Origin of the sequence: Acinetobacter johnsonii CIP 64.6 (assembly GCF_000368045.1) — a bacterium.
GTDB classification, from domain to species: domain Bacteria; phylum Pseudomonadota; class Gammaproteobacteria; order Pseudomonadales; family Moraxellaceae; genus Acinetobacter; species Acinetobacter johnsonii.
The window spans coordinates 1-115,343 of record NZ_KB849234.1 but is presented as its reverse complement, the minus strand read 5'-3'; the positions used below and the strand labels follow the sequence as shown (position 1 = coordinate 115,343).

General features: G+C 42.0%; 98 protein-coding genes, 2 tRNA genes, 2 rRNA genes and 2 pseudogenes (1 of these 104 running past the window's edge). 72 read left to right on the top strand and 32 right to left on the bottom strand.

The window, feature by feature from the left end; translation table 11 throughout:
* Positions 1 to 663: the 3' portion of a DUF695 domain-containing protein gene (locus tag F986_RS03945; RefSeq protein WP_004692388.1), read on the top strand. Its footprint begins 447 nt before the window's first position; 663 of the gene's 1,110 nt are visible here — the last part of the coding sequence; its start codon lies off the left edge, out of view; the stop codon is at positions 661 to 663.
* 64 nt (positions 664 to 727) lie between these two features.
* The gene (locus F986_RS03940; RefSeq protein WP_004692386.1) at positions 728 to 1,237 is read left to right on the top strand and encodes a hypothetical protein; all 510 of its coding nucleotides are present in this window, start codon (positions 728 to 730) and stop codon (positions 1,235 to 1,237) included.
* Positions 1,238 to 1,298: 61 nt separating this feature from the next.
* On the opposite strand, the gene dusA is transcribed toward F986_RS03940, so the two are convergent.
* Positions 1,299 to 2,321: a tRNA dihydrouridine(20/20a) synthase DusA gene (gene dusA, locus F986_RS03935; RefSeq protein WP_004692384.1), complete on the bottom strand. Its 1,023-nt coding sequence runs from the start codon at positions 2,319 to 2,321 to the stop codon at positions 1,299 to 1,301.
* A gap of 133 nt (positions 2,322 to 2,454) precedes the next feature.
* Here dusA and F986_RS03930 point away from each other — a divergent pair, with 133 nt between their 5' ends.
* A complete protein-coding gene (locus F986_RS03930; RefSeq protein WP_004692382.1) occupies positions 2,455 to 3,603 on the top strand; it encodes a site-specific integrase in 1,149 nt (382 codons plus the stop codon).
* Here F986_RS03930 and F986_RS03925 read toward each other — a convergent pair.
* Complete coding sequence (locus F986_RS03925; protein ID WP_004692381.1) at positions 3,587 to 3,859, bottom strand: pyocin activator PrtN family protein; 273 nt, start codon at positions 3,857 to 3,859, stop codon at positions 3,587 to 3,589. The two genes, F986_RS03930 and F986_RS03925, sit on opposite strands and share 17 nt — an antisense overlap.
* A 185-nt stretch (positions 3,860 to 4,044) precedes the next feature.
* On the opposite strand from F986_RS03925, the gene F986_RS03920 reads away from it, so the two are divergent.
* Positions 4,045 to 4,926 carry a hypothetical protein gene (locus F986_RS03920; RefSeq protein WP_004692380.1) on the top strand — a complete coding sequence of 294 codons (882 nt, stop codon included), beginning with the start codon at positions 4,045 to 4,047 and terminating at the stop codon, positions 4,924 to 4,926.
* A gap of 95 nt (positions 4,927 to 5,021) precedes the next feature.
* Here the strand turns inward: F986_RS03920 and F986_RS03915 are convergent, their stop codons facing one another.
* Complete coding sequence (locus F986_RS03915) at positions 5,022 to 5,966, bottom strand: hypothetical protein (RefSeq protein WP_004692378.1); 945 nt, start codon at positions 5,964 to 5,966, stop codon at positions 5,022 to 5,024.
* Positions 5,967 to 6,140: 174 nt separating this feature from the next.
* On the opposite strand from F986_RS03915, the gene F986_RS03910 reads away from it, so the two are divergent.
* From F986_RS03910 to F986_RS03865, 10 genes are all read left to right on the top strand, one after another.
* Positions 6,141 to 7,946 (top strand): helix-turn-helix domain-containing protein, encoded by a 1,806-nt coding sequence (locus F986_RS03910; protein ID WP_004692376.1) that lies wholly within the window; start codon positions 6,141 to 6,143, stop codon positions 7,944 to 7,946.
* 456 nt (positions 7,947 to 8,402) lie between these two features.
* On the top strand, positions 8,403 to 9,404 hold the full coding sequence (locus F986_RS03905) for a YagK/YfjJ domain-containing protein (protein ID WP_004692375.1): 1,002 nt from the start codon (positions 8,403 to 8,405) through the stop codon (positions 9,402 to 9,404).
* 42 nt (positions 9,405 to 9,446) lie between these two features.
* Positions 9,447 to 10,409 (top strand): hypothetical protein, encoded by a 963-nt coding sequence (locus tag F986_RS03900; RefSeq protein WP_004692373.1) that lies wholly within the window; start codon positions 9,447 to 9,449, stop codon positions 10,407 to 10,409.
* Between the two features lie 614 nt (positions 10,410 to 11,023).
* Complete coding sequence (locus tag F986_RS03895) at positions 11,024 to 11,284, top strand: hypothetical protein (protein ID WP_002126044.1); 261 nt, start codon at positions 11,024 to 11,026, stop codon at positions 11,282 to 11,284.
* A 17-nt stretch (positions 11,285 to 11,301) separates the two neighbouring features.
* Positions 11,302 to 11,883: a hypothetical protein gene (locus F986_RS03890; protein WP_004692370.1), complete on the top strand. Its 582-nt coding sequence runs from the start codon at positions 11,302 to 11,304 to the stop codon at positions 11,881 to 11,883.
* Between the two features lie 11 nt (positions 11,884 to 11,894).
* On the top strand, positions 11,895 to 12,275 hold the full coding sequence (locus F986_RS03885) for a hypothetical protein (protein ID WP_004692368.1): 381 nt from the start codon (positions 11,895 to 11,897) through the stop codon (positions 12,273 to 12,275).
* Positions 12,276 to 12,389: 114 nt separating this feature from the next.
* Complete coding sequence (locus F986_RS03880; RefSeq protein WP_004692366.1) at positions 12,390 to 12,689, top strand: hypothetical protein; 300 nt, start codon at positions 12,390 to 12,392, stop codon at positions 12,687 to 12,689.
* Positions 12,690 to 12,777: 88 nt separating this feature from the next.
* Positions 12,778 to 13,815 carry a DUF932 domain-containing protein gene (locus F986_RS03875; RefSeq protein ID WP_004692365.1) on the top strand — a complete coding sequence of 346 codons (1,038 nt, stop codon included), beginning with the start codon at positions 12,778 to 12,780 and terminating at the stop codon, positions 13,813 to 13,815.
* A gap of 84 nt (positions 13,816 to 13,899) precedes the next feature.
* Entirely contained in the window at positions 13,900 to 14,973 is a 1,074-nt protein-coding gene (locus F986_RS03870) for a YqaJ viral recombinase family nuclease (protein ID WP_004692364.1), read from the top strand.
* 141 nt (positions 14,974 to 15,114) lie between these two features.
* On the top strand, positions 15,115 to 16,050 hold the full coding sequence (locus tag F986_RS03865; protein ID WP_004692362.1) for a recombination directionality factor: 936 nt from the start codon (positions 15,115 to 15,117) through the stop codon (positions 16,048 to 16,050).
* A 47-nt stretch (positions 16,051 to 16,097) separates the two neighbouring features.
* Here F986_RS03865 and F986_RS03860 read toward each other — a convergent pair.
* Positions 16,098 to 16,819 (bottom strand): annotated as a pseudogene (locus F986_RS03860) (undecaprenyl-diphosphate phosphatase).
* 313 nt (positions 16,820 to 17,132) lie between these two features.
* Here F986_RS03860 and kdpA point away from each other — a divergent pair.
* The 5 genes from kdpA (at position 17,133) to F986_RS03835 (ending at position 25,129) form a co-directional block, all read left to right on the top strand.
* Positions 17,133 to 18,857, top strand: coding sequence for a potassium-transporting ATPase subunit KdpA (gene kdpA, locus F986_RS03855; RefSeq protein WP_004692360.1), 1,725 nt, complete (start codon positions 17,133 to 17,135; stop codon positions 18,855 to 18,857).
* Positions 18,858 to 18,868: 11 nt separating this feature from the next.
* A complete protein-coding gene (kdpB, locus tag F986_RS03850; RefSeq protein ID WP_004692359.1) occupies positions 18,869 to 20,911 on the top strand; it encodes a potassium-transporting ATPase subunit KdpB in 2,043 nt (680 codons plus the stop codon).
* A gap of 19 nt (positions 20,912 to 20,930) precedes the next feature.
* A complete protein-coding gene (kdpC, locus tag F986_RS03845; protein ID WP_004679624.1) occupies positions 20,931 to 21,533 on the top strand; it encodes a potassium-transporting ATPase subunit KdpC in 603 nt (200 codons plus the stop codon).
* Positions 21,534 to 21,739: 206 nt separating this feature from the next.
* Positions 21,740 to 24,388, top strand: coding sequence for a sensor histidine kinase (locus F986_RS03840; protein WP_004692357.1), 2,649 nt, complete (start codon positions 21,740 to 21,742; stop codon positions 24,386 to 24,388).
* A 27-nt stretch (positions 24,389 to 24,415) separates the two neighbouring features.
* On the top strand, positions 24,416 to 25,129 hold the full coding sequence (locus F986_RS03835; protein ID WP_004692355.1) for a response regulator: 714 nt from the start codon (positions 24,416 to 24,418) through the stop codon (positions 25,127 to 25,129).
* 188 nt (positions 25,130 to 25,317) lie between these two features.
* Here the strand turns inward: F986_RS03835 and F986_RS03830 are convergent, their stop codons facing one another.
* Positions 25,318 to 25,650, bottom strand: coding sequence for a transposase (locus tag F986_RS03830; protein ID WP_004692353.1), 333 nt, complete (start codon positions 25,648 to 25,650; stop codon positions 25,318 to 25,320).
* Positions 25,598 to 25,912 carry a transposase family protein gene (locus F986_RS17760; protein ID WP_026057330.1) on the bottom strand — a complete coding sequence of 105 codons (315 nt, stop codon included), beginning with the start codon at positions 25,910 to 25,912 and terminating at the stop codon, positions 25,598 to 25,600. Before F986_RS17760 ends, F986_RS03830 begins: the two co-directional genes overlap by 53 nt.
* 331 nt (positions 25,913 to 26,243) lie before the next feature.
* On the opposite strand from F986_RS17760, the gene F986_RS03825 reads away from it, so the two are divergent.
* Positions 26,244 to 27,659 (top strand): glutamine synthetase family protein, encoded by a 1,416-nt coding sequence (locus F986_RS03825; protein WP_004692352.1) that lies wholly within the window; start codon positions 26,244 to 26,246, stop codon positions 27,657 to 27,659.
* Between the two features lie 10 nt (positions 27,660 to 27,669).
* Positions 27,670 to 27,885: a hypothetical protein gene (locus F986_RS18715; protein WP_004692350.1), complete on the top strand. Its 216-nt coding sequence runs from the start codon at positions 27,670 to 27,672 to the stop codon at positions 27,883 to 27,885.
* Between the two features lie 45 nt (positions 27,886 to 27,930).
* Here the strand turns inward: F986_RS18715 and F986_RS03815 are convergent, their stop codons facing one another.
* Positions 27,931 to 28,710, bottom strand: coding sequence for a TorF family putative porin (locus F986_RS03815; protein ID WP_004692349.1), 780 nt, complete (start codon positions 28,708 to 28,710; stop codon positions 27,931 to 27,933).
* Between the two features lie 196 nt (positions 28,711 to 28,906).
* Here F986_RS03815 and F986_RS18670 point away from each other — a divergent pair.
* The 6 genes and pseudogenes from F986_RS18670 to F986_RS03785 form a co-directional block, all read left to right on the top strand.
* Positions 28,907 to 29,095, top strand: a pseudogene (locus F986_RS18670) (hypothetical protein); the annotation flags it as partial.
* 243 nt (positions 29,096 to 29,338) lie between these two features.
* A complete protein-coding gene (locus F986_RS03805; RefSeq protein ID WP_004692347.1) occupies positions 29,339 to 31,069 on the top strand; it encodes a class I SAM-dependent DNA methyltransferase in 1,731 nt (576 codons plus the stop codon).
* Positions 31,059 to 32,462: an AlbA family DNA-binding domain-containing protein gene (locus F986_RS03800; RefSeq protein ID WP_004692345.1), complete on the top strand. Its 1,404-nt coding sequence runs from the start codon at positions 31,059 to 31,061 to the stop codon at positions 32,460 to 32,462. The genes F986_RS03805 and F986_RS03800 overlap by 11 nt, the downstream gene beginning before the upstream one ends.
* On the top strand, positions 32,459 to 33,865 hold the full coding sequence (locus tag F986_RS03795; protein WP_017396873.1) for a restriction endonuclease subunit S: 1,407 nt from the start codon (positions 32,459 to 32,461) through the stop codon (positions 33,863 to 33,865). The genes F986_RS03800 and F986_RS03795 overlap by 4 nt, the downstream gene beginning before the upstream one ends.
* Entirely contained in the window at positions 33,858 to 36,257 is a 2,400-nt protein-coding gene (locus F986_RS03790; RefSeq protein ID WP_004692342.1) for an AAA family ATPase, read from the top strand. The genes F986_RS03795 and F986_RS03790 overlap by 8 nt, the downstream gene beginning before the upstream one ends.
* A gap of 1 nt (position 36,258) precedes the next feature.
* Complete coding sequence (locus F986_RS03785; protein WP_004692341.1) at positions 36,259 to 39,363, top strand: type I restriction endonuclease subunit R; 3,105 nt, start codon at positions 36,259 to 36,261, stop codon at positions 39,361 to 39,363.
* A 103-nt stretch (positions 39,364 to 39,466) separates the two neighbouring features.
* Here F986_RS03785 and F986_RS03780 read toward each other — a convergent pair whose 3' ends face one another.
* Both F986_RS03780 and F986_RS03775 read right to left on the bottom strand, forming a co-directional pair.
* Entirely contained in the window at positions 39,467 to 40,612 is a 1,146-nt protein-coding gene (locus F986_RS03780) for a helix-turn-helix domain-containing protein (RefSeq protein ID WP_004692340.1), read from the bottom strand.
* Positions 40,613 to 40,623: 11 nt separating this feature from the next.
* On the bottom strand, positions 40,624 to 41,307 hold the full coding sequence (locus F986_RS03775) for a hypothetical protein (protein ID WP_004692338.1): 684 nt from the start codon (positions 41,305 to 41,307) through the stop codon (positions 40,624 to 40,626).
* Positions 41,308 to 42,231: 924 nt separating this feature from the next.
* Between F986_RS03775 and F986_RS03770 the strand changes: the two genes are divergently transcribed.
* Complete coding sequence (locus F986_RS03770; protein WP_004692336.1) at positions 42,232 to 42,876, top strand: HEPN domain-containing protein; 645 nt, start codon at positions 42,232 to 42,234, stop codon at positions 42,874 to 42,876.
* 61 nt (positions 42,877 to 42,937) lie between these two features.
* Here the strand turns inward: F986_RS03770 and F986_RS03765 are convergent, their stop codons facing one another.
* Positions 42,938 to 44,128: an MFS transporter gene (locus F986_RS03765; protein WP_004692335.1), complete on the bottom strand. Its 1,191-nt coding sequence runs from the start codon at positions 44,126 to 44,128 to the stop codon at positions 42,938 to 42,940.
* Positions 44,129 to 45,192: 1,064 nt separating this feature from the next.
* Between F986_RS03765 and F986_RS03760 the strand changes: the two genes are divergently transcribed.
* The 6 genes from F986_RS03760 to F986_RS03735 all read left to right on the top strand — a co-directional run bounded on the left by F986_RS03760 (position 45,193) and on the right by F986_RS03735 (position 51,059).
* Positions 45,193 to 46,320: an NAD(P) transhydrogenase subunit alpha gene (locus F986_RS03760; RefSeq protein ID WP_004692333.1), complete on the top strand. Its 1,128-nt coding sequence runs from the start codon at positions 45,193 to 45,195 to the stop codon at positions 46,318 to 46,320.
* 11 nt (positions 46,321 to 46,331) lie between these two features.
* On the top strand, positions 46,332 to 46,655 hold the full coding sequence (locus F986_RS03755) for a proton-translocating transhydrogenase family protein (protein WP_004692331.1): 324 nt from the start codon (positions 46,332 to 46,334) through the stop codon (positions 46,653 to 46,655).
* A 3-nt stretch (positions 46,656 to 46,658) separates the two neighbouring features.
* Positions 46,659 to 48,113: an NAD(P)(+) transhydrogenase (Re/Si-specific) subunit beta gene (locus F986_RS03750; RefSeq protein WP_004692329.1), complete on the top strand. Its 1,455-nt coding sequence runs from the start codon at positions 46,659 to 46,661 to the stop codon at positions 48,111 to 48,113.
* Between the two features lie 97 nt (positions 48,114 to 48,210).
* Entirely contained in the window at positions 48,211 to 48,912 is a 702-nt protein-coding gene (locus F986_RS03745) for an XAC2610-related protein (RefSeq protein ID WP_017396874.1), read from the top strand.
* A gap of 183 nt (positions 48,913 to 49,095) precedes the next feature.
* Positions 49,096 to 50,433 carry an ammonium transporter gene (locus tag F986_RS03740; RefSeq protein ID WP_004692325.1) on the top strand — a complete coding sequence of 446 codons (1,338 nt, stop codon included), beginning with the start codon at positions 49,096 to 49,098 and terminating at the stop codon, positions 50,431 to 50,433.
* Positions 50,434 to 50,450: 17 nt separating this feature from the next.
* Positions 50,451 to 51,059: a hypothetical protein gene (locus F986_RS03735; RefSeq protein ID WP_004692323.1), complete on the top strand. Its 609-nt coding sequence runs from the start codon at positions 50,451 to 50,453 to the stop codon at positions 51,057 to 51,059.
* A 47-nt stretch (positions 51,060 to 51,106) separates the two neighbouring features.
* Here the strand turns inward: F986_RS03735 and rsfS are convergent, their stop codons facing one another.
* The 5 genes from rsfS to F986_RS03710 form a co-directional block, all read right to left on the bottom strand.
* Positions 51,107 to 51,511: a ribosome silencing factor gene (gene rsfS, locus F986_RS03730; RefSeq protein WP_004692321.1), complete on the bottom strand. Its 405-nt coding sequence runs from the start codon at positions 51,509 to 51,511 to the stop codon at positions 51,107 to 51,109.
* 75 nt (positions 51,512 to 51,586) lie between these two features.
* Positions 51,587 to 52,381 (bottom strand): hydroxypyruvate isomerase family protein, encoded by a 795-nt coding sequence (locus F986_RS03725; RefSeq protein ID WP_004692319.1) that lies wholly within the window; start codon positions 52,379 to 52,381, stop codon positions 51,587 to 51,589.
* Positions 52,382 to 52,396: 15 nt separating this feature from the next.
* The gene (locus tag F986_RS03720) at positions 52,397 to 53,272 is read right to left on the bottom strand and encodes an NAD(P)-dependent oxidoreductase (protein ID WP_004692318.1); all 876 of its coding nucleotides are present in this window, start codon (positions 53,270 to 53,272) and stop codon (positions 52,397 to 52,399) included.
* Positions 53,273 to 53,306: 34 nt separating this feature from the next.
* Positions 53,307 to 54,095, bottom strand: a complete 789-nt coding sequence (locus tag F986_RS03715; protein ID WP_004692317.1) for a crotonase/enoyl-CoA hydratase family protein — start codon at positions 54,093 to 54,095, stop codon at positions 53,307 to 53,309.
* 113 nt (positions 54,096 to 54,208) lie between these two features.
* Positions 54,209 to 57,022 (bottom strand): GacS-like sensor histidine kinase, encoded by a 2,814-nt coding sequence (locus tag F986_RS03710; RefSeq protein ID WP_004692315.1) that lies wholly within the window; start codon positions 57,020 to 57,022, stop codon positions 54,209 to 54,211.
* A 153-nt stretch (positions 57,023 to 57,175) separates the two neighbouring features.
* Here F986_RS03710 and cysM point away from each other — a divergent pair, with 153 nt between their 5' ends.
* Genes cysM through F986_RS03690 form a run of 4 tightly spaced genes read left to right on the top strand, consistent with a single transcriptional unit; the run spans position 57,176 to position 62,684 of the window.
* Positions 57,176 to 58,105: a cysteine synthase CysM gene (cysM, locus tag F986_RS03705; RefSeq protein WP_004692314.1), complete on the top strand. Its 930-nt coding sequence runs from the start codon at positions 57,176 to 57,178 to the stop codon at positions 58,103 to 58,105.
* 22 nt (positions 58,106 to 58,127) lie between these two features.
* Positions 58,128 to 58,949, top strand: coding sequence for a 3'-5' exonuclease (locus F986_RS03700; protein ID WP_004692313.1), 822 nt, complete (start codon positions 58,128 to 58,130; stop codon positions 58,947 to 58,949).
* A 6-nt stretch (positions 58,950 to 58,955) separates the two neighbouring features.
* Positions 58,956 to 60,344, top strand: a complete 1,389-nt coding sequence (gene rlmD, locus F986_RS03695) for a 23S rRNA (uracil(1939)-C(5))-methyltransferase RlmD (RefSeq protein ID WP_004692312.1) — start codon at positions 58,956 to 58,958, stop codon at positions 60,342 to 60,344.
* A 33-nt stretch (positions 60,345 to 60,377) separates the two neighbouring features.
* Positions 60,378 to 62,684 carry a RelA/SpoT family protein gene (locus F986_RS03690; protein WP_004692310.1) on the top strand — a complete coding sequence of 769 codons (2,307 nt, stop codon included), beginning with the start codon at positions 60,378 to 60,380 and terminating at the stop codon, positions 62,682 to 62,684.
* A 39-nt stretch (positions 62,685 to 62,723) separates the two neighbouring features.
* Here F986_RS03690 and F986_RS03685 read toward each other — a convergent pair whose 3' ends face one another.
* A complete protein-coding gene (locus F986_RS03685; RefSeq protein ID WP_004692309.1) occupies positions 62,724 to 63,491 on the bottom strand; it encodes an SDR family oxidoreductase in 768 nt (255 codons plus the stop codon).
* 118 nt (positions 63,492 to 63,609) lie between these two features.
* On the opposite strand from F986_RS03685, the gene mazG reads away from it, so the two are divergent.
* The 9 genes from mazG (at position 63,610) to yjgA (ending at position 70,251) form a co-directional block, all read left to right on the top strand.
* The gene (gene mazG, locus F986_RS03680; RefSeq protein WP_004692307.1) at positions 63,610 to 64,371 is read left to right on the top strand and encodes a nucleoside triphosphate pyrophosphohydrolase; all 762 of its coding nucleotides are present in this window, start codon (positions 63,610 to 63,612) and stop codon (positions 64,369 to 64,371) included.
* An 18-nt stretch (positions 64,372 to 64,389) separates the two neighbouring features.
* Positions 64,390 to 64,788, top strand: a complete 399-nt coding sequence (locus F986_RS03675) for a ComEA family DNA-binding protein (RefSeq protein WP_004692306.1) — start codon at positions 64,390 to 64,392, stop codon at positions 64,786 to 64,788.
* 136 nt (positions 64,789 to 64,924) lie between these two features.
* A complete protein-coding gene (gene pcnB / locus F986_RS03670; RefSeq protein ID WP_004692305.1) occupies positions 64,925 to 66,394 on the top strand; it encodes a polynucleotide adenylyltransferase PcnB in 1,470 nt (489 codons plus the stop codon).
* The gene (gene folK, locus F986_RS03665; RefSeq protein ID WP_004692303.1) at positions 66,391 to 66,879 is read left to right on the top strand and encodes a 2-amino-4-hydroxy-6-hydroxymethyldihydropteridine diphosphokinase; all 489 of its coding nucleotides are present in this window, start codon (positions 66,391 to 66,393) and stop codon (positions 66,877 to 66,879) included. Before pcnB ends, folK begins: the two co-directional genes overlap by 4 nt.
* Positions 66,880 to 66,915: 36 nt before the next feature.
* Entirely contained in the window at positions 66,916 to 67,725 is an 810-nt protein-coding gene (panB, locus tag F986_RS03660) for a 3-methyl-2-oxobutanoate hydroxymethyltransferase (RefSeq protein WP_004692301.1), read from the top strand.
* Positions 67,726 to 67,728: 3 nt separating this feature from the next.
* Positions 67,729 to 68,571 carry a pantoate--beta-alanine ligase gene (gene panC / locus F986_RS03655; protein WP_004692300.1) on the top strand — a complete coding sequence of 281 codons (843 nt, stop codon included), beginning with the start codon at positions 67,729 to 67,731 and terminating at the stop codon, positions 68,569 to 68,571.
* A gap of 26 nt (positions 68,572 to 68,597) precedes the next feature.
* Positions 68,598 to 69,449 (top strand): RNase adapter RapZ, encoded by an 852-nt coding sequence (gene rapZ, locus F986_RS03650; protein WP_004692298.1) that lies wholly within the window; start codon positions 68,598 to 68,600, stop codon positions 69,447 to 69,449.
* Positions 69,446 to 69,715 (top strand): HPr family phosphocarrier protein, encoded by a 270-nt coding sequence (locus F986_RS03645; RefSeq protein ID WP_010325935.1) that lies wholly within the window; start codon positions 69,446 to 69,448, stop codon positions 69,713 to 69,715. The genes rapZ and F986_RS03645 overlap by 4 nt, the downstream gene beginning before the upstream one ends.
* A 2-nt stretch (positions 69,716 to 69,717) precedes the next feature.
* Positions 69,718 to 70,251: a ribosome biogenesis factor YjgA gene (gene yjgA, locus F986_RS03640; protein WP_004692296.1), complete on the top strand. Its 534-nt coding sequence runs from the start codon at positions 69,718 to 69,720 to the stop codon at positions 70,249 to 70,251.
* A 78-nt stretch (positions 70,252 to 70,329) separates the two neighbouring features.
* Here yjgA and F986_RS03635 read toward each other — a convergent pair whose 3' ends face one another.
* Positions 70,330 to 71,973 (bottom strand): acyl-CoA synthetase, encoded by a 1,644-nt coding sequence (locus F986_RS03635; RefSeq protein ID WP_004692294.1) that lies wholly within the window; start codon positions 71,971 to 71,973, stop codon positions 70,330 to 70,332.
* Between the two features lie 509 nt (positions 71,974 to 72,482).
* Between F986_RS03635 and thrS the strand changes: the two genes are divergently transcribed.
* Together thrS and infC are read left to right on the top strand one after the other, a co-directional pair.
* On the top strand, positions 72,483 to 74,405 hold the full coding sequence (gene thrS / locus F986_RS03630; RefSeq protein WP_004692292.1) for a threonine--tRNA ligase: 1,923 nt from the start codon (positions 72,483 to 72,485) through the stop codon (positions 74,403 to 74,405).
* Positions 74,406 to 74,410: 5 nt separating this feature from the next.
* A complete protein-coding gene (gene infC / locus F986_RS03625; RefSeq protein WP_045015043.1) occupies positions 74,411 to 74,962 on the top strand; it encodes a translation initiation factor IF-3 in 552 nt (183 codons plus the stop codon).
* Between the two features lie 61 nt (positions 74,963 to 75,023).
* Here the strand turns inward: infC and F986_RS03620 are convergent, their stop codons facing one another.
* Positions 75,024 to 75,476: an Hsp20 family protein gene (locus F986_RS03620; RefSeq protein ID WP_004692288.1), complete on the bottom strand. Its 453-nt coding sequence runs from the start codon at positions 75,474 to 75,476 to the stop codon at positions 75,024 to 75,026.
* 325 nt (positions 75,477 to 75,801) lie between these two features.
* Between F986_RS03620 and F986_RS03615 the strand changes: the two genes are divergently transcribed.
* The 3 genes from F986_RS03615 to F986_RS03605 all read left to right on the top strand — a co-directional run bounded on the left by F986_RS03615 (position 75,802) and on the right by F986_RS03605 (position 77,261).
* Complete coding sequence (locus F986_RS03615) at positions 75,802 to 76,422, top strand: glutathione S-transferase family protein (protein WP_004692287.1); 621 nt, start codon at positions 75,802 to 75,804, stop codon at positions 76,420 to 76,422.
* A gap of 115 nt (positions 76,423 to 76,537) precedes the next feature.
* The gene (locus tag F986_RS03610) at positions 76,538 to 76,831 is read left to right on the top strand and encodes a hypothetical protein (RefSeq protein WP_004692286.1); all 294 of its coding nucleotides are present in this window, start codon (positions 76,538 to 76,540) and stop codon (positions 76,829 to 76,831) included.
* A gap of 1 nt (position 76,832) precedes the next feature.
* Positions 76,833 to 77,261: a YqaA family protein gene (locus F986_RS03605; RefSeq protein WP_004692284.1), complete on the top strand. Its 429-nt coding sequence runs from the start codon at positions 76,833 to 76,835 to the stop codon at positions 77,259 to 77,261.
* Between the two features lie 104 nt (positions 77,262 to 77,365).
* On the opposite strand, the gene F986_RS03600 is transcribed toward F986_RS03605, so the two are convergent.
* Positions 77,366 to 77,986, bottom strand: coding sequence for an energy transducer TonB (locus F986_RS03600; protein ID WP_004692283.1), 621 nt, complete (start codon positions 77,984 to 77,986; stop codon positions 77,366 to 77,368).
* Positions 77,987 to 78,161: 175 nt separating this feature from the next.
* On the opposite strand from F986_RS03600, the gene F986_RS17750 reads away from it, so the two are divergent.
* Positions 78,162 to 79,294 (top strand): IS3 family transposase gene (locus tag F986_RS17750; protein ID WP_227509860.1). Its coding sequence is split into 2 segments (ribosomal slippage): positions 78,162 to 78,414 and positions 78,414 to 79,294, totalling 1,134 coding nucleotides; the frame shifts between segments, so codons are not numbered across the junction.
* Between the two features lie 193 nt (positions 79,295 to 79,487).
* On the opposite strand, the gene F986_RS03585 is transcribed toward F986_RS17750, so the two are convergent.
* Positions 79,488 to 80,741, bottom strand: a complete 1,254-nt coding sequence (locus F986_RS03585) for an MFS transporter (RefSeq protein WP_004692278.1) — start codon at positions 80,739 to 80,741, stop codon at positions 79,488 to 79,490.
* Between the two features lie 221 nt (positions 80,742 to 80,962).
* Here F986_RS03585 and rpmI point away from each other — a divergent pair, with 221 nt between their 5' ends.
* The 4 genes from rpmI to F986_RS03565 all read left to right on the top strand — a co-directional run bounded on the left by rpmI (position 80,963) and on the right by F986_RS03565 (position 82,573).
* Positions 80,963 to 81,157: a 50S ribosomal protein L35 gene (gene rpmI, locus F986_RS03580; RefSeq protein WP_004278281.1), complete on the top strand. Its 195-nt coding sequence runs from the start codon at positions 80,963 to 80,965 to the stop codon at positions 81,155 to 81,157.
* Positions 81,158 to 81,168: 11 nt separating this feature from the next.
* Entirely contained in the window at positions 81,169 to 81,528 is a 360-nt protein-coding gene (rplT, locus tag F986_RS03575) for a 50S ribosomal protein L20 (RefSeq protein ID WP_004692276.1), read from the top strand.
* Positions 81,529 to 81,679: 151 nt separating this feature from the next.
* Positions 81,680 to 82,231, top strand: coding sequence for a P-loop NTPase family protein (locus F986_RS03570; RefSeq protein WP_004692274.1), 552 nt, complete (start codon positions 81,680 to 81,682; stop codon positions 82,229 to 82,231).
* Between the two features lie 129 nt (positions 82,232 to 82,360).
* Positions 82,361 to 82,573 (top strand): KOW domain-containing RNA-binding protein, encoded by a 213-nt coding sequence (locus F986_RS03565; RefSeq protein ID WP_004692273.1) that lies wholly within the window; start codon positions 82,361 to 82,363, stop codon positions 82,571 to 82,573.
* A gap of 62 nt (positions 82,574 to 82,635) precedes the next feature.
* Here the strand turns inward: F986_RS03565 and F986_RS03560 are convergent, their stop codons facing one another.
* Positions 82,636 to 83,652: a hypothetical protein gene (locus F986_RS03560; protein ID WP_004692272.1), complete on the bottom strand. Its 1,017-nt coding sequence runs from the start codon at positions 83,650 to 83,652 to the stop codon at positions 82,636 to 82,638.
* 157 nt (positions 83,653 to 83,809) lie between these two features.
* Between F986_RS03560 and pheS the strand changes: the two genes are divergently transcribed.
* The 3 genes from pheS to F986_RS03545 all read left to right on the top strand — a co-directional run bounded on the left by pheS (position 83,810) and on the right by F986_RS03545 (position 87,597).
* The gene (pheS, locus tag F986_RS03555) at positions 83,810 to 84,790 is read left to right on the top strand and encodes a phenylalanine--tRNA ligase subunit alpha (RefSeq protein WP_004692271.1); all 981 of its coding nucleotides are present in this window, start codon (positions 83,810 to 83,812) and stop codon (positions 84,788 to 84,790) included.
* A 132-nt stretch (positions 84,791 to 84,922) separates the two neighbouring features.
* Positions 84,923 to 87,304, top strand: coding sequence for a phenylalanine--tRNA ligase subunit beta (gene pheT, locus F986_RS03550; RefSeq protein ID WP_004692270.1), 2,382 nt, complete (start codon positions 84,923 to 84,925; stop codon positions 87,302 to 87,304).
* On the top strand, positions 87,301 to 87,597 hold the full coding sequence (locus F986_RS03545; RefSeq protein WP_004649746.1) for an integration host factor subunit alpha: 297 nt from the start codon (positions 87,301 to 87,303) through the stop codon (positions 87,595 to 87,597). The genes pheT and F986_RS03545 overlap by 4 nt, the downstream gene beginning before the upstream one ends.
* A 142-nt stretch (positions 87,598 to 87,739) precedes the next feature.
* Here the strand turns inward: F986_RS03545 and F986_RS03540 are convergent, their stop codons facing one another.
* From F986_RS03540 to trxA, 3 genes are all read right to left on the bottom strand, one after another.
* Positions 87,740 to 87,982, bottom strand: coding sequence for a hypothetical protein (locus F986_RS03540; protein ID WP_004692268.1), 243 nt, complete (start codon positions 87,980 to 87,982; stop codon positions 87,740 to 87,742).
* A gap of 411 nt (positions 87,983 to 88,393) precedes the next feature.
* The gene (gene rho, locus F986_RS03535) at positions 88,394 to 89,662 is read right to left on the bottom strand and encodes a transcription termination factor Rho (protein WP_004692266.1); all 1,269 of its coding nucleotides are present in this window, start codon (positions 89,660 to 89,662) and stop codon (positions 88,394 to 88,396) included.
* A 330-nt stretch (positions 89,663 to 89,992) separates the two neighbouring features.
* Positions 89,993 to 90,319, bottom strand: a complete 327-nt coding sequence (trxA, locus tag F986_RS03530; RefSeq protein WP_004692264.1) for a thioredoxin — start codon at positions 90,317 to 90,319, stop codon at positions 89,993 to 89,995.
* A 263-nt stretch (positions 90,320 to 90,582) separates the two neighbouring features.
* Here trxA and ppx point away from each other — a divergent pair, with 263 nt between their 5' ends.
* Genes ppx through F986_RS03505 form a run of 5 tightly spaced genes read left to right on the top strand, consistent with a single transcriptional unit; the run spans position 90,583 to position 95,698 of the window.
* Positions 90,583 to 92,106, top strand: a complete 1,524-nt coding sequence (gene ppx, locus F986_RS03525; protein ID WP_004692262.1) for an exopolyphosphatase — start codon at positions 90,583 to 90,585, stop codon at positions 92,104 to 92,106.
* A 30-nt stretch (positions 92,107 to 92,136) separates the two neighbouring features.
* Entirely contained in the window at positions 92,137 to 92,961 is an 825-nt protein-coding gene (locus tag F986_RS03520) for an acetyl-CoA carboxylase carboxyltransferase subunit alpha (RefSeq protein ID WP_004692261.1), read from the top strand.
* Positions 92,898 to 94,244: a tRNA lysidine(34) synthetase TilS gene (gene tilS / locus F986_RS03515; protein WP_026056462.1), complete on the top strand. Its 1,347-nt coding sequence runs from the start codon at positions 92,898 to 92,900 to the stop codon at positions 94,242 to 94,244. Before F986_RS03520 ends, tilS begins: the two co-directional genes overlap by 64 nt.
* A gap of 28 nt (positions 94,245 to 94,272) precedes the next feature.
* Complete coding sequence (proC, locus tag F986_RS03510; protein WP_004692257.1) at positions 94,273 to 95,103, top strand: pyrroline-5-carboxylate reductase; 831 nt, start codon at positions 94,273 to 94,275, stop codon at positions 95,101 to 95,103.
* 25 nt (positions 95,104 to 95,128) lie between these two features.
* Complete coding sequence (locus tag F986_RS03505) at positions 95,129 to 95,698, top strand: YggT family protein (protein WP_004692255.1); 570 nt, start codon at positions 95,129 to 95,131, stop codon at positions 95,696 to 95,698.
* 138 nt (positions 95,699 to 95,836) lie between these two features.
* Here the strand turns inward: F986_RS03505 and polA are convergent, their stop codons facing one another.
* Entirely contained in the window at positions 95,837 to 98,602 is a 2,766-nt protein-coding gene (gene polA / locus F986_RS03500) for a DNA polymerase I (RefSeq protein WP_004692253.1), read from the bottom strand.
* A 162-nt stretch (positions 98,603 to 98,764) separates the two neighbouring features.
* On the opposite strand from polA, the gene F986_RS03495 reads away from it, so the two are divergent.
* Entirely contained in the window at positions 98,765 to 101,461 is a 2,697-nt protein-coding gene (locus F986_RS03495; RefSeq protein WP_004692252.1) for a DUF2339 domain-containing protein, read from the top strand.
* A 49-nt stretch (positions 101,462 to 101,510) separates the two neighbouring features.
* On the opposite strand, the gene F986_RS03490 is transcribed toward F986_RS03495, so the two are convergent.
* Entirely contained in the window at positions 101,511 to 102,434 is a 924-nt protein-coding gene (locus F986_RS03490) for a mechanosensitive ion channel family protein (RefSeq protein WP_004692251.1), read from the bottom strand.
* A gap of 9 nt (positions 102,435 to 102,443) precedes the next feature.
* Positions 102,444 to 103,256: a hypothetical protein gene (locus tag F986_RS03485; RefSeq protein WP_017396988.1), complete on the bottom strand. Its 813-nt coding sequence runs from the start codon at positions 103,254 to 103,256 to the stop codon at positions 102,444 to 102,446.
* A gap of 114 nt (positions 103,257 to 103,370) precedes the next feature.
* On the opposite strand from F986_RS03485, the gene gspE reads away from it, so the two are divergent.
* Both gspE and F986_RS03475 read left to right on the top strand, forming a co-directional pair.
* Positions 103,371 to 104,858 (top strand): type II secretion system ATPase GspE, encoded by a 1,488-nt coding sequence (gene gspE / locus F986_RS03480; protein ID WP_004692246.1) that lies wholly within the window; start codon positions 103,371 to 103,373, stop codon positions 104,856 to 104,858.
* Between the two features lie 123 nt (positions 104,859 to 104,981).
* Complete coding sequence (locus F986_RS03475; protein WP_017396987.1) at positions 104,982 to 105,560, top strand: hypothetical protein; 579 nt, start codon at positions 104,982 to 104,984, stop codon at positions 105,558 to 105,560.
* 43 nt (positions 105,561 to 105,603) lie between these two features.
* On the opposite strand, the gene F986_RS03470 is transcribed toward F986_RS03475, so the two are convergent.
* The 5 genes from F986_RS03470 to F986_RS03450 form a co-directional block, all read right to left on the bottom strand.
* The gene (locus F986_RS03470) at positions 105,604 to 106,029 is read right to left on the bottom strand and encodes an organic hydroperoxide resistance protein (RefSeq protein ID WP_004692244.1); all 426 of its coding nucleotides are present in this window, start codon (positions 106,027 to 106,029) and stop codon (positions 105,604 to 105,606) included.
* A 342-nt stretch (positions 106,030 to 106,371) separates the two neighbouring features.
* Positions 106,372 to 107,196, bottom strand: coding sequence for a carbon-nitrogen hydrolase family protein (locus F986_RS03465; protein WP_004692242.1), 825 nt, complete (start codon positions 107,194 to 107,196; stop codon positions 106,372 to 106,374).
* Positions 107,197 to 107,219: 23 nt separating this feature from the next.
* Positions 107,220 to 107,741, bottom strand: coding sequence for an anti-anti-sigma factor GigB (gigB, locus tag F986_RS03460; RefSeq protein WP_004692241.1), 522 nt, complete (start codon positions 107,739 to 107,741; stop codon positions 107,220 to 107,222).
* A gap of 112 nt (positions 107,742 to 107,853) precedes the next feature.
* On the bottom strand, positions 107,854 to 108,822 hold the full coding sequence (gene gigA, locus F986_RS03455) for an RsbU family protein phosphatase GigA (RefSeq protein ID WP_004692240.1): 969 nt from the start codon (positions 108,820 to 108,822) through the stop codon (positions 107,854 to 107,856).
* 98 nt (positions 108,823 to 108,920) lie between these two features.
* Positions 108,921 to 109,823 carry an MlaA family lipoprotein gene (locus F986_RS03450; RefSeq protein WP_004692238.1) on the bottom strand — a complete coding sequence of 301 codons (903 nt, stop codon included), beginning with the start codon at positions 109,821 to 109,823 and terminating at the stop codon, positions 108,921 to 108,923.
* Between the two features lie 548 nt (positions 109,824 to 110,371).
* Between F986_RS03450 and F986_RS03445 the strand changes: the two genes are divergently transcribed.
* The 4 genes from F986_RS03445 to F986_RS03430 form a co-directional block, all read left to right on the top strand.
* Positions 110,372 to 111,909: ribosomal RNA gene (locus F986_RS03445) — 16S ribosomal RNA — on the top strand.
* A 61-nt stretch (positions 111,910 to 111,970) separates the two neighbouring features.
* Positions 111,971 to 112,047 (top strand) — tRNA-Ile (locus F986_RS03440).
* 68 nt (positions 112,048 to 112,115) lie between these two features.
* A tRNA-Ala gene (locus F986_RS03435) sits at positions 112,116 to 112,191 on the top strand.
* A 434-nt stretch (positions 112,192 to 112,625) separates the two neighbouring features.
* Positions 112,626 to 115,343: ribosomal RNA gene (locus F986_RS03430) — 23S ribosomal RNA — on the top strand; the annotation flags it as partial.

Genomic DNA, 115,343 nt, shown 5'->3' with positions numbered 1-115,343 from the left:
ATTGATCTGGTCGTGGTACATGATGAATATAACTCAGCTGAAAACGATGCATTTTTACAGGCTGTACATATTTTCCTCGATAATTATTTGGGCGAGTATGATGCGGTCACCAAATTGGACAATGTTTCTGTCCAGTCTAAACAATATGCCGAAAAAGAATTGCTACCGATTAACTTGCTCAAAAACATTTTAATTTTAAAAAGCAGTGAAATTTCAAGATTAGACAAAATTACACGCTCAAATACGGATGCCGATGAATTTGTCAGTTTGGAGGGAGAAACCAATGAGGGTTTACCTTTGCTGGCGACTTTAAATCGTACTCTTTTAACATGGGATCAAAAAGCCTCACATCCATGGATGATGCTGATTGAAATCTCCTATGATGGTCAGTATTCAAATGGCATACCTGCATCTACAGATTATGAGCTATTGAATTTGATTGAAGACGAATTATTACAAGAACTGAAAGATGTGGATGGCTATTTAAATATAGGCCGTGAAACGGGTAATCACTTAAGAACCATATATTTTGCGTGTAAAGAGTTTAGAAAACCATCAAAAGTCATTGATCAAGCGATTGAAAAATATAAAGACAATTTTGAAATAGAGGTCAGTCTGTTTAAAGACAAATACTGGCATGCTCTGAGTAAATTTACCGGTTAAGCTCTTATATAAAAGACGAGTTCGCCTGAAGCACTTTTAAAATATAACGGGATAAAGTAACTCAATGACTGATCTTTCAGGGCATTCCAAACTTGATGTTAAAATAGTGGCTTTAGGGATCATTTTGAGTTGCGGTGTTGTATATGCTATTTATTCAACCGTTCGTCATTTTTATGTTTTAAATCAGGTCAATGAAGCCAAAGAAATGATGAGTGATATACAGTCATTATTGGTTTGGTCAATGCATCAATATCATGATGATGTGGTTAAGGCTTGTCATTTTAAAAATATACAACAAGTTACTCAGTCCGCAGAGTTCCAAAATATGAATCGTATTTTAAAATTACAAGATCAAATTCGTCAGCAAACTCAATTTTTTGAACGGATCAAAGTAAATGCCACACCTGATTTACACAGTTGCATTACCACAACCTATTTTAGAAAAGTGCCAATTGTCAGTGAGTATCTTTCAGGGAAATATATTTCTTATCATTATGATTTTAAAACCAAAAAAATTAAATGTTTGACCAATATCCAAAAGCGTGCTTTAGTGAAAGCTTGCACTCGGCTATAACGGTGAAACATAAAAAGCGAAGCAGATGCTTCGCTTTTTTCGTTTAGATCAAGGTTCTAAATTACTGGACTAGAGTGTGTTCTTTTAAATAATCTTCGGTGCGTTGCATTGCATCTTTAATGTTGATAATCGCATTTTCAACATCTGCAAAAGTCTTAGCATTACCACCGCTTAAAGCTTGACGCCATTTTCGCGCACCTGGCAAGTTTTGAAATAAGCCCAGAATATGACGGGTTAAAATCGACAAGGGTGCACCTTCAGCCATACGCTGAGAAATATAAGGCAGCATTTGTTCCATAATCTCAAAACGATCTGGCACATCCAGTTGCCAAAGTTGACCTAATTCTGCCAGTAAATACGGGTTGTGATAGGCTTCACGACCAATCATTACTCCATCCACATGCTGTAAATGTTGTTCTGTTTCGGTAAAGGTTTTAATCCCGCCGTTAATTTCAATCAGCAGCTCTGGACGTTCTTGTTTCAGACGATACACATCTTCATAACGTAGCGGTGGAACTTCACGGTTCTCTTTTGGCGATAAGCCCTGAAGTAGAGCAATACGGGCATGCACAATAAAATTATTACAGCCCGTTTTTGCCACGGTATCAACAAAATGCAGCATTTCTTCATAAGAATGCATGTCATCAATGCCGATACGGTGTTTTACCGTCACAGGAATGTCGACGGCTTGACGCATTGCCGCAATACATTCCGCCACCAAATCTGGCTCTGCCATTAAACAGGCGCCAATTTTATTGTTCTGTACGCGGTCACTTGGGCAGCCGACATTTAAATTAATTTCATCGTAGCCCCAGTCCTGCGTCATTTTACTACAGGTAGCAAGGTCTTTTGGATTTGAGCCACCCAGTTGCAATACAATCGGATGTTCTTCATGGTTAAAGTCGAGATGACGTTTGGCATCGCCAAATAAAATGGCGCCTGTGGTCACCATTTCGGTATAAAGGATGACATTCGGGTTAAATAAGCGGGCAAAGAAACGATAATCTTTGGTCGTCCAATCCATCATCGGGGCTACGCTGATTCTCGGAGATTGAGTGTTTTCAATGTTTTTGTTAATAGTCATTAAAAATCATACCTTTAATCTATATTCTGCAACCTGCGAGAATTTGTTTGAACCTGTGTTTAGGTGGGTGAATCCGTTTGCATTTACACCAAATTTTACACCATAATAGAAAAAATAGCTTTTGGTGTAAATTATGGGTTCAATTACAGCAAGGAAAGGTGCAGATGGTAAAGTTAACTATCGTGCTGCGATTCGAATCACTCGAAAGGGCTTTCCTGCTTTTTCTGAAAGTAAAACATTTCACTCAAAGAAATTAGCTGAAAACTGGATTAAGAAAAGAGAAGTCGAAATTCAAGAAAATCCTGATATTTTGCTTGGCAAAGAAAAGTTGATTGATCTGACCTTATCAGATGCCATAGATAAATATTTGGATGAAGTCGGGAGCGAGTACGGAAGGACGAAACGCTATTCTCTGCTCTTAATTAAGAAGCTACCAATTGCGCGCAATATTATCACAAAAATAAAATCAGTACATTTGGCCGAGCATGTGGCTTTAAGGAAGGGTGGAATTCCGTACCTCGATCTTGAACCTATTGCAACTAGTACACTGCAACATGAGCTTTTACATATCAGAGGTGTTCTTTCTCATGCTGCTGTTATGTGGGAAATGGATATTGATTTAAATAGCTTTGATAAGGCTACTGCTCAGTTAAGAAAAACACGTCAAATATCCTCCAGTCAAAAAAGAGACCGACTGCCTTCGAGAGATGAATTGATTGCATTGACGAAGTATTTTGCAGAACGATGGAAGCTAAATCGTTATGGCTCTAAATACCCAATGCATTTGATTATGTGGTTTGCAATTTTCTCATGCAGACGTGAAGCTGAATTAACACGATTGTATCTTCGAGATTATGACCCACATCATTCAACGTGGAAAGTGCATGATTTAAAGAATCCTAATGGTTCTAAAGGTAATCATAAGTCATTTGATGTACTTGATCCTTGTAAGGTGCTGATCAAAAGACTGAAACATTCAGAAGTTCGAGAACGGATGCTAAAGCTTGGACATAATGAAAATTTGTTATTGCCTTTGAATCCCAAAAGTTTGGGTAAAGAGTTTAGAGAAGCTTGTAAAATTTTGGGGATTGAAGATTTACGATTTCATGACTTGAGACATGAAGGCTGTACTCGATTAGCTGAACAGAGTTTTACTATTCCTGAAATTCAGAAAGTAAGTTTGCACGATTCTTGGGGGAGTTTACAGCGTTATGTATCAGTGAAAGCGAGAAGAAATATATTACAGTTGGAGGAGGTGCTACGCCTCATCGATGAAACGTAGCAAAATCTTTGGATGCCTCTGAATATTGCTTATCCAAGACAGCAGCAAGATCCTTAATGTGTACCAAAAATGGAGCACGTTTACTTTTATCTATTTTGAATACTGAGAAAGGGAATTGTTGATTATTCGCTTTTCTCAGTGCTTCGGCTTTGCTGAGGTGGGGATAATAGTCAGAAACTACTGTCATTAGTTCAACGGTCATAGAACGATACTTTATAAAAAGTAGTTCGGTAGTATTAATTTGAAAGCAACTCATGAAGTGGGTATTCCATACATAAAACTTTTTTAATTTGAATGGGTCACCTTTGAAGTAAGGCTGACCATCCCTATGTCTTAATCTTATTTTTTTGATGTAGGTCTTTATGTAATACTAATAATTAGAAATAATATTTTACTAGAGTTGTGGTATAACATATTGAAAACTATTACTTAGATTCAAAAATGAAAAATTGCACACTTCTTGATTTTGAGCAATTGAAGGACGAAATTCTGAATTGCTTTTTGGATCATGCTGGACGTTTTTTAAGAGAACATAAAATAATAAGCGATCCTGACCCAAAGACTGAGTTTGAAGCGTCAGAACGCAAATTGTTGGTTGAACTGATGGTAGAGCATAGCCAAATGCAGTTCTTTGGTGAAACGTATTCGGTACAGGACTTGCTGAATTTGCTTGGTCAAATTAATACGGTAATAGAGGGGATTCGTGATTATAGGCAGCAGCAGATTAATGAGAAATATTCTGAAATATTAAATAAATATATTGAGTTGGTTGTTGATGAAGGCGGGAGAGTCTACACCTATAACCCGAGTTTGAAGCGTAGAATCAATGGGATTTTGAATATAAGAAAACGATATGCGCCGCTGTTGCATAAAAAGCTTGAAATATTCTATTCAGAATTAACTGGTTATGCTCAAAAAAATGGCAGATTTAAAAATGCTTCGCAGGCAGTACAACTGATTTTACCCACGCTGCAAATCAAGTTTAGAGAGTTTGATTTGCAATGGGTTCAAAGCAGATTAGAGACAAATAAACAGAAAATTTTAGATTTAACAGAAGCCAGAAAAAATAACGAAAATAAAGACATCTGTGAAGATGATGATTTTGGTGTGTCATTTAAAATTCAGGATAGAACCTATCTAAACCAGATCAGGGAATTACAGAATGAAAATAAAAAATGGGAACAGTTTCTACAGCATCCAGAGCGGTATTTTCCACAGCAAAAGCAACTCCCATTTAATACAGCATATTGCGATGAAGTGCTGGTCAATCACTTAAGGCGTCGTCCTGATTTATTGAAAGAGATTATCCAAGTTCAATTATGAATATCATTGAGGTGATGAGGGGGGGCTCGTTCTTAGGCAGCAAGTGGATGAGGTGTGCTATTGCTGCTTGCTCCTAGAAATGAGTAACTGTTAGCTCAGGTTTGAGCTGGTACAACTTCATCGTCATTTTGTACGGTATTGCCATATTGATGATGCTGATCAAACCCTAAAGCATAATTGGTATTTGGTTGATTTTTGATTGTTAAAAATTGCTTTTGTTTTGCGCATTCATTTCTCAATTGAGTTTCAATTTCGCTAAGTGCTTCGGGTGCAAGAGTTTGGTTAATGCTTTGTTGATCTGCTTCGTTAATCTCGCCTAAAAAAGCTTTAATTTTCTCTAATTCAATGGTTTGATTTGTAGCCAATTGAATTAGGTATTCCTCAAATTCTTTTGCAGATTTGCTCATGTTTTCGTGGATGATATTTTTTTGGTGCACGAGTTCTTTTTCGAGTTCTGTAATTTTTTCATCCTTTAATTTCAATTCTTGCTTTAAATTAGAATCATGATTTGAATTCTGTTCTTTTTTGAGTCTTGATATTATTTTATCTTTTTCACTTAATTTAAAATTATGTGCATCAATTAAAAATTCTAAGCAGTTATCTAGACTTTTAAATTTACAATTTTTTTTAATTTTCTCAAGTTGTTTTAATATATTTTCGTCCATTGTTATTTGTTTGGTGATACGGTTGGCTTTCTTTTTCTCAGAGTGGTATTTAAATAAAAGGAATTTCTTTTTTAAAATTGAAAAATGTTCATCATTAGTTTCAATAATAAAATTTGTTGTCTCACATATGAGGGGGTTTGTAAATTTTTCGTTTATGTGGGATGTCCTAGCCGGGTTTTGTAGAGAATCTGATATTAAATTCTCATGTGATCTAGGTTGGGGGTGATTTGTAGATATGTAAACAATCTTTTGGCCAGGTTTATCAAGCTTAGTTAATAGACTTTCCTTCATGTAGCTCTCTTGATCCAAGAAATCTTTTTTTAAGTCCGTGTCAGTCGATAACCATTTATCTAAGGTTAAATGTGGTCGTGCCATTTTACAATTCATAAATATTTACTTAACATTTATATATCAGTAATTAAATATTAAGTAAATATTAATTATACATTAACTGTTAAAAAACAAATTTCAATTATCATTTCATGCCTATCATTATTGCTGTAAAATACATATACCCAAAGGAGAACTTGGTGTGTGGGGATTTTTAGCATGAGTATCCACGATTCTGAACAGCGCTTTTTGGCGCTATTTATGGCTTTCTATCAAAGGGTGGAGGGGCAAATTTCAGCCTATGCTTTTTGGGCATTAATCACGTTTATCAGAAATTTTGGAGTCGGAAGTACATCATTGCCACTCGGTGAATTATCAAAAGTGATCGGCATACAGGTTAAAAAATTACGGGGTGTATTGAATGAGTTGGAACAACAGGGAATATTAAAAATAGATTTTCCTGAAACTGGAAAAAGGTCTAGAGTTCGTCATTTACAACTTAATCTTACTTATATAAGGCTTGATTCAGCCACGTCTATTGAATGGTTAGAAAATAGTAATAAGCGTATGGTTAGGCAGATCCCTTTATTAAAATTAATTCAGACTTTATTTATAAAGAGTGATGGCATAAGTATTAGCAATTCACCTAAAAAAATAGAGATCGACTGCTATCTTGATTATCGAAGTTATCTTGTTTTATTACGGTTGCTTTACGGTGCAGACTCGTTTGGGATTGTTATAGGGTGTGGAATTGGTGAAATTGAGCGAGCCACGGGTTTAAGCAAACAATCTATTTATCGCGCTATACAGCAGCTTAAGAAAAACGGATTTATCCGCTGCCAAGCGGATGGCGCAATTCGAAATAGTTTTATTCAAACAGAGTCTCCAATATATGCTTTAAACCTTTCGCATAGGTTTTGGGGGGATGCTGCGATCTACGGCAAATTTTATATTTTGAAGTACCCCCAGCCACATGTTTTTGAAGTTCAGAAAGTGGCCTCTATTTTTACTATGCTGAATCCAAAGAGCGACTTGTTGTCAAACACTAAAAGTGAAGATTCAGATGTTGGCTTGAAGGTGTTGAATTGCAAAAACTATTATTTGTTACATGATCCTTTGTGCTGGATGAAACCGTTTATTCTTCGGTCTCGTGATGCTGTAGGTTATGCAAATTATGTTGTGTTACAACAGCAGGAAATAATGAAGTTATATGATCATTATGTCGAGCTAAAGCGGTTACATCCAGAGAACCCATTATCAGCGACGTTTTATTTAAAGCCGCATGAAAATATTTTGAAGGATGAGGCGGTTTTGGGTCATTTAGCATCTATCCAGCATACTAAACTCAGCGGGATGAACAACCGCTTAGGTCTTTTTCAAAGCATGCTTGAGCAGTGGTGCTGCCAGATATACAGTCGGAATAAATCGCTTTTTAAATTGCTGAAAGAAGCTAACCCAGTAGTAATCGATAATGAAAGCTTTGAGCGTTTAGGGTGCACAGACTTTATCTATCCGTATTCATTGCAAGCGACTCAAATCAAAACAATCAAAGAGGATATGACGCTAAAAAATGAGTCTGATAAAATTGAATCAATGATCACCTTCAAGTTAAATGCTGAGCAGTCCAGAATTCATCAGTTTTTAATGGCCCTTATGGATCTAATTGCATATAACCAAATTTATTTTTTTCAGCAATGTATGCGGAAACATTCTGATATTGACCAAAAGCTCAGTGCAACTAAAAGTAGTTTGGGAAGGGTGTTGGTAAATGCAACTGAAATAGTGACGCCTTTTAGGATTTTACCTCGGTCATTTATACAGAATACATACAGCTGTTGCTTTGTCCCTGATCAGCATGCGGAAGCTAACAGGTATTTCTTAAGTGAATTGGCGTTTCAAGAACCCTTTCAGGATGGAACTCGCTTTGATTTTCCTACACAGCAAATAACAGAAACTTCACCAACACTGGCAGAACTTAAAAATTACGGACTGCTGTATCAACACTGTTTGTCATTATTCGAATAGTTTTTTGCGCTAAGTTTTTTTGAAAAAACCATTTTTCTGACCTAACTATCGTAACGTTAAACATATAAAAAGCCGAGCTTATCCGAAGGTTTGGAAATCGTGCTGATCGGCTGGGCTATCATTATTGCTTTTGCGCTAAGACGGTTTTATATATTATTAATATATAGAGATTAATACTAATAATAGATTAATGACTATACATCATAGAACTATAAATATTAAATATACCAATACAATTACTCATACAGATAACAAGAACCACGAGACATGTCATACAGATCTGAATACATATCCCAATATGGATGATGCTATGGATCAATAGTTCATGCAGGATGAGAGCACTATTCGATATATGCGGATAGTGGATGACTTGTCCTTACTTGAGATAAGGACTCCATTTAAAAAAATAAGTCGATTGCTTAACTATGACGTGAATCATAGTTAAGGAAGTTCAACGTGTTTCCATTAGATCTGGATCATCAAGCAGGGGTGATGTATACCATTCATCGCTTTGTAGATGTATGTCTTAATTTTGATATTTCAGACGAAGCATTCATTTTTAACTTAGAACGCTTGTATTGCGCATTTGAAGCGTTTAAACAAGAAGGGCTTGAGTATGCAGCATCAATTCGGGCCTTTATTGCAGTCACTGAATACGTCAATAGTCAGCGTGGCATGCTCAGCTTTGCTGAATATCTGACAGGGCTTTCAATAGGGGAAATTAAGGCATTAAGACGAATCCTGCATGCGCATCGAGGGCTGATACGTGATGAGATCAAAAGCTTTGCGAGACGGAAAGAATTGAATCGAGTGGCATTACTTGAGGAGTTCGAAGGCGCAATCAAGGGGTATTATTCGGTTCTAGTGATCAGAGTGGATTTGAGCTATAGCAAGGACAGCATGAGTGAAATTACAGTAAATGACTTCTATCAGCATATTGGAAAACTGCGTGATTTGATCACTGATAAGAATGGATATTTTGATGCACTTTTGACCTATGCGATCGCACTGGAGCAGGGTATAACCAAAGGCTTTCATGCTCATTTAACATTGGTGATTAATAGATCGAAGCATCAGAGTGATTATAAAATTGCTGAGGGAGTGATCGATAAGTGGAAGGAAATCACATTCGATAAGGGTTTTGGGCGGAACATCAACACGACAGCGAATAAAGACAACTACGAGAAGCAAGGTCGTTTAGGTATTGGAGATATTCGTCGAACGACACCCGAACAAGGCAACAATGCTTTGGGTGCAGTTGCTTATCTCAGTGACCCTGATAAATACGAGCAGACGTTATTGGTTAAACCACGAGGGCGTAAAACGTTTTATAAGGGGGATTATCAGCATCATGGTCGCCCAATACCTGATACAGAAGAAAATAGAAGAATCAAAGAATGGGATGCGCAGACCGCTTTAGCAAAGCTGGAAGAGGAGATTTGGTTTAAAAAATTATGAATGTGCCAGTTCTATGAAATCAATTCATTCATAGGACAACACATGAGCCATTCAGAGTTAGAGTTTGTTACAGCACCCCGATTAGAACAAGACGTTTTAGAGCATTACCAAACGATTCGCTTTGCTCCAATTCCAGAAGGTACTGATTACGATGCTCATCAAAAAAATATAGATCAGGAGTTCAAGCGGAAACTGTCTGGTTATTTTTCAGCATGGCGCAGAATGATGGCCGTTGGCATTCATGAGCATTTGTCTTTTTCCTTTTGGGCAGACAAGTTCTTTCAGGCTTACTGCAGTGTATTACAGGAAGAGCAGATTCGGTTCTTTGAGGTCACGGCGCAAAGAAACGCTGGTTTTTATATCGATAAGATCGTAAAGCGGCTGAGAGTGCTGTTTGAAAGCACCAGCTTAACTGAAGAAATGCATAAGCTGAATGAGCGCTACGAAAAGCGGATTGAAAAGTTGAGAGAATCCTATCGTAATACAAGCCAGATCTATCCTGATACAGCGGATTTAAAACTGGAACTAAGTCTAAATGAGGGTGGAAATGAAATTATCGATTTGCGACAGTTAGAGCGATTTTTATCAAATTTCCAAAAAAGTCTAGCGGCTGAGTATTGGTATAGAACACAAGCGATTTACCGCTTTTATCAAATTGTACGGGATGATGTTCAGCAGCGTTATGTGATCCACTTTTATGTGAGCTTTAACCGATCACTCTATTCTGGTCCACTTGGATATTGTCAGGATATCAGAGAGCACTGGATGAGGGTTACTGGATATCTGGGCACATGCGTTTATCCAGAAATGCATCATCAGCTTTCCGATACTGATGCACAAAAAGCGCTGAGGATTGATCGGATTATGCAAGAAGAAGCGGGCTGTCCTTTGGGTGCATTAAATGAAATGCCTGAAAATCAAACGGGGCAGTTTGGGCTTCCGAATAGAATCTGCATTTACCCTAAAGGATTTAAATGGTTTGATGGAGCACCTGTACAGCGCTGAAAATTTATATCAGAGTCCTGCACTTGCTTGACGCTCTACAGCGTGCAGATTATCCTTAGACTGCTGACCTACATCGTCAGCGGGTTTTAGCAGACCCATTTACCTAAGTACACTAAAAAGTCTAACTTTTTGGTGGGTATCCCTACGTACCCCCTCTGCGGCGGAACGGGAGGGGGGACGTCTTCGGACGTGCTGATTTCTTAGGTATCAGTCTGCTAACCCGTCTTCTGTTTCGCCACCATCATTTAGCAGTGATTTGGTGAAACTTCTTTATACCTAAGGAGTACGCCATGCGCTTACATCAAGACCGTCTTTTATATTTCTCTTTTTTAATGTGTGTGCTCGATCTACACCACAGGGGTAATGTGACCTGATGCTGTGTATTTCATACATTGCTGTGTAGATCACTTTCTAAGAATAAAACTTTTTTAAGTACATATTACCGATATGAAGATGAATCTCTTATGCTGTTTTTGAGGGGCATAGATTTGTGTGCTTTATCGTCTATAACACTTCAAAAAAACATAGATATTCATTCTAACATTCATGCATGGGGAGCACTGCGTCTGATTAAGACCAAGACCAGTGATGCCTATAAAAAAGAGAAAATGATGATGTTTAAAACTTTCCTAAAAACTGCCCTTATTTCATCACTACTTGCAGGCGCATCATTGGCGCAGGCAGGCTGGTTTGCACAAGCCAGTGAATCCTACCTTGTTCAAGCACGTCATACAGGCGGTGGGGTTTATCAATGTCTTTATAAAACCAATCCTGGCAACCGTGGTTGGCGTAATTTCACGGTGAACTTTCAAGGTGGTTGTCCACGCTTTGTTCACTTTAATGCGCAGAATGGTCAAGTCACTGTGCCCAACTAAATGAGGGGAACATTCAAATGACTCAAAAAACCATATTGGGCTTGGCGGCAATCTTAGCCCTGACCTTGATCAGCATCGCAGGCTTCTACTTCTTTAGCCATAAACACACAACTGAAAAAACGGTTCCAGCCAGTACTTCTGAGGTCAGCTCTGCACAACCTTTAGAATCCGCCAGTTCAGAAGCAGTATCCACTGTGATTGCAGCGGCAGAAGTGGATGGCATCGATGTCAAAGAATTGACCACGGGAAGCAAGCGTCTGAGTCCATCAGATCATGAACCTGAATTGCTGAGTTTTGAGTTTGATCAAAACCTTAAGGCGGTGGATACCTTACTGTCGATGCTGCCTTATGATGAACTGCCTGAATTTGAGCAGGACAATATAGACAAGTATCAGCGCTATATCTTTGCCAAAGCCGCAAAAGATACAGGCAAATCAGTGCAAGACTTTAGCTTGCAAGAACATGGCGCACTGGAGTCGGAGCAAGCGGGTAATCGCTACTACGTCTATAAATTTGATAACGGCACAGACTGTGAAATCCATCTGGCCAGTATTGATTTAAATACAGGCGATTATGGCGTGAGCTATAACTACTGTTAAGGATGAACTTGATGAAGCAACTTTTAAAACCCTTACTCCTCGCAGTGACTACAACGACAGGCATCATGTTGAGTGGCTGTAATGCTGGCCTTGATCCAAACACGTTTACGGTCGAACTCGATGTAATTGATACCAGTAACTGGTATGCCCAAAATCAATCCGCTACGGTATTAACGATCCGTTCTAACAGTGCAGAGCCTATCGATGTCAGCGATGTTTCTGTCAATCATGGACAATGCCGTTATGAAGGCTATCGTCGATCATTGGAATATCCGCAGCATTTTAAGATGGGGCAACGTTTAAGACTGAAATTAACAGACTGTAGCTATAGTAATGTGGTGCAGGTTGATGTCGAAACAGATAAAGGCACTGCAAGCTATAGCTTTCAATAGCGACTCTCCTCGCCAAAGTAAAATTTAAATCAAACCGTGTCCTCAATGGGCACGGTTTTTTTTATGCCCTCAATTCAGCTTTTCGTACCCAATTCATTTAACAAGGAATATTCAATGTCCTTAATTCAATGCCCCTATTGTCAATCCACCCATGTCAGACAGACTGATTCAAGTCATGCAAACGCCAACTATTTCGAACAACTGCAACGCTGTATTTCACCGACACAGATGGCGCTGTTCGGCATGCAGCTTGCCAAAAAGGCAGGATTCCCGCCTTTTACAGGCGCAGCCATCGGTGTTGTGGTGGGTGGTGTATTGGTTATTGTCAGTCAGTACTGCTATGAAAAATATTACAGCAATGCCGAGCAGTATGTCTGCTTGGATTGCCAACAACAGTTTGCATGGGCGAGGTAATCACTTCTCAGCCATTGCACTGGTACATCGTTGAATAAATCGATTCTTTAAAACATCACATTACACATTCTTTTTAGGAATAATCAAAATGGCACATCAAATTGAACAAATGGCTTATGTCGGACAAACCCCGTGGCATGGTCTAGGCAATCAACTTAGCCCAAACCAACCGATTGAAGTCTGGGCCAAGCAAGCAGGTATGGATTGGCGTATTGAATCATCCAATGTCAGCTACATGGCTAAAAATGATCGTGGACAAAGCATCATTATGCCGTATGAAGAACAACGGGTACTGTACCGTTCAGATACCCATGCTCCTTTATCCGTAGTCAGTCAGCGTTATCAAGAAGTCCAGCCGATGGAGATTCTGGAATTCTACCGTGATCTGACTGAGCAATCAGGCTTTGAACTGGAAACCGCAGGTGTTTTAAAAGGTGGGAAGAAGTTCTGGGCCTTGGCACGTACAGGCCAAACTGCAGAATTGAAAGGTGGAGATGTCAGCAATGGCTATATTCTGCTGGCAACCGCATGTGACGGTACGTTGGCGACCACCGCACAATTCACCAATATCCGTGTGGTGTGTAACAACACTTTAGCCATTGCCTTGCGTGGACAGAGTTCCAATGCAGGCGTGGTCAAAGTACCACACAGTACCAAGTTTGATGCTGATAAAGTCAAAGATCAACTCGGTATTTCAGTCAAGACATGGTACGACCACATGTATGAAATGAAACAACTTACCCAACGTAAAGTCACCCAGAAAGAAGCAGCAGCTTATTTTGATGCGGTATTTAACAACAATAGCCTAAGTGCGATGGAACAGGAGGATAACATTATTCAGTACTATCGTAATGTCGCGTCTCAAGCCAATCCACAGCCCAATAAAACTGAACCGAATGGACGTGCCATGACCAAAGTCATGAATATGTTTAATGGGCAGGGACGTGGAGCAGACTTATCTTCAGCCAAAGACACCGCCTATGGACTACTTTGTGCGATCACCGAGTTTGTCGACCATGAACGTCGAGCAATGAGTACTGATCACCGCCTCGATTCGGCATGGTTTGGTGCAGGGGCAGCATTGAAACAACGTGGATTGGAGCAAGCTTTATATCTTGCAGCCTAAATTTTATCTCGTATCCCTCTTTGCCACATCTTCGGATGTGGCTTTTTTATGCCGTTTTAAAATCAATGATAGAAGGTTAAATCCATGAATCAGATTATAAACCCAGCAGTAACGTCTCAATCTCAGTATTTACCAACTGTAGCCAATGACAAGCTTAAACAAAGTCAATCAGGTTCAAAACGTAGTTTAAATGCCAAACGTCTGATCAGCACCAAACAACTGGACTATCAGGCATGGCTGGAAGTGCGTAAGCAGGGAATAGGCAGCAGTGATGCCGCAGCCGCCTGTGGCATAAATCCTTATATGTCGATGCTGGAACTGTGGATGATCAAAACAGGACGGGTACAGCAGAATATTGATGATGAAAGCTCAGGACACGCACCTTTATATTGGGGTAAACAGTTAGAACCCTTGGTCGCAGAATACTACAGCATGCACACCAATAATAAAGTCCGTCGGGTCAATGCGGTGCTGCAACACCCTGATCCTGACAAAGCCTTTATGTTGGCGAACTTGGATTATGCCGTAGTGGGCAATGAAGACGTGCAAATACTGGAATGTAAAACTGCAGGAGAATATGGCGCCAAACTATGGAAGGAGGGCGTTCCTCTGTATGTGCTATGTCAGGTACAACATCAACTGGCGGTGACAGGCAAGCAAGCGGCACATATTTGTGTGTTGCTGTGTGGACAGGAAACCAAAATCTACAAAGTCAGTCGTAATGAAGCTTTGATTGAACAGATCATTCAGGCGGAACGGTTGTTTTGGGAATGTGTTGAAAATGATGTTCCACCAGCAGTGGATGCCAGTGAATCGGCAGCCAAAGCTTTACAACAGCTCTATCCTGAACATACCCCACTGAGCTGTGTTGACCTAACGGAGGTCGAACTTGCCAATGAACTGTTTGATCAGTTGATAGAGGAAAAACAGCAGATTGAACAACACCAAAGCCAGTTTGATCTACTCAAACACCGTGTTCAGGCACTGATGCAGGAACATGAACGTGCCGTATTTCAGCAAGGTTCAGTGACATGGAAAAAGAGCAAGGACAGTATTAGCCTAGATACCAAGTCCTTACTTCAGCACCAACCTGAACTCATCCAACAATACCCATTGCAGAAAGCAGGCAGTCGTCGTTTCAACATTTATCACGATTAGCTCAAAGCTTAGAGTTAATCACTCAGCAAGAAAAAACCTGAAATCCCGTGCAGTCCTGCATGGGATTTTTATACCGATTTCATTTTTAGCAAACAGTGCAACACATCTAAACATCAACATCTATACGAGAGGAATTTCAACATGATTAAAGGTCTAGCAATCACACCACCCATCTTGGGCCGGATCAGTATTGGTCGTGTAGTCGAAAAGAATGGCAAGCGTCTGCCTGAGAAAGACGATCAGTTCACCATTACCAGTCAAATACAAGGCAAGGATGGTTGGGTCAAACACCCCTTGGATGAGCAATTGCGTAGTCAAGCACCGAATCAAAAGCTGCGTAGCATTCCTGTGCGTATGATCTTCAATGATCCTGAATTGAACTTACGTGCCGAGTACAGCTTGTTTGACCGACAGACAGGTCGCCCGATTTGTGTGGGGAATGGTCAGACCTGTCAACGTATGACATCACAAGGTGTAGAGCAACATCCTTGCCCATCCCCCGACTTATGCCCACTTGGACAAGGCGGGCACTGTAAGCCTTATGGACGCCTGCATGTCAATTTAGATGAGTCGGATGAATTTGGTACATTCATTTTTAGAACAACAGGCTTTAACAGCATACGTACGTTGGCTGCACGATTGAGCTACTACCATGCAGCATCAAATGGGTTGCTTTCATGCTTGCCACTGCAGCTGACCTTGCGAGGAAAGAGTACAACGCAAAGTTATCGTCAACCTGTGTACTACGTGGATTTAACGCTCAGGGATGGCATTCATTTACAAGAGGCGATTCAAACAGCGAAGGAAATTGACCAGAAAAGTAAGTTGTGTGGTTTTAATCAGGCTGCTTTAGATCAAATGGCACGGCAGGGTTATGGTAATGCACGATTTGAGGTGAATGCTGAGGAGGGACTAGATTTGGTTGAAGAGTTTTATAATGATAAGGGTTTTGAGTCTGAATCGGTACAAACTGAAATCAAAAATAAATCTAAATCAGAGCTTAAGTCCCATCAGGGAGAGGGTGTTGTACAAGAGATTCAGAAAAGCTTGAAGCAGAATGTAAGGATTGTAAATTAAAAAATTTAAAGAGAACAGCGAGTTCTCTTTAATTTATTTTTTTTGAATTAAAAAACAAATAAGATGATTGAATCTAATACCAAGCGATACCAAGCAAAAACTTTTAAAGTATGTTTTTCTACAAATTTAACCATGGCTTTTACCACAAGCAAAGCTGCGATGAATGCGGTTACAAAGCCTACGGAAATATTCAATAAATTTTCTGAAGTTAAAACATCAACGTTGCGAAATATGTCTAAGTAACGGCACCAATAATGGTTGCACCAGACCGTGAAGTCCCCGGAATCATCGCAAGACATTGAACCAAACCAATAACAATGGCCTGTTTGAATCCAATATTGGTTGCCTCAATGGTTTGGACTTTAAAATTTTTAGCTTCTACAGCAAAAATTAACAGTGCACCAATAATCAGTGCAGATGCCACAACCGAAGGACTGAATAAAACTTGTTTAATAAAATCAACAGCTATAACTCCGATCACTACTGCAGGAATAAATGAAATGAAGACATTTATCGCAAAACGTCTCGCATGGTAATCACCTGATATAAAACCATGTAGTAGATTAATAATTTTTTTACGGTAGAGCCAACAAACGGCTAAGATTGTGCCCAGTTGAATGACAACTTCAAAGACACAGCCTGAGCCTGAATGAAAATCAATTAAATGGCCAAATAAAATTAAATGACCAGTACTGGAAATGGGTAAAAACTCCGTTAAACCTTCTATAAAACCTAAAAATAAGGCTTTAAGTACTGAAATTATATCCATAAATAAAGTGAGTCACAGAATAATAATAGCCATCACTTTTAAGATATTTTTCTGCATTTATAAGTGCATTGAGCTAAATTTTTACGCTTTCTTTACGCGGCATCCAAAGTTATGAATAGAGACTTTACGGTCTTATTTTTCATACTGGATTTTGGAATATCCCAATGCTTAGGATGAAAAACATGAGTGCGGTCATTCACGCGCATCAGCAGGTACAGCATCAAAAAAATTGCGTTGTACTAAATAATCAAAATAAACGTTATTTCAATATCTGCATGCAGTTTTCAGCTCTGAAACATAGGAGTGAAATGCCATGTTAGAGTTTGCTTTGCTTTTAGCCATCGTCTTTGTTCTGGCTTATCCCTTGGGTAAATACCTCGCAGCAATTATGCACAACCGCGAGATGAAAATTGATCCTCTATTCAATTGGATTGAAAAGCCCATTTACGCTGTTTTTGGAACCAATCCCAAACGGGGGATGAATGTCAAAACTTATTCATTAAATTTTGTCATGAGCTGTGCGGTGATTGGTTTAGTGACTTGGGTTTTATTCATGGCTCAAGCCAGCCTGCCGCTGAATCCAAATCATGCGCCGAATATGTCATGGGATTTGGCGCTGCATACCATGATTTCGTTTCTGACCAATACCAATCAGCAGCACTATTCAGGACAGGCACAACTGTCTTATTTATCGCAAATGGTTGGCATTGTCGGCTTGCAGATCATCACGCCGATGATGGGCCTAGCGATGGTGGTGGCAACAGTTCGAGCACTGTTTTACAAACAATCCAATGCACTTTCTGAAACCGATCAACAGACCAGCTTTAAGCATAAAGTGCAACAAATTAATGTCGGCAACTATTGGGCCGATGTGATTCGTCCGACGTTCCGCTTTCTGATTCCTTTATGCATGGTTTGGTCATTATTGCTCACTAGCCAAGGCGTACCATCGACTTTTCAAGGCGGCCCAGAAGTTCAAGTCATCGACCAAAGCAGCGAATTAACAACGCAAAAAATACCTTTAGGCCCTGTTGCGCCCATGGTAGCAATTAAGCAATTGGGCAGTAATGGTGGTGGCTGGTATGGTCCGAACAGCAGTGTACCTTTGGAAAATCCGACACCATTGTCAAACTTTCTGGAAATGCTTGCGATTTTACTGATCCCTGTTTCGGTGATTTTTATGCTGGGCTTTTTCACCAAACGCGCCAAATTCGCAGGCTTGGTCTTTGCTTCAATGCTGCTGATGTCGATCATTTCTGCGACTAGCGCTATCTGGTCAGAAAGCCTTTCATCGACTTCGACATTGCTTTCCGCCATGGAAGGTAAAGAAGTGCGTTTTGGCGAGGCATCATCTGCTTTGTGGTCAGCGGTCACCACCCAAGTCAATAACGGCTCAGTGGATATGATGCATGATTCATCTGCACCGCTCACAGGTATGGTGCAATTGTCCAATATGCTGATCAATGCCATTTGGGGCGGGATTGGCTGTGGTTTACAGCAATTCATTATTTATCTGTTTTTAGCAGTCTTTATTGCAGGCTTAATGACCGGCCGCACCCCAGAATTGTTTGGCCGCAAAATTGAAGCCGGTGAAATCAAGCTGCTCGCTGTTGTGATTTTGATCCAACCCATCGTCATTCTTGGTTTAACCGCAATAACTGTATTTTTTCCTGAATTGACGGGCAACAGTAATCCGCAATACCACGGCATTTCTCAAGTGCTGTACGAATATGTGTCTGCATTTGCCAACAATGGCTCAGGCTTTGAAGGGCTATCAGACAATACCGTGTGGTGGAATGTCACATGCGGTATTGCTTTATTGCTCGGCCGTTTCCCGACATTAATTATTCCTTTAATCATCGCTACACGTTTAGCTGCTAAACGCCAAGCACCTGAAAGCAGCGGCAGTTTAAAAGTCGAAACGCCAACATTCGCACTGACTTTAATTGCCATTGTGGTGATGTTGACCTTATTGCAATTTATGCCAGCCCTGGTCTTGGGGCCAATTGCTGATCATCTGTTATTGGTTCAAGGTTAAGGGGGAGTACAATGAATCATTCAAAACACACTGTTCAAACACAGCAAAACACCATAGCTTCAACCTTATTTCAAGCTGAAGCATGGAAAAATGCTTTTATTAAACTGCTGCCGCAGCATGTGATTAAAAATCCGGTGATGGCCATCGTTTGGCTTGGGACGCTGATTACACTGGTTAGTACAATTCTAGGTCAATCTAGTTTGGTTTTTGGCTTATTGGTGACGTTGATTTTATTTGTGACGGTTCTCTTTGCCAATTATGCCGAAGCGGTTGCTGAAGCCAAAGGCCGCGGACAGGCGTCATCCCTGCGTCAAGCGCGTCAGAATTTGACGGCGCGCCGGATCCATTCTAAAGATGATATGGATGGGGTGCAGATTTCAGCGGCTGAATTGAACATGCATGACTTGATTGAAGTGCGTGCAGGGGAATTGATTCCCGCAGATGGTGAAATAATTCAGGGCTTTGCTACGATCAATGAAGCTGCAGTAACAGGTGAATCTGCGCCGGTACTCCGTGAAGCGGGCACAGATAAATCTGGGGTGATTGGCGGAACCAAAGTCTTAACCGACCGGATCATCGTGCAAGTGACCGCAGAGGCGGGAAATAGCTTTCTCGACCGAATGATTGCTTTAGTCGAAGGCTCAAACCGTCAAAAAACACCGAATGAAATTGCCTTAGGTATTTTACTGACCGTGATGACTGTGACTTTTATCATCGTCGTGGTCAGCCTGCCGTTGATTGGACATTTCCTGCATATTGAAATCAGCCCGATTTTATTGGTGGCGCTATTGGTCTGCTTGATTCCAACCACCATCGGCGGCTTATTGCCAGCTATTGGAATTGCAGGGATGAACAGAGCGCTCAAAGCCAATGTGATTGCCAAATCAGGCAAGGCGGTTGAAGTTGCAGGCGATATAGATGTTTTACTACTCGATAAAACCGGAACTATTACTTACGGTGACCGTCAGGCGACTGCTTTTTATCCCTTAACAGGAGTGACGGAGTCTGAACTTCGCCAAGCGGCGGTACTGACTTCTTTGGCCGATCCAACGCCAGAAGGTAAATCGGTGGTTGCTTTGGCCAAAGAGCAAGGTGAAAGAGTGGCCGAGCCTGAACAGGCTGAATTTATCGCTTTTAATGCGTCCACACGCATTTCAGGCCTTAACTTGGCGGATGGTCATCAAGTGCGTAAAGGCGCTATGGATGCCATTCTTAAATTCGCTTCGCAAAACCTTGAAAATCATGCCGAACTGAAAGCGCGCGTAGAACAAATAGCTTCAAAAGGGGCAACGCCGCTGGTCGTGGCTAAAGACCAGAATTTGTTGGGTGTCATTGAACTATCAGACGTGATTAAGCAAGGCATTAAAGAAAAATTTGCGCGCTTACGTGAAATGGGCATTAAAACTGTGATGGTGACCGGAGATAATCCGCTCACAGCAGCGGCCATCGCAGCAGAGGCTGGTGTGGATGATTATATCGCTGAAGCGAAACCAGAAGATAAACTCACATGCATTCGAACCGAGCAAAACAAAGGATATTTGGTAGCGATGGTCGGTGACGGTACTAATGATGCACCGGCGTTGGCCCAAGCAGATATTGGCTTAGCCATGAACTCGGGAACGCAAGCAGCCAAAGAAGCAGGCAATATGGTGGACTTAGATTCTGATCCAACCAAATTGCTATCTGTGGTTGAAATAGGCAAACAGCAGCTGATTACTCGCGGTGCATTAACCACCTTTTCCTTGGCGAATGATGTATCAAAGTATTTTGCAATTTTGCCGGCATTATTCGTCGCGGCAATTCCGCAAATGCATGTGTTAAATGTCATGCAACTAGGCAGTTCTGAAAGTGCCATCCTGTCTGCGCTGATCTTTAATGCGATCATTATTCCTCTGCTGATTCCAATTGCACTGCGCGGTGTGAAATTCAAACCTTCGACATCTACCCAATTATTGCGCCGCAACATGCTGATTTATGGTGTGGGCGGGGTGCTGCTACCGTTTATTGCCATTAAAGCGATTGATCTGCTGATCAGTCCAATCTTGGCCCTATAAATTTTTTGAGGATGACAAAGTGAATATGCAAAATCATCAATTGGCAGACTCATCATGGGGTGAGAAACTGCGCGCTTCGTTTGGAATGACCATCATTGCTCTAGGCTTATGCGGCTTTGTATATAGTGCTGCTGCAACCAGCTTAGGACAAATGCTCTTTCCAAAACAAGCCAACGGCAGCTTGATTGTCGAAAATAATCAAGTGATCGGTTCACGCTTAGTGGCACAGCCTTTTGCCCAAGTTCAATATTTCCATCCGCGTCCATCTGCCGCAAATTATGATCCTATGGCGATGGCCGGAAGCAACATGGCGAGAACCAATCCTGAACTGCAGAAAGCCATAGAGGAACGGCTGAATCGAATCGCAGCGAAGGAACAGATTGAAAAATCTAAAATTCCTGCGGATCTGGTCACCGCTTCAGGCAGTGGCATCGACCCTGAAATTAGCGTGCAATCAGCCATGATTCAAGTGAAGCGGATTGCCCATGCACGGCATATGCCTGAACAGAATGTCGAAAAACTGATTCAGTCGCATACGGTTCAGCCGATTTTTGGGATTTTAGGGCAGGCACGTATCAATGTGCTTGAATTGAATTTGGCTTTGGATCGGGGCGGGAAGTGATATGAATGGCTTGAAGATTAAAATATAGTGATTGAACGCTATTAAATAATTTGAATTAAGTTACATACGATTGTTGGGCGAGGGGATGTTCTATACCTCCGCCCAACGGTGGCATCCATATTGCCCAGCAATAGCCAAGCTGACTTTAGACGCATTTAAATGAATTTAAAAACATCTTTTTAAAGCAATAAATAAAGATTACTTCTATGACTGATCAACGAACCAATAAAGCCGATGTTTTGCTGCAACATACACAGCGTTATCAGTCCGGGCGGCTGACGATTTTTTTAGGCGCAGCTCCGGGCGTGGGAAAGACCTTTGCCATGCTGGTTCGTGCGCATGAACTGGCGCTGCAGGGTATTAATATCGTCATTGGCTATGTAGAAACGCATGGCCGTAGAGAAACTGAAAATTTAATTTCTGGTTTAGATATAATTCCGCGCAAGGCTATTGAATATCAAGGGCAGCATCTGGAGGAAATGAATCTAGATGCCGTTTTGGATAAAAAGCCCAGTATTGTTTTGGTGGATGAATTTGCCCACACTAATATGCCCGGCAGCCGTCATGAAAAACGCTGGCAAGACATCAATGAATTATTAGATGATGGTATTGATGTTTTTACCACCATGAACATTCAGCATTTGGAAAGTTTGAATGATGTGGTATATCAAATCACTGGGATTCGTGTCACTGAAACCGTGCCAGACCGGGTGTTCGAACGGATTAGAGATATCCGCTTAATTGATTTGCCTGTGAATGAGCTGTTGGAGCGCTTAAACCAAGGGAAGGTTTATGTGCCTGAGCAGGCGGAACAGGCCTTACAGCGATTTTTCAACAGCTCCAACTTAACGGCACTGCGTGAACTGGCAATGCAAACCGTTGCCAATTATGTTGATAATGATGTACGCGAAAATTTCGCCATTCAAGGGCTTGCTCAAATCCCCTTAAAAAATCATGTCTTAATTATGATTGATGGCAAAGGGCATTCTGAAGCTTTAGTTCGGACTGGATGCCGTATTGCCGAGCATCGTGCGGCAAACTGGACGGTTGTTGCTTTTTCTCATGATACGCAAATCATGAATAAACAGGAAAACTCGCAAAGCCGTGAAATAGAACGGGCTTTAAACTTAACGCGTCAAATGGGCGGAATGACAGAAGTCCTTTACGGCCAGCAACATGCTAAAACTTTATTTGATTATGTGATGGACCGCGGCATTTCAACCTTAGTTTTAGCGCAAGCGGCTCCGCAAAAGTTTTCGCTGAATTTAAGGCTCAATTTGATTGATCAATTACTGCAATACCGGCCCAGTTTTGAACTCAGTATAGTGCCGATTATTGCAGAGAATAAGCATATGTCCTTTTTCACTCAAAGGGCATTCTTGTCGCTGAGAGAAATACAGTACGTACTAGCCACCACGGTCATCAGCATTGTGATTGCAAGCTTAGGGGAAAAGTATTTAGGGATTGAAGATCTTTCGGTGATTTTTATCACCGCTGTGGTTTTTGTGGCATCAAAAACACGGATGCTGGCTGCAGCTTTTTCAGCCATCCTATTCTTTCTAGCTTATAATTTTTTCTTTATTTCCCCGCAATTTACATTTCAGATTTCTGCACATCAGGGGATTGTCACCGTGATTGCATTTTTGGGCGCGGCTTTAATTTCGAGCCGATTAGCGTCACGTTTGAAAGAGCAGGTGACTGCACTCAAAACGGCGAACAGTTATAACAGCATTATGCAGGATTTAGGGCAGAAGCTGTCCACAGCATTAGATTTGGCACAAATCAAGGAGATTGCTGAACATAGCCTGAGTAAAAATCTCAATGCAGATGTCTGGCTGTATTTCCCAGATACTGCAGCAACTCAAGCATCATCGACTATCATGAGTAATAAAGAAAAAATTTCAGCCGATTGGACATTCAAAAACCATCAACCGTCCGGTCGCTTTACCCAAACCTTGACGGAAAATGAGTGGTGGTTTTTGCCCTTATTGGCTTCCAAGCAATGCTTAGGCGTGGTGGGGTTGAAACTTAAAGATGTGCAAGCAGTAATCAATACGGAGCAAAAACAGCTCGCTGAACTCATGGTAGAGTATCTTGCGCAGGCGATTTTCCGCACCCAGCTGACCAAGGCTTTGGAAATAGCCAATGTGAATTCTGAAACGGAAAAATTGCGCTCGGCATTATTATCATCCGTATCGCACGATTTACGCTCGCCTTTGGCGTCGATGATTGGAGCAGCGGATACTTTGAGCACTTACCGCCATTCCATGAATGAAAATGATCAGGACAGCTTGCTGGAAGCGATTCATTTAGAGGGGGAGCGTTTAGACCGCTATATTCAAAACCTACTGGATATGACCCGTTTAGGCCATGAAGGCTTAAGCTTGAAGCGGGACTGGATTGGAGTTGATGAACTGATCGGTTCAGCAGTGCGCCGTTTAAACCGTTATATGCCAGATGCATTGGTTGAAGTGCATGCGCCTCAAGAATCTTTGAGTTTATTTGTACATGCCGCCTTGATTGAACAGGCCATTTTTAATGTACTGGAAAATGCCGCAAAATTTTCACCAGAAAATAAAGCTGTGATGATTGAGGTGCAGCAGGTGAATGAAAATGAGATCGAAATTGCCATAACTGATAAGGGGCAGGGTATCCCGGAAGGTGAGCGGGAACGCATTTTTGACATGTTTTATACCATGCAGCGCGGCGACCGCGGGCAATATGGTACAGGCTTGGGCTTGACGATTGTGAAAGCGATTGTGGGTGCGCATATGGGGAAAATCATGGCATCATCAGGCAAGAACAATCAAGGAACATGTATCCGCATACAGCTTCCTATTCAGCAAATTACTTAAAGCATCTAGCAGCTTTTAGGTGGGAAAATGCCAGAACAGAATGAATCAGCCAGCTCCATGACCAATGTCTTGATTATTGATGACGAAAATCAGATTCGAAAATTCTTGGATATAGCACTCAGAGCGCAAGGCTATAAAACGCTTTTGGCTGAAAATGGCCAAAAGGGTTTGGAACTCCTAGCTTTGCAAGGCGCGGATTTAGTGATCCTCGATTTGGGTTTGCCAGATTTGGATGGTTATGAGGTTTTGTCTGAGCTTCGCACATGGTCGCACGTTCCAGTGATAGTGCTGTCTGTGCGGGCAAATGAAGAAGAAAAAGTGAAGCTTCTGGATGCTGGCGCAAATGATTATGTCACCAAGCCGTTTAGTGTTCAGGAGCTGGTGGCGCGCATTCGTGTACTGCTTAGGCAGCACCAGCATAGTACTGTTGATACTGTAATTTTTGATGATGGCGTATTAAAAATCGATTTTTCCAAACGGCAGGTTTTTTTAAATCAACAATTGCTCTCCTTAACACGCAAAGAATATCAGCTGCTGAATTTATTGGCGAAAAATAAAGGCCAATTGATTACTCAGCCGCAAATATTGAAAGAGCTGTGGGGGCCAACGCACCAAGAAGATACGCATTATTTACGGATTCTGGTGGCTAAATTAAGAGTGAAGTTAAATGATAATGCTGTGCAGCCTAAATATATTATTACTGAACCGGGAGTGGGTTTGCGATTTTTGAAGATTTATTAATATTAAATATGCCATTTATTTTACATGAGTAATTAGACCTCTTTCATAAATCATTTTTTGCTCAGTTCCAAGTTGTAGATTCCAGCGATTAAATTGAATCTCAAACTAAGCCTTTTACATCTATTTCGATAACGCTCAGCAAGGATTTTGAAGGTTTTCAGGTTGCCAAATACATGCTCAATTCCGATTCATCTTTTATTGATTTCTTGATTATAGATTTTCAATTCAGGATCCAATTTACAGTGTCTTTTGGCTTTTAATGGCAACAGGCTATTCGGATACAACACATAAATCCGCTGATAGCCTTTATCTGCCAGGATAAAAGCCCCAAAAGGAATCTGGTTTAAATTGCGTTTGAACAACTCGAAATCATGCACTGCCCCGCGACTGGCACATAAACTCAGAATTTGCTGAGTTTTGTAGTGAATCATGGCTTGTACTTTAAAGGTATGGGTCTTTTTTTTGCCGCTATAGCTTTTCTTCTGTTTTTTTAGGCCTTTGGATTGGAATTTCCGTGGCATCCACGATCACAACATTCCAGTCGATGCCTTCGCCCTCGGGTAAATCTTTGGGTAAATTAAACAGATTGGACCGAAGCAGGCAGTCTTCAACATGACGGACAATTCTTGAGGCTGTGGGCTCTGAAACCCCGTAACTCGTCGCAACGTGAAATAAGGTTCGGTATTCCCGCCAATAGCTCAGACAGAGCAGAACCTGATCCTCCAGGCTTAACTTGGGCGGTCTGTCTTTGGCAGAGACATGCTTCTGCAATTGCTCAACCATCAAATAGAAAGTTGACCATGAGATGCCTGTGTATCGCTTGAACTGAGGATCAGAAAGCTTGTTTGAATCGATGTATTTCATCCGCAGATTATGCACGAATGCTAAGAAATCCGGAGTGCAAATATTAACCAAAAAGAAGATCGTTTTTTGATTTATGAAAGAGATCTATTGTTATTTTTATGTTTTAACTTATTTTAAATTAGCTTTTTCGTGGTTTTAATAGTTTAAAAAATAATCATATTAGTTGGGTGCTTTTTTACGGTTTATTTACGTTACATTCGGTAGAACTTGTTTTATTTTGATCATTGTTAATATTTAACAGGACAAAATAATGAGTAATTTACTCATGGCTAGACATAATATAGCTGACGAAGAAGCGGTCCCTGAATCCATGCCATCTGCGCGTCAATGCTGCGATATTGAAGATATTCTATTTTCAGAAGAAATCGAAAACTATCTGCAGCGCTATCCCAATACCCGTCATGTTGAGATTTGCCTGCACGATCTGAATGGTCATGTCCGCGGCAAGCGCATAGATATTGTCGGTCTAAAAAATATTGCACAAGGCTGTTATTTCCCAATGTCTATTTATGCCATGAGTCTTGATGGAGAAGTGATTGAAGAATCGGGTTTAGGAAAATCGATCGGTGAGCCGGATTATTTATGTAAACCTATATTGGGAAGCCTGCAGCCCTGCGCTTTAAATCCAGAGTCCAATGCACAGTTATTCCTAACCATGAAAGATGACAATCATCAAGATTGCGAAGTTGAACCGCGCAATATTTTAAAAAAAAGTTTAAGAGCGCTGCATGATCAAAACTTTTATCCTTGCATGGCCGCAGAATTGGAGTTTTATTTATTTGACAGCAATGAAAAATCTGGCTCCAATCAGATTTATTTAAATCAATGTTTTGATGTGAATGCGCAAGATAAATATCAAGACGTTCTGGATGAAATTGAACGGATTGCCCTTTTGCAGGGGATTCAGATTACAGGCTTAGTCTCGGAATCATCTTCCGGACAATACGAAATTAATATTCAGCATAGCGGTGATATTTTGAAGCTATGCGATCAGATCATGATGCTAAAGCGCACCATTAAGCAAGTCGCTGTAGAACATGGGTTACATGCAAGCTTTTTGGCTAAGCCTGATCTGAATAAAGCGGGCAGCGGCATGCACTTTCACATGAGTTTGTTAAATCAAGACCAGCAGAATATTTTCAGCATGAAGCAGAATCCTTTACCGTCACGGCAATTATTAAAGGCGATCAGCGGGCTGATAGTCTTGCTGCCGCCGTCCATGGCCGTGCTTGCCCCGAATGTAAACTCATTCCGCCGGTTTAAAGCTGGAAACCATGTGCCCTTAGAAGCTAATTGGGGCGTGAATAACCGCAATGTGGCCATTCGCATACCACGTTCGGACAATGAAAATCAACGCTTGGAATATCGTGTTGCAGGTGCGGATTGCAATCCTTATTTAACTGCAGCCCTGATTTTGATCGGCACACTGCATGGGTTGACACAGAATCTGGAAATTCCACAGCAAGCCACTCAGATAAAAAATAAACATCAGCCGCACTTTTTAAGTACGAATCAGCTGGATGCTTTAACATTTTTTCACCGGAATACTGTTTTGCAAAAATATCTCGGCAAAAGATTTATGGAATTATGGTGTGCAGTTAAACGTGCTGAGCATCAGTATATGTACAGCCAAATTACTTTGATCGAACAACATTGGGATATTTAACTGCTTAAAAATGTATAACACGATAAATAATGAAGATGATGCTAGAAATCAGAAGCTCAATGAAGAATTATATTTGAAGTATAGTTTACAGGAAATTGATTCTGACATTTTAGTAAAGAAATACCAGTATGCGTCAAAAAGTATGAAAAAAATAATTCATACTATTTTTAAAGAAAGAGGTTTTAATCGAAGTGAGATAGATCATATATTGAAATCACTCAAGTAAAATAATTATGCCAATAGTATTGCTGATACTATTGGCATTTAACTTTTAAAAAGATTTAGTCAGGGTGAATACTGCTTCAGTTTTTACCCCTTTTTTATTTTGACTTGTAAAGTCTTTGGTTTTTAAATTACTACCAACCGCTGCTAATTCTGCATTTATTCCCATTGGCTTATAGCGGTAAGTTGCACCAATTTTCCAATCAAAAAAATGGTCTTTTGCTTCAGAACCATAAATGTCCTGATTTGCTTTGGAATAACCTAAGCTAACATTTGTGCCAAAATTAGTTTGAGCAATCGGTGTAGCATATAAGACATTAAAATACCAATTTGAGATATCTTTACCTATACTGTCACTGGCAGCTTTGCCGCCATAGTTATAGGTATAGCTTATGCTTGGTGTAAAGCTATCGTTCTGATGCAGCAACGCATTAAAGATCATTTTGAAATAGTATTCATTATAATTTAAATCGCTGTTGCCGATGTAATTGTAGCGCAGCATGCCAAGATCAACTGCAGGATGGATTGAACCTAGCGCGATTGGCGCTGTATAGCCGATCTGGGGATCCAGTTCTAAATTTACTTCGTCATCAAAATCAACATTCGATGCAAATGCAGCAAGATAAAATCCTGAAGCATGGCTTAAAACAAAGTTTCCCTGCAAGGCCGGATCATTCTGGGTTTGCGTTTGGCCGCGCCAGCGGTAGTCGCTGGCCAATGATACATTACCTGAAAAGCTTAAAGCGGGAGAGCTTTCATCTCCAGTAGCAAAAGCATAACTTGAATAGAGCGGTATAAGGCTAAAAAGTAGATGGTATAATTTTTTCATAACACTTTAAATTAGTAGTCATTGAAGTAATGTATGTTATGGTTTAATTTATTGATATATAATAAAATTATCGTAAATTTTGCGTAAAATAAGTATAAAATTTAAGATGAATATTTTTTAAAGTCGCAGATTCAAATCCCAAGTGCAACACATTTGTAGTTAGTTGAAAAAGTTAGGTGTATTCATAGAATCATTAGACTTTACCGCAAGGAAGGGTTTTGCCAATGCACGGTTTGAAACGGATATAGAGGAAGGGTTAGAGGTGCTGGAGGAATACTACCCTGAACAAGAACAAAACCGTACGGTGGAGCAACAAGCTTCGCCTGAAGGGTTTGTGCAGGGTATTCAGCAGGGGGTGCAGCGATCAGTCAGACCCGTCAATTAATCGATTGGTTGGAAAAGAGCAACTTTCTAGGTTGCTCTTTTTTTTTACGACATTATAAGACGTAGCAGTTGTTAAAGGACTATTTTAGCTAAAGTTATCCCGTTAAAATGACAGGACTTTATTAATCTCTATTTTTTTTGTTAAGTGCATGACTTTTAATAGGTCATTGATATGCTAACTTAGCAACATTGTTTAACATTAAGTATAAAACCAAAGCGGTTGATCTTGGATTGAGGAAATAAAATGCATTCATTGGAACAAAAGTTTCTAAATGACTTAGATGACAAGCTTTGGAAAGCCGCCGATAAATTACGCAGCAGTCTGGATGCCGCTAACTACAAGCATATTGTTTTAGGACTGATTTTCTTAAAGTACGTATCAGATGCTTTTGATGAACGGCAATCTGAACTCAAAGAATTGTTTGCACAAAAAGACGATCACAACATCTATTACATGCCGCGTGATCAGTACGACAGCGAAGAAGAATACCAACAGTCTATTGCTGATGAACTAGAAATACTGGATTACTACCAAGAAAAAAACGTATTTTGGGTGCCAAAAGCAGGCCGCTGGTCAAATATCCGTGATGCAGCAGCTTTACCAATTGGCTCAATCATTTGGCAAGATGAACAAGGACAGGACGTGAAGTTACGCTCTGTATCTTGGTTGATTGATAATGCCTTTGATAAAATTGAAAAAGCCAATCCAAAACTGAAAGGTATTCTGAATCGCATCGGACAGTATCAATTAGATAATGATAAGTTACTAGATCTGATTAATACCTTCTCTGATACCAGTTTCACTCAGCCTGAATACAACGGTGAAAAACTAAATCTGCACAGTAAAGATATTCTTGGACATGTCTATGAATACTTTTTAGGACAATTTGCCTTAGCTGAAGGCAAGCAGGGTGGGCAATATTACACACCTAAAAGTATTGTTACCTTAATTGTTGAAATGTTACAGCCTTATAAAGGGCGCGTATATGACCCAGCAATGGGGTCAGGCGGATTCTTTGTATCTAGTGAAAAGTTCATTGAACAACATGCACAGGAAAAGCGTTACAAAGCGTCTGAACAGAAAAAGCATATTTCTATCTATGGTCAGGAGAGCAACCCGACCACATGGAAACTGGCAGCCATGAACATGGCGATTCGCGGGATTGATTTTAATTTCGGTAAAAAGAATGCAGACAGCTTTTTAGAGGATCAGCATCCAGACTTGCGTGCCGATTTTGTCATGGCTAACCCACCTTTTAACATCAAGGATTGGTGGCATGCTTCTTTAGAAAATGATGTGCGTTGGAAATACGGCACGCCACCGCAAGGTAATGCCAACTTTGCTTGGATGCAGCACATGCTGCACCATCTATCACCTACGGGCAGTATGGCATTGTTACTTGCCAATGGTTCGATGAGTTCCAATACCAACAATGAAGGTGAGATCCGTAAAAACTTGATCGAAGCCGATCTGGTGGAATGTATTGTCGCATTACCAGGACAACTGTTCACCAACACGCAAATTCCAGCCTGTATCTGGTTTCTAACCAAGGACAAAAAGAATGGCTTGTCTTTAGATAAAAAGAAAGCCAATCGTGAAGGCAAGACTCTGTTCATCGATGCCCGTAATTTGGGCTATATGAAAGATCGCGTACTGCGTGACTTTACCGATGCAGATATTGCTAAAATCACCAATGCTTTACATGCTTGGCAACAAGGTGAAAATTTTGAAGGCGAAGCGTATCAAGATGAGAAAGGTTTTTGCTTCTCTGCTGAGTTAAAAGATATTCAGAAGCATGACTACGTACTGACTCCGGGACGTTATGTGGGTGCAGTCGAGCAGGAAGATGATGGCGAGCCATTCGCTGAGAAAATGTTACGTTTGACTGCTCAGCTCAAAGAGCAATTTGCTGAAAGTGCGGTCTTGGAAAGTGAGATTAAAAAGAATCTAAAGGGCTTGGGCTATGAGTTCTGATCATCCTTTATTGCAAGAAATTCAGAAGGGTGAAAGTCAAACTCTTGAATTTAAAGAGCAGTTACCGAAAGGGCAACAGGTGGCAAAGACCCTGATTGCTTTTGCCAATACCAGTGGTGGTAAGCTGGTAGTTGGTGTAAGTGATGATCGCCAACTCGTAGGTATTCAAGATGATATTTTTGAGTTACAAGATCAGATCACTTCGATGATCAATGAACTGTGTGCGCCCAATATTCTGCCGTATATCTATATCGAGAATATCCAAGGCATAGAGTTGCTGGTGATTGAAGTCAGCCGCGGTTCATTATTGCCTTATTATCTCAAGCCGCAAGGCAAGGCACAGGGGACTTATATCCGTTTAGGCGCAAGCAATCGTGTGGCATCGCCTGAGTATATCCAGCAACTCGAATTGCAGCGTCTGAACCAGACTTTTGATGAACAGCCGAATCCGCAATACAGTTTAGATGACATCGATTTACAGCCTTTACAGCAGGCCTTTGCTGAGGTGGGTAAAGAGCTATCTTTGCAGAAGATGCGGAATCTCAAATTGATCATTCAGCAGAATGGACAGGATTATCCAAGTCATGGGCTGCTCATTTTGTTGGGGCTTTATGAGCATGTTGAGATTAAATGCAGCCGCTTTAAAGGCACGACTATGACGGTGTTTCTGGACAAGAAAGAATACCGTGGAGATCTGTTTAGCCAGCTGAAGCAGACCGAGCAATTCATCAAGAATCATCTGCACCTACGTGCTGAAATTTTAGGGTTACAACGTACAGAAAGTTTTGAAATCCCAATCCCGGCGATTCGTGAAGCCTTGGTTAATGCAGTGTTGCACCGTGACTATAGCAATGCAGGGCGTGACATTAAGGTCGGTATCTATGATGACATCCTGAATATTGTTTCTCCAGGTGGATTGCCAAATGGACTGACTGAAGAGGACTTGGCACAAGGTCGTTCAGAGATTCGTAACCGTGTCTTGGCTCGTGTGTTTAAAGAGCTGGGTTATATCGAACAGTGGGGCAGTGGTATTGCTCGTATCAAAGACCTTTGTTTACAGGCAGGCAATGCAGAACCTCAACTGAAAGCACAAGGGGATTTTGTCGATTGGGAGTTTTATCGTCCTTCGATTGAGCAATTAGGTGGCTCAATTGGTGGCTCAATTGGTGGCTCAATCCAAGAGGATATGCTGACAGATCGGCAAAAACAGATTTTAGTTTTAATTCAACAGAACCCAAAAGTTTCCTATCGTGCTATGGCCGAACAGTTGGGAATCAATGAGTCAGCAGTGAAAAAGCATCTGAATCATTTAAAAGATGCATGTTGGCTTGAGCGTGTGGGTGGAACACGTGGCTATTGGATGATTAAGAAAGAATTTGGGGGTGAGGTGTGAGTACCGTTTGGAATACATACAGAATTGAAGACATAGCTGACAAAATAACGATAGGTCCATTCGGTTCAAGAATGAAAAGTGATGCTTATGTCGAAAGTGGTGTTCCTGTCATTAGAGGAACTAATCTTACTGGCAGTAAGAAATTTTCAGGTGATTGGGTTTTTATTTCAGAACAGTTAGCAAAACAATTAGAAAATTGCTGTGTGAGTAACGGTGATTTAGTATTTCCACACCGAGGTTCTATTGGTGAGGTTGGATTAGTTGATAATCAGTTTCATCAATACATGATGTCTTCAAGTTTAATGAAGCTTCGCTGTAATCCAAATATTGCTGATAGCGAATTTATTTACTATTTTTTTAAATCTCATCAAGGACGTTATGAGTTATTAAAGAATGCTTCTCAAGTTGGTACGCCTGGAATTGGGCAGCCTTTAACATCATTAAAAAATATAGAAATTAAACTTCCATCATTGGGAGAACAGAGAAAAATAGCCAAAATCCTTTCCGACCTAGATGACAAAATTTACATCAACAACCAAATCAACCAAACCCTCGAATCTATCGCCCAAGCCCTCTTTAAAAGTTGGTTTGTCGACTTCGACCCTGTCCGTGCCAAAATTGCTGCTAAGCAGGAAGGAAAAGACGCTGAGCTTGCTGCGATGTGTGCCATTAGCGGAAAAAGTGAAATTGAACTTCAGCAAATGGCTGAAGATGATTTTGCTGCGTTACGGGCGACTGCTGCACTGTTTCCTGATGGGTTGGTAGAAAGTGAGTTAGGGGAAGTGCCGAAGGGGTGGGAAGTTTCGACGGTTGGAGAACAAGTTCAAACAGTTGGAGGAGGGACACCTTCAACTAAGAATGTTGATTTTTGGGACGATGGTATTCACTATTGGACAACACCTAAAGACTTATCAAATTTAACTGATAAAATTCTGTTAAATACAGAAAGAAAAATAACTGATGCCGGACTGAAAAAGATCAGTTCAGGATTATTGCCTAAAGATACTGTTTTAATGTCTTCACGTGCGCCAGTTGGGTATTTGGCTCTATCGAAAATTGAAGTAGCTATTAATCAAGGCTATATAGCAATTTTACCAAATATGAAATATTCAGCTGAATATTTAATTCAGTGGTGTGAAGCTAATATGGCTGAGATAAAAGGCCGAGCATCAGGTACGACATTTCAGGAAATTAGTAAGAAAAATTTCAGAGAAATAAGCTTTGTTTGCCCAGATGACAAAGTGGTTGTCTCTTATACTAAAACGGTCAAAACGCTATATGATGAAATTACCTCAAAAGCAAAAGAAAATCAGAGTTTAATTAATTTAAGAGATACTTTATTGCCGAAATTGATGTCGGGTGAGATTTCTTTGAATAAAAATATGGGTAGTATTGATGATTAAGAAAATTAAAAGTATCGGCAACCTTGCGGTTTTTAAAGGTTTTGAATGGGATGCTAATGTTAGGAATAATGGGGGAGCTGCTGATACCTTTAAAGACATCAATATAATTTATGGGCGAAATTATTCTGGAAAGACATCTTTATCTCGAATAATTAGAGCACTAGAGATGGGGAGGATATCGGATAAATATAACAATCCAGAATTTTGTGTGAAGTTTTCTGATAAAGAAGTAACGCAAAACAACCTAACATCTCATGGGAAGAAAATTAGAGTTTTTAATGAAGACTTTATTAAAGAAAATTTAAAATTTATTGTGCATCAAGATGATGACATTCGATCATTTGCTATTTTAGGTGAGAACAATAATATTGTTGAAGCCGAAATTCAGACCATTGAAGATGAGCTTGGGAAAAAGGAACAGGGCCAAGAAACAGGATTGTATGCTAAAAGGGTTCAAGCAATCAGCAGTTACAATGATGCTAAAATAGTTTGGGATAATGCTAAAAGAGCATTAGATAAGCAGTTAAGTGATAAAGCAACAGATAGAAAAATTGGAATAAAATATCAATCTGAAAGATTTGGTGATCAAAACTATAATGTTCAGAAACTTAGTAATGATATTAGAGATGTATTGTCTGAGTCGTATAAAGAGTTATCTTTAGAAGAAATTGAACAGTTTACAAAGCTGAGTTTAGAAAAAGCATTAGATGATTATTCTATAATTGATCTTCCTAAAATTAGATTATCTAATTTTGTTGAAAAAACTGACAATCTCGTTACGAAAAAAATTAGCTCATCTAATAAGATTGAAGAATTGGTTAAAAATGCAATTTTGAATCGTTGGGTTAATGAGGGTAGATCTTATCATAAAGATAAACTAAGTAATTGCGCTTTTTGTGGAACTTTTATAAGTGAGGAGAGGTGGAAGGAATTAGACCAGCATTTTGATAAAGAATCTAAAATCTTAGAAGATGATATAGATAGTCTCATTAAAGATATTGAATCAGAGAAGAAAAGTTTCTCTTTATTAAAAATTGATAAATCAAAATTTTATTCAAAATTTCATAAAAGACTTGATATTATTCAAACAGAATTGGAAGAAATAATTAGAGAATACGATTTAATTTTAGATGGTTTAATTGATCAACTAAAAGAACGGAAAGCGAACATTCTTAATGAAAAAGATTTCATTAACCCTAATAAAAATGTTGAAAAGTTACAAGTAATATGGACTTCATACCTAAATATTAAGAAAGAATCGACTGAATTTAGCAAGAAGTTATTAAGTGAACAAAAAAATGCTAAAGATAAATTACGTTTAAATGAGGTCTCTAATTTTTTAGAAATTATTAAATATCAAGATCAAGGCACTAATATTGAAGCCTTGCGTGTCAAAGTTGTTGAAAATGAAAATAAAAAGATATCTATGGATGAAATTATCAGACAAAAAGAGCAACTTATTAAAACTAAAAAAGCAGAACTTCTAGATGAAGAAAAAGGTGCAGATAAAGTTAATGAATTATTAAAGAATTTCTTTGGACATCATTATTTATCTTTGCAACCAATAACAAATGAAAGTGGAGTGAGATTTGAAGTTATTAGAGATGATAAAAAAGCATATCATTTAAGCGAAGGGGAATGCAGTTTACTTGCTTTTTGCTATTTTATGGCAAAATTAGATGATATTGATACTAAAGGTTCAAAGCCAATTGTTTGGATTGATGATCCGATTTCTAGCTTAGATAGTAATCATATTTTCTTCATTTATAGTCTGATTAATGAGAAAATTGTTAATAACCATATTTTTGGTCAACTATTTATTTCTACACATAATTTAGACTTTCTAAAATATTTAAAAAAAGTTGATGGGAAATTTTTAAATGCGAGTGGAAAAACTCAGAATTATCAAAAAGAGTACTTTTTGATTGCAAGGGTGAATGATACTTCTAAGATTAGTATCATGCCCAAATATCTTAAAGAATATGTGACAGAATTTAACTATTTATTCCATCAACTTTATAAGTGTTCTGTTATTGAGGTTATTGATGATTCAAATTATATAACTTTTTATAATTTTGGAAACAATGCTCGAAAATTTTTTGAAATTTACTTGTATTACAAATACCCCGATAAAGGCATGACAGAAGAAACCTTAAATTTATTTTTTGATGGGGATAATATTCCTGCTCTTTTGACAGATAGAATCAATAATGAATATTCACATTTGTGTGGTGTTTTTGAACGTGGTTCTTCACCTGTAGAAGTTCCTGAAATGCAAATTGCAGCCAAAAGAATTATCACAAAATTAAGTGCAGATAGAGAACAGTTTATTGGTCTGCTTAAAAGTGTAGGTGAAGATACAAGCAACATCAGTTCTACTTCGGAAGTATAAAATGAACGAAACACAACTTGAAAACCTTTGCCTTGATTGGTTCACCGAAAATGGTTGGGAAGTCGTTCATGGTATTGATATTGCACTTGATAGCAGTAATCCTTTACGCAAAGACTATAAACAGATCTTATTGGAAGCTGATTTAAAGGCAGCTTTTGAACGTTTGAATCCACATTTGCCTGCCAGTTGCTTTGAGCAAGTGTTACTGAAACTAAGCAAACCTGAAAGTCTGGATTTGGTGACCAATAACCGTGCATTCCATCGTATGTTATTGGAAGGTGTACCTGTCACCTATAAGAAACAAGATGATTGGGTACATGACCATGCTTTCTTAGTGGACTTTAATCATGTGCATCAAAACCGTTTTGTTGCGGTCAATCAATTTACGATTCTAGGCACTAAACAACCTCGACGCCCTGACATCATCTGTTTTATCAATGGTATTCCGTTTGCCGTGTTGGAGCTAAAAAGCCCAACCGATGAAAATGCAGATATCTGGGATGCCTTTAACCAGCTGCAAACCTACAAAGAAGAAATCTCCGATCTGTTTGTCTTTAATGAAGCTTTGGTAGTCAGTGATGGTGTAACAGCACGTGTCGGTTCACTGACGGCGAATCAGGAACGCTTTTTACCGTGGCGTACCATCAAGAATGAAGATGATAAACCTGCTTTAGAGTGGGAGCTAGAAACAGTTGTTCGGGGCTTCTTTGACCGAGAATTGTTTTTAGATTACATTCGATTCTTTGTGTTATTTGAAACAGATGGCGAAAAGACCATTAAAAAAATTGCAGGCTATCATCAGTTCCATGCGGTTAGGGAAGCGGTACAAGCGACCATTGCAGCAGCCAATCCGACAGGGGACAAAAAAGCAGGCGTCGTTTGGCATACCCAAGGTTCGGGTAAAAGTATTTCCATGTGTTGTTATGCAGGTAAACTATTACAGCAGTCTGCCATGCACAACCCAACTTTGTTGATCGTGACTGACCGTAATGACTTAGATGGACAGCTCTTTGAAACCTTTAGTAATGCTCAAGAATTATTAAAACAAACGCCAGTACAAGCCAATAACCGTGATGAGCTGAGAAAGTTTTTAGCTGAGCGTGAGTCTGGTGGCATTATCTTTACCACGGTACAAAAGTTTGCATTACTGGAAGGTGAGACTGAGCATCCATTATTAAATGGACGCCACAATATTGTGGTGATGTCAGATGAAGCACATCGTAGCCAATATGGTTTGAAAGCAAAACTAGGTAATGATGGCACATACAAGTTCGGCTATGCCAAGCACATGCGCGATGCTTTAAAGAATGCTGCTTTTATTGGCTTTACTGGAACTCCGATTTCGAGTGAGGATAAAGACACCAGAGCTGTCTTTGGCGACTATGTTTCCATCTATGACATTCAGGATGCCGTCGATGATGGTGCAACCGTCCCAATCTACTACGAATCACGCTTGGCAAAGCTGGACATCAATCAGACTGAAATTGAAGATTTGTCTGATCAAGTCGATGAGGTTGTAGAAGATGAAGAAGATGTCGGTAACAGGGAAAAGACCAAGAGTGAGTGGAGCCGACTAGAAAAGCTGGTGGGTGCCACACCACGGCTGAAACAGATTGCTGCGGATTTAGTCGCACATTTTGAAGCCCGTACTGAAGCGACGGCAGGTAAAGGCATGATTGTGACCATGAGCCGCGAAATCTGTGTGCATTTGTATAATGAAATTATTGCTCTACGCCCAGATTGGCATGACACTGATCCTGAAAAAGGCAAAATCAAAATTGTGATGACGGGTTCAGCTTCAGATAAACCATTGTTACAGCCACACATTTACATCAAGCAAGTCAAAAAACGTCTTGAGAAACGCTTTAAGGATGTAAAAGATCCTTTGCAGTTAGTGATTGTGCGCGATATGTGGCTTACAGGTTTTGATGCACCGTGTACGCACACCATGTATATCGATAAGCCAATGAAAGGCCATAACCTCATGCAGGCAATTGCACGCGTGAACCGGGTATTTAAAGATAAGCAGGGTGGTCTAGTTGTCGACTATATCGGCATTGCCAATGAATTGAAGCAGGCTTTAAAAACTTATACTGATGCCAAAGGTAAAGGTGAGCCGACTTTACGTGCAGAAGAAGCCTATGCAGTTCTTGCTGAAAAGATGGATGCGATACGGGGAATGTTTGCCAAAACCAATGAACAGGTAGGCATGAATTTAAGTGCTTACGAAACTCAGGCACATCGACTGATCATCCCAGCAGCCAACTATGTGTTGAGTTTCAAGGATGGTAAAAAGCGTTTCCTTGATTTAGTCCTGGCAATTAATAAAGCCTTCTCTTTATGTAGCACCTTAGATGAAGCGAAGAACCTGCACAAAGAAATTGCCTTTTACTCAGCCATTAAAGCAGTCATTAGCAAGCATACCTCTGTAGATCGTAAACTGTCGCAAGCGGAAAAGGACAGTACGCTAAAACAGATTTTGGATAATGCTGTTATTGCTGATGGGGTAACAGATGTTTTTGCAATGTGTGGTTTAGATAAACCGAATATTGGTTTGCTATCAGATGAGTTTCTCGAAGATGTACGGCAGATGCCATACCGTAACTTGGCAATTGAACTGCTGGAAAAGTTACTGAATGATGGCATTAAGGCAAAGACGCGAAACAATGTGGTGCAGGAAAAACGCTTCTCTGACCGTTTACAGGAAACCTTGAGAAAATACAATAACCGAGCGATTGAAACTTCTCAGGTCATTGAGGAACTCATTCAAATGGCGAAAGAGTTTCAGGCGGATATGGCGCGTGAAGCTGCACTTGGTTTAAATTCAGATGAAATCGCTTTCTACGATGCCTTAGCGAATAATGAAAGTGCGGTCAGAGAGCTTGGAGATGATACGCTTAAGCAGATTGCACGCGAAATTACCGAGAAGCTACGGAAATCAACGACGGTTGATTGGCAGGTTAGGGATAGTGTCCGTGCTCAGCTTAAGATTCTGGTTCGTCGTACCTTGCAGCGTTGGAAGTACCCACCAGATAAAGCGGCTGAGGCGATTGAACTGGTCATGAAGCAGGCTGAGCAATTGTCGAATGCTTGGACTACTAACTAGCCTGATTGCTTATTTTGGCTGTACAAATGTTTCAATCCTACAGAAACTAGCATGTACTTAAAGAAAAAAAAGAGAACTTTAAATGTTCTCTTTTAAATTTGTTTTAATCCAAAACTGTTAACTCACTTCGACGCCGTAATGCCTCTAAATTTTGGTATTTAGAGATTAAGTTGAAAGTAAGATTATTAACCTCTACTAGATTGAGACATAAATCATTTGTCAGTTTAGATAAATCAAAGTTTTCTTGGGCTAAAGCTTGGAACACTTTATCTAACAAAAGAGATGATTCATGCGGGATGGGATTAGGCTCATTATTTCGTCCTCTTTGGGCTAATTGTTTATAGATACTTGTGGCATTCCAGTCAGTAATAATCCCCAACTTATTATAACGATAGGTTAAAGCAGCAGCAGAAACTTGCCATATTTCTTTTTTGGACAAAATACTTTTTAAGGATGGAATCCGTAAAGGATTTGCTAGTAAGCTTCTGCGTGGCATTAGAAATGCAGAAGCAAAAGCATTTGCTTCTTGTTCTACGTGAATTCCTTCAATTATCCCATGTTTGTGCATAACTAAATGGCCTAGCTCGTGAGCTAAGTCAAATCTACACCTTTCAGCAGTTCTGGAAGTATTTAAAAAAATAAAAGGACGGCCACTTGTCCATCTACAACAAGCATCTACATCTTGTGCTTCATCAGTGAGAGAGAAAACACGAATACCTTTAGATTCCAAAAGTGCAATCAGGTTGGGAATAGGTTGTTCGCCTAATCCCCAAGCTTTTCTTACTGTATCAGCACATGCCTCAGGATAAGAATATTCAAGATAATATCTAACATCATTTTCGTCGGCCTCATCCAATGAACCAATAGTCGCAGTTGAAAAATCACTTCTTAATTCATGTAAATCAGGTACGTTAGGAAGTGGTAATTCAAAGTTTTGATCAATCCAATCACTAATCATTTCAGCTAAAATAGTTTGGCTAATTGCCATATCCCTTTTTCTAGCTGTCATCTTAGTGAGGGCCCTGAAGCTTACAGATTCAACTTGAATCTTTTCTACTTCACGTCCGTAAAAGAAGTTGATTGGAAAATCAAGAATTTCAGCAGCTTTTTCTAAAATTTTTTCATCAACTTCTTGGTTGCTGTACCAATTTGAAACAGTTCTATCGGTTACTTCTAATCGATGAGCCAATTCTCTCTTAGTCAAACCACGGCGTTGACGAGCGAGATCGAAACGACCCATATTGAACATAGTATTGCCTCTTAAGCATTCTTGCGCTTGATTTCAAAATCAATTGGCGCGGGAGTTGGTGCAGGGGAAAGAATAGTATCAAATTCAGACTCGGGATCGAAACTGATTTCTTTTAAAATAATTCTTTCATGGTATTCTGTAAAAAATTTACCATTTTCAGTAAGTTTTGATGGACATGAAAGTTCACTTCTGATTATTTTATTTTTATAATCAATATAATACATTAGAACCCAACACCAAGTATCCGTAGTAGAGTAGGTTGTTAGCATATCGCCATGTAATTGGGCATTGGCGATTCTTGAAAACATGCTCCCCTTAGGGTTTCGGTTTCGAGCAACTTTTTCAGTTCTCAAACTCTCTGTATTAGATGGAACTTGTCCTTTCAATCCAACACATGCATTTCCCGTCATAAAACTAATTAGGATTCCGAGCTTTTCATTACGAACCCATTCAGAGTTTCCTTGGGTATATTTTAAATAACCCATTGATAACAAGCGTTCTCTTAAAAAAGCTGTTCCTTCAGCAAAATTTCTATAACCACCATAAATTTTAGGATGATTATTTGTTGTTTCATTACGAGCTGAAAAACTATCTTCTATAACTCCAAGCAAGATTTTCGAGTCAAACCCAAAAACTTCTTTTATTCTATTTTGAGAGTGAAGTGGATCATCTATTGTTAAATATAATGGTTGCATAAAGTTAGATCTACTAAATTATCATTTACCTAGCATACATAGTTTTTAGTGGTAAAAATAGAAATAAACATAGTTTTTGGTGAAAAAAATAGAAAATAAATTGTTTCAAGATATACAGTAAACAATAAAGATTGATATAGAGAATCCATGAATTGGAACTAAATTATGAATAATTAATAGAAGGAAGAAGTGTCATTATTTGAACGAATAAATGGTTAAAAAATTTACTTTCGGGTTTTCTACACCAATTTTACACCACAATATTTTTATATTTAATTAAGTTATTGATAGTAATGTTTTAATTTTATTTATGTGTCCAATCCATCATCGGGGCAACACTGATTCGTGGAGATTGAGGGGTTTCAATGGTTTTGTCAGTATTCATTAAAAAATCAGGCTCTTGATCAGTGTTTATCAGCTTTTGTCTGCAAAGACATGGTGAACAACCTATGTCTTAGAGCGGAAGCGGTGCAAAGAAATATGTGGGAAATTACATGAAAATCAGATGTCGCAAAGCCAAAGCATCAATCCATTTATTGAGCACGATACAGCACAATGTAATGAGCTGAAATGCATTCATTACCGATAGGAGGATCTTTGGGAGTGGACGAAAAATGAAACTCGGTGCTTCATTTTTATTCAGGTATTTCCGATAGCACGCAATACTATCACAAAAATGGAATACATTCATTGAGAGGTATTATCTGCTTTTATCAACCTTAGAACTTATAATTAATGGTAAGAGGAGCAGCCAATATTCATTAGATACATTGAAATATAGAAAACAGAATGTTTTTTTCGATAGAACATTCACACTGAACTTGTGGGATTCATCAATCATTATGTCCTAGCAGGATTAAATTGAATTTAGCTTAATCATTCAGTATGTTGAATATATAGAAGAATAAAGTATAGGAAAAGCCGATGTTGCTTTTAGAAGAAATTTTTAAAACTAAAAAAATACAACAGAGTGATGAGTTTAATCTGAGAATACATCGTGGGCTGAGTTGGTTAAAGCAAGCATTCCTGCTCGATCATGATCCCGATTTGCAATTTATCAGCCTCTGGATTTCTTTCAATGCGATATATGCACAAGACTTGGGGCAAAGTCAGGACAAACAGAGTTTACGTCAGTTCTTACATTTAATTTGCCAGCATGATGTCGATCATAGAATTTATAGCATTTTATGGGACAAGTTTAGTCAAGCCATTCGTATGCTCTTAGACAACCAATACACCTATCAAGGCTATTGGGACTATCAAAATAAGAAAATTGGTTTAGAGGTTTGTAAGGCTCAGCTTGAACAAGAAAAGAAAAAAGTCGCGAAAGCGCTACAACAGAAGCATTCGGTTGATATTTTACTGGTACTGTTTAACCGTTTATATACCTTGAGAAATCAGCTGATGCATGGCGGTTCAACCTATAAGAGTTCATTAAACCGTAAGCAGCTACAAGATGGCTGTCAAATTTTATCGGCTTTGCTGCCCGCATTTTTGTATATTGCTTTGGAAAATGCCGATAGTCTCGACTTGGGTAAACCTTTTTACCCCGTGGCTCAGGTCAGTTAGCGCTCAAAATGAAGTGCCCAAACCAAAAGACAGTTTACTCAGTCAACTGTCTTTTTAAGGGTTAAGCAATACCATGTTTTTTGCTATACAGGGTATCCAGCAGAGCAAAGACACTCGCCATCATCACCAGTGTAATACCGACTAAACATGTACTGCTCCAGCCGCCGTGATGCCATGCATAGACACCCAGTGCCGAGCCACACGCGCCACCAATAAAATATAAGGTCATATAGATGGAGTTCACCCGAGACTTCGCATCGGGGCGTAAACGGAAAATCACGTTTTGGTTACAACTATGTGTAGTTGCAAGCCCTAAGTTAATCAGTGCATAACCGATGATGTAGCTGATGAGTGAGCTCCCGCCTAAATATAGGAACACCCAACTGAGGGCTAACGTCCCGCAGCCGACCCAAGTCAAAAGCAGGGTATAACCGCGATCGGCCCATTTACCAATCCACTGAGTGGAGAGTGCGCCAAATACGCCGACCAAAGTTACCACGCCGACTAAAACATCCGAAAGTTGAAATGGCTCAGAGGTTAAAAGTAGGGCAATGGTTGAAAACAGCATACTCATGGCAGCAAAAGCAAATCCACCCGTGATTGAGCGAAACACCAAACGCGGCTCTTGTTGCAGCAGACTCCCCATAGACTTGAAAATGTCGAAATAGGTGATTTTGAGTTTTGGTAGTTGAGGCAGTTTTCCTTTCATCAGAAGGGCCAAAGCAAACATGGTAATACCACTCAGTACATAAATCATTTTCCAGTGCCATAAGTCTGAGAGTAATCCAGCCACACTGGTCGACAGTAAGATCCCAACCAACAAGCCACTCATGAGGAAACCGACCACTTCTCCCGTTTTTTCAGGTTTGACTGCCATCGTGGCCAGAGGAATCAGTACTTGTGCTGCGACAGAAAAGAGTCCTGTAATAATGGTGCCTAGCCAGAGCATCGATAAGTTGGTAGATGTCGCACAGATAAACAGTCCAGCAGATGCGCCAAACATCAGGAATGGAATCAGTTTGGCTTTGTTCAGCATGTCGCCTAAGGGCACAATGAACAGTAAACCCAAAGCATAGGAGACTTGCGCAAAGGTCACGGTCAAAGCCACTTGTTCTTCTGGCGCTTGAAAGCTTTGCTGAATAGAGGAAATCAAAGGCTGGCAATAATAGTTTGCCCCTGCACATAAGCCACAGACAATTGCCATCAGCCAGAGCAGAGATTTGTCTCGACTGATGTCGAAAGAGGTATTCATAATGAGCCTTTGATGAGGGAGTATTTTTTTCAGAAAGACGTTTACATCATGTTTGAGCTAAATAGATGCATCGTTTCAGAAATTGTATACGAAGCTGGGTCAAAAGCCTAAAACAGGCGAGAAAAGACTGCATAAAAAATGAGTCGAAGATGAAGACATAGAAAATAGCATGACCTGTTCTCAGGAGAGTATTTTCGTCTAATACAATCAAAAAATAATGATATTTCGAATTTCCTGTCAAAAAATGATAAAAATCTTTAAAAAATTCTGAACGCACCCGTCTATCTTGTATGAAATTGTTGCATTCGATCATTTTCACTCATAAAGCATACCAAGCATTTGGGGCTGATTGTTGAAATATTCATCTATTTAAAGTGTTTTTGCTCAATTATGGTGCATTTTTGCTTAAGGCTAGTGCGTCAATGCACGCCATTATCATCCCATAAAATATGAAAAAAACATTTTTGTTGGTTATTTCTCGTTTCAGATCTAGTTAAACGTGATCAACCCCTCCTTGTATTTTTAGATGATCCATTCCAAATACGCGTTTTAGTTGAGCTAAATTTTGAGCATTGGCATTTTTGATCGATGAAAAATAGGGACAGGCCAATTCGAAGCTTTTGCAAATGGGGCAAAACTGTCATTTAAGTCAATGTCTGCAAAGTCTGCGTGACGACAGATGGTAAAGCTCGATGAATGACGGGTTCGGGTTAATCTAAACGTGGTGGTTCATATTCTTGGATTGGTCAAAAAGATCAATACTGCGGAATTAAAGGACTTGGTTTTGTGCAAAAAAAGTGTAGATTTTAGTGTGTAAAGATCTGTGGTTCAGAATTTGAATAGAAATAAATCAATTTTTAAGCGGATTCAAAGCAAATAAACGCAATATCACCCAATATTTTTTATGAATCACCAGTTCAGTATATGGGTATTTATTAAATAAATAGTGGGTGGTATTTTAAAAAAGTTTCATTAGAATCCAAAAATTCATAAGAACATCCTGTGAGAAAGCATTGCTTAATCGGTGATGTTTACTTTAAGAAAAACTAGCTTGAGGGACGCTCATGCAGATCGGAATTCCAGCCGAAACTGTCGTCGGTGAAAATCGTGTAGCCGCAACGCCAGAAACGGTAAAAAAGTTGATCAGTGCTGGTCATAGTGTAGTGATTGAACGTAGAGCAGGTGTGAAAGCTGCTTATATCGACAGTGCTTATGAGCAAGTCGGTGCTACGCTGACAGATGATGCCTATACCGGTAGCCAAATGATTTTGAAAGTACGTGCCCCTCAGGGTGCTGAAATTCAAAAGCTTGCGCCAAATACATCGGTTATTGCCATGTTTGACCCGTACCGTAATACGGAGCTTGATCAATTTGCATCACAACAAGTGTCTGCATTTGCTTTGGAGCTACTGCCACGAACTTTATCTCGTGCGCAGAACATGGACGTATTATCTTCACAAGCTAACTTGTCCGGTTACAAGTCAGTGCTTCTTGCTGCGGCTGAGTACCAGCGCATGTTCCCAATGTTGATGACGGCTGCGGGTACTGTAAAACCTGCACGTGTCGTGATCATGGGGGTTGGTGTTGCAGGTCTACAAGCGATTGCGACAGCAAAACGTTTGGGTGCTGTGGTTGAAGCAACGGATTTACGTCCGACGGCGAAAGATCAGGTGGAATCTTTGGGTGGCAAATGGTTAGACGTACCTATGTCAGCAGAAGAGCAGCAAAAAGCAGCCGATGCTGCGAAAAATGGTTATGGCTGGATGCCGGGTGAAGACTATATCCGCGATCAAGCCATTATTGTGGACAAAGCTGTATCAAATGCTGACATCGTGATTACCACTGCACTTTTACCAGGTCGTAATGCACCACGTCTGATTAAGGCGGAAACAGTTGCCAAAATGAAACCAGGCTCAGTCATTCTTGATATGGCGGTTGAAACAGGCGGCAACGTTGAAGGTTCTCAAAATGGTGAAAATGTTGTGACTGACAACGGTGTAACCATTTTAGGGATTCCAAACATTCCGTCTACGGTTTCAACTGAAGCTTCTGCTTTGTATGCACGAAATGTCTTGAACTTCTTAGATACTTTATTTGATGCAGAGAAAAACTTTGCTATCAATCCTGAAGAAGAAATTCAAAAAGCCCTTCTAGTAACTCATGGCGGTCAAGTACTGCTGAAGCGTGGTTAAGGAGATAGATCATGGTTGAAACAATTACAATTTTCGTCCTTGCCATCTTTGTAGGCTACTACGTTGTGTGGGGCGTTACGCCTGCACTACATACACCGCTTATGGCAGTAACCAATGCGTTGTCATCGATCATCGTGGTCGGTGCAATGATTCAAACGGTGGGGATTCCTGCAATTGGTGTTGATGCGAATGTTGCATTCCAAAGTGTGAATGTGGTGAGCATCTTAGGTGCGATTGCTGTGTTCTTAGCAAGTATCAATATTTTCGGTGGCTTCGCAGTAACAGCGCGTATGCTTGAAATGTTCAAGCCAAAGCAAAAGAAAAAAGAGGGCTAATATATGGAATTCATTCGAGACTATGCGGATTGGTTCTACCTGATTGGTGCTGTCCTCTTTATCTTAACTTTACGTGGTTTGTCTGGCCCGAAGACGGCAATTCAAGGTAACCGTTATGGCATGATCGCAATGGCGATTGCTGTCGTGACTACTTTCTTCGTGGCTGATCATCCTGTGATTTGGATGATTGGTGGTGCGATGGTGCTAGGTGCGATTGTGGGTATTGCTCGTGCGCGTACTGTACCTATGACGCAGATGCCTGAAACTGTTGCTTTAATGCACTCATTGGTGGGCTTGGCTGCTGTTTTAATTGCAATCGCGGCAATTCTACATAACAACCAACTGACTGCCTTATTTGCACAGAATGAAGCGGCATTAACTGCTGCGGGTGTGCAACATGCACACATGAGCAAGGTTCATTTATTTGAATTGTTCGTGGGCTGTTTTGTTGGTGCAATTACCTTTACAGCATCTGTATTTGCTTATGGTAAATTGGCTGCGAAAAAATGGGCAAAAACCATTTCTGGTGCATGGGTTAAACCTGTACAAGCGCTGATTTTCCTTGCAATGTTGGCGTGTGGTGTGTACTTCTTCACGACAGGCAATATGAATGCATTCTGGGCCATGACGGCACTTGCACTTGCATTCGGTTGGGTATGGATTGCGCCAGTCGGCGGCGGTGATATGCCAGTCGTAGTATCACTATTGAACTCTTTCTCTGGTTGGGCAGCAGCAGGTATTGGTTTCACACTTGAAAACAATATGTTGATCGTTGCGGGTTCACTGGTGGGTTCTTCAGGTGCGATTCTGTCTTACATCATGTGTAAAGCCATGAACCGTTCAATCATCAACGTTTTGTTTGGTGGTGCAATGGGCGGTACAGCGGTAGCTTCTGCGGACAAAGGCGAACAAGCACAGCGTAACCATCGTTCTGGTTCAGCAGATGATGCAGGCTTCTTGATGTCAAATGCAGACAGCGTTGTGATCGTACCAGGTTATGGTATGGCGCAAGGTCGTGCACAAAATGCGGTGAAAGAACTGTGTGAAATCTTGAAAGAACAAGGTGTAAAAGTTCGCTTCGCGATTCACCCAGTGGCTGGTCGTATGCCGGGTCACATGAACGTACTTTTGGCTGAAGCAGACGTGGCGTATGAAGACATCTTAGAGATGGATGAGATTAACTCTGACTTCCCTGCAACAGATGTGGTGCTTGTGATTGGTGCGAATGACGTGGTCAACCCTGCGGCGAAAGACGATCCAACATCTCCAATCTATGGCATGCCAATTCTTGAAGCACATAAAGCACGTACCATTATGGTCATCAAACGCTCTATGGCGACAGGTTATGCAGGTCTAGACAACGATTTGTTCTATAACGAAAAAACCATGATGATCTTCGGTGATGCGAAGAAAGTGGTTGAAGATATGACCAAAGCAATCAATGGTGGTGGACACTAATCCTCCTCCTAGAGTGTATAAAGACCACCTTCGGGTGGTTTTTTTATGTTTGCAGCTTTTGCTAAGATGATGTGTATCTTTTCAATAAGAAAACAATATGAACATAAATCAGATCTCGTTTCAGGTGCTGTTGATATTTGGTGTGTGCGTTTTGAGTCAAGCTACTCAGGCTCAGGTCTTCGAAATAAAAAATGCATCGAAGCACTATGATGTAAAAATGACGACGAACTGTACGGACAGTAGCTGTGATGGACAAGCCAATATTGATCTTTACCTAAAAGGGACAACACAGCACTTTCAGCATTTTTCCTCTGCTGAATTGACGATGGATCTGGACGAAACTTACAAACCGTCTATCAATGTGGTGCAGCTTTATGGTGAGCAAAGTGCATTAATTTTTGCTGACTTTAACTTTGACGGGAGTGAGGATGTCGCCATCCGTAATGGTAACTATGGTGCCTATGGCGGGCCAACTTACGATGTTTATGTCTTTCATCGAACCAAGAATAAATTTGTTCTGAGTGAGGAGTTATCTGCTTTAACCCATGAAAATTTGGGCATGTTTGAGGTCGATCCAAAACAGAAAAGGATCTTAACCTTCAATAAAAGTGGGTGTTGTTATCACATCCGTTCGGAATATATCGTGATTCCTAAACACGGCTTGAGTTTAGTCAAAGAGTTTATTGAAGATGCAACAGTCCAAGAGGGAAAGGTTAAAGTGACGGAGCGAACACTGAATCGTGGTCGATGGGTAGAGAGGGTTCACTATTATGCTGTGGATGAGTACTATAAAAACTAAAAGCTATGTTTTATCAATCAGCTGATAAATGCGCTTTGGCCCTTTTATGGTGTATCGCTTTTTCGCCTTGTTTGAATTGTCCATTTATATTGGCGGGCATGGATCATGATTAAATATCTGTAAGGTGTTGAAACACTGGCATTGATTTTGCAATTGAGATGAATAATCTTTGGGGGATTATTCATGAAAAAAATAAAATACTTACTCTTCTTTGTGTGCTGTATTGCTTTACCCAGTTTTGCTGCAGAGCCCCTGCCAACACAGGCTCAAAATATTCAAGAAATTCGTCTCTCGCTCGACAGTGTCTGGGTGGTGCTCGGTGGCATTTTAGTGTTTTTCATGCAAGCAGGTTTTGCCCTGATTGAAAGTGGTTCGGTGCGCTCTAAAAATACCATTAATGTACTCATGAAAAACTATATGGATGCGTGTTTAGGGGGCTTGGTGTTTTGGTTGATTGGCTTTGGTTTGATGTTTGGTGTCAATTCGAGTGGTTGGATAGGAACCTCACACTTTGCACCCAATGCCATGGATGACTGGCACTGGAACCTCTTGTTCTTTCAAATGATGTTTGCGGCCACCGCCACGACGATTGCCAGTGGGGCGATGGCTGAGCGGATTCACTTTGTGGCGTATATCGTGAGTGCTGCGGTGGTCAGTGGTTTGATCTACCCGATTTTTGGTGCATGGGCTTGGGGGAGCTTATTTGATGGCGAGGGTTGGCTAAAAGCCATGGGTTTCATTGACTTTGCAGGTTCAACGGTGGTGCATTCGATTGGTGGATGGGTGGCTTTAGCCGGAATTATTGTGTTGGGGTCTCGTTTAGGGCGGTTTGGGCGCAATGGACAGGTCCATTATTTGGCAGGACATAATTTACCGTTGGTGGCGCTAGGCGGTTTTGTTCTATGGCTGGCATGGTTTGGTTTTAATGCGGCCTCTACTGTAAAGGCGGATGTGAGTATTGGGCGGATTGCCTTGAATACACATTTGGCGGCGTGTGCTTCGGCAGTTGCCTATATGGTTTATACCCTAATACGTGGTAAAGCAATTTTAATGCGCGGCACCATTAATGCCTCCTTGGGTGGGCTGGTTGCAATTACGGCGGGCTGTGCAACCATGAGTCCACTGTATGCCATCATCAGTGGGGCGGTTGCAGGTGTACTGGTCAGTATTTTACCAGTGGTGATGGAAAAACTCCGCTTGGATGATGTGGTCGATGCGGTGACTGTGCATGGTTTTTGTGGGGCATGGGGCACATTGGCAGCGGGTTTGTTTTTTGAAAACAATATGTTTAATGCGGGGCTCATTGCGGTACAAGGCTTGGGGATTTTGACAGCCTTTGCGTGGGGTTTTGGTGTGGCGTTGATCGTCTTTAAAGTCTTAGACCTCGTTCTTGGTGGTTTACGGGTGAGTAAACAACATGAACAACGTGGCTTGGACTATACCGAACATGCAGAACTATCTTATCCTGAGTTTCAGCGTGATGTGACGTTTGAAACTGATGATATGACCAAACGTCATTAATGAAAGGAGGATAGCTCATGTCGACTGAAACATTAACTATTTTACAAAAACGCCAAGCGATCGAACGTGGGTTAAGTCAGTACTTACAAGGAACACTTTTAGAGCAAGTATTGAATCATTGGGAAGCGAAATATGGTGATCAACCCTCCTTTGTCCTGAATCGTTTTTTGAGTGAAATCTGTACCACAGAGGAATTACGTTACTTTCGAAAAGACATGCTCAAAAATGTCTTGGCCGAGATGGCCCAAGTTGAAAAACAAGTGTTGTTGAATCCCTCTGCAAAAGCATCGAAAAGCGAACAAGGGGGAGTAGCGTTACTCGATGCATTGACGTTTTTTCTGCAAACTGTCTGTCAAGCAGTCAAAGCTGTTGATGTGCAGGAGTTTGAGCGTGAAGTGAAAACGCAGCTAGACGCTTTATCCATTGTGATTGATAGTTATCAGGCCTTGGATGATCGAGCAGTACTTGAAGCTTTGCCCATGACTCAATATGCGCAGGTCTTGACGGTCTGTTATGAAAATTATTGTGAATTTTATGGTCCAGCAAAAGCAGATCAACTCTATGCCCATGTGAAGCGCCAAGTGAAAGAGCGTTACCCAATGGTCGATATGCATCGCTTAATTTAAATAAAATGAGACATAAAAAAAGCGACCTTCAGGTCGCTCTTTTCATATTAGGCTACAGTTTCTTCTGGGGCTGCACGCCAAAGGCTTTCTAGGTCGTAGAAACGACGTGCTGTTGGTAACATCACGTGCACAACAACAAAGCCAAGATCAATCAAGATCCATTCTGCATCACGTTCGCCTTCGACACCGAGAGGGCGAAAACCTGCTTTACGTGCTTCTTCAGCAACGTTATCAGCAAGTGCTTTGATGTGACGCGTTGATGTACCGCTTGCAATCACAATTGCATCAGCGACGTTGCTGATTAGGCTGACATCAATCGCTAAAATATCTTTTGCTTTTACATCTTCAAGGGCTTCATGTACAACTTTTAAGCAAGCTTGTACGTCGGCAGCTTGGGTATTCATTGCGAAATCGTGAGAATTAGAAGCGCTGGGCGATGGTTCTAAATTCATAAAGGGAATTTTTCCGGACAATAACTCATCTTATAATATAGCGTTTTTAGGCGAAAATTTCAAATCTGCAACAGTTCAACTTTGAGGATGTGCAGCAAAGTATTTTGCCTTCCATGCAAAGGACTGAGTTGAAACAGTTTTTGGTCGATATTCAGCCGCAATAAAACCGTCATAACTGCTGTGTTGTAGCCATTCAAAAATATTTGCATACATAATTTGTGCAGTATCTGGTTCATGCCGCCCCGGACAGTCTGCAAATTGGATGTGACCAATATCTTGAATATTTTCTTGTAGCCCTTGCAACACATCTTCACCCATCATGGCCATGTGATAGCAGTCGTATTGCATTTTAAGTGCAGGGTGTTGTACTGCTTCTAGCATTTCCTGTGCTTGGGCAATATTTTGCACTAAGAAGCGCGGCATATCCGTGCCGTTGATCATTTCAAAGACAGGTTGAATGTCATGTTCACTGAATATATGGCAGGCCAGTTTCAGGTTTTTGGACAAGGTATTTAAACAGGGCAGTAGGTCGGCATCTAAGGGTTGTTTGCCAGCAAGGATATTCACACTTGGCACTTTGAGTGCGCTGGCATATTGCACTGCTAACTGAAGAGCGTGATGAAACTCTAGCTCTTTGCCGGGGACACCTGCGAGTCCATTTCCACCAGTCATTAAGTCGCCCGCAGGAACGTTAATCAGGCAGAGACTTAAGTCATGAAGCGTAAGCTGAGTTTGAATTTGTTCAATGCTGAGCTCGTAGGGAAATTGGATTTCCACATGTTTAAAACCAGCAGCTTGCGCTAAAGCAAAACGCTCAAGCAACGGTACTTCGGTAAAAATCATGGATAAATTTACAGCAAGTTTGGTCATGATTTTCTCCTGATTTTATTTGGCTTGTTGTTCTACTTGTAATATGACTGAGGCAAGATCAGCTTCAGCATAGCCTTGTTGTTGGTGTGCTTGCAATTGCTGAAGTGCTCGCGCTGCAACAGGAATGTCGAGTTGGTGCTGCGCAGCAAGCTGCACAGCATTGTTCAAGTCTTTAGACAGGGTTTGAACTTTCCACTGTACGGGCTCAAACAGGTGAGTCGCCATACGTGGACTTAAAATTTGAAAGGGTTTCGAATCGGCAAAACCGCCTGCAAGCGCAGGTGCAAGTAAGCGAGTGTCCACGCCAGCTTTGGCTGCTAAAGCAACTGCTTCTGCAATCAGCGTGCTATTGGCTGCCACAATCAGTTGATTACAAATTTTGGTGGCTTGTCCTGTTCCTGTGTTGCCCATACAGGTGACACGTTGCGACAAGATATTATAAATCAAAGACAAGTCTTGAATCGTCTGTGCATCGCCACCAGCAAAGATGACCAGCGTACCTTGTTCCGCACCGACAGTCCCCCCTGAAACAGGTGAGTCTATCCATTGCACCTGTTTTTGTTCGGCACGTGCTGCAAGACTCAGGGTTTGCTCCACCGAAAGACTGGAAAAGTCGATGATCACTTGCTTCGCCGTCAAAAACGGTTCGATTTGTTCATAAACGCTGAGTGCAGCTTTGTCGTCGGCTAAACATGTTAGGACTATAGGATATTCAGCAATATTCTGTAGTGCTAAGTCTGTCGCCCCCAAATCAATGAGGGCATCGCAGGTACTGCGGGTACGGTTCCATACAGCGACTTCGAAACCTGCTTGAAGTAAGCGGGTGGCCATACGGCTTCCCATGAGTCCCATGCCGAGAAATGCAATTTTAGTGTGTCGATCGAAACTCATGGGACCCCCTTTGATTGTCAGTGATTAAATACTGTTATTTATATTGGCGTGGTAGATACTGCACGTCGGGTTGTTTATCTTTCTTACGTGCGATTTGGCTATTTTTACCTAACAGTAATTTGAGCTGCCAAATTTTTTCCAAACGTAAGGATTTTTTAGGCTCATGCTGCATGGCATCCAGCACATATTTTGAGGCCATGAGCGCATCTGGTGAGCGTTGTAACATTTCTTCTGCAATGGCTTGGGCTTTAGCAAGCGGTGATTCATCAAGATGTGTGACTAATCCAATTTCTTTGGCATAAGTTGCATCGAAAATACGCGCCGTAAGTGTTAATTCTTTGGCAAGATCTAGTCCGATCAAACCTTTCAAAGAACGCGTCAGTCCCATATCCGGAACTAGTCCCCAACGGCTTTCCATAATCGACATTTTGGTTGCAGGGTGTGCGACACGAATATCCGCCGCTAAAGCCAGTTGCATGCCAGCGCCAAAGCAAAACCCTTCAATCGCGGCAATCACAGGAACAGGCAGTTCTTGCCAAATTAGGAAAGCTTTTTGAAATAGACTTTGTCCAGGTTTGATCAGCTCCCATGCGGCATAGGCGCGATTCTTCGGATTGTTCAAATCGGCAAGATCAATGCCTGCACTAAAGACTTGCGCTTCACCAGTGAGGATGACACAGCGAATGCTGCGGTCTTTTTTAATTTTTTCAGCAGTTTTAACCAATTCGCGCAACAGGTCGAAACTCATCGCATTGCGTTTGTCTGGACGGTTAAGTGAAACAGTGGCAATGCCATTTTTGTTTTCAATGCGAAGTAAAGCCATGATGAGAACTCTTATTTTTTGCTCGCACGGAGCATAGCATAGCTCCCGTGCGGATAAATGACACCAAGAGTCACGTCGAAACTTACCTTTGGTGTCATGCTCTTTTGAATGTTTTATGGACTATGTTTGATTAGAATTTGCTGTGCCGCATGTTGTACTTGTTCAATCACAACTTTGAGTTCATTGAAGCGCTTTATGGTTTCTTGAATAAACTGTTCATCTGCTTTACGACGCTCTTTACGTAAGGTTGAAACAAACTGTTCAAATGTCCCTGTTGCTTCTTGTAAGTTGGGTACACCGACATAGCGTGTTGCACCATACAGACGGTGTAGCACATGTTCTAATTGTGGGAAATCTTCCATTTCAATCAACTGCTTCATTTCATGCAACTCAGTATCAAAACTATCCATTAACATACGCAATAAATCGACTGCTAAGTCTTCTTTATTGGCGGCCAACTGTAAGCTTTGCTGCCAGTCGAGTACCTTCGGATCAAGTGCTTCAATCACGATGGCTTTTTCAACGGGTGAGCCTTTGTTGAAGCGATCAGTGGTCCAATGGGTCAGGATTTGAATAATCTGATCAATTTGAATCGGTTTGGTGACATAGTCATCCATGCCAACTTGCAGTAGTTTTTGTTTTTCATCGGCTAATGCATGTGCGGTGAGGGCAATGATGGGCAAACGCTTATGGTTTTCAATGGTTGACTCCAGCGCACGAATGGCACGTGTGGTATCGACACCCGACATGACAGGCATTTGAATATCCATAAACACCAAATCAAAAGCTTTGCTGTTGTGTTCAGCGCGCTCTTGTAAAATCTCTAAGGCTTGTTGACCGCTTAAAGCTTTTGTTGTGGTGACATTCAACTCGCCTAGTAGGGCTTCAAGGACAATCAGGTTAGGGAGATGGTCATCTACAGCTAAAATATGTAAGCCTTGACCATTGAAGGACTCCATTTCGTCTTCTTCAAATAGCGGTTGATTGCTGAGTAATTGAATCAAAGCACTCCGACTGAGTGGTTGGTATAATGGTCGTGCGCGATACTCATTCAGCGTGGTCAAATCGAGTGACATCTGGTAGCCATAAACCGCAAGGTTACCGCTATAACGCTGACGAATTTCTTTTAATAAGGCTTCGGTATCACCACTGTGGTCAACAATCAACCATGTGTTTTCCACATCTTGAGGCAGTCTGTTGAGATGACTGAACAAGTCTAAAATTGAACTCGATTCGATGTGCTCCACAGCATAGTCTTCAAGATAATGACGCAGAATATTGGCCGTTGCTGGATGCGCCAAATACGAGACCACTTGCATATCGTTAAACTGAGGATGCTCAACGTACTCATCTTCTTCATTGACCATAAACATGGCTGTAAACCAGAAGGTGGACCCTTTTTCGGTTGGCGCGCGTTCTTGGTTATCCTCAAATCCAATTTGCCCCTGCATCAAATGCACCAGCTGTTTGGAAATCGCTAAGCCCAGACCTGTGCCGCCAAATTGACGCGTGACCGAAGCATCGCCTTGCGAGAAAGACTCAAACAGTTTTTTACGGTCGGTTCCACTGAGCCCGATACCGCTATCTTGTACACTAAAGTGCAATAGGCACTGTCCAATATCATCTTGTTCCATTCTTGCGCGGACGATGATCTCGCCATCAGGAGTAAACTTAATGGCATTGGAAATCAGGTTGGTTAAAATTTGTTTGAAGCGTAGGGCATCTCCAACCACATGCTTTGGCACATTGTCGGCATAGTAAAAGGCCATATCGATATGCTTTTGTGCAGCAAGAGGAGACAGCATATCCATAACATCAAAAATTGCTTCTTCTAAATCAAAAGTTGCAGTATCAAGTTCTAGTTTACCGGCATCAATTTTTGAAAAATCTAAAACATCATTAATCAGTGCCAGTAAGTGTGCAGATGATTTTCGGATGGTTTGTAAATACAGATTTTGATCATTGTTGAGGTTGTCTTGGCGCAGTAAGAGGTGAATAAAACCATCAATACTGTTCAATGGTGTGCGCAGTTCATGGCTGATATTGGCCAAGAATACAGACTTGGACTGACTGGCTGAAATGGCTTGGTCACGCGCTTGACGATAGGTGATGTTTTGTACTTCTAAAGTGTCAAGGGTTCGACGTAAATCGTCTTCCGTCTGCTCAGTATGTTCTTTCAATTCTAAAAAACTAAAATGCAGGCGTTTCACTACATTGGCAATATCGCGTTGTAGTAAGCGTAATTCACCGGTACTGTTAATCAGCATGTGTTGATCGAGGGTGTCGGCATTTAAACGTTGCAGCTGCATGCGAATTTCATACATCGGCGCAATCCAGCGACGTGAGTAGAAATTTAAACAGAGTAAAAGCAATAAGAGTGTCAACAGACCTGTCGCAATCAACACGATCAACACGCGATAACGGGCAATTTGTAAGGGCTGGTTATCTAATTCAACCACCAACTGCGCAGGCGTGCCTGTAAATTGGTTGATGGGCAAACCATATACCGTATTGCCTTTAAAATTCATTGGGCCAAAAAAATCAGTATTTTTTTTCAGCGCAGGCCACGGCGCTTGGTCTTGATAGCCAATGCTAAGTTTGTTATTGCCTTTGTCATCAATAATTGCGGCACGAATCAGATGTTTTTCATCTAACATCTTTTGCATCAAATAACGTGCATTTTCATACTGCCAAGGGGAGGCATTCACCAAATTGATTGCTGCTTCTGCATCCAGCTGGTAGCGCGTTAAAATCGCAATCGCCATTTGTCGCTGCTGGGCTTTGGCGGCATTTGAAGTTTCGGTAATAACCAGTAATGCACCTACACAGGCCAAGATCATAATCGGCACAAAAATAAGTGCAATAAGCTGTCCATAAGCATGGTTTAAGTGCAGACGATTAAATAACTTTTTATTGATATTTGACATGGTGCAAGTGATTTATTCCCTATACTTTGGAGTGTAGCATGCTTTATAAAAAATCGATGGTGCTTTAATCACTTTCACGAAAAAGCACGCTAAATGGGTGCAGGGACTGGCATTTTTCCATACAATAGGCGCACCTCGATCAAGGTGCAAAGAATGAGTACTACATCCACTGATTTTCAAGCAGACGAATTTTTGTTAGATCACTATGTTGGAAAAACTCCACTGGTGCGTTTACAGCGTCTGGCAAGTCACACTCAAGCAACAGTATTGGCAAAGTTAGAAGGCAACAACCCCGCAGGTTCTGTCAAGGACCGTCCCGCGTATAACATGATTATGCAAGCGGAAAAGCGAGGGCAAATCCAGCCGGGCGATACCTTGATTGAAGCGACCAGTGGAAATACCGGCATTGCACTGGCGATGGTTGCTGCGATGCGTGGCTATCAGATGAAACTGATTATGCCCAACAACATGAGCCAAGAACGTAAAGATGCAATGCGTGCTTATGGCGCGGAACTGATTGAAGTGACCAAAGAACAGGGCATGGAAGGTGCACGTGATTTGGCTTTGCAAATGCAAGAAGAAGGCAAAGGGCACGTACTCAACCAGTTTGGTAATCCTGATAATGTTGAAGCCCATTATTTAACGACTGGGCCTGAACTTTGGCAGCAAACGGGTGGCAAAATCACTCACTTTGTGAGCTCAATGGGCACTACTGGCACCATTATGGGGGTCTCTAAATATCTCAAAGAGATGAACCCCGACATTCAAATTATTGGTCTACAGCCATCGGATGGTTCAAGTATCGCAGGGATTCGCCGCTGGCCTGAAGAATATTTACCAACGATTTTTGACCGCAGTCGGATTGATCAGATTATTGATATTCCGCAAATTGAAGCAGAAAGAACCATGCGTAAATTGGCGCAAAAAGAAGGGATTAGCGCAGGAACTTCTTCAGGTGGTGCGGTGTGGGCATCGATTAAAATTGCTGAAGAAAACCCTGGTGCCGTCATTGCGTGCATTATTTGTGACCGTGGTGACCGTTATTTATCGACGGGTCTTTTCTCTGTGGTCGATCCTGAATAAAACAATAAAAGAGAGTTCTGCTATGCGCCTACCTGTGCTCACCTTTGATATTGAAACAATGACTGATTTGAGATCGGGGGCGCATTTATATGGTTTAGATTTGCCTGAGGCTGATTTGGAGGCGGCACTGACCAAATTGCGTCGCCAAGAGTCAGGCATGGATTTTCAGCGTTTGGCTTTGCATGAAATTGTGTGTATTTCAGGCTTATGGCTGGATGACCAAGGCCAGATGAAACTCTTTTCTTTTAGCCGTGAACAATATTCGGAAGCAGAAATTCTCAGTAAGTTTTTATCTATATTTGATAAGCGTTTACCGACTTTAGTGAGTTGGAATGGTGCTCAGTTTGACTTACCTGTAATCATGCTTCGTGCTATGTATCATGGTTTAACTGCACCTGCTTTGTTCGATCAGGGCGAAATTGACACACAAAAGCGCTATAATAACTATCAGAACCGTTATCATCAGCGTCACATCGACCTGATGGATGTGATGGCAATGTTTAATGGACGTCATTTCCAAAAGCTAGATGATGTTGCCCATTTATTGGGGTATCCCGGTAAACGAGGCGATGGGGCGTATCATGTACCTGAATATGTTCGGGCTCAGGAATGGCTCAAACTCACCAGTTATTGTGAAGGTGATGTGCTAAATACATGGTTGGTGTATTTGCGTTGGCTCTTGCTCAAAGGGCAATTGTTAGCTCAAGACCACCGTCACTTTATCGATCAAACCATCCAGTTTTTACAGGCTCAACCGCAGCATCAAGACTTTTTGTCGGTGTGGCGTGAGACCTCACAGCAGACGGCTTTTACCGCTGCCGATTTTTCCCCTTCCCATCTTTAGGTACACATGAAACATAGAGCCAAACCTCGTCCAACTCAACAACCCAGTTATATTTTTCAGGTTGAGTCACTTTCGCATGAAGGACGCGGCATAGCGCACTATGGTTCGCATCCAGACCATCCTGCAGACAAGCAGGGTAAAAAAGTCTTTATTAGTTATGCATTGCCGGGTGAAACCGTCAAAGCACAGATTACCCATGCGGTAAAGCGTTTAGAGGAAGCCGATGCTGTTCAACTCCTCAGTGAAGCCTCTGCTTTTCGGGTTGAGCCGAAATGCCCGCATTTTAAAAGCTGTGGTGGCTGTAATATGCAGCATATTCATCCCGATGAACAAATTCGCTTAAAGCAAGATGTGCTTAAATCGCATTTGCAGCATTTTGCGGGGATTCAACCTGAACAATGGTTGCCGCCTTTGCGCTCTTTACGTGAAGACTACCGTCGTAAAGCACGCATTGGGGTGCGTTATTTGCCACATAAAGACCAATTGGTCGTGGGTTTTCGAGAGCGTCAAACCAATAAACTGACTTCAATTGATCGTTGTATGGTGTTAGATCAAGCGTTTGGTTCAATCACACGCTTGAAGCAGTTACTCCAAAGTCTAACAGCCAAAGCGGCCATTGGTCATATAGAATTGGCCATGGGGGATTGTGACATCGCCCTCACGGTACGACATACTGAAAAATTAAACACAGAGGATGTCAACCGATTAAAACAATTTGCGTTAGACAGAGGGTGGCAATTGTATTTACAAGCTGCTGGTCCAGACAGTCTAAAGCGTATGGATGATGAACATGCAGAGATGCGTTTACATTATCGTTTAAATGATTTTGATGTGGCATTTGGATTTAACCCACACGACTTTACTCAAGTAAACTCAACCATTAACCCGCAAATGGTGAAATTGGCATGTGACTTGCTAGATTTAAAACAAGGAGAACGCGTTCTCGATTTGTTCTGTGGTCTAGGAAATTTCTCTTTGCCTTTGGCTCGATGCGTGGGCGCAACAGGACAAGTGGTTGGTGTTGAAGGCAGTGAAGAAATGGTTCAACGTGGTGCAGAAAATGCGGAACGTAATGCGCTTCACCAGTTGAAGTTCTTTTCACAAGATTTAACAAAAGATTTCTCGCATCATTCTTGGGCAAATCAAGGATTTGATGCATTATTGATAGATCCTCCACGTGCAGGCGCAGAGGAAATAATGCATTATATGCCTAACTTTGGTGCAAAAAGAATCGTTTACGTGTCGTGTAATCCAGCGACACTCGCAAGGGATGCGGGGCTGTTGGTACAGCAGGGTTATCGATTAGTCAAAGCCGGTGTGATGGACATGTTTACCCACACAGGCCACGTTGAGTCGATAGCATTGTTTGAAAAAGATAATGAGATAAACGATTAAAGTATATGAAGCGTAAAAGTGTAGGAGAAGGGTATGGTCACAGTACGTGAGCAACTACCTGGGCGACTCAATGAGTTGTCTCAGGAGGCGACTGTAGAGCATGCCGAACAAGCTCAACATGATTTGGCTGAATGGTTAGATCGTGTTCGAAGCATATTAGATGATGCGAAGCTTGAGCAACTCGAAGAAGTTGCCAATTTGACTTTACAAAAAGAGTTAGAAACCACGGTTAATCATCGTTCCAATACCTTTTATACCGGTATTGAAATGGCGGATATTCTGGCCCATTTACATGTCGATGAAGACACCTTGGCTGCTGCGATGCTCTATCGTGGTGTACGCGAAGGCGTGATTCCTTTGGCGGAAGTACAAGAGCATTTTGGCGAACAAGTGCATGCACTGGTCAAAGGCACTTTGGCCATGGGTAAGTTGTCCGACCTCATTGAGCAGAATAAACGTCTCGAAGATCACTTTAATAACAATCAGCGCGAGCACTTAAACGGCATTTATAAAATGTTGATTTCGGTGACGGAAGACGTGCGCGTTGTACTGATCAAATTGGCTGAGCGAACTTATGCACTGCGTGAATTGGCGACTTCATCTAAAGAACGTCAAGAGCGTGTAGCACGAGAAATCTTAACCATTTACTCACCTCTGGCACACCGTTTAGGGATTGCGCAGTTAAAGTGGGAACTGGAAGATTTAGCCTTTCGCTATTTAGCACCCGATCGCTATAAAGAAATTGCGACGCTGCTGAATGAAAAGCGACTGGAGCGTGAGCAATATATTCAGTTTGTGATTGATAAACTGCGTGCATCTTTGAATGAGCATGGCATTGAAGCTGAAATTAGCGGCAGGGTAAAACACATTTATTCGATTTATCGAAAAATGAAAAGTAAGAACCTGAGCTTCGATCAGCTCTATGACATTCGTGCCGTTCGAGTCTTGGTTAAAACCGTACCTGAGTGCTATCACTCGCTGGGGATTGTGCATCAAATTTGGCGGCATATACCGCATCAGTTTGATGACTATATTACCAACCCGAAAGCCAATGGTTACCGCTCACTGCATACGGCTGTGATTGCGGAAAACAAATCACTGGAAGTTCAGATTCGTACCAAGAGCATGCATGAAGAAGCAGAGCTTGGGGTGTGTTCGCACTTTAACTATAAAGAGGGCGGTAAGAATACCGATCGCTCTTTTAACCATCGTTTACATTCATTGCGTGCAGTACTTGAACACTATCAAGAGCGCAATGATGCGAATGTACATAAGTCGGATGAAGACTCTGAAAATTTTGAGCAAATTCAAGATTTTGAAGACTTTGAGAAGATTTATGTGTTTAGCCGTGATGGCGATATTAAAGAGCTACCACGTGGTTCGACAGTACTCGATTTTGCCTATCATGTGCATACTCAAGTCGGTAATAAGTGTTATGCCGCGCGAGTGAATCAGCGCTATGTTCCGCTGACTTATACCTTAAAAACGGGTGAGCAAGTTGAAATTTTAACCAAGAAAGACCGTGAGCCAAACCGTGATTGGTTGGTGAACTCTTTAGGTTACATCAAGACGGCACGTGCGCGTGACAAGCTGCGCCATTGGTTTAGACAACAAGACCGCAGCAAAAACTTGGAAGTGGGCCGTGACCTTTTAAATAAAGAACTTTCACGTTTAGCAATTCACCCAAAAAGTATTGATTTGAATGATTACTGCAATCATTTCAATGTCAAAGCGGGTGAAGATATTCTGATTGCACTGGTCAATGGTGACATTAGCCTGCATGCTTTGATCAATCAGGTGAACCGTCATATGCATTTGGATCAGGACGAACCTGAACTGGTGCTGAAGCCGACGTTGAATCCACGTGCTAGTCATACCTTGTCAGCGCATGGCATTCTGATTGATGGTTTAGATAACGTTGAGCTGCATGTGGCGCAGTGTTGTCAGCCTGTGCATGGTGAGTCAATTGCGGGTTATATCACCTTGAACCGTGGGGTGAGCATCCATAAAGTGGCATGTCCTGACTACTTACGCATGATTCAAAATGAACCTGAACGCGCAGTAGAAGCCGATTGGGAAATGCAACCAACGCGTGGTCAGAGTGTACAGATTGTGGTGGAAGCTTATGATCGCCGTGGTTTGCTTAAAGATTTGACCCAAGTGATTTTCTCCGATCAAATCAATATTCGTCAGGTCAACACCATCTCTGAAGCAGACGGTATTGCCAATATGAAATTGTTGATTGAAGTGAAGGGTTTATCACAATTATCAAAACTGTTGGCGCGGTTAGAGCAACAACCAGGCATTATTAGTGCGCGTCGTTTGGTGCAAGGTAACTAAGCGAATTGAAAAGAAAGAGCCTGCAATTGCAGGCTCTTTTTATTTGGAAAGGTACAAATTGGTCAGGCGATTGAGAAATTGAGGACTGATTTTACTCAGTTGAAATAAAAGCTTGGCTTTGGCACCCAAGGCTTGATGGGTTGCAGTGAGTGCCGTATCTTTTGCAACAGCACGTTGAAAAACGTGGTGCGCTACATCTTCTGCAGTTAAGTGTACTCCCATGTTTTGAATACTCTTCGCTTGCATATCTTGCACCATGGCAGTTTGTACAAATAGCGGCATGACATCTAATACGCGAATGCCATATTTTTGCCATTCGGTATCTAAGCCTTCGGTGATGCCGCGTACCGCAAACTTACTGGCCGAGTACGAGACTAAATCGGCTTGACCATAGATGGCTGAAGCTGAAGAAAGATTGATGATGCGGGAAAAATTCGCTTGTTTGAGGTAGGGCAATGCAGCATGACAGCCATTCAGTACACCATTGACATTGATAGAGATAGTTTTGTGATGTGCGCTGATCTCTGTTCGTTCAAAAGGCCCTGAGAATAGAATTCCTGCATTATTGACCAAGATATTGAGCTCGCCCGCCCATGCGACAAACTCGGCTAAAGCCGTTTGCCAGTCTTGATAGTTGGAAACATCGAGTTGTCCTGCTTTGGCATTTGGGCCGAGGCTAGCTGCCAACTGTTGGGCTTGAGCGCTATTGATGTCGTAAATTCCCACTTTATAATGATGTGCATAAAATAAACGGGCGATCGCTGCACCAATACCTTGGGCCGCACCGCTAATCAAAATACTGCGCATTGAAACTGCTCCTTGTTGCTCTTTTTCTTGATGTTATTGTTGTGATTGGATTGAGCATAACAAATGAATGCCGTCATAATGTAATTTTTATCAATATGATTTTTGAAGAGAGATAAACATGGAACAATTGCTGAACGTGATGCGTGAATTACGTGAAAAATGTCCATGGGATCAACAACAAACCCCAGAAAGCTTAACCCGCTATGCCATTGAAGAGGCTTATGAAGTTGAAGCCGCTGTGCGTTCAGGTAAAGCTGATGAGGTGCGCGATGAGTTGGGTGATTTACTGCTACAGGTGGTGTTCCAGTCACAGATGTATGCCGAGCAAGGGGCTTTTAATTTTCAAGATGTGGTCCATGCCATCACAGAAAAACTGGTTCGTCGTCATCCCCATGTCTTTCAAGCACAGCAGTTTTCAGCTTTGTCTGCCGAAGATGTGGGCGAGCTTTGGAAGCAAATTAAACAACAGGAAAAACAAGGTAAGGAACAGTCAAGATTAGACAGCATCAAGCATGGCCCAGCCTTACAACAAGCGGAACAGATTCAAAAAAATGCAGCACAGATCGGTTTTGACTTTCCTGATGTAGCCGGTGCTTATGCCAAGCTTGAAGAAGAATTAGCTGAATTGAAACATGCGGTTCAACAGCAAAATTCCGATGAAATAGCAGATGAATTTGGCGATTGTTTATTTTCAATGATCAATGTTGGACGTAAACTGGGCATCTCAAGCGAAATGTCGCTTTTGAGTACGATTCATAAATTTCGCACTCGTTTTGCTTTCATTGAAGATCAAGCTTTGCAACAACAAAAAAAGATTGAGCAGATGTCCTTAGAAGAAATGGATCAACTGTGGGAGCAAGCGAAATTACAACTGAAATAATAAAAATGGTGGCTTGAATTGATAAAAATAAAAGTAAGTTTGTTGATCATTGCGTTGTTATTACTGAGTTTACTGGCTTGGATACCCAGTAGTTATGCACAGTCTTTTGATCAGAACTACCTGAACTGGAAAACAGAGCAGCAGGCCTGGGATGATCGTATTCAAGCCCCTAAAAGCGTGAAACGTGCTGTGTCTCCTGTTCAGGCCCAACCTGTGTCGAGTGCAAATAAAATTAGTTTAAATCAAGCCAGTGTCGATCAGTTACAGCAGCTTCAGGGTGTGGGTCTAAAAAAGGCACAGGCAATCGTGGCCTATCGCCAGAAACAAGGGCCATTTAAGAGCATAGATGAGCTACAACAGGTGCGCGGGATTGGACCGGCAATTTTTGCAAAAAATAAAACCCGTTTGGGCTTGTGAAAAAGCGGTGTCATTTATTGGTGAATTGATCAGAATCCTGCTTTGCTTTCGATAATCAAATTGCCCTTTGATTGTGTTAGATATATGATTAGCGTCATCTTAGAATTTTACGTTTAGGCGTAGGAGACAGCGGCTTTTGCAAACTTTGCGCGCGTCAAAATGTGGTTTATCAACCGCTCAATTACCTTCTTACATTTTAGATGTGATCGATGCATTAACTAAGGCAGGCTATGAAGCGTATATCGTCGGTGGCGGTGTCCGAGATATGATGCTTGGCCTAAATCCCAAAGATTTTGATGCAGTGACCAATGCAACACCGTCACAGGTAAAAGAAGTTTTCGGACGACGTTGCCGTATTATCGGGCGCCGTTTTGAGCTGGCTCATGTCTATTCAGGTCGTGAGTTGGTTGAAGTGGCAACTTTCCGTGCACCGCCGAAGAAAGAAGTCACCTCTGCGCAAGGCATGATTTTGCGTGATAACAATTGGGGCACGATAGAGCAAGACTTTGCTCGCCGCGATTTTTCAATTAATGCAATGTACTATCAGCCACGCAAGGGCGTTGTCTTAGATTTCTGTCATGCTGTGGATGACATTAAAAATAAAACCTTACGTCTACTGGGCGATGCACAAACGCGTTTTGAAGAAGATCCTGTGCGAATGCTACGGACTTTGCGTTTTGCTGCAAAATTAGGTTTCTCAATCGATCAGCAAATTCTCGACGTTTTCACCTTGGAAATGACGCAGTTGCTACGCGATGTTTCACCGCACCGTTTATATGATGAATCTCAGAAGCTGTTCACGATGGGACATTTAAATCGTGTGTTGCCAATGCTGATCGACTTCGGCATTTGGAAGCAGTTATTTGCAGATATCCAACCGAATATCACCCCATTTATTGAACGTGCCGCTAAAAATACCGATCAGCGTATTCAAGTGGGCAAAACCATCAACCCTGCATTTTTCTATGCGGTGTTGTTATGGCAGCCGTTCTTAGAGCGTTGTGAGTTTTATAGCAGTAAAGGTATGGTTGCGGCTGAAGCTCGTGCACAAGCGGGACTTGATGTATTAAAACGCCAAGCCACGCGGACTATTATTCCGCGCTTTGCCGAAACCTTCATTCGTGAAGTGTGGGAAATGCAAACTCGACTACTCAACCCGAAAGCACAGCAAATTCAAGCCTTATCTAGCCATGCACGTTTCCGTGCAGGCTTTGACTTCTTGTTGCTTCGCGAAAAATCCGGTGATGAGGGTACGCTCGGCATGGGACAGTGGTGGGATGCCTATCAGTTGATGAGCACCGATGAAAAAGAACGTGCCATCAGCCAATATAACCGCCAACGTGCAAAATCACGTCGCAGTGGTAAAGCAAGTGCTGAAGAAGCGGCGATTGCCAAAACGGTAAGTCATGAAATTGAGCCTCTGGTGCAAGAGCAAGAATCGCGCAGTCGTCGTGCACGTAAACCGAAGCAACACGCTGAAGCTCGTACCCAGATTGGTACGGGAGCAGGTCATAGCTCAACCGAGATTGGTGCAGACCACCCAATTTTAAAACGTAAACGTGTTCAGCGTGATTTAAGCAGCGTGATTTTTGGGCCGACACAATGAGCATCGTCACGTACATTGGTCTAGGTAGCAACTTAGGCGACTCTAAAGTGATTTTGACTGAAGCGGTGCACAAGTTGGCCAGTCTTGGCGATGTGAAGATCTCCAAGCTGTATCAAAGCCCACCGATGGGGCCGCAAGACCAACCCAATTATTTAAATGCCGTGGTGCAACTCAGCACAAACTTGGCGCCGTTGGCCTTGCTGGATGAATTGCAACGTTTTGAACAAGAGTCGGGACGTGTACGTTTACGCCATTGGGGTGAACGTACTTTAGATTTAGATTTACTGATCTATGCAGAAGAGAAAATTCAGCATGAACGCTTAACTGTGCCACATGTCGGTGTGATGGAGCGTGATTTTGTGTTGATTCCATTGCTTGATTTAGACCCCAATTTACACATTGATGGTATTGCGTTGAAACAGTTGCCTGTTGTACAACAACCCACGTTGAGCGTGCTGGATGCAGGCAATTGGGCAGAGATTTAATTTAGCCGAGCTAAAGATGTTGAAAGGAATAGTTTGATGATTAGTTTAAATGACTTAAGAAAATTTAAAGCAGAAGGTCGCAAATTTTCCTGCCTGACTTGCTATGATGCAAGTATGGCAAAGGCAATGGAACTTGCTGAAATTGATACCATTTTAATTGGAGATTCGCTAGGTATGGCCATTCAAGGTCGTGATTCCACTTTGCCTGTTACAGTTGAAGATATGGCTTACCATACCGCAGCTGTACGCCGTGGTAACCAGCATGCCTTGATCATGACTGACTTACCTTTTATGAGCTATGCCACCTTAAATGATGCTTTGCAAAGCTCAAAAGTAGTGATGCAAGCGGGCGCGCAAATGGTCAAAGTCGAAGGTGGAGCATGGCTGGCTGAAACGGTTCAGGTTTTGACACGCAACGGTATTCCTGTATGTGTACACTTAGGTTTAACCCCACAGTCTGTACATGTGTTTGGTGGCTATAAATTACAAGCACGCACACGTGAAGCGGCAGATCAATTAATTGCGGACTGCCAAGCGGTGGTTGATGCGGGTGCTGCGGTGCTGTTATTAGAGTGTGTGCCTGCGCAGCTCGGGAAAGAAATTAGTGAGTTGTTCCCACATGTACCTGTCATTGGCATTGGCGCAGGTGTGGATACCGATGGTCAAGTCTTGGTGGTACAAGACATGCTTGGACTGACTTTTGGTCGTGTTGCAAAATTTGTGCGTAACTTTATGAAAGAACAAGCAGGGGAAACGGCGATTTTGGATGCGTTCAAGGCATACCATGCAGCGGTGCTTGATAGCTCATTCCCTGCAAAAGAACAAACATTCCAAGTCGAGCTGTAAAACATGAAAACTGAAACCACGATCCAAGGCCTCTCAGCATCATTGAACCCTGCGCGAACGGCTCGAAAAAGTATTGGTTTCGTCCCGACTATGGGCAACTTGCATCAGGGGCATTTGAACCTTGTACGTGAAGCGAAAAAACTCTGTGATGTGGTTGTAGTCAGCATTTTTGTGAATCCGATTCAATTTGGACCCAATGAAGATTTTGACAGTTACCCACGCACCTTGGAACAAGATCAGCGCTTGTTGGCCGAGGTTGGTTGTGACATCGTGTTTGCACCATCGGTTGAGCAAATGTATGGCAACAGCCCACGTTTGACCAATATTACTGTTTCAGATATCACCAATGATTTGTGTGGTCTACAACGTCCAGGTCATTTTGATGGTGTCGCCGTTGTGGTGACGAAACTGTTCAATATTGTGCAACCTAATTTTGCTTTCTTTGGTGAAAAAGACTATCAACAGTTGGCTGTGATTCGTCAGTTTGTTCGTGATTTGAATATGCCGCTTGAAGTGATGGGTGTGTCAATTGCACGTGCAGAAGATGGTTTGGCTTTAAGTTCACGTAATGGTTATTTAAGCGAAGAAAACCGTCAAAAGGCACCGACCATTTATCAAAGTTTAAAAGCGGCAGAACAGTCGCTACAAACTGGTACCGCTTTAGCGGATGTGTTAGCAAATATAAAGGCGACATTGACACAAGCTGGTTTTGTTGTGGATTATGTGGAAGCACGCACACCTGCATTGCAAAAAATGGATGCATTTGACCAAGATGTAGTGCTTTTCGTTGCGGCAAAACTCGGGGCAACTCGTTTAATTGATAACTTGAAAGTGAAACATATTTAGGCAAGCTCACCTCTCAAAGGATTAAGATGAAGCGCATTTTAATTGTTACAGGACAGTCTGGTTCGGGTAAATCCTCTGCATTACAAGTATTGGAAGACCTTGGTTATTACTGTATTGATAATTTGCCTTTGGCCTTACTCCCAGAGATTGTGGCTAAACTGGATCGGGAAAATAACCTTGAGCAGTTGGCGCTTGGTGTGGATGTACGCAGTACACGTGCAGATTTGCAAGAGTTCGACTTGGTGTTTGAACAATTGCAAAGGCATGGTACGGTCGATATTATTTATTTGACCACGCGTGACCAAGAACTGATTGCGCGCTTTAGTGCTTCACGTCGTCCGCATCCGTTGGCGACACGCTTTCAAAGTTTGAATCAGTGCATTCAAGAAGAGAAAACCCTTTTATTGCCGATTAATTTGCGCTCAACTGTGCATATTGATACCACCGATAAAAGTGTGCACGACTTAAAGCATACCTTGCTGTCAAAGTTGGGTCAGTCGGATAACCTGATTTTGATTTTGCAGTCTTTCGGCTTTAAACACGGTATCCCGTTGGATGCTGACTATGTGTTTGATGTTCGACATTTACCCAATCCCCATTGGGATTTAGAACTGCGGAAGTATTCTGGACTGGATGCCCCTGTGCAAAAATTTTTGGAACAAAGTGAGCAAACGCACGAAATGTTCCAAGATATTTATAAGTTTTTAGATAAATGGTTACCAGCTTTTGCTGAAGGGCATCGTCACTATATGACCGTGTCAATTGGTTGTACGGGTGGGCAGCATCGCTCTGTATATATTGTGGATAGACTAAAAAAAGCCCTTGAGGCAAAATGGTCTATTCAGGTCCTCCATCGAGAAATGAAGCACTGGGCATGATTGACACAACTGTTGACGTAATTAATAAACTAGGGTTACATGCGCGTGCATCTGGCAAGCTCATTGAAGTGACCACCAAATTCCGTTCTTCAATCCAAATTGGAAAAGGAGACAAATTGGTGGATGCCAAAAATATTATGTCCCTCCTGATGCTAGGCGCAGGAAAGGGCACCACTTTACGCTTGGTGCTTGAAGGCGCAGATGAAGAACAAGCTTTATCTGAGATTCAGGCACTATTTGCAGCAAAATTTTACGAGGCAGATTAATCGTGGCACGTCGACCGCATAGTTTTACTGAAGAAGACTTTGAATCTTTAGAAGGACGTGCAAGTAAAACTGAACAGAAAAAAGCCGTACAACGTATGGCATCTTTGGGTTCTCAACTTGCAGAGTTGAACACTAAACAAATTCAAAACTTACCTGTTGAAGAGCGTTTGATTGAAGCCCTTTTGGATGTGAAACTGATTACATCAAATGAAGCTCGTCGTCGCCAATTTTTACGTATTGGTAAGTTGTTGCGTAATGAAGATGAAACGGTGATTTTGTCTTATTTGACACCGCAACAAGGCGCGAAAAAAACCGCTCAATTGCAGCGTTGGGTTGATCGTATGATCAAAGATGGTGATGTGGTCATTAATGAGTTTTCCAAAACTTATAATGCCGCGGAACGTCATACCATTCGTCAGCATATATTGCGTATTCACCGTGATATGAAACAGCAGGCTGATGAAGAACAGCTTAAAGCTTCGCGTTTGAAGTTGTTTAACTACATTCAGCAAGTGGCTTTAATTTCAGATAATTAAGTCATTTAGACATAAAAAAGCGACCTTCAAGGTCGCTTTTTTATGTGAGAATATTTGCTTGTATAGACTGCTGAATGTTTAGCTAAACTCGCCCGTTGCACGCTCTTTGGCCCAATCGCGTAGAACAAATTTTTGTAACTTGCCTGTCGACGTTTTTGGAATTTCTGTAATCACTACATCTTTCGGGACTTTAAAACGTGCCAGATGTTGCTTACAGAATTCAATGATTTCCTCAGGTGTGGTTTCTTTACCTGCTTTGAGTTCAATAAATGCACAGGGCACTTCTTGCCAGCGAGGATCGGGTTTTGCGACCACCGCAGCCGTTAAAATAGCAGGATGTTGATAGAGAATTTCTTCAACTTCTAGTGATGAAATATTCTCGCCTCCAGAAATGATCACATCTTTAGAGCGATCAGTAATTTTGGCATAGCCATCGGATTGGCAGACTGCAAGATCGCCTGTATGAAACCAACCACCAGCAAAGGCTTCTGCGGTCGCCTCAGGGTTTTTGAGGTAGCCTTTCATCACAATGTTGCCACGGAACATAATTTCGCCCATGGTTTGACCATCATGTGGGACAGGTTGCATGGTGTCTGGATCTAGTACTTTCATACCATCTTGCAATGGGTACGGTACACCTTGGCGTGAGTGCAGCTGCGCTTGTTCTTGAATCGATAAGTCTGACCAACCTGCTTGAGAGGCACAAAGCGCAGAAGGGCCATAGGTTTCAGTGAGGCCATAGACATGGGTGACATTGATGCCAATATGACGCATGCCCTCAATAATTGCAGCAGGCGGTGCAGCACCTGCCACCATCACTTCAACGCGATGCTCAAAGTGAACCCGTTGCTCTTCAGGGGTATTGATCAGCATTGATAACACAATCGGCGCACCGCAGAAATAATCGACTTTGTGTTCAGCGATGAGTTTAAAAATAAGTTCAGGGTCAATTTTACGTAAACAGATGTTGGTGCCGCCATTGGCTGCCATAGTCCATGCAAAGCACCAACCGTTGCAGTGAAACAGGGGGAGGGTCCATAAGTAGGTCGCACGAGGTGTCATGCCACAAGCAATGATGTTACTGGCTGCATTGATATAAGCCCCACGATGATGATAGACCACCCCTTTCGGGTTACCTGTCGTTCCCGAGGTGTAATTTAGGCTAATGGCATCCCATTCATCTTGAGGTAAATGCCACTCAAAGTTTTCATCGCCTTCGGTTAACCAGTCTTCATACTCGATTTGACCAATAGGGGCTGCAAAACAGTTTTCGTACTCAGCATCATCTACATCAATCACGAAAATATCGCGTCCGACCAAAGCCAAGGCTTCTTGTGCAACCGATGCAAACTCTGGATCCACCAATAAGACTTTGGTTTCTGCATGATCAAGCATAAATGCGATGGTTTTGGCATCTAAGCGCGTGTTCAATGTGTTGAGCACAGCACCTGCCATTGGGACTGCAAAATGTGCTTCGATCATTGCAGGGACATTGGGCAGCAAAACAGAGACAGTATCGTTTTTTGTGATTCCCAGTTTTTGTAATTGTGAGGCAAATTGGCGGCAGCGAAGATAAGTTTCACGCCATGAAATATGGCGGTGCCCATGAATGATGGCATCTTGATGAGGGTAAATATAAGCAGCTCGTTCTAAATAACGCAGCGGTGACAAAGCCACAAAGTTTGCGGGGGTTCTTGGTAACTCATCATAAGCACTCACCATGTTGATCACTCCTGAATTTGGTATTATTTTTCCATTGATTAAAAGATATGCATTTTTCAGCCATCTTGCATTTATGCTTTAGTCGAGTTGCTCTTTTTAGATGAATTTATTGAATTTTTTTTGTTTAGTTTATCTAAACTGAATCTATGGATTCTGTGCGATATAAACCCTTTTAGTTAGATTTTAGCCTGCTTTTTAAGCAAAATGTGTATGCTTGTGTTACTGCATTGTTCAATAAAAAGTGACTGATACAGTCATTATAAAATGTAGCTATGAGATTGCGGCACATCCATTCCCTCATTTTAGTGAGGCTGTGGGACTGGCAAATGAATTCAAAATGCGCCGAAACGTGAATTTTCTAGGGGAAAAGGTTTAATCCTGTGGATAACACGTGTAAAATTCGACTGATTTTATTTATCCACCGTTTTTATCTTTTGAGGTTTTACCTCGATCATAATCTCGCGGTGACATGCTCCATGGTACGGGGCATCACTCCTTAAGGATTTTTTATGCCAATTATCACTTTGCCAAATGGCGATCAAAAACAATTTGATCAAGCTGTATCTGTGATGGACGTTGCACTGAGCATCGGTCCTGGTCTTGCGAAAAATACAGTTGCAGGAAAAGTCGATGGTCGTTTAGTCGATGCATCTGACTTAATTACCACGGATGCCAGCCTTCAAATTATTACGCCTAAAGACGAAGAAGGTGTCGAAATCATTCGTCACTCTTGCGCTCACTTGGTGGGACATGCGGTTAAGCAATTGTTCCCTGAAGCGAAAATGGTGATTGGTCCTGTCATTGAAGATGGCTTCTATTACGATATTTTTAGCGCAAAGCCATTTACGCCAGAAGACATGGTAGCCATTGAAGAGCGTATGAAAAAGCTCATCGATCAAGACTATGATGTCATCAAAAAAATGACACCACGTGATGAGGTGATTGCAGAATTCACAGCGCGTGGCGAAGATTATAAATTACGCTTGATTGCAGACATGCCTGAAGAAACAGAAATGGGCTTGTACTACCATCAAGACTATTTGGATATGTGCCGTGGTCCACACGTGCCAAATACTAAATTTTTAAAAGCATTCAAGTTGACTAAAATGTCAGGCGCTTACTGGCGTGGTGACGCGAAGAATGAACAGTTACAACGTATTTATGGTACAGCGTGGGCAGACAAAAAACAGCTTGCAGCGTATATCAAACGTATTGAAGAAGCTGAAAAGCGTGACCACCGTAAAATTGGTAAAGCTTTAGACCTGTTCCATATGCAAGAAGAAGCACCAGGTATGGTGTTCTGGCATCCAAACGGTTGGACCATTTATCAAGTACTTGAACAATACATGCGCAAAGTACAACAAGATAATGGTTACCTTGAAATTCGTACTCCACAAGTGGTTGATTTCACGCTTTGGGAAAAATCAGGCCATGCTGCAAACTATGCAGATGGCATGTTCACGACGCATTCAGAAAGCCGTAACTATGCAATTAAGCCGATGAACTGTCCTTGTCACGTACAAGTGTTCAACCAAGGTTTAAAGTCATACCGCGATTTGCCAATTCGTTTGGCTGAGTTTGGCTCATGTCACCGTAACGAACCATCGGGTTCATTGCACGGCATTATGCGTGTTCGTGGCTTTACCCAAGATGATGCACACATTTTCTGTACCAAAGAGCAAATTGGTCAAGAAGTGGCTGACTTCATTCAACTGACTTTAGATGTGTATAAAGACTTCGGTTTCGAAGAAGTGCAAATGAAGTTGTCTACACGTCCAGAAAAACGTGTGGGTGATGATGCACTTTGGGATATGGCTGAAAAATCTTTAGCAGATGCTTTAGATGCTGCCGGTTTGGAGTGGGAACTTCAACCGGGTGAAGGCGCATTTTATGGTCCGAAAATTGAATTCTCCCTGAAAGACTGCTTAGGCCGTGTATGGCAATGTGGTACAATCCAATGTGATTTCAACTTGCCAGAACGTTTAGATGCGTCATATGTCACTGAAGACAATGATCGTGATCAACCTGTAATGTTGCACCGTGCAATACTTGGCAGTTTTGAACGTTTTATTGGTATACTAATCGAACACTATGCGGGCTTTATGCCACCTTGGTTAACACCAATCCAAGCATGTGTGATGAACATTACCGATTCACAAGCGGAAGCATGTGAGTCAGTCGTCGCTAAACTTAAAGAAAATGGTCTCCGTGCGATTTCAGACTTGAGAAATGAGAAAATCGGCTTTAAGATTCGTGAACGTACATTAGAGCGTATTCCTTACTTACTGGTACTTGGGGACCGTGAGGTAGAGGAAGGTACAGTGAACGTGCGTACCCGCTCTGGAACAAATTTGGGTACTATGTCAATCGACGCTTTCGTTGACCTAGTAAAAGCAGCCGTTGCCGAACGCGGCCGGTACATTGTGGAGTAACAGCGATTAAACAGCCTGACCGTAATCAACAGGGCGGTAACAAATCAAACCGTCCTGCTTTGAATGATGAAATTCGTGCGAAAGAAGTCCGTCTTGTAGACGAAAATGGTGAGCAAAAAGGTATTGTTAGCTTGGCAGAAGCATTACGCGCTGCTGAAAGTGTTGAGCTTGATCTTGTTGAGATCGTAGCAAACGCTGAACCGCCTGTTTGTAAAATCATGGACTTCAACAAGCATTTGTTTGATCTAAAGCAAAAGCAGAAAGAAGCGAAGAAAAAACAGCATCAAGTACAGGTGAAAGAAATCAAAATCCGCCCGGGTACTGATGTTGGTGATTACAACGTAAAACTACGTGCAATCATTAAGTTCCTTGAAGAAGGCAACAAAGTAAAAATTACTCTTCGTTTCCGTGGTCGTGAAATGGCGCACCAACAGCTTGGTTTGGCTCAACTTCAAAAAGTTGAAGCAGATGTGGCTGAAATTGGTGTTGTTGAGCAATCACCAAAAATGGAAGGTCGTCAAATGGGTATGTTGCTTGGTCCTAAAAAGAAAAAGTAATGATCCATTGATCTTAAAAAAAGCACTGCCTATGCAGTGCTTTTTTTATTTTGTTGATTGACTATGCCGAAGTGTTTTCAGTTGTTAATTTCTTTTGTCCGATTGGAATTCGGCATGGCGCTTTTTCTTCTGGAACAATCCGTCGTAGCTGGATGGTGAGTAAACCATTTTCATAATTGGCCTCTTGTACTTCAATGTGTTCATCTAAACGTAAAGATAATTTAAATGAGCGCTGTGTGATGCCTTTATGCAAGAACTCAGCATGATTGTCTTTGGTCTGATCAGCATGTTGACCTGAAATATTAAGTACCTGATTCTCTAAATCGATCGCGAGCTCATCTTGGTTAAAACCAGTCGCAGCTACGACAATGCGGTAGTGATCATCACCGACTTTTTCAATATTGTACGCAGGATAATGTGGTGCTTCACTGAGCATTGCATGATCAAACAAATCGTTTAAACGGTCAAAACCGATACTACGACGGAATAATGGCATTAAGCTTAAATTACTCATTGATAAAACCTCCACTATTAGGAAAAGTGATATAAATAAGCAACCTATGCGACTCGATTAGCATGGTTGTCACAGCAATAATCGGTGTGGATGTTTGCTGTACTTTTAATATTTGGATGCTCTATGAAATTTCAAGATTAAAAAATAAGATTTTTTTTAAAAATTCTCTTTGGTTGATAATTATTCTATTTATATGAAGTTAGTCATGCATATTTTAAGATTTCAATTTCAGTTTAACCTAATGTTTCTAGGCTGGAATCATGTTATAAACAGTATCAAACCTCGACAATATGAACTAAAACGAGAAAAGTAACAGGATAACCACATGATCGATTTGTACTATTGGGGAACACCCAACGGACATAAAATTAGCATCGCATTAGAAGAGATGGGTTTGGAGTATCAAGTCTTTCCCATCAATATTTTAGAAAATGATCAGTTCCAACCCGACTTTCTACGCATTTCACCCAACAATAAAATCCCTGCGATTGTGGATCAAGATGGTCCCAAAGGTGAAGCCATTTCTGTGTTTGAGTCAGGGGCGATTTTGCAGTATTTAGGGCGTAAAACAGGGCAGTTTTATCCAAGCGATGAACAGTCTCGTGTTGAGGTTGAGCAGTGGTTGATGTGGCAAATGGGTGGCTTCGGTCCAATGCTTGGACAGAACCATCACTTTAGTAAATTTGCTCCCGAACGTATTGCGTATGCAACTGAACGCTATGTCAATGAAACCAAGCGTTTGTATGGTGTACTAGACAAACAGCTTTTTGGTCAAAACTATGTGGCTGGCGAGTATTCGATAGCGGATATGGCAATTTTTCCATGGATTTTGCGTTATGAATGGCAACAAATTGACATAAATGACTATCCAAATGTGAAGGCTTATATGGAGCGTATTCAAGCGCGCCCCGCAGTTCAGCGTGCGTTGGCGCTTCAAGTTAATTAGTTACAGAAGCGCTGACTTGAACTGTGTTAAGCTTAGCACCTTCAAGGTATAAGCCATTCTTTAAAGCCACCGATGGGTGGCTTTTTTGTTGAAAGGTTGTTTGGACATTAGTGTAATGAAAAAAGAGTTTTTCCTCAATTTAACCCGCATTATTGAAGCGAATCCTAAAATCTATCTCAGTATTATTGTGGGGGTTGCGGGATGTTTGGTGCTATTTGTAGCTGAAGCGGTACACATTCAAAAAATCATTGAACTGCTGAATACCAAAGATCAGGCGGTACTTCGAGCTGCAATTGAACCGATTGCTGATAAGTATTCATGGTCACGTTGGTCTTTGTTGATTCTGGCATTGATCTGGTCAAGTTTTGCCTATAGCTCAACCAAGAAAAAGCTGGGTTTAAAATCATAAAATGATGTGGGCCTTAGGACTACTTTTCCTTTCTGCCTTTGGGGCGGCGACACTGCTACCCTTACAGTCAGAAGCAGTCTTGGTGGGATTGTTGGCTCAGACGCAGTATCCAGTGTGGTTATTGGTAGCTGTCGCCAGTCTAGGCAATATTCTAGGTAGCTGTGTGAATTGGTGGCTCGGCTTGAAAGTTGAGCAATACAAAAACAAAAAATGGTTTCCCGTCTCAGAGCAAAAGATGTTGCAGGCGCAGGGTATTTATCAAAAATATGGTTTTTGGTCTTTATTACTCAGTTGGGTGCCCGTTATTGGTGATCCGATTACCCTCATTGCAGGATTACTCAAAGAAAACTTTGTTCGTTTTGTTGTGATGGTGAGTATTGCAAAAATAGGACGCTATCTTTTTGTGTATTGGATGTTTAGTCAGTTCTAATTATTTTCAGAGACTAACTAGCCACATGCTTATATGTGCTGAATGGGTTTAAAGTTGATATAGAGATGACACGAGTGAGTGAAAACTCGTGTCATGCTAAATTTTTAACGACAAGCATTTAGATCGAATTCAATCGCATCTTTAAATTTAGATTTTTTATAGAGCCACAGTCTACTTGCCGTGCGTTTAACACTAACTTTGCTGTTTGCAACGGCTTGTAAAACTTGTTGATCAAGCTCGTAAATACCTGAACCTTTGATAATTTTAGGCTTCTTGATGTTGCCATGTTTATCGGCTTTAAAGCTAAATTTAATTTGACGGTCATGATCATTTAACTGCGTAGAATCTAGCGCAAGCTTAGGTTGAACCTGATATTGAAAAGGCACTTTTTGCTGCTGTTGCTGCGCACGCCAGTTCTTCGAGTCAAAGCTATAGTTACATGCTTCGGCATCATCTGGGGTTAGGTTTAAATTAAAAACTTGATAACCAATGACGGCTAAAGCGGTGTCGTCCTCCATAAACGGTTTTACTTTAGCTTGAAGCACGGCATTTACCAGCTTTTCATCCAAAGCTTTGAGTCCAGTCGTTTCTTGGACTGTCGCTTTGGTTACATCACCTGTTTCATCTGCATACACACGAATAATTGCTGCACGGTTTTGTTGATTTAAATCGCTATTTTTATATTGGGGTTTGGGAAAATCTACCCATTGAATACGCGTGGTCAAATGCGCCGATTGAGCTGAACTTTTTTGAATGGTGAGTTCTAATGGTGGTTGAGCTGCATGACTGAGATGAAAGGGCAGTGTAGATAAAGAGATGGATCCGGAAATTTGAACAACTCCTATAAGTGATATTCAGCTCCTCAAATGATGTTATAAACATCAATATATGGAGTATTTTATGGCACGTAGACCAAGAAGAAATCATTCAAACGACTTTAAAGCTAAGGTAGCACTTGCTGCGATCAAAGCAGAAAAAACACTTGCTGAATTGAGTTCTGAGTTTGATGTTCATCAAAACCAAATTATTGACTGGAAAAATCAACTGATTTCAGCTTCCTCGCAAGCTTTCGATCAATCAAAAGCTCCATCAGAACCCCCCATTGATCTAAAAAAATTACATGCAAAAATCGGTGAGCAGGCATTAGAAATTGATTTTTTAGAAGGTGTGTTGAAGAAACTGGGCCGCTTCAACCACAAAAGTTAATCGATCACTCACTTCAGATTTCAGTATCTAAACAGGCTAAGTTACTGAAAGTCTCTCGTGGTTGTTATTATTATCGCCCAAAACCTGTTAGCTCATCAGATCTGAAACTGATGCGATGTATTGATGAATTACATATGCAATATCCTTTTGCAGGCAGTCGTATGATGCGTGATTTGTTGAATCGTCAAGGGCATCATATAGGACGACGTCATACACGTACTTTAATGAAGAAAATGGGTATTCAGGCGTTATATTGCAAACCAAATTTAAGCCAGGCTAATCAAGCTCACCGTAAATATCCATATCTGCTCAAAGGGTTGGCTATTCTGCGCAGTAATCAAGTGTGGTCTACGGATATAACGTATATCCCTATGGCAAAAGGCTTTGTTTATTTATGTGCTGTGATTGATTGGCATAGCCGCAAGGTACTTGCGCATAGGGTATCGATTAGTATGGAGGTGGATTTTTGTATTTCGGCTTTAAATGAAGCAATTGAAAAATATGGATCACCTGAAATATTTAATACAGACCAAGGCAGTCAGTTCACCAGTGATGCATTTATTGATGTATTGAAATCAAATGGCATTCAAATCAGTATGGATGGTAAAGGTCGATGGATTGATAATGTGATGGTTGAACGATTATGGCGGAGCGTTAAATATGAAGAGGTGTATCTCAAAGCTTATAGCAGTGTCACAGATGCGAAAAAGCAATTGAGTGCATATTTTGAGTTTTATAATTTGAAACGACCTCATTCGAGTCTAGACAAATTGACACCAAATGAGTTTTACTATGATCAGCTACCCCAACAAAACAAGGTGGCTTAACTAGAGCGGAATATCACTTATAAATACGCTTTTAGTTGTTCAAACAAGTGGGACCACCTCTATAATGCGAGCAAGAAGAGTGGTTTCATATGGTCGATTTCTTTTATAACGCATCCAGTGCGCATGACTTAAATAATTGTTGCGAGTATTTCCTGAATTGGAAAGACTCGCAAGTTATATTGTTAAATTAAAACTATTTTTGCTCGGCTTGGGTGATGTCTACACCAAATAAGTCTTTGGTTTTAGCCCAACTCAGTGCGACCACCAAGAGTGTCATGCTGCCGCCAAAAACCGTTGCAATCACAGGGCCTAAATATTTTGCTGCAAGACCTGACTCAAATGCCCCCAGTTCATTACTACTCGATACAAACATGCCATTTACAGCTGCAACACGGCCTCGCATATTCTCAGGAGGGTAAATTTGTAAAATGGTCTGACGAATTACCTCTGAAATACTGTCACATGCACCCGTCATCGCAAGAGCAAATAAAGATAGCCAGAGGTAGTTTGAGTAAGCGAACAATAAAGTGAATAGGCCAAAACCTGCAACAGCAAGCAGCATATTGCGCCATGCATGTCGGGTGGGCGGAAACCGCGTCAGCGCAATCATGGTGATGAGTGCACCAATCGATGGTGCTGCCCGTAAATAGCCCAATCCTTCAGGCCCAATTTTCAAAATATCTTCAGCAAAGATTGGGAGTAAAGCAATCACACCGCCGAACAGTACCGAGACTAAGTCGAGTGAGATGGCCCAGAGGACGATTTTAGTTTTAGCAATAAAGCGAAAGCCTTCACCTAAACTTTGTAGTACATGTTCCGTTTCAATTTTAGGAAAAGTGCGTTTGCTTAAAAGATTGACGAGTAAGAAACATAGGCTGAGCAGTACCGCCACACTGATGAAACTGGTTTCACGGCCTAAAAAGGCTAACATCAACCCACCCAGCATTGGCCCAATAATCACCCCGCTTTGCCAACCAATGGTGGTCCTTGTAGCACCATTGGCATAAATTTCCCGAGGAATTAAAAAGGGTTTGAGAGATGTTGCGGATGGATTATGGAAACCTCGAATTGTTCCTAGGCCAAAGATCACGGCATAGACACCCCATGACAGGGTGGAGAGTTCAATTTGCTTTAAGCCATAAGCATGAAATAAACCCCATAAAACCAAGGGTAGAGGAATGGCAAAGAATAAGCAGATTTTCATGATGGTTTGCTTATTAAAGCGATCGGCAAAATAACCGCCCCATAAGGAGAGCGCAATAAAGGGGATTGCTTCTGCCAGACCAATCAAGCCTAGAGTGAGAGGATCTTTGGTAATTTTATACAAAGAATACGCCACAATAATTTCCTGAATTAAAATGGCAAGCGTCAGGCAAAATTGATTGAGTGTAACAATAGAGAAATCTCGGTATCGGAGTGCGGCAAAAGCATCCTGTGTAGCGTTCATAAGGGTACAGTATGGAATGGATGAAGCATTATACGACTTGGACTAAACCTCGGTTATAAATTCATCGCTTAAAGCTTATCGGGAAATAAACTAAGCTTGCTTTTATTGTTGATTATTTGCTTTTGTTTTAGACAAAGTTCGATTAGAATATTCGCTCCCTTACCTGCAGGTCGTTTTGCAATGGTGCAAACGTTCCGAACAGGTGTTCAAAAGAGGTTGTTATGCCTAAGATGAAAACTCGCCGTGGTGCAGCTAAGCGTTTTAAAGCTACTGCTAACGGTTTCAAGCGTAAACAAGCGTTCAAACGCCACATTTTGACCAAAAAATCTGCTAAGCGTATTCGTCAATTACGCGGCTGTGTAATGGTTCACGTGAGTGACGTTGCTTCAGTTCGTCGTATGTGCCCATACATCTAAGGAGATTATAAATGGCTCGTGTAAAACGTGGTGTACAGGCTCATCGCCGTCATAAAAAAATTCTTGCTCGTGCTAAAGGTTACTACGGCGCTCGTTCACGCGTATATCGCGTAGCGTTCCAAGCAGTAATCAAAGCGGGTCAATACGCTTACCGTGACCGTCGTCAGAAAAAACGTCAATTCCGTGCTCTATGGATTGCGCGTATTAACGCTGGTGCTCGTCTAAATGGTTTATCGTACAGCCGTATGATCGCTGGCTTGAAAAAAGCTCAAGTGATTATCGACCGTCGCGTACTTGCTGACATCGCTATGCATGACGCAGTTGCATTTGCTGCTTTAGCTTCTAAAGCTAAAGATGCATTAGCTGCATAAGTCTTTAAGACTTAAAAAAGACCGCTTTTTAGCGGTCTTTTTTATGGTCGATTATTTTTTGAGTCAAATTTTTTATGGGTCAAAGGTGAGACTGTGATACAACCATAATTAGGTATGATAAGAAAGATCGCATCAGCGTTAGGCCAGTACAATGAAAAGAATCAATGTTGTAGGAACTTCTGCTACAGGAAAATCTACATTTTCCAGAGCTTTGGCCGAAAAGTTAGATTTGCATTATATCGAGTTGGATAATTTTTTTTGGTTAGATGACTGGCAAGAATGTCCCGATGAGGTGTTTTTTGCCAAGATTGAGTCGGAAGTACAAAAGGCGACACAGGGCTATGTGATCGATGGTAACTATACCCGTGCTATTCCTGTGAAATGGGCGGAAATTGATACTGTCATTTGGTTGGACTTACCGTTTCCAGTCAACCTTTACCGTTCTGTGAAGCGTGCGGTTCAGCGGGCATGGGCACAACAGGATTTATGGGAAAACTCGAATAATCGGGAAAGCTTGCTACGGATGTTTGGTCGGGATTCGATTATTTGGTGGATGATTAAAACGCATGCTAAAAACCGACAGAAATACTTAAAAATGATGCAGATGCCTGAATATCAACATATACAGTGGATTCATTTAAAGACACCAAAACAAGTGAGTCGTTTTTTAGACCAGTTGGCTGTTGAAAAGCATAGTGTTTAAGGCAGAGAATATCAGTGCGTACTCAATGATCAAGACGCACCTTTAAGCTTTAGTTACATAAAACTGCTTTAATCTCAAAGGTGGCCGATGCCTAATAAATAAAAAGATTAAAAAGAAAAGGAGCGGGATATGCTTGCAGAAATTACTGGGATGGGACAGGGAAGTATCACAGTGGAATTACAAATGATTCCCAGAAAAGGTGAGTCGGTCAAAATTATGTATGGACCTGATGCGGAGCTAGAAGGCGAGGTTGTTTCAGTTAATCATTATATTAATCAACATGCCAATCAGCATAAGGTGCAAATCAAAATCCGGCCTTTCAACCTTCTTATTACCGCCTGAACAAATTGAGACCATAAAAAAAGCGCTCTTTGAGAGGAGCGCTTAGATATCTCTATAATAGCTTATAAGCCAAAATAATAGCCAACTACACAAATCAAAATCGTAATCACGATTAAAGCAAATACCCCGGTTTTCCCCGATTTATGGTGTGTTTCCTGAGGCTTGCTCTCTATCGCACTTAATTTAGGTGTTGAATGATTGCGAGCATCAAGTGGTGTAGTCGTGTCTTTGGGTGTGAGCTGCGCGGTTTGATAGTGATTGGCCACTTTCACAATAAACTTGGTACTTAAATCATCAATCTTTTGCTCAAAATGACGTAAGTTCAATTGCTCATCTGGCGTGAGCACTTGGCCTTCTGCATTGTAAGGATGTTGAATCTTAGTCTGGATAAATGCTGATAGCGCATCTAAACGATACAGCATTTGATGTGCATAATCAGCAGCGTAATCTGTTGGTAAAAGAGCGAGACGGTGGGCTTCATCTGTGGCCTCTTGTTGTCCATAGTAAGGTAAGTTTACCGCCTCAGGCTCTACTAAACCTTGTGCAAATGGCGCACTAAACAGTTCTTGTTCGGTAAAGTTTTCGATTTCATCCCATTTCGGCGTTTGTAAGTCCGCTTCAATGCGTTTGCTGAGTTTGTGATTCAGTTCAAAACGCCATAAATTTTCGCTACGGATTGAGCTTTGTTGTGTTTTTGGAATTATAAAATCGTGTTCAGCGCTGTACCACTCATCCAGTTCTTTACCAAAAATCCAAGCAGTTTTTTGCTGTGCTTGATGGCTCACAATAATATGTGGGGTAGCGAGGAGTTCAACATTTGGGTTAGGGTTCTTTTCATCTGCTAGCAATGTTGAGCTATGCAGACTGAGCTGTTTGACCCCTTGTTTTTTTAAGGCTTCAAGCCAAACTTGAAAATGCTGAGCCAGTAAATGTTGGCTATTTAGATCACGAAACTGAAAGCAATGTCGGTCAAAAATGGCATGTTCTAACCAACGTTGGAAACTTAGGTTGTGGCGCAAATATTCATTGCCATAAGTAACTAAAGTAAGTTGTTGTTGCCAAATAGGATCAAGCGACATCGTTTGTTGTTCTCTTCTGTGATGGCACTATCTTAACCTGTTTATAAAACCATGTACTAAATAAATTTTCCTGATCGTAGAGCTTCATCAACGTGCTTAAAAACTGATAGAATATGGGGTTTTATTAATTTTATAAATTGTTGCTTTGAGAGTTACTATGTCACTGGAAGCCCTGACCACTGAAGCGCTTGCTGCGATTGCAGCAGCAGAGGACCTTACTACACTCGATCAAGTACGAGTGCAGTTTACGGGTAAGAAAAGCCAGCTCGCTGAGCAATCAAAAGCTTTAGGTAAAATGGACCCTGAAGAGCGTAAAAATTTTGGTGCGCAAATTCATGCAGTCCGCGAAGCGATTACCGGTGCTTTAACTGAACGCCAAACACAATTACAACAAGCAGCGTTGGCGCAAAAACTTGCAAGTGAAACGGTGGATATTACTTTACCGGGTCGTGGTCAAACGATTGGTAGTATTCACCCCGTTACTCAAGTGCAAGAGCGTATTTGTCAGTTCTTTACCAAAGCGGGTTTTGTAATTGAAACTGGACCAGAAGTTGAAGATGACTACCACAACTTTGAAGCTTTAAATATTCCAGGGCATCACCCTGCGCGTGCAATGCACGATACTTTCTATTTTGATGCGACACATTTGTTACGTACCCATACTTCGGGTGTGCAGATTCGTACCATGGAAACCCAGCAACCCCCGATTCGTATTGTGTGCCCAGGTCGTGTATACCGCTGTGACTCTGACCAAACGCATTCGCCAATGTTCCATCAAATTGAAGGTTTGTATGTAGCTGAAAATACTAGCTTTGCAGAACTGAAAGGTTTATTGGTCAATCTGTTAAACGAATTCTTTGAAAAAGACTTAAAAGTGCGTTTCCGTCCATCTTATTTCCCATTCACAGAGCCAAGCGCTGAAGTGGATATTATGGATGAGCGTGGTAAATGGTTAGAAGTGCTTGGTTGTGGCATGGTACATCCAAATGTCTTACAGGCAGCAGGGATTGATCCTGAAAAATACAAAGGCTTTGCTTTCGGTCTAGGTGTGGAACGTTTTGCGATGCTTCGTTATGGCATCAATGACTTACGTATGTTCTACCAAAACGATGTGCGTTTCTTACGCCAATTTGCTTAAACAGATTTATACCTCTCCCAGCCTCTCCTTGAAGGAGAGGAGTTGTTTGTGATGACTCGGGGTTCTCCTTCTTTTCCAAAAGAGGGAGTTAGAGGGGGATTCAAAAATTTAGATTTATAGGTTTTTAACAAAATGAAAATTAGCGAAAATTGGTTGCGTACATGGGTTAACCCAGCCGTTGATAGCAATACTTTATCTGATCAACTGACCATGTTGGGTTTAGAGGTCGATGATTTATCGCCTGCGGCAAAACCGTTCACTGGCGTGGTTGTTGGTGAAGTGTTGACGGTAGAGCAACATCCCGATGCAGACCGTTTACGTGTGACCACGGTGAATATTGGTTCAGGCGATTCTTTACAAATTGTTTGTGGTGCGCCAAACGTACGTGTCGGTATGAAAGCCCCTGTGGCGACCATTGGTGCTGTGCTTCCAGGCGATTTCAAAATCAAGAAAGGCAAACTTCGTGGCATTGAATCACAAGGTATGTTGTGTGGTGCGTCTGAAATTGATCTAGAAGATAAAATTGATGGTCTTTTAGAGTTACCCGTTGATGCGCCCGTAGGTGTGGATATTCGTGAATATTTAAATTTAGATGATCATGTCATTGATATCAGCATCACGCCAAACCGTGGTGACTGTTTCAGCATTCGTGGTATTGCCCGTGAAATTGGGGTAATTAACCAACTGACCGTGACTGCACCTGAAATTAATGCCGTTGCTGCGACTATTGCCGATGAGAAAAAAGTTGTGGTGAGCACTGAAGGCTGCCCACGCTATTTAGGTCGTGTGATTAAAAACGTGAATACCAAAGCAGCAACCCCAGAATGGATGGAACGCGCTTTGGTTCGCTCAGGGATTCGCCAACATAGTATTTTGGTTGATATTACCAATTATGTACTGATGGAGTTGGGTCAACCGCTACATGCTTTTGATGCGGCAAAAATTCAAGGTTCAGTTCAAGTTCGTCAAGCGAATATGGCGGAGAAATTGGTTTTACTGAATGAACAAGAAGTTGAGCTCAATGAAAAAGTCATGGTGATTGCGGATGATGAAAAAGCATTAGCGATTGCAGGCATCATGGGTGGCTTGTCTTCATCTGTTACCGATGAAACCCAAGACATTTTCTTAGAGTCTGCATTCTTTGCCCCATTAGCCATTGCAGGTCGTGCCCGTAGCTTTGGCTTACATACCGATGCGTCGCAGCGTTATGAGCGTGGTGTAGATTTTGAACTCCCAATGCTCGCGATGCACCGTGCATCACAATTGATTGCAGAATTGGCGGGTGGTGAGTTCGGTCCGATTACGACTGTAGAACAAACGGCAGTTTTACCGAAGCGTGAAGCGATTGAGCTGGAACAAGCGCAAGTGGATCAATTGCTCGGTTATCGCGTAGATGCTGCATTTATTGCGGATGCCTTAACCCGTTTAGGTTGTGCTGTGACGGTTAAAGCAGAAGGTCAGTGGTCTGTAGTACCACCTTCACACCGTTATGACATGGCAATCTACCAAGACCTGATTGAAGAAGTTGTGCGTATTCATGGTTATGACAATATTCAAATCAGTTTGCCAAAAATTGAAGCGAAATTGGCTCAATATCAAGACCAATTTGAAATGGCTCAGCTGCGTCAAACTCTCGTGACTTTGGGTTATCAAGAAGCGATTAGCTTTAGCTTTGCAGACTTAAAGCTTGAGAAGCAACTCAATGCGGCTGTGAATCCTTTGGCTTTGGCTAACCCAATTTCAAGCGATTTAGCCGTGATGCGTTCAACACTGCTCTCTAGTTTGATTCCGTGTGTGCAATACAACGTGAACCGCCAACAAAGCCGTGTACGTTTCTTTGAATTAGGCTTGCGTTTTGACTATCAAGATGCTGAATTTATTCATGATTTGAAACAAATTCCTACCCTGGCAGTGATTGCAACAGGTGCAAAAACTTCAGAAACTTGGCATGCTAAACCTCAAGCTATGGATTTCTTTGATTTCAAAGGTGAAATTGAAGAAGTATTGGCGGCAGGTCGTGTGCAAGTAGACTATGTTCGTTCTGAGCGTAGCTGGTTGCATCCAGGACAGTCTGCTGAGATTTTAGTCGATGGCCAATCTATTGGTTACTTTGGTCGATTACATCCATCTTTAGAAGATGCACTGGATTTGAGCACAACTTGGGTGGCTGAACTTGATCAATCGGCTGTTTTGCAAACTTATGTATCTAATTTTACAGAATTATCACGTTTTCCGTCGGTTAGACGTGATATTGCGCTTTTAATTAGTGATAAGATAAATGTAAGTGAAATTCAGCAACTTATCGAAAAAACAGGTGGTGAGCTTTTAGACTCGACTTGGTTGTTCGATGTGTACACTGGGCAAGGCGTTGAAGACGGTAAGCGCTCATTGGCATTTGCACTTCTTTGGCAACACCCATCACGTACGCTTGAAGATGCTGAAATTAAATCCGGTATGGATCATATTTTACAAGTGTTGGAAAACACTTATCAGGCGACATTGAGGGCTTCATGACAGCATTAACAAAAGCGGAAATGGCTGACCATCTAAGTGAGCTCACGAGTTTAAACCGTCGTGAAGCTAAGCAAATGGTCGAGTTGTTCTTTGACGAGATTAGCCAAGCGCTAATCTCTGGTGAGCAAGTTAAACTTTCTGGTTTCGGTAACTTCGAGTTGCGTGATAAACGTCAACGTCCAGGTCGTAACCCGAAAACGGGTGAAGAAATTCCGATTTCTGCACGCCGTGTAGTAACCTTCCGCGCAGGGCAGAAATTCCGCCAGCGTGTGGGAAATGAGCAGATCGATTGATCTGCTTTTTTTTGCTTAGAATTTTTGGTGATTGTTTGGCTGATTCAATTCTTGCCAGATAATGGAATGTCGTTTTTTGATAAATTTTGAGCGTAAAAAAAGAGAGCCAAGGGCTCTCTTTTTTACTGACTAATCTAAAGGATTAGTGAGCAGCTTCAGAAGCGGCAGCTTCAACAGCTTCAACAGCTTCAGATGCAGCAACAGTAGCTTCAGAAGCAGCAGCAGCAGCGTCTACAGCAACTTCAGATGCAGCTTCAACAGCTTCAGATGCAGCAGCAACTTCAGATGCAGCTTCAGCAGCAGGAGCTTCTTCTTTCTTAGCACAGCCAACGAAAGCTAAAGTAGTAGCAACTGCAGCAGCAATAGCAATTTTTTTGAATAACATGGCATCACTCTCTAAAATATGAGATTAAAAAAAACCGACGTTAGTCTGTTGTGTGCTTTTATTGTTCCTAATTTTGCTAGGGACTAACAATGCAGGAGCAGCCTAACTGGTCTGCAAATATGCTATCACTGCGCATTTTGAATTGCTACTAGCTGGGATGAAAAAAGTGATAAAAAAGGTCTAAAAACAGGGCTTTTTTAACAGAAAATAACAATCAATGATGAGGTTTGTATTGGAGAAGTACTGAATAAACATTTAAAAAGATGAAGGTTTTTTATTTCAAATTTTTGTTTATCAAAAACTTGCAAATAAGTTTACAGAGAATCGGATGAAATGTTGCTTTGTGTAAGCTAAGTCAACCAAATAAAAAGGCTGTCGTTAAGACAGCCTTTTTAGGTGAAGCAGGTCGGATTAGCTGGTCGCTTTACGCTTCATTTGATCAAAGAAATCATCGTTGGTTTTAGTTTCTTTCATGCGATCAAGTAGGAACTCCATTGCTGCAAGTTCATCTTGGGTATGAAGTAACTTACGTAAAATCCAAACTTTACGTAGATTGTCTTCAGACATTAAGCGCTCTTCGCGACGGGTGCCCGACTTTTTGATATTCATCGCAGGGAAGACACGTTTTTCCGCAATACGGCGATCCAGTGTAATTTCTTGGTTACCTGTACCCTTAAACTCTTCGTAGATCACTTCATCCATTTTACTGCCTGTTTCAATCAGAGCTGTAGAAATGATGGTTAGTGAGCCACCTTCTTCAATATTACGTGCTGCACCGAAGAAACGCTTAGGGCGTTCCAGCGCATGTGCATCCACACCACCAGTTAAAACCTTACCAGATGAAGGCACAACGGTGTTGTAAGCACGTGCTAAACGGGTAATGGAGTCGAGCAGAATCACAACATCTTTCTTGTGCTCAACCAAACGTTTTGCTTTTTCAATCACCATTTCAGCCACTTGAACGTGACGAGCAGGAGATTCATCAAACGTTGACGCAATGACTTCACCACGAACAGTACGTTCCATTTCCGTCACTTCTTCAGGACGTTCGTCAATGAGAAGAACGATCAGGAAACACTCTGGGTTGTTACGCACGATCGACTGAGCGATGTTTTGTAACAACATGGTTTTACCCGCTTTTGGCGGCGCTACGATAATTGAACGTTGGCCTTTACCGATAGGTGCAACCAAGTCAACTACACGTGCGGTTAAATCTTCTGTCGTCCCGTTACCAAGTTCCATCACCAATTGCTCAGTTGGGAAAAGTGGTGTTAAGTTTTCAAACAAGATTTTGTTACGTGAGTTTTCTGGAGTGTCGTAGTTAATTTGGTTCACTTTTAACAGTGCAAAGTAACGTTCGCCTTCTTTGGGTGGGCGAATGGTTCCCGTAATGGTGTCACCAGTACGTAGATTGAAACGACGAATTTGAGATGGGCTAACATAAATGTCATCTGGGCCTGCAAGGTAAGAACCTGCTGCAGAGCGTAAGAAGCCGAAGCCATCTGACAGAATTTCCAAAACGCCATCCCCAAAGATCTCTTCGCCATTCATCGCATGGCGCTTTAAGATGGCAAAAATAATGTCTTGCTTACGGTTACGAGCCATTCCTTCGAGGCCCATAAATTCAGCAATTTTGATGAGTTCGCCAATCGGTTTTTTCTTGAGTTCGGTTAAATTCATAGGAGGTCAGATAAGAATCAAAAATTCTAAATTACAGGATGAAAAGGAAGCAACATTTAGCCGCAGACATGCAATGAAGTAACGCAATTGTATTTGAACTATAACAATTCAGAGGACTGATTCATTGTTTGAAGAGAAACGTGTCAAAACAATTTGTATTGCCGAGCGGCGATCTTATGTGTTGTGTCTTTTAAGAAAATGACAGGATTGAATAATCCTTTATCTCTTGATCATGCAATATAAGAGAGAAAGACAGACTTGTCAATTTATAGCCGAAAAAAATACGCTGTTGTTTAGACAGCGTATTTCATTTTCAATCTAAACGGATGCTTAAATGTTTTCTTCAATGAAAGCAGTCAATTTCGATTTTGGTGCAGCGCCCACTTGTTGAGCAACAACTTCACCATTTTTGAACATGAGTAATGCAGGAATGTTACGGATGTTATAGTTCACAGCCGTTGCTTCGCAAGAAGTCACGTCAACTTTAACAATCTTCACTTTACCTTCGTATTCGTTCGCCAATACTTCTAATACAGGTGCAATTGCTTTACATGGCGCACACCAGCCTGCCCAGAAGTCAACAAGCACAGGAACGTCTGATTGAAGTACATCAGCGTCGAAGTTTGTATCAGTTGTATTTACGATATTGCCAGACATGGATAGCTCCAGTTTCAATTTTTGGATAGTTTTATGGCTATTAGTATGTCATAGCCTGCTATCACTGAGTAGATGGATTACTAAATTTTCAACCTTTAGTTTGAATTTGTCTAATTGAAGCTCACGATGTTACTGATCGTGTAACACAATTGTCATATATGCCGAAATTTTAAAAGCTCGTCAATTTCTGACTATAAATGGCTTTTAAATTGCATGGAGGTGAATTAATCTAAGCACAATTCTGTATAGGTTTATATTAAATCATGTCTGATTTTTTGATTGATGAAGAGTTACTTGCTGCCATCGATATGGGGTCGAACAGCTTCCACTTAGCGATTGCGCGAGTGGACCATGGTGAAGTGAAAAAAGTTGCGTCAATGTCAGAAAAAGTACAGTTAGCAGCGGGTTTAGATGAAAATAAAAACTTAACAGAAGCCGCACAGCAGCGTGGTTTGGCCTGTTTATCTCGCTTTGTCGGACGCTTAGGTTCGGTTCAGCCGAATCGTTTAAGAATTGTGGCGACCAATGCGCTACGCCAAGCCAAAAATGGACATGAATTTATTCAAAAAGCGGCAGAAATTTTGCCGAAGCACATCGAAATTATTGCAGGTCGTGAAGAGGCTCGACTGATTTATTTGGGTGTATCTCATACCATGGTAAACAGTGGGCGCCGCCTTGTGATTGATATTGGTGGGGGGTCGACAGAGCTGATTATTGGTGAAGAATTTGAGCCCATTCATACCGAATCTTTACAAATGGGCTGTGTAGCATTTACAAAAGCCTTCTTTGTCGACGGTGAAATTAACCAAAAAAGTTTTGATAAAGCTGTGGTAGCAGCGCGTAAGGAGCTGTCTGGTATTGCCAATACCTATAAAGAAGCGGGTTGGGATACGGTGGTCGGTTCGAGTGGAACCATTAAAGCGTGTCGTCAAATTACCGTGAATATGGGTTGGAGTAATGAAAAAGAAGAACTCACCCGTGACGGTTTAGATAAGCTCAAAGAAAAATTGCTCAAATATAAACATGTCGCTGAGATGGAATTTGATGGCCTAAAAGAAGACCGTCGAGCAGTTTTGCCAGCCGGAATCGCTATACTTTATGCCATTTTCGATGTACTTGAACTGGATAAACTGGTGTATTCGGATGGTGCCCTGCGTGAAGGGGTGATGTACGACTTGCTGGGACGTTTTCAACATGAAGATATTCGAGATCGTTCTGTACAAGCGTTAATGGGACGCTATAACGCCGATCCAAAACAAGCTGAACGGGTCGTGAACATGGCTCAGCATTTGTTTGATGGTGTGGCGGATTCACTAAAATTAACCACAGAAGACAGTGATTTACTGCGTCGTGCAGCTTATCTGCATGAAATTGGTTTAGCGATTAGTCATGCGGGCTACCATCGTCATGGTGCATATTTATTGCAACATTCAGACATTGCGGGCTTCTCGCAAATCGATCAAAACCATCTATCGCATTTGGTAGCACATCATCGTCGTAAGCTGCGTAGTGACGCGCGTGTCGATGTGATGAAAGTCGGCGGCAACAAATTAGTCTATCTGTGTTTGTTACTTCGCCTTGCTGTTTTACTCAATCATAGTCGTAGCGATCAGATGCTTCCTGCCATTGAATTAACAGTAGGCAATGCGCAACAATGGCAGCTGAGTGTTTCTGGTAATGCCGCGCAATGGCCTTTGCTGGTTGCAGACTTGCATGATGAGCAAGCGCAATTTAAGCATTGGGATGTTGAGCTGGATATCCAATCAGAACAATTTGTCGATGAATAAATTGGTCAATTAGGGATTTATGGTTGAGCTATGAAGAATAAAGCTGCGCAATCCAAAGCATGGACGACGGTTCAAATTGCACGTCATCCTGAGCGTCCGCAATTTTTAGATTATGTGAGTGAAATTTTTACCGAATTTGATGCTTTGCATGGTGATCGCTTATTTGGTGATGATGGTGCAATGATCGGTGGATTAGCTCGCTTTGAAGGTCAGCCAGTCATGATTGTGGGTCAACACCGTGGTCGTAGTACGCGTGAAAAGTTACAACATAACTTTGGTATGAGTAACCCAGAAGGTTACCGTAAATCACAACGTTTACTCGATATGGCTGAACGTTTTAATCTACCCGTCTTTACCTTTATTGATACCATGGGTGCATATCCAGGTGTGGGTGCAGAAGAACGTGGTCAGGCTGAAGCAATTGCAACGTCTTTGGCACAACTTTCAAGCTTGAAAGTGCCTGTCATTGCAACTGTACTCGGTGAAGGCGGTTCAGGCGGTGCACTGGGTATTGGTGTGGCTGACCGTGTGGTGATGTTATCCCATAGTATTTATTCAGTCATTTCACCTGAAGGCTGTGCGTCTATTTTATGGAAAACAGCTGAAAAAGCAGAGCAAGCCAGCGAAGCTTTGGCCTTGACTGCTGAAAAACTACAGAAAATTGGTATTGTTGAATATGTGGTCGATGAAGGTGAAGGCGCTCATCTCAACCCAGAACAAGTCATGCATGCTTTAAAAACCGTTTTAAAAGATGCATTGGCTGAGTTGCAACCAATGGATGCGAATGAACGATGCGAAGCACGTTACCAACGTTTAATGAAGTTTGGCAGCGACAATTTAGGGCTAGTGTCTTAACTGAGTTTCAGGATACGCCTGAACAGCCTCATTTTTTAATCGGATGTAGTGGTGGCATGGATTCCATGCTGCTACTCCATTTGATGTCTCATTTATTTCCCAAGCGCATTCGCGCCATCTATATTGATCATCAATTGCAGGATGTTAGTCCGCAGTGGGGTAGCTTTGTTCAAGAACAATGCTATGTCTTGGATGTCCCATGTGTGATTCAAGCGGTGGATGTTGATACAGGCAATGTAGAAAGCCAAGCACGTAGTGCACGTTATGCGGCCTTTCAGAAGCATCTTCTTGCCAATGAAATTTTAGTTCTCGCCCATCATCAACAAGATCAAGCCGAAACCGTTTTACTCCGTTTACTCTCTGGTGCGGGGATTCATGGACTTGCTGCCATGCAAAGCATCGATATACGAGAGAAATTTACAATTTGGCGCCCTCTATTGGCTTTGTCCAGACAGCAAATTGAGCTGTGGGCCGCTGAGATGCAGCTGAGAAATATTCAAGACCAAACCAATTTTGATACCAGTTATGATCGGGCATGGTGCCGAGCTGAATTGTGGCCAATCTTAGAAAAACGCTTTCCGAAAATGCAGCAAGCTTTGGCACGCACCAGTTATTTGATGCAAGATGCCGAAACGATTTTGGCTGATGTGTTGGCACAAGATTGGGCCAGTTGCGGGAATGCTGCGGTTTTAAATTTAACCCCATTTCGTCAGTTATCTGCACCGAGACAGCGACAGTTGTTGTCCGCTTGGATGAAAGGTGAGGATTTATATCGCCCCGCTTTTGATATGGTGCAACGCTTGTTTGATGAAGTGATTGAATCCAAAGTGGATGCTCAAGCCGCATTGCATTGGAACCAATATTATTATGTGCGCTATCAACAACAGCTCTTTCGTGTCAGTAAAGCCGAGTATTTGGCGGAACAATTTCAGACGATTGAGTCAATTGAGCAACGGTTTAGTTTAAATCAAGCTTATGCATTGGCTTCAGGGCAATTTCGCATTGAAACACAAAAATATGGACTGTCTTCTGCATTATTAGAGCAGCCTTTACAGATAAAACCACGTTTAGGTGGAGAAAAATTGCATTTGTATGGACGTGTTGGGGCATGGCCGTTGAAAAAAGCCATTCAGAGCGCACAAATTTTTCCGTGGCAACGTCATACAATACAAATATTAAGCATAGATAATGTTATGCTTGGTGTTTTTACGCCTAAAGGATTTTGGTTGGTCGAGTCGGCTTATTGTGAAGCGGGTGGATGGCAACCAAATTTAATCGCTTAGTTAAAAAATTCAGGATAGAGAAATAATCATGAGCGCAGTGTTGAATCGTAATATTTGTTTTATCGGCGGTGGTAACATGGCTCAAGCCCTCATTGGTGGCTTGATTTCACGTGGTTTACCTTCAACTCGCATTACGGTTTCTGATCCTGTTGAACAAGTTCGTCATTTATTGGCTGAAAAAGACTTGGTGGTGACTGAGGATAACGCATCTGCTATTCGTGAAGCCGATGTCGTGGTCTTAGCGGTTAAACCTCAAGTTTTAGCCAATGTTTTAAAACCATTAAACGGTTTGTTTGACGGTAAGTTGATTATTTCGATTGTTGCGGGTGCTGAAATTGCAACGATTGCTGCATTAGCTGGCAGTAATCGTATTGTTCGTGTGATGCCAAATACGCCTGCTTTAGTACAAACAGGTGCGCATGGTTTATATGCCACTGAGGCTGTAGATAAAGAAGACCGTGATTTGGCGAGCCAAGTACTTGCTGCAACAGGCTTGACTTTATGGGTAGGCGAGGAAGCGCAAATTGATGCTGTGACTGCGGTGTCTGGTTCAGGTCCTGCGTATTTCTTCTATATGATGGAAAGCATGATCCGTGCAGGTAAAAACCTCGGTCTAGATGAAAAAGTAGCAACGGCATTGACGTTGCAAACGGCATTGGGTGCGGCACAAATGGCAATCACGAGCTCAAATACACCAGCTGAATTGCGTAAAAATGTCACTTCACCGAATGGTACAACCCAAGCGGCACTTGAAGTGTTTGATCGTGCACAAATTTCACAAAATATCCAAGCTGCATTGGCTGCTGCTCAAAAGCGCAGTCAGGAACTTGCTCAAGAGCTGAGTGAAAGTAGCAAATAATCGTTTTATTTAGGAAAGTTCAAGTATGGGTGCAAACTCTGCGCTAATTTTTGGCATCATTATTAACGTTGCCATTTTACTGGTGTTCTTCCGCTTTCTCATGCAGTTGGCAGCGGTTAACTTTTATAACCCAGTGGTGATGTCGACCGTAAAAGCCACAAAAATTGTGGATATGTTTGGTCGTATTTTTCCAAATGTAGCGAAAGGCCGCGTTAACTCAGCGGCTTTAGTGCTTTTGGTTTTATTGTACTTACTGAAAATTTTTGGCGTCATGTATCTCTCTGGAGCGATGCCGAATAGTCCTGTGCATTTGGTCATTTTAACTTTTGTGACCATGATTCAGGACTTGATTCGTTTCTGTCGTTACCTGATTTTTGCAACGATTATTTTAAGTTGGGTGGTGATGTTTACGCAGTCACGCTCACCTTATATCGAAGTGATTCAAGAGCTTGCCGAACCATTATTGGCCCCGTTTCGCCGTTTATTGCCCAATATGGGCATGATTGATCTTTCTCCAATCGTAGCGTTCTTGGCGTTGTATATTGCTGAAATGATTATGAATGAAGTGGCGATTGTTCTGCTCACTGGTTTATAAGATTGTAGCGAATAAAAAGGACTCGATTGTGAGTCCTTTTTTTGTGGTTGAAATTTTCAGGTGAAGACGTTGATATTTCTTCTAGGAAGCAAATGACCTCCATACCAGCCTTTCTCCTAGGAGAAAGGCTCAAATGTTTTAGTGGGCTTCATCCCAGTTTCGACCTTTGCCGACTTCAACCAACAATGGCACAGAAATCTGCAAAACAGACTGCATCACGTCTGCCAGTTTCGAAGCCAGTTCATCCGCAATACTTTCATCGACTTCAAAAACCAATTCATCGTGTACTTGTAGTAGCATTTTGGCTTGATCTTTAGGCAGCATTTGATCAACAGCAATCATCGCCATTTTAATAATGTCCGCAGCAGAACCTTGCAGCGGTGCATTAATTGCGGCACGTTCGGCCGCTTGTTTGATCATTTTATTGCTTGCCATAATATCGGGCGTATACAATCGACGGCCTAAAATGGTTTCGACAAAACCTTGTTCACGTGCAATTTGACGGGTACGTTCCATATAGTCGAGCACGCCCGGATAACGCTGGAAGTATTTCGCAATATAGCCACGCGATTCTTCACGGCTAAAACCGAGTTGACGGGTTAAGCCAAACTCAGACATGCCGTAGAGTAGACCGAAATTGACGGCTTTGGCCTGACGACGTTGGTCTGACGTGACATCTTCAAGTGCGACACCTAAGACTTCAGCCGCTGTACGACGGTGTACATCTTGCCCATGATTAAAGGCATCGACCAAGGCTTCATCTTGTGAGAAATGCGCCATTAAACGCAGTTCAATTTGTGAATAATCGGCTGCCAAGAGCACGCGACCTTGTGGTGCAATAAAGGCTTTACGAATTTGACGGCCAATTTCCTCACGCACAGGAATGTTCTGTAAGTTGGGGTCGGTCGAAGACAAACGACCAGTTGCGGTCAGTGCTTGGTGGTAGCTGGTATGCACACGATGGGTATCACTGTTGGCTTGTTTTAATAAGCCATCGGTATAGGTACTTTTTAGTTTCGATAAACCGCGATAGTCCAAAATTAGCTCGGTAATTGGGTGGTCAATCTTTTCTAAAACACTTTCAGAGGTACTGTACTGACCTGTTGCGGTTTTTTTGCCGCCCTTAAGTCCGAGTTTATCAAACAGAATTTCACCAACTTGCTTAGGCGAACTGACATTGAAACTTTGTCCAGCCAATTCGGTAATTTGGCTTTCAAGATTGGCCATGGTATTGGCAAACTCAACACCGAGTTGGTCAAGAAAGCTTAGATCCAATTCAATGCCGTTTTCTTCCATGATGGTCAGGACGCGGGCAACTGGCATTTCGACATTGTGCAAAATATTGACCAGTTCGGGATGCTTTTGTAGTTTGGCATCGAGCACTTCAAACAGGCGATAGGTCACGTGTGCATCTTCAGCCGCATAGTGTGCGGCGGTTTCGATCTCAATTTGGTTAAAGGTTTTCTGTTTTGCGCCTTTACCCGCCACCTGTTCAAAAGTGGTGGTTAAGTGGCTGAGGTAGAGGCGTGAAACATCATCCATCCCGTGACGAGTCGCCACAGCATTGAGTACATAAGATGCCAACATGGTATCGAAATACCAGCCTTTTAGCTCAATGCCATGATTTTCTAAGACATGTGCATCGTATTTCAAATGATGACCGATTTTCTGAACCGACCCATCTTCTAAAATAGGTTTAATTTGCGCCAAGATCTGTTCACGATCTAACTGCGCAGGTGCATTTTCATAATCATGCGCAAGTGGAACGTAATACGCATCTTGCGCATCGAACGCGACCGAGAAACCAACAATTTGCGCTACGCGATAGTCTAAACTGGTGGTTTCGGTATCAAAGGCAAAGCGTTTTTCTGTATTTAAACGTTTGAATAATTGAGTCCACTGTTCTGCACTGAGCACAGTATGGTAATTCGCTTGACCCAGTTGGTCATCGACACTGCTTTGAACGGCCTGATCTTCTGTATTGATGACAGTTTCAGACTGCGCTGATTTGGCAATGTGTTGCGTCGCTTGTTTGTAGGTTGCGCTATTGGGATTGTTTGGATGATCGAGCGATTGTAACTGCTGGCGGAATTCAAGCTCGGTATACAGTGAACGCAAGGCTTCGGTATTCGGATCTTGGAGTTTAAGATCGTCAAAGGTCAATCCTGTCTCTAAGTCACAGACAATACTTGCCAATTGGTGATCTAGAGCAATTCCATCGGCATGTTCTTTGATGTTTTGACCAACTTTGCCTTTAATTTTATCGACATTTTCTAAAATGCCACCAATCGAGCCATATTCTGTTAATAGTTTTGCTGCGGTTTTAGCCCCGACACCCGGAACACCCATAATGCCGTCAGAGGCATCGCCCATTAAAGTCAGATAGTCAATAATTTGGTTTGGCCACACCCCAAACTTTTCAAACACGCCATTTACATCCATCGGCTTGTCTTTAAAGCTGTCTTCTAAGGTGACTTTATCGGTCACCAACTGTGCCATGTCTTTATCGCCTGTGGAAATCAGCACTTGCTGTCCCGCGGCTTCCGCACGTTTGGCTAAAGTCCCGATGATGTCATCTGCTTCTGCACCTGGGAGCATGTATAAGGGGATACCCAAAGCACGAATTAAGGCATGCAAATATGGAATTTGCTCTGATAATTCCTCAGGCATACTTGGGCGGTCACCTTTATAAATCGGCGACAGCACATGACGAAAAGTTGGTTCTGGTGTATCAAAAATGACTGCCATATGTGTTGGCTGGGTACGACGCATCAGTTTTTGGATGGCAGAAATTGCCCCACGAATTGCATTGGTATGTAAGCCAGTTGACGTGGTGAGCGGTGGCAAAGCATGAAAAGCACGAAATAAAAAGTATGAGCCATCGACCAAGACAAATGGTGGCATTGCAAGATTCCTTATCCAAATAACCCGTTTATTGTACGTGATTTTGACGCAGAACAAAGTGTATTGATGTACCGATTGGCATAGATGGTTACGGTTATGCGCTTAAAGATGCACTACAAGCTGATGTATTATTTGAAGATGAGAAAAAGAGATTGAGAACGGATGCAAACTGGACAGCGTGAAATTCGCATGATGTGGTTGATGGGGCTCACGATTGTTGCTATTGCAGCATGGTTTCTGGCTGTACCGCTGTTGAGTGCATTGTGTGGAATTGCTTTGATCATGAGTGTTATGCACTATGTTGATAGTATTGAACACCCCAGTACGACCTTGGCGGAACAACGGGACATTACTTTCCAGCCAACGTCAAAAGTGCCGCTTTACCTTGCTGCTTTCGTCATTTTAGTCGGCATGGTGGGGCAATGGGGTGGGCTCATTGGATTGGGGATCAGTGGTTGGTTGTTCTTTTTCTTTCGATGGTTGCGTCGTTTAGAATATCTATTGTTATCCGTGCAAGCACAGCCACATCAGGTGATATCTGACCGATTCCCAGAATCTGAAAACGCTCCCTCTTTACCCACTACTCTAAACAATACAGATGATTTAAGTCTCAGTGAGCAAGTGAAACGCTGGCTTTGGCAGGGCAATCCTGTCTTAAAAGTTGCGATTGTGATACTGCTGATTGGGCTTATTTTATTATTACGCTTTGCCACCGAACATTGGCAGTTGAGTCTCGCGGTAAAGCTTAGCCTCGTTGCTTCGGTAAGTGTGGGCGTTGTGGTCTTTGGTTGCGCACTCCTACAAAAGAACCGCAGTTTTGCTTTGGCTTTGGAAGCACTTGGACTGTCAGGTTTATTTTTGACTTTGTTTTTTGCTTACTACAATGGTGTGATTGCAAGTTTAGCGATTGCAAGTCTGTGCTTTGTGGTGGTGATGGCGCTTACACTTTGGCTCAGTTTAAAACAACAGTCGATTGAGCTGGCGTTGATGGCGATGATCATTGCATATTTGGCGCCTTTTACCTTGCCTGTACGGAATGCCACTGCGATAGAGTTGGTAGCCTATTATTTGGTCATTAATATTGCGGTCGCGGTTTTAAGCACGTTCAGGCCGTGGAAAGTCCTCAACCAAATTGCCTTTTTAATGACGGTGGTCGTAGGTGGCGCTTATGCCTTTTACCAGGGTAAAGCGTCAGAGCGAGACATGCTGGCCGTGTTGGTTTTGGCACATAGTGCGGTCTTTATTTGGTTGAGTTTTCGTTATAGTCAACTATTGGCGCGTGAGGATTTAACTCAGTTTAAGTTGAAACCGATCTTAGATGTGGCTTTGATTTTTGCTGCACCCATTGTTGCTTTTGCTTTTTTGTATGTAATGTATTTTGAGGAAACAATTTGGCAGGCAGGCTTTAGTCTAGGCTTTGCAGCGCTCTATGCCATGCTTTATCAACTGCTAAAAAGAGCCCATAGCGTTGAGCTGATTGCGCAAAGTTATCTCAGTCTGACTTTGGTCTTCTTGGCGCTGATTCCCCCTATTTTGCTGCCTGATCAGTGGGGTGTGGTGGGTTGGAGTGTTGAGGGTGCACTGATCTTTATGTATGCCTTATATCGAAATTCCGCCCTGAGTCGTTATTTGGCGATGGGCTTACTGGCCGTGGCAGGGCTCTCAAGTCTGTACTATGTGGTGGAGCTTAATCGTTTTCCAACGGAAGTCTATTGGGCGCTGTGTCTGAGTTATTTTGCTGTGGTTGCTGTTGCCAACAGTGTAGAGCGCTTTAGACAACAGTTGTCTTTTGCCACCATTGCCTTTTTTTGCTTACAACTGCTTTCAGCAACCAGCATGTTGTTTATTTTACTTTTGGATGAAATCGACAGTAAAAGTCAGGTGACGATGGCGCTACTGATCATCGTGCTTTTATATACAGTACTGAATGAATGGTTGCTCTACCGCAAAGCCAGTTGGTCATGGTTATTACCCAAATGGATTGGCCTGATTCCGCTCTATGCCGTTGCCTTCATTTTCTTGGTGGGCTTGAGCCATGATGGCATCATTATTTGGCAGTCTGGTTTAGACCGCCTATTCTTTGCTTTAACGAGCGGATTGCTCACATTGTTGTGGCTTCGCCCGTTACAGGGCGTAGAGGATGAACAGGAGTGGGTGAGTTTGGGGGCTTTACTGAGTTTAGCGCTGACCAGCTTAACCCTCATTCCAAGTATGCCGTATTTGAGCATGGTTATTTTACCGCTGACCTTTGCAGCATGGTGTTATACACAACAGATTCAAACACGATGGAGACAGTTTTGGCAGGCACGCAATACCTTAGTGCTCATGTTGTTTTGGATCGTGTGTTCTCAGATCTTTAGCCAACAAGCTTTTGCAGGATACTGGTTACCCATTTTCAACCCATTTGACTTGGTCAGTATTGCGATGCTGATCGGTTTCATTTGGATGCTGAATTTACAAATGAAAGCGGGTTTGGAAAAAAGTCTGGGTGCCATTTTGATGATGTCGAGTCTACTTTGGCTCAGTAGTTATGTGGTGCTACGTGCGTTTCATGTCTATTTCCTAACACCCTATAATGACTGGGAAATGTGGGAAAACGCCTTGGTGCAACTGAGCTTTACTTTGCTTTGGGTCAGTTTGGCTTTCATTTGCATGCTGACGGCAACCAAACGCAACTTGCGTTCATTGTGGATTTTTGGTGGCTGTATTTTAGTTTTGGTGACGCTGAAATTGGTTTTGTTTGACTTATCTCACATTGGGACACTCACCCGCGTGATTTCATTTTTAGGTGCAGGTTTGGTAATGTTGGTAATTGCGTATATTGCACCGATGCCTGAACTTGAGGAAAAGACCAATTAAACAAGTTCCGCTCCTTATGTCTACATGGATCATAAGGAGCTGAGGCGATTTATTTGATATTCGGTTCTCGTTTCAAGGCTTGTGCATTGGCATATTGATCAATTTCTTCATTGGATAAAGGACGCGAAAGCGGATGATCGACAAAGCCCATTTTCGGCACAGGAATTTCGATTTGGTTATCTAAGAAACCATTACGAATACGTTCCTGCATTTCATCACGTACTTGCAAAAAGTGTTCTTGCTGACACCACACGGCAAACAGTAACTCAATCGAAGACTCACGAAAGGCGGTGACAGTGACGGCTGGTTTCGGGTCTGCAAGCACCAAAGGATATTTATTGGCGACATCAATCAGCACCTCGCGTACTTTAATGATGTTCTCATGAAAGTTAATTGCTAGGGTGATGGGAATGCGCCGTATTGGAAACTTAGAGAGGTTATGAACTGGGGCTCGAATCAGTTGTTCATTCGGCAGTCGTACATAAATGTTGTCCTGAGTGAGTAACTTAACCGAGAGGAGGTCAATTGAAATGACTTCACCTTCAATGGTATTGCCACGAATAAGGGTGATTGAAATGGTGTCGCCAATTTCAAAAGAACCTTCACCAATGAGGAACAACCCACTGATTAAGTTGGATGCTGAGGTTTGTGAGGCAAAACCCAAAGCAACCGTCAAAATACCTGCTGCACCTAAAAATACACTGAGTTTAAAACCAGCTTCTTTGAGGCTGGCCATCACAAAAATTAGGAAAATAAAGTAAAAAATACCACGACGCCAGACCAGTCGTTGGTGGGCGTTAAACTTGGTGCCAATGGTTCGGATAAAGGTATTTGAAACCAGACGTGCCAAGAGAAACCCAACAAAACACAGCACTAAGGCAATTAAGATTTCCGTTAATCGTTCTGTGTTGATGTTGGTGAAAATGCCTTTTAGGCTACTGGTAATTTCTTGGGGAATATTTGAGTTTGGCATCTGTCCCCCTTAGAAGAATGAATCAAACATATTAAATAATGCACTCGCCGAAGAGCGCGGTGGATGCACATAAATCACTTTGCCTGCATGCGGAGGCGTACGGTTTTCGATACGAATTCGCGGTGGTCGATCAGCACCTTCATGCAAGACTTTAATTTGTGATGTCCAAAGTCGATCCGTACTTTCACTATAAAATAAAGGCAGGGCTGAAACAGGCACGTTCATGCGGTCAAAACGCAGTTGTAAATGGCTGGTGTTGTGGAACTCAATGGGCGTCACTGCACGAAATGCACGTGGTTTGAGTTGATGCAATTCAGTTCGACCATCGACAGCCGTAGCGTAGGCAATTTCACCTGTACGGTGGTTTGGCCCAAACCAAGTTTCTTTGGGTAAAATCACAGGAATATCAAATAGAGGATCGCGCTGACCTTCAATAAAACCCGAAATCCATAACGGAGTGCTGATATACAGCGTCCCGCGCTGACCAGCTGGAATATAAATCGGGTCGACAGGTTTAATTACCACTGAACGATCGGCCAAACGCGGCATCAGTTGAATCGTATGGTGAGTGTTTTTAAACATGTAGCGTTTAATTTCAACCGGTTGTGGAAAGGCGAAATGTGGGTCTTCTATCGCATGCCATTTTTGCTCATAGTCATACTGAACTTGAGGACGATGGAACTCTAAACGCCATTCTTGTAGACCGCGGGTGAGGCGAAAAAGTAATGAGCCGAACTGCCACGCACGGGCTTGATTCAACTCAAAGTTGTATTCCCCCCACCATTTTAAATTGGGGCTATCCGATTCAAACAGTTCATTCATATTAGGCAACAGCACATTTCCTTATATTGCAAATCAGTGAAAAACAGACTTCACGCTGTCATATGCTTAGAGTACACTCAAAATAATATTTTTCATCATTATTATAATTTTAAGATGCAAGTGCTTAAACAATTACAAATTCCCTATAGTTTTGCGAAGCGTCATGGTGTGCTGCTGCGTTATGAAGGTGATCAAGCCTTTATTGTGCGCCGTGAAAGTACCCCGTTGTTGGCTTTGCAAGAGGCACGCCGTTTTTTAGGTGTGGCAGCACAACATCAACTGTGTAGTGATGAAGAATTTCATCAGCTTTTAAGCAGTAGCTATGCAGGGGACAGTGGCGAATCACAACAAGTGGCCGCTGGTTTAGAAGATCATCCCGATTTACTTAGTTTAGCTGACCAAGTGCCTGAAGCTGAAGATCTGATGGACCAAGAAGATGATGCCCCAATTGTTCGTTTGATTAATGCATTATTGTCTGAAGCCATTCGTGTTGGCGCATCCGATATTCATATTGAAGCCTTTGAAAAGAAACTGTCGGTGCGTTTACGTGTCGATGGGCAATTACGTGAAATTGTGCAGCCACGCCGTGAACTAGCACCGCTGTTGGTGTCTCGTATTAAAGTCATGGCAAAACTGGATATTGCAGAAAAACGGATTCCGCAAGACGGGCGTATTTCACTGCGTTTAGCCGGTCGTGAAGTGGATGTGCGTGTATCGACTTTGCCATCATCACATGGCGAGCGTGTGGTGATGCGTTTATTAGATAAACAAGCTGGTCGTTTGAACATGACACATTTGGGCTTATTGAAACCTGACTATGAGCGTTTAACCCAATTGGTGCATCGCCCACACGGCATTATTTTGGTCACAGGGCCGACAGGTTCGGGTAAAACAACAACGCTTTATGCGGCGCTTTCAGACCTCAATGACGGATCGAAAAATATTTTGACCGCAGAAGACCCGATTGAATATCAACTGGAAGGGATTGGACAGACACAAGTCAACACCAAAGTCGATATGACTTTTGCGAGAGCCTTAAAGGCCATGCTGCGTCAAGACCCTGATGTAGTAATGGTGGGTGAAATCCGTGACTTGGAAACGGCTGAAATTGCGGTACAAGCATCGCTCACAGGGCATTTGGTTTTATCTACACTGCATACCAATACGGCCATTGGTGCGGTCACTCGTTTAAAAGACATGGGCATTGAACCATTTTTACTGTCGAGTTCTTTGATTGGTGTCATTGCACAGCGTTTAGTGCGAACCTTATGTAGTCACTGTGTGACATGGCATGAAGCCGATACTTTTGAAACACATCTGTTTCAGCATTTGAATCCAAAAACAGAACTTCAGTTACCTCAACCGAATGGCTGTGAACGTTGTTCACATACAGGTTTTACAGGGCGGACGGCAATTTATGAAATTGTTGCTGTGGACGATCAGATGCGCCGTTTAGTTCATGGCAATGCCGCTGAATATGAATTGGAAAGTTATGCACGCCAACACTCTGGCTCTATTCGTGATGATGGTTTGCGTAAAGTGTTGGCGGGGAAAACCACACTGGAAGAAGTATTACGTGTGACCAATGAAGCGGCTGAATAATATCAGTCGAATACTGAGTAGTGGATACGGGTTATGCGTGTAGTTGTATTATCCTGAAATTACCTGATGTGTTTGTATGGCAGCGCCCGTTTTACTTTTAGAATGAAAATAAAGAACTTTATAATGATGAATAAATCCTTAGCCTTGTTTGGTGTGCTGAGTGGTATAGTATTTTTTACTCCTCTCAGTTTTGCAAAAGATGAAACTTTTAATGTTAATAAAAAATGCCATGATGAAATGGAGTGGTCATGTGATGTCATTAGAAATACCAATGGCAAGAAGGAAAAAGTTTATGGCGGTATGAAATCACCAAACATTGAGCGTTTAAATCAAAGTTATTATCATGTTCAAATGTCATGTGGTAGCCCATGTCAAGCTCATAGTTTTCTATCGAGAAATAAACAAGAAGATGATGCGACTCAAGAATTTATCGCTATTGATACGAAGAGTAATTGTTTAATTGAAACTGATTCTAAACACAATAAAATCACAGCTCGCCAATTAAATTCGAAAAAAAGACATACTTTGATCAGTACTCAGCACCCTATTTTTCAAAATGTCCCTATTTTTGATATTGCCCAATACACTGTGTTCCAAGGCACTTCTTATTTTGATCAAAAAGGAAATTTGATTTTGCTGGCAGATGAAATCGATGATCAAAAGAAATTTAAAAAGATATTTCTAAACCCTTGTAAGTTATGAAATCTCTATCCCAAAGCTATGACTTTAGGATAGAAGAGATGACTTAAACAATTACATTCAATGTCACATCAATATTGCCACGTGTTGCATTTGAATAAGGGCAAACAATATGTGCTGCATCCACTAATTTTTGCGCTTCTGCTTGATCTAAACCTTCTAAGTGAATGTTCAAGGTCACTTGAATACCAAAACCTGTTGGAATCGGGCCAATACCTACATCACCTTCGATATAAACATCAGGTGTAATTTTTAATTGGTCACGGTTAGCAACAAACTTCATTGCACCTAGAAAACATGCAGAATAACCTGCGGCAAAAAGCTGTTCAGGGTTCGTTCCACCACCTGCGCCGCCCATTTCTTTAGGAACGGTGAGTTTTACATCTAAAATTCCATCAGAAGAGGTTGCGCGACCATCACGGCCACCTGTCGCTTTAGCATGTGCTGTATAAACTACTTTTTCTAAAGACATTGTGATTCCCTGAATATTGTATTTGAGTTCTTATCCTGTCCTAAATTACAGAAAGAATAAGCAGTGTTTTTGTAAATTTATACAGAGAATGCTTGCGTTTAAATTGAGGGTTTAGTCTATTAAAAATCAATGATATGAATGCCTATTATTGTTTTTTTAACATTCGCAATCGGGGCTTGTCGATGCGAATGAAAACTGAGAGTGATTCGAGGGATTATTAATTTTTAAAGATAAATAGAGTCATGTATTTTATGAGAGTTAGAGCTACTCAATGCAAGAGCAGCAAATCAATATGAAGTTTTTGTGAGAAGACTGACGTTATTTTAAATGATCGCGGTTTGATTAAAATTGCACTAATTTTCGGTGTAGCATTAACGGCATGCTTTCACGGATTTGAGCTTGTTCCGCCAAGTCAAAAGGAACCGTAATCAACTGTGCGCCCGGGTTAAGAATCAAATCCAAAACTTGACCACGGCTATTGGTTGCTGCTGCATGTCCCCAAGTCTGTCTTTTTTCACCATGCCAGCCTTGTTGCGCTGCGCCTAACACGATGCTTTGGCTATCCATCGCACGGGCTTGTAATAATAACTGCCAGTGCATTTGCCCCGTAGTGTAGGTAAATGCAGCAGGAGCAGTCAAAATATTTGCACCACGCGCGCGTAAAGTTAAAGCCAATTCAGGAAAGCGTAAGTCATAGCAAACCATTAAGCCAATATTACCAAAAGGTGTTTTTGCCACAACGACATCTGTACCAGGTTCAAAAAACTTCGATTCTTGGTAGCCACCCACAGCATCGCCAACTTGTACGTCAAACAAATGAATTTTGTCATAACGTGCTTCAGTACGTTCAGGGCTAATGCAAAGACTGACTGTACGAACACGACCATCCTCAATAACAGAACCATCTGGACGGAACGGGCATGGGAGAGTACCCGCGACGATCCAGATCTGATATTGATGAGCAAGATTTTCTAAACGCTTTTGAATGTCTTCAAACTGTGCTGCGGTCTCACGTTGTTTGCCTGCGGCAAAACAAACGAAGTTTTCGGGGAACACAATAAGTTCAGCACCATTTGCTTTACTTTGTTGAATGAGAGACTCAATGACAAGAAAGTTTGCTTCAATGTCATTTTGAGAGTTCATCTGTACAACAGAAAGTAAAGTCATAAATGGGCCTACAAAATTTGTTGTTATGCGTTTTGTTGCTGTGACACTTGATCGAGGCTGTCTTGTTCTTTTTGCAACTGTTTGACCAAAGGTTCAAACATATTTTGATTACTTTGATTCAGTTCCATCAAAGTTTTATGTGCATCTAGTACGGTGTTTAACATATTACGATGTGTAATGTGCTCTTCCATCAGTTCGAGGGTACAGACATTGGGATCGCCACAGTAGTTTAAAATCACAAAAACCTGCCCTAGCCCCATACTGTTGGCTAAGGTAGTGATATCAGAGTTGGTGGACAACATGACAGCTTGGATATTATGGATCTGTTTAAGCTTTAAGCCTAACTTTGCCAAAATGCCTAACACAGTGCTGTCGATGAATGTAGTTTGGGTTAAATCTACGATTGCACCAACAACATTTGACTGTTGTTCAATACGGTTTAAAAGTTTGTCTAGACTGATACAAGATTGGGCACGCACTTCGCCAATAAGCTTAAAAATATGCGTTCCATTCAAGCTTGCATATTCAACATGACCTGTTGACATATAAATGCCATTTGCAGAGAAGGATAGGAAATTATCCCATAGGGCAAATACTTACTCAAGTATCTAACAGTCTTAGAAGATAGGATATTGTAATAAGTTATTGATAATTTGATTAATTCATTCGACGTAAACTTAAAATGGCAATATCGTCTGCAACATGCTCTGGTGCTTCAAAGGATTGATTTTGCAAATGATAGACCAATTGTGTGAACTGATCATTCAGTCCGCCATTGAAGGGTTCGAGTGCGCCATCGGAACAAATAATGAAGCGGGCATGGCGGTTGAGCACACATTCATGCTCTTCAACTTCCAGTTCTTCAGTAAGGCCCAGAGGAAAACTACTGGTATGTAATATTTTAGGAGCTTGATTCGGCTCGAAGATAATTGCGGGGGGGTAATGTCCTGCACTCGACCAACGAAGTTGATGTGTTTCGAGGTTTAAAATCCCTGCAATCATGGTGATGTGCTTTTCAATATTCTCTTGAACCAACATGCCATTGAGTTTCTTAATGAGTTCGCGCGGTGTTTTGGCACGACCATGAAAAGCTGCCATCCAAGAGGTTAATAAGCTACTGGTGACCCCATGACCAGATACATCAGCCAAATAGAACATCACTTCTTTATCGCTAATTTTCCAATAATCAAACCAGTCTCCAGACAAATAAGCAGAAGGCTGAAAAAACGTTTCAACGGTGTAGTTTTGGAGTTCTATAGGGTTTGGTAAAAGTCGCTTTTGTAACTCTGCTGCGGAAGGCAGATCGCGACTGTCTTGATTACGCTTATATTGAGCATCAATTTTGAGTAAGGATTGCTGTGGGTTACTGGGCAGTTTATTCCACATCCAACCTGCTAAAGCACCTAATTCCCAAGCTTGGGCTAAAGCACTACCTTCATTTTCAAAGGCAAGGACAATGGTAGGCAGTGTCCATTTATAATCTAAATAATCTTGGATATCAGCAATAGCAATAATAGTCGGGTCATAAAGATCAATGTCTTCTATGCGAATCATTTGCACACTTGGTAGTGTGTCTAGCACCTGTTCTAAATATGGAATATGGCGAGAGGGTTGAATGAAATACATAAAAAAAATGGCTTATCCTTAGCATTAAGCTATTGCTTTACTATAACAAGCAAATTACAGCTAGAGAAAAAAAATTCAACTCTAGCTGCAATACATTGTTATTCCGTATCTAACATTTGATGCGATTCATTGGTTGATGGAGAGCTAGAAGAATCATCATCACTGACATCATCAATGAACATTCCTTCCGCTTCTTGGCCTTTTTTCTCAGCAATAATGAAGTTTTTACGTTGTAAATAAATATCACGAATTGAGGAATATTTGTCGCCTTGAATCGCACCCTCAATATCAATCAGTTGTGATCGCACATCAATACCACGTAATGTTTGTTCAGCCCAATATAAGCCTTCTTCATTTTCTAAAACGTATCTCTGTGGGCGTGCATAGCCATCGACCACTAAGCCAAAACCATCACGGAAAGTACTTGGTCCAAAAACAGGAAGCACGAGGTATGGGCCAGATGGAACACCCCAATAGCCAAGAGTCGTACCAAAGTTTTCATCTTCAGTTTCTAAACCCAAGCGCGAAGCAGGATCTGCAAAACCTAAAGTAGTTACCGTATTAATGGTAAATCGACCTAAAGTTTTTGCGGCACGGCCGGGACGACCTTGTATAAGTTGGTTTACCGCATTCCAGGGTTCACCTAGGTTTTTACGGAAGCCACTATAAGAGTCACGAATTGGTGAAGGGATCTTTTCTTTATATTGCACCGCAATTGGGCGAACGATCGCACGGTCTAAAGCATCATTGACGGCAAAAATTTGTCTATTTAAAGGTTGAAGCGGATCTTTTACATTATCAGGTTGTGCTGCATTGGCATCTACTTTTAAATCTTTTGCTTTAATATTCTTTAATTCTTTAAGCGAAGAAGATTGAGCTGTTTGCGGATCAGCACTGGTATCTATTTCGCTGGCAGCTGTAGGCGCTACATCTTCAGCAAATGCAAATGTTGTAAAGCCTACAAAGAGTAGACCAGCACATAAGTGGCGAATGTGTTGCATATAAAAGAGTTCCGGAACTTTATAATCAGCAGGTGAATTAAAAAAATAATCTTTTAACTATCTTAACAGCTCTTTATTGCTCATTGTTAAATCAAATTTTAAGAAATGTTAGTAAAAAAGCGACATTTTGCTGAATAAATAAACAGGTAGAAGTTTTTTTATAAATAATTGAGTAAAGGGGGTTGTGTTGGGTTGGAAATGCTGTAGAATGCACATCCATCGGCGGTGATGTTGATTAAAACTTGTTGAGAAACAAGGATTTAGCCCAAGCGGTAGAATCTGGAAGTCTTGAATAAGTTCAAAAATAATTAACAAAACCAGTTGACTTCTTCTTGAAAGAGAGTAGTATAGCCGACCTAGCTTGCTGATGACGAATCAGCAAGAAGATCATTAAGAGATTATGAAGAACAACTTGTGTGGATTTTTACTGATTGATCGATCGAAAATATTTCATTGATTGATGGTAAGAATTACTCGAAGTTTATTTGAGAAATATTTGTCAGAAAATTGATGAGCCAAGATTTGTAGCCATAAGCTACTAATGATTTTAACTGAAGAGTTTGATCATGGCTCAGATTGAACGCTGGCGGCAGGCTTAACACATGCAAGTCGAGCGGGGAGATGTAGCTTGCTACATTTCCTAGCGGCGGACGGGTGAGTAATGCTTAGGAATCTGCCTATTAGTGGGGGACAACATTCCGAAAGGAATGCTAATACCGCATACGCCCTACGGGGGAAAGCAGGGGATCTTCGGACCTTGCGCTAATAGATGAGCCTAAGTCAGATTAGCTAGTTGGTGGGGTAAAGGCCTACCAAGGCGACGATCTGTAGCGGGTCTGAGAGGATGATCCGCCACACTGGGACTGAGACACGGCCCAGACTCCTACGGGAGGCAGCAGTGGGGAATATTGGACAATGGGCGAAAGCCTGATCCAGCCATGCCGCGTGTGTGAAGAAGGCCTTTTGGTTGTAAAGCACTTTAAGCGAGGAGGAGGCTACCGAAATTAATACTTTAGGATAGTGGACGTTACTCGCAGAATAAGCACCGGCTAACTCTGTGCCAGCAGCCGCGGTAATACAGAGGGTGCGAGCGTTAATCGGATTTACTGGGCGTAAAGCGTGCGTAGGCGGCTTTTTAAGTCGGATGTGAAATCCCTGAGCTTAACTTAGGAATTGCATTCGATACTGGGAAGCTAGAGTATGGGAGAGGATGGTAGAATTCCAGGTGTAGCGGTGAAATGCGTAGAGATCTGGAGGAATACCGATGGCGAAGGCAGCCATCTGGCCTAATACTGACGCTGAGGTACGAAAGCATGGGGAGCAAACAGGATTAGATACCCTGGTAGTCCATGCCGTAAACGATGTCTACTAGCCGTTGGGGCCTTTGAGGCTTTAGTGGCGCAGCTAACGCGATAAGTAGACCGCCTGGGGAGTACGGTCGCAAGACTAAAACTCAAATGAATTGACGGGGGCCCGCACAAGCGGTGGAGCATGTGGTTTAATTCGATGCAACGCGAAGAACCTTACCTGGTCTTGACATAGTAAGAACTTTCCAGAGATGGATTGGTGCCTTCGGGAACTTACATACAGGTGCTGCATGGCTGTCGTCAGCTCGTGTCGTGAGATGTTGGGTTAAGTCCCGCAACGAGCGCAACCCTTTTCCTTATTTGCCAGCGGGTTAAGCCGGGAACTTTAAGGATACTGCCAGTGACAAACTGGAGGAAGGCGGGGACGACGTCAAGTCATCATGGCCCTTACGACCAGGGCTACACACGTGCTACAATGGTCGGTACAAAGGGTTGCTACCTAGCGATAGGATGCTAATCTCAAAAAGCCGATCGTAGTCCGGATTGGAGTCTGCAACTCGACTCCATGAAGTCGGAATCGCTAGTAATCGCGGATCAGAATGCCGCGGTGAATACGTTCCCGGGCCTTGTACACACCGCCCGTCACACCATGGGAATTTGTTGCACCAGAAGTAGGTAGTCTAACCGCAAGGAGGACGCTTACCACGGTGTGGCCGATGACTGGGGTGAAGTCGTAACAAGGTAGCCGTAGGGGAACCTGCGGCTGGATCACCTCCTTAACGAAAGATTGACGATTGGTAAGAATCCACAACAAGTTGTTCTTCATGACGATGTATCTGAGGGTCTGTAGCTCAGTTGGTTAGAGCACACGCTTGATAAGCGTGGGGTCACAAGTTCAAGTCTTGTCAGACCCACCAAATCTGACTAACAAGCATTGTTAAATGCTGAATACAGAAAAACAGAGACATTGACTTATTGATAAGCTGGGGACTTAGCTTAGTTGGTAGAGCGCCTGCTTTGCACGCAGGAGGTCAGGAGTTCGACTCTCCTAGTCTCCACCAAATTTTAAGAATAGAAAACTTAAAGCACTGCTTTAAGGCTTTTCCTTGAAATTTAAGCAAGAAGCTATGCTTCGCGCAGATAGGTTGGATTACAGAAATTAGTAAGAAGTAGATATTGGTTTACATTTTATTAACTTCTGTGATTTATCACAGTTTCCTGACCTGACGAAGGCTGGAAAAATCATTAACAGAATATATTTGAGTTGAAATAATTTGTTCATACTCGTTTTTAAGATTGACATTAACAGTGATTTATTACTGATTGATGAAGGTTGAAGAAATGAGTTACTAGCGAAATTAACTGAATCAAGCGTTTTGGTATGTGAATTGAATTGAAGCTGTACGTAGTTAAATCTACAAGGCTCCAACTGTAGCGATTAAGTTCGCGACGCAATATCCTACTTGTAGGGATTAGCGACTGTTTGGGGTTGTATAGTCAAGTAATTAAGTGCATGTGGTGGATGCCTTGGCAGTCAGAGGCGATGAAAGACGTAATAGCCTGCGATAAGCTCCGGGGAGGCGGCAAATATCCTGTGATCCGGAGATTTCTGAATGGGGAAACCCACCTGTCATAAGGCAGGTATCGTATGATGAATACATAGTCATACGAGGCGAACGAGGGGAAGTGAAACATCTCAGTACCCTTAGGAAAAGAAATCAATTGAGATTCCCTCAGTAGCGGCGAGCGAACGGGGAAAAGCCCATTAAGTCATATAAGTTCTAGTGGAATGCTCTGGGAAGTGCAACCATAGTGGGTGATAGTCCTGTACACGAAAGGGCTTATATGATGATGTCGAGTAGGGCGGGGCACGTGAAACCTTGTCTGAATATGGGGGGACCATCCTCCAAGGCTAAATACTCCTGACTGACCGATAGTGAACCAGTACCGTGAGGGAAAGGCGAAAAGAACCCCTGTGAGGGGAGTGAAATAGATCCTGAAACCGCATGCATACAAGCAGTGGGAGCCGACTTGTTCGGTGACTGCGTACCTTTTGTATAATGGGTCAGCGACTTACATTCAGTAGCAAGGTTAACCGCATAGGGGAGCCGTAGAGAAATCGAGTCTTAATAGGGCGTTTAGTTGCTGGGTGTAGACCCGAAACCGGGTGATCTATCCATGAGCAGGTTGAAGGTTGGGTAACACTAACTGGAGGACCGAACCCACTGTCGTTGAAAAGCCAGGGGATGACTTGTGGATAGGGGTGAAAGGCTAATCAAACTCGGTGATAGCTGGTTCTCCCCGAAAGCTATTTAGGTAGCGCCTCGGACGAATACCATTGGGGGTAGAGCACTGTTTCGGCTAGGGGGTCATCCCGACTTACCAAACCGATGCAAACTCCGAATACCAATGAGTACTATCCGGGAGACAGACTGCGGGTGCTAACGTCCGTAGTCAAGAGGAAAACAATCCAGACCGCCAGCTAAGGCCCCAAAATTATAGTTAAGTGGGAAACGATGTGGGAAGGCATAGACAGCTAGGAGGTTGGCTTAGAAGCAGCCACCCTTTAAAGAAAGCGTAATAGCTCACTAGTCGAGTCGGCCTGCGCGGAAGATGTAACGGGGCTAAAACTATATGCCGAAGCTGCGGATTTGCAATTTATTGCAAGTGGTAGGGGAGCGTTCTGTAAGCCGATGAAGGTGTATTGAGAAGTATGCTGGAGGTATCAGAAGTGCGAATGCTGACGTGAGTAACGACAATGCGAGTGAAAAACTCGCACGCTGAAAGACCAAGGGTTCCAGTCCAACGTTAATCGGGGCTGGGTGAGTCGACCCCTAAGGCGAGGCCGAGAGGCGTAGTCGATGGGAAATTGGTTAATATTCCAATACTTCTATGTAATGCGATGAGAGGACGGAGAAGGTTAAGTCAGCCTGGCGTTGGTTGTCCAGGTGGAAGGTTGTAGGCATGTATCTTAGGCAAATCCGGGGTACTCTATGCTGAGAACTGATAGCAAGCTGTACTTGTACAGTGAAGTGGCTGATACCATGCTTCCAGGAAAAGTCTCTAAGCTTCAGTTACATAGGAATCGTACCCGAAACCGACACAGGTGGTCAGGTCGAGTAGACCAAAGCGCTTGAGAGAACTCTGCTGAAGGAACTAGGCAAAATGGTACCGTAACTTCGGGAGAAGGTACGCTGCCGACGGTGATAGGATTTACTCCTTGAGCTATTGGCAGCCACAGAAACCAGGCCCCTGCAACTGTTTATTAAAAACATAGCACTCTGCAAACACGAAAGTGGACGTATAGGGTGTGATGCCTGCCCGGTGCTGGAAGGTTAATTGATGGGGTTAGCGTAAGCGAAGCTCTTGATCGAAGCCCCAGTAAACGGCGGCCGTAACTATAACGGTCCTAAGGTAGCGAAATTCCTTGTCGGGTAAGTTCCGACCTGCACGAATGGCATAATGATGGGGGCGCTGTCTCCAGCAGAGACTCAGTGAAATCGAATTCGCCGTGAAGATGCGGTGTACCCGCGGCTAGACGGAAAGACCCCGTGAACCTTTACTGCAGCTTGACATTGAACTTTGATCTTACTTGTGTAGGATAGGTGGGAGGCTTTGAAGCCGAGACGCTAGTTTCGGTGGAGCCAATCTTGAAATACCACCCTGGTAATATTGAGGTTCTAACTCTGTCCCGTTATCCGGGACGAGGACCATGTCTGGTGGGTAGTTTGACTGGGGCGGTCTCCTCCTAAAGAGTAACGGAGGAGTACGAAGGTGCGCTCAGCGTGGTCGGAAATCACGCGTAGAGTATAAAGGCAAAAGCGCGCTTAACTGCGAGACCCACAAGTCGAGCAGGTACGAAAGTAGGTCTTAGTGATCCGGTGGTTCTGTATGGAAGGGCCATCGCTCAACGGATAAAAGGTACTCTGGGGATAACAGGCTGATACCGCCCAAGAGTTCATATCGACGGCGGTGTTTGGCACCTCGATGTCGGCTCATCTCATCCTGGGGCTGAAGCAGGTCCCAAGGGTATGGCTGTTCGCCATTTAAAGAGGTACGCGAGCTGGGTTTAGAACGTCGTGAGACAGTTCGGTCCCTATCTACCGTGGGCGTTGGAAATTTGAGAGGATCTGCTCCTAGTACGAGAGGACCAGAGTGGACGAACCTCTGGTGTACCGGTTGTGACGCCAGTCGCATCGCCGGGTAGCTATGT

Bases quoted from the DNA above. Each gene is read 5' to 3' on its own strand.
- trxA (WP_004692264.1), bottom strand. From the start codon at position 90,319: ATGTCTGGCAATATCGTAAATACAACTGATACAAACTTCGACGCTGAT.
- F986_RS03840 (WP_004692357.1), top strand. From the start codon at position 21,740: ATGACTGATCAACGAACCAATAAAGCCGATGTTTTGCTGCAACATACA.
- F986_RS17760 (WP_026057330.1), bottom strand. From the start codon at position 25,912: ATGGTTGAGCAATTGCAGAAGCATGTCTCTGCCAAAGACAGACCGCCC.
- ppx (WP_004692262.1), top strand. From the start codon at position 90,583: ATGTCTGATTTTTTGATTGATGAAGAGTTACTTGCTGCCATCGATATG.
- F986_RS03735 (WP_004692323.1), top strand. From the start codon at position 50,451: ATGTCGACTGAAACATTAACTATTTTACAAAAACGCCAAGCGATCGAA.
- F986_RS03760 (WP_004692333.1), top strand. From the start codon at position 45,193: ATGCAGATCGGAATTCCAGCCGAAACTGTCGTCGGTGAAAATCGTGTA.
- gigB (WP_004692241.1), bottom strand. From the start codon at position 107,741: ATGTCAACAGGTCATGTTGAATATGCAAGCTTGAATGGAACGCATATT.
- F986_RS03930 (WP_004692382.1), top strand. From the start codon at position 2,455: ATGGGTTCAATTACAGCAAGGAAAGGTGCAGATGGTAAAGTTAACTAT.
- F986_RS03780 (WP_004692340.1), bottom strand. From the start codon at position 40,612: ATGTTCAATATGGGTCGTTTCGATCTCGCTCGTCAACGCCGTGGTTTG.
- F986_RS03690 (WP_004692310.1), top strand. From the start codon at position 60,378: ATGGTCACAGTACGTGAGCAACTACCTGGGCGACTCAATGAGTTGTCT.
- F986_RS03940 (WP_004692386.1), top strand. From the start codon at position 728: ATGACTGATCTTTCAGGGCATTCCAAACTTGATGTTAAAATAGTGGCT.
- F986_RS03745 (WP_017396874.1), top strand. From the start codon at position 48,211: ATGAACATAAATCAGATCTCGTTTCAGGTGCTGTTGATATTTGGTGTG.
- F986_RS03920 (WP_004692380.1), top strand. From the start codon at position 4,045: ATGAAAAATTGCACACTTCTTGATTTTGAGCAATTGAAGGACGAAATT.
- F986_RS03915 (WP_004692378.1), bottom strand. From the start codon at position 5,966: ATGGCACGACCACATTTAACCTTAGATAAATGGTTATCGACTGACACG.
- F986_RS03870 (WP_004692364.1), top strand. From the start codon at position 13,900: ATGAATCAGATTATAAACCCAGCAGTAACGTCTCAATCTCAGTATTTA.
- F986_RS03740 (WP_004692325.1), top strand. From the start codon at position 49,096: ATGAAAAAAATAAAATACTTACTCTTCTTTGTGTGCTGTATTGCTTTA.
- F986_RS03485 (WP_017396988.1), bottom strand. From the start codon at position 103,256: ATGAATGAACTGTTTGAATCGGATAGCCCCAATTTAAAATGGTGGGGG.
- kdpA (WP_004692360.1), top strand. From the start codon at position 17,133: ATGTTAGAGTTTGCTTTGCTTTTAGCCATCGTCTTTGTTCTGGCTTAT.
- F986_RS03710 (WP_004692315.1), bottom strand. From the start codon at position 57,022: ATGTCAAATATCAATAAAAAGTTATTTAATCGTCTGCACTTAAACCAT.
- panB (WP_004692301.1), top strand. From the start codon at position 66,916: ATGATTAGTTTAAATGACTTAAGAAAATTTAAAGCAGAAGGTCGCAAA.
- panC (WP_004692300.1), top strand. From the start codon at position 67,729: ATGAAAACTGAAACCACGATCCAAGGCCTCTCAGCATCATTGAACCCT.
- gspE (WP_004692246.1), top strand. From the start codon at position 103,371: ATGCAAGTGCTTAAACAATTACAAATTCCCTATAGTTTTGCGAAGCGT.
- F986_RS03750 (WP_004692329.1), top strand. From the start codon at position 46,659: ATGGAATTCATTCGAGACTATGCGGATTGGTTCTACCTGATTGGTGCT.
- F986_RS03450 (WP_004692238.1), bottom strand. From the start codon at position 109,823: ATGCAACACATTCGCCACTTATGTGCTGGTCTACTCTTTGTAGGCTTT.
- F986_RS03700 (WP_004692313.1), top strand. From the start codon at position 58,128: ATGCGCCTACCTGTGCTCACCTTTGATATTGAAACAATGACTGATTTG.
- F986_RS03720 (WP_004692318.1), bottom strand. From the start codon at position 53,272: ATGAGTTTCGATCGACACACTAAAATTGCATTTCTCGGCATGGGACTC.
- F986_RS03865 (WP_004692362.1), top strand. From the start codon at position 15,115: ATGATTAAAGGTCTAGCAATCACACCACCCATCTTGGGCCGGATCAGT.
- F986_RS03885 (WP_004692368.1), top strand. From the start codon at position 11,895: ATGAAGCAACTTTTAAAACCCTTACTCCTCGCAGTGACTACAACGACA.
- F986_RS03495 (WP_004692252.1), top strand. From the start codon at position 98,765: ATGCAAACTGGACAGCGTGAAATTCGCATGATGTGGTTGATGGGGCTC.
- rsfS (WP_004692321.1), bottom strand. From the start codon at position 51,511: ATGAATTTAGAACCATCGCCCAGCGCTTCTAATTCTCACGATTTCGCA.
- F986_RS03725 (WP_004692319.1), bottom strand. From the start codon at position 52,381: ATGACCAAACTTGCTGTAAATTTATCCATGATTTTTACCGAAGTACCG.
- F986_RS03825 (WP_004692352.1), top strand. From the start codon at position 26,244: ATGAGTAATTTACTCATGGCTAGACATAATATAGCTGACGAAGAAGCG.
- F986_RS03465 (WP_004692242.1), bottom strand. From the start codon at position 107,196: ATGACTTTACTTTCTGTTGTACAGATGAACTCTCAAAATGACATTGAA.
- F986_RS03605 (WP_004692284.1), top strand. From the start codon at position 76,833: ATGATGTGGGCCTTAGGACTACTTTTCCTTTCTGCCTTTGGGGCGGCG.
- pheT (WP_004692270.1), top strand. From the start codon at position 84,923: ATGAAAATTAGCGAAAATTGGTTGCGTACATGGGTTAACCCAGCCGTT.
- tilS (WP_026056462.1), top strand. From the start codon at position 92,898: ATGCGAAGCACGTTACCAACGTTTAATGAAGTTTGGCAGCGACAATTT.
- folK (WP_004692303.1), top strand. From the start codon at position 66,391: ATGAGCATCGTCACGTACATTGGTCTAGGTAGCAACTTAGGCGACTCT.
- F986_RS03805 (WP_004692347.1), top strand. From the start codon at position 29,339: ATGCATTCATTGGAACAAAAGTTTCTAAATGACTTAGATGACAAGCTT.
- F986_RS03610 (WP_004692286.1), top strand. From the start codon at position 76,538: ATGAAAAAAGAGTTTTTCCTCAATTTAACCCGCATTATTGAAGCGAAT.
- F986_RS03830 (WP_004692353.1), bottom strand. From the start codon at position 25,650: ATGCCACGGAAATTCCAATCCAAAGGCCTAAAAAAACAGAAGAAAAGC.
- F986_RS03765 (WP_004692335.1), bottom strand. From the start codon at position 44,128: ATGAATACCTCTTTCGACATCAGTCGAGACAAATCTCTGCTCTGGCTG.
- pheS (WP_004692271.1), top strand. From the start codon at position 83,810: ATGTCACTGGAAGCCCTGACCACTGAAGCGCTTGCTGCGATTGCAGCA.
- F986_RS03875 (WP_004692365.1), top strand. From the start codon at position 12,778: ATGGCACATCAAATTGAACAAATGGCTTATGTCGGACAAACCCCGTGG.
- F986_RS03770 (WP_004692336.1), top strand. From the start codon at position 42,232: ATGTTGCTTTTAGAAGAAATTTTTAAAACTAAAAAAATACAACAGAGT.
- rlmD (WP_004692312.1), top strand. From the start codon at position 58,956: ATGAAACATAGAGCCAAACCTCGTCCAACTCAACAACCCAGTTATATT.
- F986_RS03900 (WP_004692373.1), top strand. From the start codon at position 9,447: ATGAGCCATTCAGAGTTAGAGTTTGTTACAGCACCCCGATTAGAACAA.
- F986_RS03925 (WP_004692381.1), bottom strand. From the start codon at position 3,859: ATGAGTTGCTTTCAAATTAATACTACCGAACTACTTTTTATAAAGTAT.
- F986_RS03475 (WP_017396987.1), top strand. From the start codon at position 104,982: ATGATGAATAAATCCTTAGCCTTGTTTGGTGTGCTGAGTGGTATAGTA.
- gigA (WP_004692240.1), bottom strand. From the start codon at position 108,822: ATGTATTTCATTCAACCCTCTCGCCATATTCCATATTTAGAACAGGTG.
- polA (WP_004692253.1), bottom strand. From the start codon at position 98,602: ATGCCACCATTTGTCTTGGTCGATGGCTCATACTTTTTATTTCGTGCT.
- proC (WP_004692257.1), top strand. From the start codon at position 94,273: ATGAGCGCAGTGTTGAATCGTAATATTTGTTTTATCGGCGGTGGTAAC.
- F986_RS03835 (WP_004692355.1), top strand. From the start codon at position 24,416: ATGCCAGAACAGAATGAATCAGCCAGCTCCATGACCAATGTCTTGATT.
- F986_RS03645 (WP_010325935.1), top strand. From the start codon at position 69,446: ATGATTGACACAACTGTTGACGTAATTAATAAACTAGGGTTACATGCG.
- F986_RS03620 (WP_004692288.1), bottom strand. From the start codon at position 75,476: ATGAGTAATTTAAGCTTAATGCCATTATTCCGTCGTAGTATCGGTTTT.
- F986_RS03585 (WP_004692278.1), bottom strand. From the start codon at position 80,741: ATGAACGCTACACAGGATGCTTTTGCCGCACTCCGATACCGAGATTTC.
- F986_RS03540 (WP_004692268.1), bottom strand. From the start codon at position 87,982: ATGTTATTCAAAAAAATTGCTATTGCTGCTGCAGTTGCTACTACTTTA.
- F986_RS03785 (WP_004692341.1), top strand. From the start codon at position 36,259: ATGAACGAAACACAACTTGAAAACCTTTGCCTTGATTGGTTCACCGAA.
- F986_RS03895 (WP_002126044.1), top strand. From the start codon at position 11,024: ATGTTTAAAACTTTCCTAAAAACTGCCCTTATTTCATCACTACTTGCA.
- F986_RS03880 (WP_004692366.1), top strand. From the start codon at position 12,390: ATGTCCTTAATTCAATGCCCCTATTGTCAATCCACCCATGTCAGACAG.
- F986_RS03685 (WP_004692309.1), bottom strand. From the start codon at position 63,491: ATGCGCAGTATTTTGATTAGCGGTGCGGCCCAAGGTATTGGTGCAGCG.
- F986_RS03570 (WP_004692274.1), top strand. From the start codon at position 81,680: ATGAAAAGAATCAATGTTGTAGGAACTTCTGCTACAGGAAAATCTACA.
- F986_RS03775 (WP_004692338.1), bottom strand. From the start codon at position 41,307: ATGCAACCATTATATTTAACAATAGATGATCCACTTCACTCTCAAAAT.
- kdpB (WP_004692359.1), top strand. From the start codon at position 18,869: ATGAATCATTCAAAACACACTGTTCAAACACAGCAAAACACCATAGCT.
- F986_RS03800 (WP_004692345.1), top strand. From the start codon at position 31,059: ATGAGTTCTGATCATCCTTTATTGCAAGAAATTCAGAAGGGTGAAAGT.
- F986_RS03505 (WP_004692255.1), top strand. From the start codon at position 95,129: ATGGGTGCAAACTCTGCGCTAATTTTTGGCATCATTATTAACGTTGCC.
- F986_RS03545 (WP_004649746.1), top strand. From the start codon at position 87,301: ATGACAGCATTAACAAAAGCGGAAATGGCTGACCATCTAAGTGAGCTC.
- rplT (WP_004692276.1), top strand. From the start codon at position 81,169: ATGGCTCGTGTAAAACGTGGTGTACAGGCTCATCGCCGTCATAAAAAA.
- F986_RS03615 (WP_004692287.1), top strand. From the start codon at position 75,802: ATGATCGATTTGTACTATTGGGGAACACCCAACGGACATAAAATTAGC.
- F986_RS03755 (WP_004692331.1), top strand. From the start codon at position 46,332: ATGGTTGAAACAATTACAATTTTCGTCCTTGCCATCTTTGTAGGCTAC.
- rho (WP_004692266.1), bottom strand. From the start codon at position 89,662: ATGAATTTAACCGAACTCAAGAAAAAACCGATTGGCGAACTCATCAAA.
- F986_RS03715 (WP_004692317.1), bottom strand. From the start codon at position 54,095: ATGGCTTTACTTCGCATTGAAAACAAAAATGGCATTGCCACTGTTTCA.
- cysM (WP_004692314.1), top strand. From the start codon at position 57,176: ATGAGTACTACATCCACTGATTTTCAAGCAGACGAATTTTTGTTAGAT.
- mazG (WP_004692307.1), top strand. From the start codon at position 63,610: ATGGAACAATTGCTGAACGTGATGCGTGAATTACGTGAAAAATGTCCA.
- F986_RS03560 (WP_004692272.1), bottom strand. From the start codon at position 83,652: ATGTCGCTTGATCCTATTTGGCAACAACAACTTACTTTAGTTACTTAT.
- rpmI (WP_004278281.1), top strand. From the start codon at position 80,963: ATGCCTAAGATGAAAACTCGCCGTGGTGCAGCTAAGCGTTTTAAAGCT.
- F986_RS03520 (WP_004692261.1), top strand. From the start codon at position 92,137: ATGAAGAATAAAGCTGCGCAATCCAAAGCATGGACGACGGTTCAAATT.
- dusA (WP_004692384.1), bottom strand. From the start codon at position 2,321: ATGACTATTAACAAAAACATTGAAAACACTCAATCTCCGAGAATCAGC.
- F986_RS03635 (WP_004692294.1), bottom strand. From the start codon at position 71,973: ATGGTGAGTGCTTATGATGAGTTACCAAGAACCCCCGCAAACTTTGTG.
- F986_RS03815 (WP_004692349.1), bottom strand. From the start codon at position 28,710: ATGAAAAAATTATACCATCTACTTTTTAGCCTTATACCGCTCTATTCA.
- F986_RS03490 (WP_004692251.1), bottom strand. From the start codon at position 102,434: ATGCCAAACTCAAATATTCCCCAAGAAATTACCAGTAGCCTAAAAGGC.
- F986_RS03910 (WP_004692376.1), top strand. From the start codon at position 6,141: ATGAGTATCCACGATTCTGAACAGCGCTTTTTGGCGCTATTTATGGCT.
- F986_RS03565 (WP_004692273.1), top strand. From the start codon at position 82,361: ATGCTTGCAGAAATTACTGGGATGGGACAGGGAAGTATCACAGTGGAA.
- rapZ (WP_004692298.1), top strand. From the start codon at position 68,598: ATGAAGCGCATTTTAATTGTTACAGGACAGTCTGGTTCGGGTAAATCC.
- F986_RS18715 (WP_004692350.1), top strand. From the start codon at position 27,670: ATGTATAACACGATAAATAATGAAGATGATGCTAGAAATCAGAAGCTC.
- F986_RS03890 (WP_004692370.1), top strand. From the start codon at position 11,302: ATGACTCAAAAAACCATATTGGGCTTGGCGGCAATCTTAGCCCTGACC.
- thrS (WP_004692292.1), top strand. From the start codon at position 72,483: ATGCCAATTATCACTTTGCCAAATGGCGATCAAAAACAATTTGATCAA.
- F986_RS03470 (WP_004692244.1), bottom strand. From the start codon at position 106,029: ATGTCTTTAGAAAAAGTAGTTTATACAGCACATGCTAAAGCGACAGGT.
- F986_RS03790 (WP_004692342.1), top strand. From the start codon at position 33,858: ATGATTAAGAAAATTAAAAGTATCGGCAACCTTGCGGTTTTTAAAGGT.